88 protein-coding genes, 1 tRNA gene and 2 riboswitches (2 of these 91 running past the window's edge) are annotated in these 115,343 nt (G+C 43.4%); of the genes, 55 read left to right on the forward strand and 34 right to left on the reverse strand.

The window, feature by feature from the left end:
• From ACFGVS_RS17640 to ACFGVS_RS17655, 4 genes are all read left to right on the forward strand, one after another.
• Nucleotides 1-1,861, forward strand: partial view of a RagB/SusD family nutrient uptake outer membrane protein gene (locus ACFGVS_RS17640; protein ID WP_274210421.1) — the 3' portion only. 116 nt of this gene lie to the left of the window's left edge; 1,861 of the gene's 1,977 nt are visible here — the last part of the coding sequence; the start codon falls outside the window, past its left edge; it ends in the stop codon at nt 1,859-1,861.
• 39 nt (nt 1,862-1,900) lie between these two features.
• Nucleotides 1,901-3,106: a DUF5000 domain-containing lipoprotein gene (locus ACFGVS_RS17645; protein WP_090640280.1), complete on the forward strand. Its 1,206-nt coding sequence runs from the start codon at nt 1,901-1,903 to the stop codon at nt 3,104-3,106.
• Nucleotides 3,107-3,144: 38 nt separating this feature from the next.
• Nucleotides 3,145-4,395 (forward strand): DUF4998 domain-containing protein, encoded by a 1,251-nt coding sequence (locus ACFGVS_RS17650; protein WP_439694933.1) that lies wholly within the window; start codon nt 3,145-3,147, stop codon nt 4,393-4,395.
• Nucleotides 4,396-4,604: 209 nt separating this feature from the next.
• The gene (locus ACFGVS_RS17655) at nt 4,605-5,417 is read left to right on the forward strand and encodes a hypothetical protein (RefSeq protein WP_439694934.1); all 813 of its coding nucleotides are present in this window, start codon (nt 4,605-4,607) and stop codon (nt 5,415-5,417) included.
• 223 nt (nt 5,418-5,640) lie between these two features.
• Here ACFGVS_RS17655 and feoB read toward each other — a convergent pair whose 3' ends face one another.
• The 6 genes from feoB to ACFGVS_RS17685 all read right to left on the reverse strand — a co-directional run bounded on the left by feoB (nt 5,641) and on the right by ACFGVS_RS17685 (nt 11,661).
• Nucleotides 5,641-7,755, reverse strand: coding sequence for a ferrous iron transport protein B (feoB, locus tag ACFGVS_RS17660; protein ID WP_439694936.1), 2,115 nt, complete (start codon nt 7,753-7,755; stop codon nt 5,641-5,643).
• A gap of 12 nt (nt 7,756-7,767) precedes the next feature.
• Nucleotides 7,768-7,983, reverse strand: coding sequence for a FeoA family protein (locus ACFGVS_RS17665; protein WP_090640265.1), 216 nt, complete (start codon nt 7,981-7,983; stop codon nt 7,768-7,770).
• Between the two features lie 318 nt (nt 7,984-8,301).
• Nucleotides 8,302-8,697 (reverse strand): VanZ family protein, encoded by a 396-nt coding sequence (locus ACFGVS_RS17670; RefSeq protein ID WP_439694938.1) that lies wholly within the window; start codon nt 8,695-8,697, stop codon nt 8,302-8,304.
• On the reverse strand, nt 8,697-9,077 hold the full coding sequence (gene gcvH, locus ACFGVS_RS17675; protein WP_090640254.1) for a glycine cleavage system protein GcvH: 381 nt from the start codon (nt 9,075-9,077) through the stop codon (nt 8,697-8,699). Before gcvH ends, ACFGVS_RS17670 begins: the two co-directional genes overlap by 1 nt.
• 212 nt (nt 9,078-9,289) lie before the next feature.
• Entirely contained in the window at nt 9,290-10,402 is a 1,113-nt protein-coding gene (locus tag ACFGVS_RS17680) for a hypothetical protein (protein ID WP_090640251.1), read from the reverse strand.
• Nucleotides 10,403-10,746: 344 nt separating this feature from the next.
• A complete protein-coding gene (locus ACFGVS_RS17685; protein ID WP_439694940.1) occupies nt 10,747-11,661 on the reverse strand; it encodes a hypothetical protein in 915 nt (304 codons plus the stop codon).
• A gap of 345 nt (nt 11,662-12,006) precedes the next feature.
• Between ACFGVS_RS17685 and ACFGVS_RS17690 the strand changes: the two genes are divergently transcribed.
• On the forward strand, nt 12,007-13,563 hold the full coding sequence (locus ACFGVS_RS17690; protein WP_090640244.1) for a glycoside hydrolase family 10 protein: 1,557 nt from the start codon (nt 12,007-12,009) through the stop codon (nt 13,561-13,563).
• Nucleotides 13,564-13,729: 166 nt separating this feature from the next.
• Here ACFGVS_RS17690 and ACFGVS_RS17695 read toward each other — a convergent pair whose 3' ends face one another.
• Entirely contained in the window at nt 13,730-14,515 is a 786-nt protein-coding gene (locus ACFGVS_RS17695; protein ID WP_439694941.1) for a DUF1835 domain-containing protein, read from the reverse strand.
• A 230-nt stretch (nt 14,516-14,745) separates the two neighbouring features.
• Here ACFGVS_RS17695 and tsaE point away from each other — a divergent pair, with 230 nt between their 5' ends.
• From tsaE to metF, 7 genes are all read left to right on the forward strand, one after another.
• Nucleotides 14,746-15,162 (forward strand): tRNA (adenosine(37)-N6)-threonylcarbamoyltransferase complex ATPase subunit type 1 TsaE, encoded by a 417-nt coding sequence (gene tsaE / locus ACFGVS_RS17700; RefSeq protein ID WP_090640237.1) that lies wholly within the window; start codon nt 14,746-14,748, stop codon nt 15,160-15,162.
• A 53-nt stretch (nt 15,163-15,215) separates the two neighbouring features.
• The gene (locus ACFGVS_RS17705; RefSeq protein WP_090640234.1) at nt 15,216-16,442 is read left to right on the forward strand and encodes an alanine dehydrogenase; all 1,227 of its coding nucleotides are present in this window, start codon (nt 15,216-15,218) and stop codon (nt 16,440-16,442) included.
• Nucleotides 16,443-16,446: 4 nt separating this feature from the next.
• On the forward strand, nt 16,447-17,124 hold the full coding sequence (locus tag ACFGVS_RS17710) for a M15 family metallopeptidase (RefSeq protein ID WP_439694943.1): 678 nt from the start codon (nt 16,447-16,449) through the stop codon (nt 17,122-17,124).
• Nucleotides 17,125-17,211: 87 nt separating this feature from the next.
• On the forward strand, nt 17,212-18,195 hold the full coding sequence (locus ACFGVS_RS17715; RefSeq protein WP_439694944.1) for a YihY/virulence factor BrkB family protein: 984 nt from the start codon (nt 17,212-17,214) through the stop codon (nt 18,193-18,195).
• Between the two features lie 151 nt (nt 18,196-18,346).
• Nucleotides 18,347-19,078, forward strand: coding sequence for a Bax inhibitor-1/YccA family protein (locus ACFGVS_RS17720; RefSeq protein ID WP_439694946.1), 732 nt, complete (start codon nt 18,347-18,349; stop codon nt 19,076-19,078).
• Between the two features lie 134 nt (nt 19,079-19,212).
• A riboswitch (SAM riboswitch) is annotated at nt 19,213-19,323 on the forward strand.
• Nucleotides 19,324-19,480: 157 nt separating this feature from the next.
• Entirely contained in the window at nt 19,481-23,170 is a 3,690-nt protein-coding gene (metH, locus tag ACFGVS_RS17725; protein ID WP_439694947.1) for a methionine synthase, read from the forward strand.
• 129 nt (nt 23,171-23,299) lie between these two features.
• Complete coding sequence (gene metF, locus ACFGVS_RS17730) at nt 23,300-24,256, forward strand: methylenetetrahydrofolate reductase [NAD(P)H] (RefSeq protein ID WP_439694949.1); 957 nt, start codon at nt 23,300-23,302, stop codon at nt 24,254-24,256.
• A 58-nt stretch (nt 24,257-24,314) separates the two neighbouring features.
• On the opposite strand, the gene ACFGVS_RS17735 is transcribed toward metF, so the two are convergent.
• Nucleotides 24,315-25,061, reverse strand: coding sequence for a DUF6794 domain-containing protein (locus tag ACFGVS_RS17735; RefSeq protein WP_439694951.1), 747 nt, complete (start codon nt 25,059-25,061; stop codon nt 24,315-24,317).
• Between the two features lie 197 nt (nt 25,062-25,258).
• Here ACFGVS_RS17735 and ACFGVS_RS17740 point away from each other — a divergent pair, with 197 nt between their 5' ends.
• A complete protein-coding gene (locus ACFGVS_RS17740) occupies nt 25,259-25,816 on the forward strand; it encodes a hypothetical protein (protein ID WP_090640216.1) in 558 nt (185 codons plus the stop codon).
• A 52-nt stretch (nt 25,817-25,868) separates the two neighbouring features.
• On the opposite strand, the gene ACFGVS_RS17745 is transcribed toward ACFGVS_RS17740, so the two are convergent.
• Both ACFGVS_RS17745 and ACFGVS_RS17750 read right to left on the reverse strand, forming a co-directional pair.
• Nucleotides 25,869-27,698 (reverse strand): hypothetical protein, encoded by a 1,830-nt coding sequence (locus ACFGVS_RS17745; RefSeq protein ID WP_439694953.1) that lies wholly within the window; start codon nt 27,696-27,698, stop codon nt 25,869-25,871.
• A 1,366-nt stretch (nt 27,699-29,064) separates the two neighbouring features.
• Nucleotides 29,065-30,003, reverse strand: a complete 939-nt coding sequence (locus ACFGVS_RS17750; protein WP_439694955.1) for a hypothetical protein — start codon at nt 30,001-30,003, stop codon at nt 29,065-29,067.
• A 391-nt stretch (nt 30,004-30,394) separates the two neighbouring features.
• Between ACFGVS_RS17750 and ACFGVS_RS17755 the strand changes: the two genes are divergently transcribed.
• From ACFGVS_RS17755 to ACFGVS_RS17765, 3 genes are all read left to right on the forward strand, one after another.
• Nucleotides 30,395-30,886: a hypothetical protein gene (locus tag ACFGVS_RS17755; protein ID WP_439694956.1), complete on the forward strand. Its 492-nt coding sequence runs from the start codon at nt 30,395-30,397 to the stop codon at nt 30,884-30,886.
• A gap of 643 nt (nt 30,887-31,529) precedes the next feature.
• On the forward strand, nt 31,530-32,312 hold the full coding sequence (locus tag ACFGVS_RS17760; protein WP_090640192.1) for a sensor histidine kinase: 783 nt from the start codon (nt 31,530-31,532) through the stop codon (nt 32,310-32,312).
• 43 nt (nt 32,313-32,355) lie between these two features.
• On the forward strand, nt 32,356-33,012 hold the full coding sequence (locus ACFGVS_RS17765) for a response regulator transcription factor (protein WP_090640188.1): 657 nt from the start codon (nt 32,356-32,358) through the stop codon (nt 33,010-33,012).
• Nucleotides 33,013-33,017: 5 nt separating this feature from the next.
• On the opposite strand, the gene ACFGVS_RS17770 is transcribed toward ACFGVS_RS17765, so the two are convergent.
• Nucleotides 33,018-33,914, reverse strand: a complete 897-nt coding sequence (locus ACFGVS_RS17770; protein WP_439694958.1) for an AraC family transcriptional regulator — start codon at nt 33,912-33,914, stop codon at nt 33,018-33,020.
• Between the two features lie 125 nt (nt 33,915-34,039).
• On the opposite strand from ACFGVS_RS17770, the gene ACFGVS_RS17775 reads away from it, so the two are divergent.
• Nucleotides 34,040-34,861 (forward strand): phytanoyl-CoA dioxygenase family protein, encoded by an 822-nt coding sequence (locus tag ACFGVS_RS17775; RefSeq protein ID WP_439694960.1) that lies wholly within the window; start codon nt 34,040-34,042, stop codon nt 34,859-34,861.
• A gap of 112 nt (nt 34,862-34,973) precedes the next feature.
• Here ACFGVS_RS17775 and ACFGVS_RS17780 read toward each other — a convergent pair whose 3' ends face one another.
• The 7 genes from ACFGVS_RS17780 to ACFGVS_RS17810 form a co-directional block, all read right to left on the reverse strand.
• A complete protein-coding gene (locus ACFGVS_RS17780) occupies nt 34,974-36,413 on the reverse strand; it encodes a family 43 glycosylhydrolase (protein WP_439694961.1) in 1,440 nt (479 codons plus the stop codon).
• 538 nt (nt 36,414-36,951) lie between these two features.
• Entirely contained in the window at nt 36,952-37,944 is a 993-nt protein-coding gene (locus tag ACFGVS_RS17785) for an L-histidine N(alpha)-methyltransferase (protein WP_274210443.1), read from the reverse strand.
• Between the two features lie 19 nt (nt 37,945-37,963).
• Complete coding sequence (gene egtB, locus ACFGVS_RS17790) at nt 37,964-39,115, reverse strand: ergothioneine biosynthesis protein EgtB (protein ID WP_439694963.1); 1,152 nt, start codon at nt 39,113-39,115, stop codon at nt 37,964-37,966.
• 4 nt (nt 39,116-39,119) lie between these two features.
• Nucleotides 39,120-40,691, reverse strand: a complete 1,572-nt coding sequence (locus tag ACFGVS_RS17795; RefSeq protein WP_439694964.1) for an ABC transporter permease/substrate-binding protein — start codon at nt 40,689-40,691, stop codon at nt 39,120-39,122.
• Nucleotides 40,684-41,646 carry an ABC transporter ATP-binding protein gene (locus ACFGVS_RS17800; protein WP_439694966.1) on the reverse strand — a complete coding sequence of 321 codons (963 nt, stop codon included), beginning with the start codon at nt 41,644-41,646 and terminating at the stop codon, nt 40,684-40,686. The genes ACFGVS_RS17795 and ACFGVS_RS17800 overlap by 8 nt, the downstream gene beginning before the upstream one ends.
• Nucleotides 41,647-41,655: 9 nt before the next feature.
• The gene (locus tag ACFGVS_RS17805; RefSeq protein ID WP_439694968.1) at nt 41,656-43,041 is read right to left on the reverse strand and encodes a mercuric reductase; all 1,386 of its coding nucleotides are present in this window, start codon (nt 43,039-43,041) and stop codon (nt 41,656-41,658) included.
• 2 nt (nt 43,042-43,043) lie between these two features.
• Nucleotides 43,044-43,325: a DUF427 domain-containing protein gene (locus ACFGVS_RS17810; protein WP_439694970.1), complete on the reverse strand. Its 282-nt coding sequence runs from the start codon at nt 43,323-43,325 to the stop codon at nt 43,044-43,046.
• 196 nt (nt 43,326-43,521) lie between these two features.
• On the opposite strand from ACFGVS_RS17810, the gene ACFGVS_RS17815 reads away from it, so the two are divergent.
• The 3 genes from ACFGVS_RS17815 to ACFGVS_RS17825 all read left to right on the forward strand — a co-directional run bounded on the left by ACFGVS_RS17815 (nt 43,522) and on the right by ACFGVS_RS17825 (nt 45,100).
• Nucleotides 43,522-43,596: transfer RNA gene (locus ACFGVS_RS17815), tRNA-Glu, on the forward strand.
• A gap of 171 nt (nt 43,597-43,767) precedes the next feature.
• Nucleotides 43,768-44,124: an ISAon1 family transposase N-terminal region protein gene (locus ACFGVS_RS17820; RefSeq protein WP_439694971.1), complete on the forward strand. Its 357-nt coding sequence runs from the start codon at nt 43,768-43,770 to the stop codon at nt 44,122-44,124.
• Complete coding sequence (locus ACFGVS_RS17825; protein ID WP_439694973.1) at nt 44,117-45,100, forward strand: ISAon1 family transposase; 984 nt, start codon at nt 44,117-44,119, stop codon at nt 45,098-45,100. The genes ACFGVS_RS17820 and ACFGVS_RS17825 overlap by 8 nt, the downstream gene beginning before the upstream one ends.
• A 347-nt stretch (nt 45,101-45,447) precedes the next feature.
• Here the strand turns inward: ACFGVS_RS17825 and ACFGVS_RS17830 are convergent, their stop codons facing one another.
• The 4 genes from ACFGVS_RS17830 to ACFGVS_RS17845 form a co-directional block, all read right to left on the reverse strand.
• On the reverse strand, nt 45,448-47,604 hold the full coding sequence (locus ACFGVS_RS17830) for a molybdopterin cofactor-binding domain-containing protein (RefSeq protein WP_439694975.1): 2,157 nt from the start codon (nt 47,602-47,604) through the stop codon (nt 45,448-45,450).
• A gap of 30 nt (nt 47,605-47,634) precedes the next feature.
• Entirely contained in the window at nt 47,635-48,276 is a 642-nt protein-coding gene (locus tag ACFGVS_RS17835) for a hypothetical protein (RefSeq protein WP_439694976.1), read from the reverse strand.
• Nucleotides 48,273-48,746 (reverse strand): (2Fe-2S)-binding protein, encoded by a 474-nt coding sequence (locus ACFGVS_RS17840; protein ID WP_439694977.1) that lies wholly within the window; start codon nt 48,744-48,746, stop codon nt 48,273-48,275. The genes ACFGVS_RS17835 and ACFGVS_RS17840 overlap by 4 nt, the downstream gene beginning before the upstream one ends.
• Nucleotides 48,747-49,059: 313 nt before the next feature.
• Entirely contained in the window at nt 49,060-49,956 is an 897-nt protein-coding gene (locus ACFGVS_RS17845) for a helix-turn-helix domain-containing protein (protein WP_090639891.1), read from the reverse strand.
• Nucleotides 49,957-50,173: 217 nt separating this feature from the next.
• On the opposite strand from ACFGVS_RS17845, the gene ACFGVS_RS17850 reads away from it, so the two are divergent.
• From ACFGVS_RS17850 to ACFGVS_RS17890, 9 genes are all read left to right on the forward strand, one after another.
• Nucleotides 50,174-51,787, forward strand: a complete 1,614-nt coding sequence (locus tag ACFGVS_RS17850) for a carboxylesterase/lipase family protein (RefSeq protein ID WP_439694979.1) — start codon at nt 50,174-50,176, stop codon at nt 51,785-51,787.
• A 107-nt stretch (nt 51,788-51,894) separates the two neighbouring features.
• Nucleotides 51,895-52,746, forward strand: coding sequence for an aldo/keto reductase (locus ACFGVS_RS17855; protein ID WP_439694981.1), 852 nt, complete (start codon nt 51,895-51,897; stop codon nt 52,744-52,746).
• An 11-nt stretch (nt 52,747-52,757) separates the two neighbouring features.
• Nucleotides 52,758-53,153 (forward strand): (R)-mandelonitrile lyase, encoded by a 396-nt coding sequence (locus tag ACFGVS_RS17860; RefSeq protein WP_274210483.1) that lies wholly within the window; start codon nt 52,758-52,760, stop codon nt 53,151-53,153.
• Nucleotides 53,154-53,163: 10 nt separating this feature from the next.
• On the forward strand, nt 53,164-54,147 hold the full coding sequence (locus tag ACFGVS_RS17865; RefSeq protein ID WP_274210484.1) for an aldo/keto reductase: 984 nt from the start codon (nt 53,164-53,166) through the stop codon (nt 54,145-54,147).
• A gap of 10 nt (nt 54,148-54,157) precedes the next feature.
• The gene (locus ACFGVS_RS17870; protein WP_274210485.1) at nt 54,158-54,616 is read left to right on the forward strand and encodes a cupin domain-containing protein; all 459 of its coding nucleotides are present in this window, start codon (nt 54,158-54,160) and stop codon (nt 54,614-54,616) included.
• Nucleotides 54,617-54,653: 37 nt separating this feature from the next.
• On the forward strand, nt 54,654-55,166 hold the full coding sequence (locus ACFGVS_RS17875) for a nuclear transport factor 2 family protein (RefSeq protein WP_274210486.1): 513 nt from the start codon (nt 54,654-54,656) through the stop codon (nt 55,164-55,166).
• A 17-nt stretch (nt 55,167-55,183) separates the two neighbouring features.
• Entirely contained in the window at nt 55,184-56,326 is a 1,143-nt protein-coding gene (locus tag ACFGVS_RS17880; protein WP_439694984.1) for an aldo/keto reductase, read from the forward strand.
• Nucleotides 56,327-56,340: 14 nt separating this feature from the next.
• On the forward strand, nt 56,341-56,988 hold the full coding sequence (locus ACFGVS_RS17885) for a flavodoxin (protein WP_255369749.1): 648 nt from the start codon (nt 56,341-56,343) through the stop codon (nt 56,986-56,988).
• A gap of 1 nt (nt 56,989) precedes the next feature.
• Nucleotides 56,990-58,144 carry a carboxymuconolactone decarboxylase family protein gene (locus ACFGVS_RS17890; RefSeq protein WP_439694986.1) on the forward strand — a complete coding sequence of 385 codons (1,155 nt, stop codon included), beginning with the start codon at nt 56,990-56,992 and terminating at the stop codon, nt 58,142-58,144.
• 105 nt (nt 58,145-58,249) lie between these two features.
• Here the strand turns inward: ACFGVS_RS17890 and ACFGVS_RS17895 are convergent, their stop codons facing one another.
• The 4 genes from ACFGVS_RS17895 to ACFGVS_RS17910 form a co-directional block, all read right to left on the reverse strand.
• Nucleotides 58,250-59,122: a pirin family protein gene (locus tag ACFGVS_RS17895; RefSeq protein ID WP_439694988.1), complete on the reverse strand. Its 873-nt coding sequence runs from the start codon at nt 59,120-59,122 to the stop codon at nt 58,250-58,252.
• Between the two features lie 140 nt (nt 59,123-59,262).
• Nucleotides 59,263-60,141 (reverse strand): NmrA/HSCARG family protein, encoded by an 879-nt coding sequence (locus tag ACFGVS_RS17900; protein ID WP_439694990.1) that lies wholly within the window; start codon nt 60,139-60,141, stop codon nt 59,263-59,265.
• A gap of 117 nt (nt 60,142-60,258) precedes the next feature.
• Complete coding sequence (locus ACFGVS_RS17905) at nt 60,259-60,840, reverse strand: Crp/Fnr family transcriptional regulator (RefSeq protein WP_439694992.1); 582 nt, start codon at nt 60,838-60,840, stop codon at nt 60,259-60,261.
• Nucleotides 60,841-61,076: 236 nt separating this feature from the next.
• Nucleotides 61,077-61,967 carry an AraC family transcriptional regulator gene (locus ACFGVS_RS17910; RefSeq protein ID WP_439694993.1) on the reverse strand — a complete coding sequence of 297 codons (891 nt, stop codon included), beginning with the start codon at nt 61,965-61,967 and terminating at the stop codon, nt 61,077-61,079.
• Between the two features lie 361 nt (nt 61,968-62,328).
• Between ACFGVS_RS17910 and ACFGVS_RS17915 the strand changes: the two genes are divergently transcribed.
• From ACFGVS_RS17915 to ACFGVS_RS17945, 7 genes are all read left to right on the forward strand, one after another.
• Nucleotides 62,329-65,055, forward strand: a complete 2,727-nt coding sequence (locus ACFGVS_RS17915; RefSeq protein WP_439694995.1) for a sugar-binding domain-containing protein — start codon at nt 62,329-62,331, stop codon at nt 65,053-65,055.
• 485 nt (nt 65,056-65,540) lie between these two features.
• Nucleotides 65,541-66,110, forward strand: coding sequence for an RNA polymerase sigma factor (locus ACFGVS_RS17920; protein WP_090639833.1), 570 nt, complete (start codon nt 65,541-65,543; stop codon nt 66,108-66,110).
• A 243-nt stretch (nt 66,111-66,353) separates the two neighbouring features.
• Entirely contained in the window at nt 66,354-67,499 is a 1,146-nt protein-coding gene (locus ACFGVS_RS17925) for a FecR family protein (protein ID WP_274210495.1), read from the forward strand.
• A gap of 233 nt (nt 67,500-67,732) precedes the next feature.
• Complete coding sequence (locus ACFGVS_RS17930) at nt 67,733-71,089, forward strand: TonB-dependent receptor (RefSeq protein ID WP_274210496.1); 3,357 nt, start codon at nt 67,733-67,735, stop codon at nt 71,087-71,089.
• A gap of 20 nt (nt 71,090-71,109) precedes the next feature.
• Entirely contained in the window at nt 71,110-72,561 is a 1,452-nt protein-coding gene (locus ACFGVS_RS17935; protein WP_439694998.1) for a RagB/SusD family nutrient uptake outer membrane protein, read from the forward strand.
• A 139-nt stretch (nt 72,562-72,700) separates the two neighbouring features.
• Nucleotides 72,701-73,699 carry a glycoside hydrolase family 43 protein gene (locus tag ACFGVS_RS17940; RefSeq protein ID WP_439695000.1) on the forward strand — a complete coding sequence of 333 codons (999 nt, stop codon included), beginning with the start codon at nt 72,701-72,703 and terminating at the stop codon, nt 73,697-73,699.
• Nucleotides 73,700-73,860: 161 nt separating this feature from the next.
• Nucleotides 73,861-75,633, forward strand: a complete 1,773-nt coding sequence (locus ACFGVS_RS17945; protein ID WP_439695001.1) for an alpha-L-fucosidase — start codon at nt 73,861-73,863, stop codon at nt 75,631-75,633.
• Between the two features lie 200 nt (nt 75,634-75,833).
• Here ACFGVS_RS17945 and thiD read toward each other — a convergent pair whose 3' ends face one another.
• The 8 genes from thiD to thiS are packed head-to-tail and all read right to left on the reverse strand — an operon-like array spanning nt 75,834 to nt 82,969.
• Nucleotides 75,834-76,667, reverse strand: a complete 834-nt coding sequence (gene thiD / locus ACFGVS_RS17950; RefSeq protein WP_274210500.1) for a bifunctional hydroxymethylpyrimidine kinase/phosphomethylpyrimidine kinase — start codon at nt 76,665-76,667, stop codon at nt 75,834-75,836.
• 1 nt (nt 76,668) lies between these two features.
• Nucleotides 76,669-77,709, reverse strand: coding sequence for a molybdopterin-synthase adenylyltransferase MoeB (gene moeB, locus ACFGVS_RS17955; RefSeq protein WP_439695004.1), 1,041 nt, complete (start codon nt 77,707-77,709; stop codon nt 76,669-76,671).
• Between the two features lie 2 nt (nt 77,710-77,711).
• Nucleotides 77,712-78,827 (reverse strand): 2-iminoacetate synthase ThiH, encoded by a 1,116-nt coding sequence (gene thiH / locus ACFGVS_RS17960; protein WP_439695006.1) that lies wholly within the window; start codon nt 78,825-78,827, stop codon nt 77,712-77,714.
• On the reverse strand, nt 78,820-79,587 hold the full coding sequence (locus ACFGVS_RS17965) for a thiazole synthase (RefSeq protein WP_439695007.1): 768 nt from the start codon (nt 79,585-79,587) through the stop codon (nt 78,820-78,822). The genes thiH and ACFGVS_RS17965 overlap by 8 nt, the downstream gene beginning before the upstream one ends.
• Nucleotides 79,588-79,598: 11 nt before the next feature.
• On the reverse strand, nt 79,599-80,246 hold the full coding sequence (locus ACFGVS_RS17970; protein ID WP_439695009.1) for a thiamine phosphate synthase: 648 nt from the start codon (nt 80,244-80,246) through the stop codon (nt 79,599-79,601).
• A 15-nt stretch (nt 80,247-80,261) separates the two neighbouring features.
• The gene (locus ACFGVS_RS17975) at nt 80,262-80,861 is read right to left on the reverse strand and encodes a thiamine phosphate synthase (RefSeq protein ID WP_439695011.1); all 600 of its coding nucleotides are present in this window, start codon (nt 80,859-80,861) and stop codon (nt 80,262-80,264) included.
• A 4-nt stretch (nt 80,862-80,865) separates the two neighbouring features.
• Entirely contained in the window at nt 80,866-82,749 is a 1,884-nt protein-coding gene (thiC, locus tag ACFGVS_RS17980; RefSeq protein WP_090639804.1) for a phosphomethylpyrimidine synthase ThiC, read from the reverse strand.
• Between the two features lie 16 nt (nt 82,750-82,765).
• Entirely contained in the window at nt 82,766-82,969 is a 204-nt protein-coding gene (gene thiS / locus ACFGVS_RS17985) for a sulfur carrier protein ThiS (protein WP_439695013.1), read from the reverse strand.
• A 56-nt stretch (nt 82,970-83,025) separates the two neighbouring features.
• A riboswitch (TPP riboswitch) is annotated at nt 83,026-83,113 on the reverse strand.
• A 308-nt stretch (nt 83,114-83,421) separates the two neighbouring features.
• Here thiS and mnmH point away from each other — a divergent pair.
• From mnmH to ACFGVS_RS18080, 19 genes are all read left to right on the forward strand, one after another.
• Entirely contained in the window at nt 83,422-84,474 is a 1,053-nt protein-coding gene (gene mnmH, locus ACFGVS_RS17990) for a tRNA 2-selenouridine(34) synthase MnmH (RefSeq protein WP_439695015.1), read from the forward strand.
• Nucleotides 84,474-85,514 carry a selenide, water dikinase SelD gene (gene selD, locus ACFGVS_RS17995; protein ID WP_439695017.1) on the forward strand — a complete coding sequence of 347 codons (1,041 nt, stop codon included), beginning with the start codon at nt 84,474-84,476 and terminating at the stop codon, nt 85,512-85,514. The genes mnmH and selD overlap by 1 nt, the downstream gene beginning before the upstream one ends.
• A 241-nt stretch (nt 85,515-85,755) precedes the next feature.
• A complete protein-coding gene (locus ACFGVS_RS18000) occupies nt 85,756-86,844 on the forward strand; it encodes an MBL fold metallo-hydrolase (RefSeq protein ID WP_439695019.1) in 1,089 nt (362 codons plus the stop codon).
• A gap of 1,125 nt (nt 86,845-87,969) precedes the next feature.
• Complete coding sequence (locus ACFGVS_RS18005; protein WP_090639790.1) at nt 87,970-88,563, forward strand: DUF4255 domain-containing protein; 594 nt, start codon at nt 87,970-87,972, stop codon at nt 88,561-88,563.
• Nucleotides 88,560-89,729: a hypothetical protein gene (locus ACFGVS_RS18010; protein ID WP_439695021.1), complete on the forward strand. Its 1,170-nt coding sequence runs from the start codon at nt 88,560-88,562 to the stop codon at nt 89,727-89,729. The genes ACFGVS_RS18005 and ACFGVS_RS18010 overlap by 4 nt, the downstream gene beginning before the upstream one ends.
• A gap of 22 nt (nt 89,730-89,751) precedes the next feature.
• A complete protein-coding gene (locus ACFGVS_RS18015; protein WP_439695023.1) occupies nt 89,752-91,788 on the forward strand; it encodes a phage tail sheath family protein in 2,037 nt (678 codons plus the stop codon).
• Nucleotides 91,789-91,841: 53 nt separating this feature from the next.
• Entirely contained in the window at nt 91,842-92,267 is a 426-nt protein-coding gene (locus ACFGVS_RS18020; RefSeq protein ID WP_439695025.1) for a phage tail protein, read from the forward strand.
• Between the two features lie 22 nt (nt 92,268-92,289).
• The gene (locus ACFGVS_RS18025) at nt 92,290-92,757 is read left to right on the forward strand and encodes a phage tail protein (protein WP_090639768.1); all 468 of its coding nucleotides are present in this window, start codon (nt 92,290-92,292) and stop codon (nt 92,755-92,757) included.
• Nucleotides 92,758-92,764: 7 nt separating this feature from the next.
• Nucleotides 92,765-92,941, forward strand: a complete 177-nt coding sequence (locus tag ACFGVS_RS18030; RefSeq protein ID WP_439695027.1) for a DUF5908 family protein — start codon at nt 92,765-92,767, stop codon at nt 92,939-92,941.
• A gap of 21 nt (nt 92,942-92,962) precedes the next feature.
• Nucleotides 92,963-93,652 (forward strand): CIS tube protein, encoded by a 690-nt coding sequence (locus tag ACFGVS_RS18035; protein WP_439695029.1) that lies wholly within the window; start codon nt 92,963-92,965, stop codon nt 93,650-93,652.
• A complete protein-coding gene (vgrG, locus tag ACFGVS_RS18040) occupies nt 93,645-95,390 on the forward strand; it encodes a type VI secretion system tip protein VgrG (protein WP_439695031.1) in 1,746 nt (581 codons plus the stop codon). The genes ACFGVS_RS18035 and vgrG overlap by 8 nt, the downstream gene beginning before the upstream one ends.
• An 11-nt stretch (nt 95,391-95,401) precedes the next feature.
• Entirely contained in the window at nt 95,402-95,692 is a 291-nt protein-coding gene (locus ACFGVS_RS18045) for a PAAR domain-containing protein (RefSeq protein WP_090639754.1), read from the forward strand.
• 18 nt (nt 95,693-95,710) lie between these two features.
• A complete protein-coding gene (locus ACFGVS_RS18050) occupies nt 95,711-96,163 on the forward strand; it encodes a GPW/gp25 family protein (RefSeq protein ID WP_090639751.1) in 453 nt (150 codons plus the stop codon).
• Nucleotides 96,164-96,174: 11 nt separating this feature from the next.
• Nucleotides 96,175-99,954 carry a baseplate J/gp47 family protein gene (locus tag ACFGVS_RS18055; protein WP_439695034.1) on the forward strand — a complete coding sequence of 1,260 codons (3,780 nt, stop codon included), beginning with the start codon at nt 96,175-96,177 and terminating at the stop codon, nt 99,952-99,954.
• Nucleotides 99,955-99,972: 18 nt separating this feature from the next.
• Nucleotides 99,973-103,005, forward strand: a complete 3,033-nt coding sequence (locus tag ACFGVS_RS18060) for a hypothetical protein (protein ID WP_439695036.1) — start codon at nt 99,973-99,975, stop codon at nt 103,003-103,005.
• 17 nt (nt 103,006-103,022) lie between these two features.
• Entirely contained in the window at nt 103,023-107,828 is a 4,806-nt protein-coding gene (locus ACFGVS_RS18065) for a PKD domain-containing protein (RefSeq protein ID WP_439695037.1), read from the forward strand.
• 18 nt (nt 107,829-107,846) lie between these two features.
• A complete protein-coding gene (locus ACFGVS_RS18070) occupies nt 107,847-109,310 on the forward strand; it encodes a contractile injection system tape measure protein (RefSeq protein ID WP_439695038.1) in 1,464 nt (487 codons plus the stop codon).
• Nucleotides 109,311-109,388: 78 nt separating this feature from the next.
• Nucleotides 109,389-115,094: an eCIS core domain-containing protein gene (locus tag ACFGVS_RS18075; protein ID WP_439695039.1), complete on the forward strand. Its 5,706-nt coding sequence runs from the start codon at nt 109,389-109,391 to the stop codon at nt 115,092-115,094.
• A gap of 66 nt (nt 115,095-115,160) precedes the next feature.
• Nucleotides 115,161-115,343, forward strand: the start of a protein-coding gene (locus ACFGVS_RS18080; RefSeq protein WP_439695040.1) for an eCIS core domain-containing protein. Its footprint extends 1,173 nt past the window's final position; only the first 183 of its 1,356 coding nucleotides appear in the window; it begins with the start codon at nt 115,161-115,163; its stop codon lies off the right edge, out of view.

Here is a 115,343-nt window from a genome sequence, read left to right on the forward strand (position 1 = left end):
AAAATCATTCCTGGATGTTGTTCCTGATAACGTATCAACAATAGCCAACGCTTTCGTGTCAAAAACCGAGGCAGAAAAGTATTTGTTTACCTGTTACTCATACCTGCCTACTGAAACCGACCCTACCTATAACGTAGGCCTTACAGCCGGCGATGAAGTTTGGGTAGAAGACCCTGCAGGGCACATCCGGCCAACAAACGTATTGCAGTTGCCAAGGGGTTATCAAAACTCATCAGACCCCATTGCCAATTATATGAACGGCACCCGCGACGCGGCGGCAAACTACAAAGCCATACGCGATTGTAACGTTTTTATTGAGAACGTAAGTGACCTTAATAAGGTGCGCGACCTTGACATTGACACCCGCGAACGCTGGATAGCCGAAGCACAGTTTTTGAAGGCTTTTTATCACTTCCAGCTGTTTAGGGCTTACGGGCCAATTCCTATTATCGATAAAAACCTGCCAATTGATGCATCGATAGATGAGGTAAGGGTAAAACGTCGCCCGGTTGATGAAGTAGTAAATTATATTGCCGGTTTATATGACCTGGCCGCAGCAAAACTGCCCCTAACCATCAGGAACGAAGGCAGCGAACTGGGCCGCGTTACCAAAGCTGCAGCTTTAAGCATGAAAGCAAAATTATTGGTAACTGCCGCAAGCCCGCTGTTTAATGGTAACCCCGATTACAATTCGTTCAAGAATAAAGATGGCGAGCAGCTATTTAATTCTACCTACAGTGCTCAAAAATGGCAGTTGGCGGCTGATGCCTGTAAAGCAGCCATTGATTTTTGCGAGGCGCAAAACATACAGTTGTACACTTTCCCTGCACCAACCCTGCCGCTTAGCCAAACTACCATGACGCAAATGAGCATCAGGAACGCGATGAGCGAAAAATGGAACGACGAACTGATATGGGGCTTAACTGCCGATAATAATATCAACTATAATTCATTCTTCCAGTCGATGTGTGCAGGCCAGTATGATTTTAATAATGCGGATGCTGCAAAATCGGCTAACCGTCCTTTAATGGGGCCCACTATAAAAATGGCCAAAATGTTTTATACTAAAAACGGGGTGCCTATTAATGAAGATAAAACACTTGATTTCAGCAATATATCGCAATTGCGTGTTGGTACTCACGACGAGCGCTTTAACATTAAAGAAGGCGAAACTACTGCCCGGTTGAATTTTGACCGTGAGCCACGTTACTATGCCGACCTTGGGTTTGACCGTGGTGTATGGTATATGGCTAATAGCCCTACCAAAACCGACGAAAATACCTGGTGGATGAAGGCCCGCGGTGCCGAAGTAGGCCAATCCTCGCCTATCCCCATTGCCGGCTTTTATATGAAAAAAGCGCTTAACTGGCATTATGAGTGGGCAACAGTTACCTATCTGAATTACCCTTGGCCCGAAATGCGCCTTTCTGATTTGTATTTGCTTTATGCCGAAGCATTAAACGAAGCCCAGGGGCCGGTAGCCGATGTATACACCTATGTAAACCGTATACGGGCAAGGGCTGGCTTACCTACCGTACAGGAATCATGGACAAACTATAGCATCAACCCAACCAAGTACACTACTAAGGAAGGGATGCGATCAATCATTCAGCGTGAACGCTCATTGGAGCTTTGCTTTGAAGGCCATCGTTTTTGGGATTTGTTGCGCTGGAAAACTGCTGGTGCCGAGCTAAATGGAAACGTAACAGGATGGACTATAAATGAAAATTCGCCCGAATTGTATTATCGTGAACGATCAATCTTTTCGAGGCATTTTGTAATCCCGCGCGATTATTTATGGCCAATACAGGAAAGCGACCTGTTGGTTAATCAAAACCTGGTGCAAAACCCTAACTGGTAAATATATAGCAATAATATGTTTAACAATAAAAACATTAAAATGGAAACAATGAAATTACGGGTGGCTTTCTATATCGGGCTATTAGCAATAATGGTAACCGGCTGCAAGCAGGAAACACTCAATAAAGCTACCATAACCAATAATAATGCCCCCGGCGTTGTTAGCAACGTACAGGTACAAAACCAAAACGGCGCAGCCAGCTTAACATACACGCTGCCCGGCGATCCCGACCTTTTTTATGTAAGAGCTGTTTATGAAATAGCTCCTGGTAAAACACGCGAAGTAGTGGCATCGCACTATACCAACACATTAACTGTTGACGGCTTTGGCGATACGCTGGCCCACGTAGTAAAACTATATGCTGTAAACTCGAGCGAAAAGGCATCAGCCCCGGTTACTGTTACCGTTAACCCGCTAACACCACCCTTCATCCTGGCCTTCCGGTCGCTTAAAGTAACGGCTACTTTTGGAGGCTTTAATGTAACCTGCGATAACTCTACCAAAGACAATCTGGCTATTGTACCAATGGTTGATACAGCTAATAATGGTTTATTTGTGCAGCCAAAAGGAATGGACAACATTTACAGCAACAGCGTTTTAATTAAAGCAGCTGTAAGAGGGCAGCCTGCCGTTGAAAGGAAATACGCGTTTTTTGTAAGAGACAGGTTTTTAAACCGCTCCGACACTTTGTTTTTAACCCTTACACCATTTTACGAAGAGCAGTTTTCAAAATCCGATTGGTCGCCTTATGTATTGCCTGGCGACGCTACCAACCTGTATTCATATACCGATCTTACTAAAATTTGGGATGGTAATTTTACCGGTGGCTGGCCAAATTGCTTGTTTACCGTTGAAAGCGCCAGCAGCCCGCAAATGGTAACGTTTGATTTAGGCAAGCAACGAATATTGAGCCGTTTTATAATGAACCCGTTCCTGGAGATTGGTAATGTATACTACGTAAGGGGTAACTTAAAAGATTTTGAAATATGGGGATCAAACACACCTAATGTAAACGGTGCCTTAGATGGTTCATGGACCAAACTGTTAACCTGCAATATTGTAAAGCCATCCGGGTCGCCATCAGGTACCGAAACAGCTGCCGATTACAAATATGCACATGATGGCTGGGGCTTTGATTTTCCGGCGGGGATAAGCGCATACCGGTATATCAGGATCAGGAGCCTGCACAACTGGACAGGATCATACTTTATGAGTATCAGTGAATTTACCCTATTTGGAAAGTAGTAAATGTTTGCAAACATTTTTTCAATTAAATTTTGATCATGAAACATTATAAAAAAGCATCATACCTCCTTTTAGTGTTAACCGCATTTATTATGAGCGCCTGCACTAAAATGGATGATTACAAAAAGAAATACGAGCCCAACGGCCCGATCATATACCCGGGCAAGCTCGACTCGGTACAGGTTTTTTCGGGCAAAAACCGGGTGCTATTAACCGGGCTTTTTACATCCGATCCTAAAATTGTTAAGTACACGGTGTATTGGAACAGCAAGCAGGATTCGATAGTTACACCCGTAACCCGTACATCGGGCGTTGACACCGCAAGGCTATATATTCCCGGCTTACCAGAGGGTGTAATGACCTTCGAGATTCGTACGTATGATAACGCCGGGCATATATCTATCCCGGTTACCTTAGCCGGAAACGTATACGGCAGCCTGTACCAAAGCTCGCTCATTAACCGCGGCATAGCCAAGGCCGAGTTACAAAATGATGGATCGGCTCTGATTAACTGGGCCGATGTTAATGCCGACGACGGCTTGATTTCGATGGAGATTAAGTTCACCGATGCTGCCAGCAAACAGCATGATACCTTAATAACATCAGTGCCAACAGGCTTAAGCACATCCCTGCCTAAATTTAAAGCAGGGAGCTCTATTAGCTATCGCACAGCCTTTAAGCCAAACAAAACGGCTATTGATACTTTTTATGTAGATTATCAAACCCACAGTGTAAAGGCCGAGGTAACCAGCATTTATTTATCAAACGTAAGCAGCCCCTTTCAAAGGGCTACCTTTGACGGAAGGTGGGGTACCCTTGCCGCGCCATGGATTACAAATGCAGCCGCCAAAAACAAAGATAACGGCGTTAACGGTGGCTATAGTTCAGATGCCGGCGGCGTTATTAACTGGGAAACCTGGAACAATACACCTGTTGTAAATGGCATCCTTTATCAGCCTACTTCTTCGGCCTTACCTGCCGGAAATTATATTGTTTCATTTGATGCATATTCAGAAGTTCAATCTAATTCAACGGTTTATTGTGTAGCGGCAGCAGGCGGCAACGGCCTCCCGGTACTTGCTAATCTTTCTACAGCATTAGGTTATGTGGGTATGTATAACAGCGCCAACGTAGGCGCAACAAGCCCAAGTTCCAGGGAAACAAGAAGTTTTACGTTTACACTTACCAGCCCCCAGGTTGTATCAATCGGATTTTTAGGAAACATTGTAGGCAACGGCAACCCCGGCAACTATTTCCAGGTATTTAGTATCAAATTATATAAAAACTAACCCCTGGTTTTTATTAATGATAAAGCCGTCTCATAAGTAATTATGGGGCGGCTTTTTGTTTATTTTAATTTAAGATGAAGGGAAAACCGGGTATCTGTAAAACCCCAATGGCAAATTTAATCAACACCTTGCTTATTGAATTTTACACGTATATTTATGTCCTCCTTAAGTAACTGTTTATCTTTTATTTACACCTTAATCACCTTACCATGGAAACTAAACGCGACTGGCTGGATTACGTAGATATTATTGTTAAAATACTGGGAGGGACCATCCTTGTTGGTGTGCTATCTGTTTTAGACAGCACCAATAAACTTAAACAGCAGGAGATAGATAATTCATTAAAATATGGCGAGTTTACCAAATCGTTAATGCAGGACCTGCTTACGCAGGATTCATCTCATTTAAAAAGCGATGTCGCCCTTATTACCTTAAACCGTACCATCGGGGAGCGAGATCCCAAATTAATTGCAGATTTAGGCGCAAGGATAATTGAAAATTTTTTGGAGGACAAAGTACAAAGCGACCGGAGTACCATGCGCACCATAGTTGCCATTGTTAAAGAACGCGATACCGCTACCTATAATGCCGTTAAGGTTTTGATTGACGACTATAACAGCAAGGCAGCCGTTGTAACGCCATTAAAAAACGAAATGGCAGTTAAGGACACGCAGAGCATTGTACAAAACATTACCGATAAATCATGGGCCAAACTAACGCTTATACCCGCAAAAGCTACCGTTTTTATCCAGGTGAACAACCGTAATGACAACACCCTTGCGTTGGCCGGGAATTTACAAAAAGAATTAAATGACAAGGGTTTTAATGCCCCCGGAATTGAGGCCATTACAAAATTCCCGTTTCAAAACTCCATCCGGTATTTTTATACTTCGGATGAAAACGCCGCAAAACAAGTCCAGGCCTATGTGCAAAGCGTTTTAAAACTAAACATTAAAATACAAAAGGTAAATAATTACAAAACGCGAAACGGCCTTATTGAACTTTGGGTAAACTTGAATTAGGCTGCTTTGTATTCAAGCATTTTCTTGCCAGTGAGGGGCCATCTTTTGGGGTAATAAATTTAAAAGACGATTCCCGGCCACAACGCCAGAAAAAATAAGCAAATCACTTTTGCGCCACTGCCATCTTTGTGCGGAAATCTCTTAACTCAACAGCATTGTAGAAGCCCACGGGCGAACGAAGAGCAGCCATGAACCATGATCTATCAACTATAAGCCAAAAAAACTATTTCAGCAAGTGATAAACAATAAAACTGGCCGAGTATGCCAGCACCGTCATATAAGCAAATTGCGCCGCGGGCCAGCGCCAGTTTTTGGTTTCGCGGTATACCACGGCCACTGTACTGGCGCATTGCATGGCGAAGGCATAAAACATCATCAGTGAAAAAGCCACGGCCAAAGTAAATACAGGCTTGCCTGTATCGGGGTTGGTGGCGCTATGCATTTTTTGCTGAACAGATTCCATCTTATCTGCGTCGCCTTCTACGCTGTAAATAGTGGCCATGGTGCCCACAAAAACCTCGCGGGCGGCAAAGGAGCTGATGAGGGCTATCCCTATTTTCCAATCGAACCCTAAGGGCTTAATAACGGGTTCAATTACATGGCCAAAAACGCCGGCATAGGAGCTTTCCAGTTTCTCGGATGCGATAACTTTACTCAGGCTATCGGCTGTCATGGTTTTGGTATACCGGGACTGGCTGTAGGTTTTATCTATTTGTGCAAACTTATCGCCTGGGCCGTATGACTTTAATACCCATAATATAATAGATACCGCTATAATCACTTTACCGGCCTGCAGCACAAACGTTTTAGACCTGTCATACATCGTAAATGCCACATTCTTCCACCTGGGCATGCGGTAAACGGGCAGCTCCATAATAAAATAGCCGCGTTCGCGGGCCTTCAGTATAAATTTCATTACAAAGGCAACAGTAATAGCCGAGACGATACTGAGCAGGTACATAGCTGTTAACGCCAGGCCTTGCAGGTTAAAAAGCCACCAAACGTTACGGTTGGGTACCACAAGGGCAATCAATAACGTATAAACCGGTAAGCGGGCCGAGCAGGCTACCAATGGCGTAACCATGATGGTAATCATCCTGTCTTTCCAGTTTTCGATATTACGGGTGCTCATAATTGATGGCACGGCGCAGGCAAAGCCACCAATAAGTGGCACTACCGATTTTCCGTTAAGCCCAACTTTACGCATCACCTTATCCATCATAAACGTAACACGCGACATGTAGCCCGTATCTTCCAATATCGATATCAGCGCAAACAAAATGGCTATCTGGGGTACAAAAACCAACACGCCGCTTAGGCCGGCCAATACGCCATCAACCAATAAACTAACCAGCGGACCAGCCGGCAACACCTTGCTTATGGCGTTTTGCATCCACAAAAACAAATCGCCGATGAGTTCCTGCGGATAAGCCGACCAGGAAAATATAGCCTGGAAGATGAACAACAGTATGGCAAAAAATATTATAAAGCCGAATATTTTGTGCGTTAATACTTTATCTATTTTATTGCTTACGGTTTCGTCATGGGCTGTTTCCGGCTTTTTAACCGTATCGTATAGCAAATCATTTATAAAATTATACCTGGCAATGGTTTCAGTAGCCTGAGCTTTTTGCGAATGGAAAGAATGCTCTTTTTCCAGCTGTTCAACACGCTCACTTTCCCGGGTAGTTAAAAAACCAAGCGTTTCGTGCTGGTGGGCCAGCTGCAGGGCAAAATATGGATTATCTATTTTGTACTCGTTTTGTATTTGCGCTATAAGTCCGGGAGCAATAGCTTGTACATCAATGGTATCTTGCTGCAGGGCAACTTTATTGGCGTAAGCGATAGTTGTTTTAAGCTGATCAATCCCCTTTATTTTACGGGCCGATATAGGCACCACAGGTACGCCCAACTTCTGTGCAAACAGGTTTACATCAATTTTAATACCCGCTTTTTCGGATACATCAATCATGTTGAGGGCAACTACAACCGGAATTTTCAGATCGGCTATCTGGGTATACAGCAGCAGGTTGCGTTTAAGGTTGGATGCATCCAGGATCACCACAATTAAGTCGGGCACCATGTCTTTGGCTTTATCGGCCAAAACAGAAAATACAATAGATTCGTCTTTACTTTTGGGGTAGATGCTGTAGGTGCCGGGCAAATCGATGATTTCGGCGGAACGGCCATCGGGCAGCAGGCAAAAACCTGTTTTTTTGTCGACCGTAATCCCTGGGAAATTTCCTATTTTTTGATTAAGACCGGTTAAAATATTAAACAGAGTTGATTTACCGGTGTTTGGGTTTCCTACAAGCGCAACTCTTATATCGGCTTTCAATGCTTACAAAAACTACTGCAAAATAATAGTGGAGGCCTCAAATTTACGAAGGCTTAACTGGTAGCCCGAAACGTGAATAGCTATAGGGTCGCCAAGGGGCGCTATGCGCGAAATTTTAATTTCTTCACCCGGTAAACATCCCATTTCCATCAATTTAACCGACATTTCAAGGTCGGTAAATTCTTTAACAATTCCTGTTTCGCCTACTTCAAGTTGTGAAAGTGTCATCGTATAAAATTAACCTGAGCAAATGTAAGCTTATTTATATTAAATCCAAATAAAGAAACCTTGTCGTCGTAGATTATTTTTAAATTTGAGGATTTGAAAATTTGAAAATGATTTTGGGATGATGTAAAGTCGAAAAAGATGCCAAGGCACGACATTTTCAAATCTTCAAACGGCGCAGCCCTCAACAGAGTTAATTAACAAATTTTCAAATTGTAATGAATGTTGATAACTCCAAACGTTGGGCAACCGCATCCTTTTTTGAAGATACCGCATGATGAAAAACCAACGAGCAGGACTGCCGCTCCTATAATGATTAGTTTACTTTTTTTCATTACCCATTGCACTTACTGTCAGCATAACACCAAAAATACCCATACATATACCCAGCCCGTCGCAAAAGAAATCGCTCCATTCGGCGCTGCGCCATGTAAAAAACTCCCATTGCAATATTTCAATTAAACCACCAAAGGCAATCGCGACTATAATTATTATTAACGCTCGTGTATACGATAATGTCGTTGGGTTTTGTTGCCTTATGGCTCCATTGCAATACAATACAACCAATGTAAAAAACAAACCCGTGTGTGTAAGCTTATCAAAGCCCTTAAAAAACATAGGTGAGTCGCCTGCCGACCCCATGTTAACCGAGCAAATTATCAAAATAAATAAGGCCCACAAAATTGCGGACCCCTGATATTTTAGTGTTGCTTTCATTAAGCGCCAACGACAGATTTATAGTCGCCGGCAGATAAAAGGCTTTCAAGTTCCGAAGCATCGGCAACTGTTATTTTCACCATCCAGCCTTCGCCGTAAGGATCAGAGTTTACCAGGTCGGGCTGGTTGTTAAGGGCAGGGTTAATTTCGGTAACCGTACCGGTAACAGGCATAAACAGGTCTGACACTGTTTTTACAGCTTCAACGGTGCCAAAAACAGCATCTTTAGCAACTTCTTTCCCTAAGGATGCAATGTCAACATAAACAATATCGCCAAGCTCGCTTTGCGCAAATTCGGTAATGCCAATTGTAGCTTCATTGCCTTCAACTTTTATCCACTCGTGGTCTTTAGTGTACTTTAATTCAGCGGGAAAATTCATGTTGTTAAATTTTATGTGCCCAAAAATAATAAAAATTAGGCTATAGCAATAATTAAAGATTTATTGGGAGGCAGAAGTATTAAGTCGAAAGTTTTTAGTCGTAAGTCTCGGGTATGATTTTCCTGCTTTCGACTTTGGGCTTAAGACTTCCGACTAAATACTACCTAATAATTCCGGCAGTATCGTTAAAGGGTCAACCGTATACCAGGTTACTATTTCTCGCTGTAATCCGTCACCTGGGCACTTAGGATTTTTATTCGGTCGAGTATAGAAGTATCGGCATTTTTGCGGTATAGGTCAAGGAGTTTATTAACCCGGCTCTTATCCGCGTTTTTAATAAGTTTTTGAGCCATTAACTGGCTAATAGCATTTAGCACACGGTATTCTACGTGTTTCCAGGTTACCTGGTCTGCGTACTGCAGCAAACGATCAAGGTCGCCGGGTTCGGGTTTGGCGATGATCAGCGTTGCAAGCGCCACAATAAGCCCCTGGTTAAAGGATGTAGCGTTGAGCTCCAGGATCTCATCCTTGGTAATCTTATTGGTTAATGCATAAGCAGCCATGTTGCCCGCGCTGGCATTTTTCAGGCGCACACGGGTACCATAATCACCAGACTGGATATTCATATAGGCATCTGCCTGCGCCTTAAGGTTGTCAAGGTTGGCTTGTTTATCGCCTGCAACCGTGGCCGGCGCGTTCTGAATGAGCGACTGGGTAAGCATAGACTGCCCGGCTTCTACGTTTTCAATTTTTGCCTGTGCTGTATCAATTTGATTTTTTAGTTCGGTTAGGGTAGCAGCCTTATCTACCTCCCTGAATTCGGCAGCCAGGTAAAGGCGGGTAACCAGGTAACCAAACAAAAAGCCAACCACAAAGTAACCTATAACAAGCCCGTATGCAAAAGCCATAGCAGTGGGCGCTTCGGTTTTACCTGCTTCATTAAGGCCCGTGGCAAAGGCCTGCGCTATGCCTTTTAAATACGGTGGAATTTTGGTAAGCTTTACCAGCCCCAAACCAACTATTATTTTGGTAAGCCAATCTGATATATCAGAAAGATTGGTATTAACTTGCTGGCGGTAATTTTCGGTACCAGCGGGCGTGCCGGCATTTTGCACTACCTTGGGGACGCCGAAAAGGAACCCAACGAAACCGCCGCTAATAGTACAGGCGATAATCCACTCAACCGCCGTCATGGCCGCCTGCACATTATGCGCCCAAATAAGCGCACTTATAAACCCAAGCCCAAAAAATGTTGAACAAAAATAAAGTACCGGTAATATTTTTTCACGTTGTCTTTGGTCTCTTTCGATGATGGCGCGATCCATAATTGCAGGGCTTTAGATTTAATTGACTAAGTAAAATTAGTCGCTCCCGGGTGAATATTGCCACGTAAAACTACGTTATCACAAAGGTATTTTTACGGATTATACGCTCAAAACACTACACTATCTCATTGAAAATCAGACCAAATGTGATTAAATCCCTAATGCCGATACCGCACCGGCAATAACCGTTGTTTAATCAAAACAGAACGATTTTGCTTTGAATACTCATGATTTAAACTGCATAGTCAAAACCATATTTTATAACAGGCATCCACCCCTGTTAAATCAAAAAAGCCCTGTTCCATCATCCGGAACAGGGCTTTCATTAATTAAATAAAATAATTTTATTTCAGTGTAAAACCTGTTTTTCCCATAGTACTGCCATCAGCATAAAGCAAAACGGTGTATGTGCCTTTTACAAACGGAGGTGTTGGGTTAACCCAATCAATGGTATACTCGGTGCCATCATCTTTAAAATCGATGGCTGTTTTGTAAGTGTATTGCAGGTCGGCGTTATCGGCGCTAAAAGTACCGCCATCGGGCGCGGTTATCAGGTTGCCGGTAGGGTCAATAATGCGCACGTAAATATCGTGCATGGTTTTATTGGCCAATGTATTGCTGGCAACTGTAAAATTAATCTTTATCTTTTTGGCAGGCCCGGCACGGGTTACGTCAACCTCTTTACCGCTCCCCTTTATTTTATAGGCCACAATATTTGATGTGGCCAGCTTTAACGCCTGGGCCACTTTTACCTTGGCATCCAAATCCTGGTTTTGCTTGGTAAGGGTATCTGCTTTTTTTGATACCGTGGCCAGGTTGTTCTTCAGCGTATCCCGCTCTGTTGTGAGCGTGGCATTCTGTTTATGCAGCTCTTCAATATCGGCAGTGTATTTGGTTACAAAATAACGCAGTTGTTTAACATCTTCTTCGGCTTTTACCAACTCGGCCTTAGTAAGCTTACCCTTGGCCAATTGCACTCTTAAAACTTTAATTTTTTCTTTTAATGAGTCATTTTTGGCTATCATTTCGGCCGACATTTTGGCCTTTCCAGCATTTACCAACTCAACCTGGTGTTCAAGGCTATCCAGGTCTGCTTTTAATTTGGTTTGTTCGTCCTGTTGGGTAACTATCCGCACGTCCGACTTATTTTTCTGCAGGTACAAATACACATCAGTACCTAACAAAGCCAAAACCACCACAATCAGAAAATAAATTACGTTTGAATTTTTCTTAGGTGGTTGCCCATATTGATTTTCCATAGCAATTAATTATTTAAAGTTTAAATACAGTTTAAAACGGCTGGTGTTTTAAAAATTTACCGTTTAACCGGGATGTTAATGTACAAGCATATTCATATTAATTGATATTACATGCTTTTATTGCAATGTTAACTGTTTTTTTTGTGGTTAACTCTTTAGCGATATTAAACGTAAAAAGGTTAAAAATATGATTTTCAAAAAAATGCAGGTTGAAAAATGTATTGGTGACGGCTAAAATTAAGCACAAAATGCCAAAAACACAACATGCAAGCAAATTTTATAAGTTATAATAAAACACCTGCAATGTGAGTTTTATATCTTTGCAGCTTTAATAAATCGGCTTTAATGCATATATCCCGCTATATTTTACTATTGATATTTACCCTGTTTATTATAACAAGCGTTAGTGCGCAGCCGGCCGAACCGGCTAATGCCCCGGCCGCTGTTAAAACCCAACCCAAGCGCGAATTCAGGGGCGTTTGGATAGCTACTGTTGTCAATATCGACTGGCCAACAAGTACCAAACTTACCATGGAAAAGCAAAAGCAACAATTGCTGGATATCCTGAATTCGCACCAGGAAACCGGGATTAATGCCATTATGCTACAGGTAAGGCCCGCCGCCGATGCCCTTTATGCCAAAGGCCGCGAACCATGGTCAAAATATTTAACCGGCAGACAAGGCCAAAATCCGGGTTACGATCCGCTGGAATTTGCCATTACCGAAGCCCACAAACGCGGCATGGAACTGCATGCCTGGTTTAATCCGTACAGGGCTACTTTTGATGGCAATTTTGCTTTGCTAAGTCCGCAGCATATTACCCGTATAAAACCAGACTGGTTTTTTACTTATGGGGGCATCAAAACTTTTAACCCCGGCCTGCCCGAAGTGCGCGACTATATTGTGCAAGTAATATTAGATGTGGTAGATAATTATGACATAGACGGTGTACACATGGACGATTATTTTTATCCATACCCTATTGCCGGCCAAAAAATAAACGATGAGGGTACCTATGCCAAATACGGGCAGGGGTTTGATAATATAAAAGACTGGCGCCGCCACAATGTTGACCTGCTGATAAAGATGATTGCCGACAGTGTACACGCGCATGATCCTAACATTAAATTCGGCATCAGCCCCTTTGGCATCTGGGCCAATAAGTCACAAAATGACGAGGGATCTGAAACCAATGGCGGCTCATCCTATTACGAAAACTACGCCGACTCACGCAAATGGATGGAAGAAGGTTGGATTGATTATATAAACCCGCAGCTATACTGGCCAATTGGCAACCGGGCTGCCGCTTTTGATAAATTATTAAGCTGGTGGAGCGATAATACCTATGGCAGGCATCTTTATATAGGCCAGGCCGCCTACCGTATTAACGAACGTAAAACCCTGGCCTTTAAAAACCCAGACCAGCTGCCCAACCAGATAACCCTCATCAGGAATAACCCGAGGGTGCAGGGTAGTGTGTATTTTAGTTCCAGTTCGCTTACAAATAACCCCCTGGGCATAACCGATTCGTTGCGGGATAATTATTACCGGTACCCTGCCCTCCCACCGGTAATGCTCTGGCGCGATTCGATAGCGCCCAATCCGCCTCAAAATGTTACGGCCCGCCCGGGCTTAAAAGGTGGCGTAGCTGTAAGGTGGCAAGCCCCGGCACTGGCTAAAGACGAAGAACCTGTTTACGGCTACGTGATATACCGTTTTGATAACGAGAAAATAAATATCGACGATCCGAAAAACATTCTCAAAATTCAATACAATGCCAATCCCGCTTATGATGATACTGCCGTACAAAAAGGAAAAACCTATTTTTATGTAGTAACGGCGCTTGACAGGATGAAGAACGAAAGTGAGCGGTCGCCAACCATAGCGGTCACGGTGCCGTAGGAGTAAGCCTAATGTCATTAGGTAAAAAAAGTAAGCACAAATAATATAGAATAACGAATTTCGAATGTCCGACATCGAAGTTTGCCTTCATTATTCGATATTGGACATTCAGTGTCCAATATTAAAATCGTTGTTAATTTGATAACATTGCGGGCACACCGGCGGATTAATTGATGAACTGCTTTTGACTAAGCCGTTCAAGATAAATATCTATCTCGCTATCGCCCATGCCATATATTTTTTCTGTCGACCAAAATGCATGGTACATTTCGGGCTTGGTTTTTACACCGCTGTTATAAATGTCAAGCAGCTTTTGTTCAATGTGATTTAGGCCGTTTGCATTTAGCCGTAAGCGTTTTAAATGCGCAAGTAGCGCCGGCTTCAACAGGTGTAACGCGCCCCAGAAGGAATTTTCATTAAGCCATTGTTCCAATTCATCGGCATTGCCGTTAACGTATAAAGGCCAGGCTTCGGCCGCCAGCTCGAATTCCCAGTCGCTCAATTGTTCGCGGCTGTCATACAGGTCTTCCAGTTGATCGCCGCTTAACTGGCCAATGCCTCTAAAATCGTCGATGCCGGGAAAATCGTTGGGGCAAATCAGGAATACAGCAGGCGCCGACATATTGGTTTGCTGGTTAAGCATGCACATTACGCCCAACAGGTTTACCTGGCAATGCAGGTCGAACTCAAACCAAAGGTTAACCTCATCATACTGGCCGTTTAGTTTACCCAGTTCGTCAATCACCTTATGCTGATATTCTTCTTCCGGCTCGTTAAAAGTTTTCTTGATCCACCTGGATCGATTGCTCCAGAAAGTGCCCGACGAGATGTTTTCCTGCAATGGACCTTCGGATAAAACCTCGCGCCAAACCATTACATCGCCATCAAGGCCGGTTTGGTTAAAGCTATGCAGCGTTGAATCGCCGTTAAGGATATGAAGAATGTTACTCATAGTAGCTGGTTATATACAAAACAACAGGTTTTGTTATAGATTGATGCGTTTTTTTTTAAATATTTTTGTTGGCCATGTTGATTAAAGCGTTCAATAGATTTTTGAAATTTTTGTTTGGGAATATTTGATTAAATTAGCCCCACCCAAACCCTCCCCGGAAGGGAGGGCTTAATAAAAACTAAAAGACTAACTAAAAGTCTCCCCTACCGGGGGAGATTTAGAGGGGGCCTATGCAACTAACCATTCCATCTATATCCAACTTACCCCAGGCAGCCCGGGCTATTATTGAGCATGCCGGCAATAACCGTATTTTTTTATTTTACGGCGATATGGGCGCGGGTAAAACCACACTGATCAAAGAATTATGCAAGGCGCTGGATACCACTGATAATATCAGCAGCCCTACCTTTTCTATCGTTAACGAGTACCATACCGCAAAAGATAAAATTTATCACTTTGATTTTTATCGCCTTAAAAATCAAACCGAAGCGCTGGATATGGGCTATGAAGAATATTTTTACGGGGGCGCCTACTGCTTTATTGAATGGCCGGAAAAAATCCCAGACCTGTTGCCCCCACATTATTCAAACATAACCATTAAGGTGTTGGACGATGGCGCAAGGCAGGTCGGCGTCGAAAATATTTAGTTTTAGGATACATCCTTTTTTCTTATCTTCATCAGCCAGAAAAAAACATATACATGAGTTCAGGGAAATACAGTGGGTTTTCGGATGTTGCCAAACAGGCCATGATGCAACCCCAGGAATCAATGCTGGAGGTTAAAACCAAAAAGAATCAATTATTTATTGGCATTCCCAAGGAAATTTCCTTCCAGGAAAACAGGATTCCGCTTACCCCCCTTTCAGTTGCGTTGTTGGTTAATAACGGGCACCAGGTAATGCTGGAAAGCAATGCCGGGCAGGCAGCCAATTTTAGCGATAAGGATTACAGCGAGCAGGGTGCACTGATTGTTTATGATACCAAAGCGGTTTACGAGGCCGATATCATCATTAAAATTGCACCGCCTATGGTGCAGGAAATTGAAATGATGAAACATGGCCAGATCCTGATCTCGGCCTTGCAGCTCGCCACCCTTAAGGCCGATAGTCTGCATGCCCTCATGAAAAAAAATGTTACCGCCCTGTGTTTTGAGCATTTACTTGATGAAGGCGGCTCGTTAACCGTGGTAAGGGCCATGAGCGAAATAGTTGGGGCCACATCAATACTGATAGCCGCAGAATATTTAAGCAATGTTTTTGAGGGTAAAGGCCTGATGCTGGGAGGCATTACCGGTGTACCGCCCACCGAAATTGTAATATTAGGCGCGGGCACCGTTGGCGAATATGCCGCGCGCACAGCCATATCATTAGGTGCCGAAGTAAAGGTTTTTGATTCATCAATATACAAACTGCGGCGCCTGCAAAACAACATTGGAGCAAGGGTATTCACTTCGGTGGTGCAGCCTATCGTGTTAGAAAAAGCCATTACCACCTGTGATGTGGCCATTGGCGCCATCCGCGCCGAGGATGGCCGCAGCCCGTGTATCATATCCGAAGCAACAGTAAGCCGCATGAAACGAGATTCGGTTATCATCGATGTGAGTATTGACCAGGGCGGGTGTTTTGAAACCTCGGAGGTTACCAACCATACGCACCCCGTTTTCCGCAAATATGATGTTATCCATTATTGCGTGCCCAACATCGCTTCGAGGGTTGCCCGTACTGCCACCTATGCCCTCACCAATATTTTTGCCCCCATTTTGCTGGATATAGGCGAGCAGGGCGGTATTAAAAACGTGATATGGCAAAAATCGGGCGTACGTAATGCGGTATATATTTACCAGGGGCAGCTCACCAATAAGTACATTGGCGAGCGGTTTTCAATTCCATGTAAAGATCTTGACCTGCTCATCGTATCGCACAGGTAATAGTATGATGCATTATTGCCTGCTTGCTTTTGTTTTACTTAGCCTCAATGCCGGTGCCCAGCGTTATAAGTATATTGACAGCGCCCGCGTTTGCGGCATTGCAGGGTATAAAGCACAGGTGAGGGCCGATTCAAATAAGCGCCTGGTTGAAATTATAAAATACGTCCCGGCCATAAAACTGGATATCCGCTATGCCACAACAAACAACTTTATGCATCGGGTTATGTACAGGCAAGCTAAGGCATACGCAAGGCTGCCGGTTGTAAAAGCTTTAAAGGATATTCAGGCTGATTTAAAAACACGGGGACTTGGCCTAAAAATATTTGATGCTTACCGGCCATATTCGGTCACGGTAGCATTTTACGAAACCACGCCCGATATCAATTTTGTCGCCAACCCCAAATTCGGCTCCAAACACAACCGTGGCTGCGCTATCGACCTCACGTTGATTGACCTTAAAACAGGAAAAGAACTGGATATGCCCACAGGCTTTGATAGTTTCAGCAAAAAGGCGTCGGCTAATTACGCCGGTGCAACACCACAACAAATGGCTAATCGCGAGTTACTTAAAACAATTATGCACGCACATGGCTTTACGATATTACCCACCGAGTGGTGGCATTATGATTTTGACGGGTGGCGCAATTATCAACTGGCCGATATTCCGTTTACGGCATTATAAATTTAACCGGAATTAATTTAAAGCGACAAAGGCATTATAATTGCTCGCCAATCGCAGGAGGGCAATAAAATGATTAATATGGTAAACATGAAAGTTATCAGCAAAGAATATTTAAAACAGCTTTGGAAAGTATTAATAGCTACCTTCAAGGGCTTTGCAAGTGATAACGGGCTAAAACTAAGCGCCTCGCTGGCTTATTACACTGTTTTTTCCATAGCCCCGCTGCTAATCATCATAATATCAGTAGCCGGCCTTGTTTTTGGCCAGGATGCAGCTACTGACAGGCTTTATCCCCAAATAGCCCATTATGTTGGTTCGGGGCCTGCATTGCAAATTCAGGATGCACTAAAGCACCTGGCGCTCTCGGGCAAATCGGGCCTGGCTGTGGTAATTGGCACAGTTACCTTATTATTGGGTGCCAGCAGTATTTTTATCGAGATACAGGATTCATTAAATACCATCTGGCGGGTAAAAGCCAAACCTAAAAGTGGTTGGGTCCAATTGCTTAAAAATCGTTTTGTATCTTTTTCGTTAATTATAAGCCTGGGGTTTTTACTGTTGGCAACGCTTACAATAAACCTCGTACTTGATGCTTTAAAGGGAAGGATAGCACATTTTTTTCCAATTGTAACAGGGTTTCTGCTGAAAGGGGTCAACCTCGCGCTCACCCTTATTGTGATAACTACCTTGTTTGGCATTATCTTCAAGTTTTTACCAGATGTAAAGATTAAATGGAAAGATGTACGGTCGGGCGCGTTTTTTACCGCATTGTTATTTATGCTGGGCCAATACCTGATCAGCTTATACATCCAATACACCGCCCAGGGCTCGGCTTACGGCGCAGCCGGGTCCATAATAGTTATCCTGGTTTGGATCTATTATACATCTGCCATACTATACATTGGTGCCGAATTTACGCAGGTATATGCCGAGGCCATCGGCAGCCACATTGAACCGGCAGATTACGCGGTATCGGTACAACAAACAGAGGTAGAACGCCATGTAAAAAGTTTACCACCCCAAAACCCGCAATTGCAGGGGCATTTGAAAAAGGAAGAAAGTAGTAAGTAGTAAGTAGTTAAGGACAGTAGCAAGTAGTTAGTATCAAGTAGCAAGATTTTGACTTCCGGATTGATTCGATATGCGCAGCCATCTGATACCTCCCTTCACAATATATTCACCAATTCTTCGTATATTCGTGTATTAATTTATTAATAAAAAAATGGAAATTAAAGATCCTGGATTCGAATACAAAAATGTAATCCAAATAACAGAACAAGACGCATCGCGTAAATTTATAGCCAATGTATTTTTATGGATGTTTGTGGCTTTGGGCATATCTGCCATTTGCGCTTATGTGTTTTCTCAAAACCAAGCCTTATATCAAATGCTTAGGGACCCGGAAACCGGCCGTAATACAGGTTTAGGCACATTAGTAATGTTTGCTCCGCTGGCATTTGTTTTAATCATTTCTTTTGGCTTTCAGCGCCTTTCATATGCTGTTGCGGCCTTGCTATTTGTAGCTTTCTCTGCAGTAATGGGCGTTAGCTTAAGCTACATTCTCATTATTTACACCACCAGCTCTGTAATTGGAGTGTTTGTTACAGCATCACTTGTTTTTGGTATAATGGCAATTGCCGGTTATACTACAAATACCGATTTAACAAAATTTGGCTCACTGATGATAATGGGGCTGATAGGTATAATTATAGCATCGTTGCTTAACATGTTTATAGGCAGCACCCAATTGGAATACATTATTAGCTATATAGGCATTGCGGTATTTGTTGGCTTAACGGCCTATGATGTTCAAAAACTGAAACGCATTGGTGCCGGCCTTGAATATGGCGATGCTTCTGCAGGAAAAATGGCGCTATTGGGCGGCTTAACCTTGTATCTTGATTTCATCAACCTTTTCCTGATGATCCTGCGTTTATTTGGCAGAAGAAGATAATAAGCAACCAATATTTATTATTTAGAAGCTGCCCCGCAAAGGCAGCTTTTTTTATGCACATAAATTTACTTAGCGTACACATAGCCGGCCATATAAACTATTGCATTTTACCGCTTTATTATGCACCTTTGCAGTGCTTATGGAGAAAGACGGAGGGATTAGACCCTGCGATGTCTTAGCAACCTGTGCTTCACAAGGTGCTACATTCTACCCGGCCGGCTAAACAGCCCCTGGAAAGATAAGCGAAAGTCAATTGAACACCCGACTTTTCGATGTAAGCTTTTTTTATAGTTGGCAGTTTTGAGTTTGCATTTTGCAGTGTTTCGTTCTTGATTTGAACAATCACCACAATTTGTAATTTTCATCTGCCTGCTGCAAACTGGCTACTGCCAACTGACAACAATGGACATTAGAAAAGAATTAGAAAAACGCATCCTTGTAATTGACGGGGCAATGGGTACCATGATACAGCGGTACCAGCTTACCGAAAAGGATTTTCGTGGGGAAAGGTTTAAGAATCACCATAGTGACCTGCAGGGGAATAATGACCTTTTAAATATTACACGCCCGGATATCATCAAAGCTATTCATGCCGAGTACCTGGATGCCGGTGCCGATATTATCGAGACCAATACCTTTAGTACACAAATTATTTCGTTGGCCGATTACAAGCTGGAAGAGTTGGCCTACGAATTAAGTTATGAAGGCGCGCGTATTGCCCGCGAAGTGGCCGACGAATACAACCAAAAAAATCCATCAAAGCCGCGTTTTGTAGCAGGTGCTATCGGGCCAACCAACCGTACAGCGTCCTTATCGCCAGATGTTAACGACCCCGGTTACCGTGCCGTTACCTTTGATGATTTGGCCAATGCTTATTATGACCAGGTACGGGGTTTGGTTGATGGCGGATCGGATTTATTATTAGTTGAAACTATATTTGATACCCTGAACGCCAAGGCGGCCTTGTTCGCTATCAATAAATACGCCCACGAGTCGGGCAAGCATTTGCCTATCATGATCTCGGGCACTATTACAGATGCCTCTGGCCGTACCCTATCAGGGCAAACGGTAGAGGCCTTTTGGAATTCTATCCGCCATGCCAACCTGTTATCGGTAGGTTTAAACTGCGCTTTGGGTGCCAAAGAAATGAGGCCGCATTTGGCCGAACTTTCTGAAAAGGCTGATGTATTTATATCGGCATATCCTAACGCAGGGTTACCCAACGAGTTTGGCCAGTACGACGAAACCGCGCATGAAACCGCACACCAGGTTGATGATTTTATTAAAGCCGGGTTGGTTAATATCGTTGGTGGTTGTTGTGGTACTACGCCCGAGCATATCAAATGCATTGCCGAAAAGGCAGCCAAATACCCCCCAAGACTTATCCCCCAAATTGAACCCGACCTGCGCCTGAGCGGCCTGGAAGCGGTTACCATAAAGCCCGATAGCATTTTTGTAAACGTGGGCGAGCGTACCAATATCACCGGTTCGCCAAAGTTCTCAAAACTTATTTTGGCCGAAGATTATGAAGCTGCTTTAGCTGTTGCCCTGCAACAGGTAGAAGGCGGTGCCCAGGTGATCGACATCAACATGGACGAGGGCATGATCGATTCGGAAGCGGTAATGGTGAAATTCCTGAACCTGGTAGCATCCGAGCCGGATATTGCCAAACTGCCCATCATGATCGATTCATCAAAGTGGACGGTTATTGAGGCTGGTTTAAAATGCATCCAGGGTAAGGGTATCGTAAACTCCATCTCGCTTAAAGAGGGCGAAGAAAAATTTATAGAGCAGGCCCGCAAAATCCTCAGCTATGGCGCCGCCACAGTTGTAATGGCATTCGACGAAACCGGCCAGGCCGATTCGTTACAACGCCGTATCGAGATATGTAAAAGATCATATGATATCCTGGTTAACGTGGTTGGTTTCCCTCCGCAGGATATCATTTTCGACCCCAACATCCTAACCGTTGCAACCGGTTTGGAGGAACATAACAATTACGCGGTTGATTTTATTGAAGCCACCCGCTGGATAAAACAAAACCTGCCGCATGCCAAAGTGAGCGGCGGGGTAAGTAATATCTCCTTCTCGTTCAGGGGGAATAATGTAGTGCGTGAAGCCATGCACTCCGCATTTTTGTACCACGCCATTGGCGCCGGTATGGATATGGGTATCGTGAATGCAGGCATGCTGGAAGTTTACCAGGAAATAGATAAAACTCTGCTTGAACTGGTAGAAGACGTACTGCTTAACCGCCGCGACGATGCTACTGAACGCCTTGTTGAATATGCCGATACCATAAAAAGTAAAGGCAAAGAGGTAGTGCGCGATGAAGAATGGCGCAAAGGAACTGTACAGGAAAGACTATCGCATGCCTTGGTAAAAGGTATTATTGAATACCTGGATGACGATGTGGAAGAAGCCCGCCAAACTTACAGCAAACCACTGGAGGTTATAGAAGGCCCCCTGATGGACGGAATGAACATAGTGGGCGACTTATTTGGCGCAGGCAAAATGTTTTTGCCACAGGTAGTAAAATCAGCCCGCGTTATGAAAAAGGCGGTGGCATACCTGCTGCCATTTATCGAACTTGAAAAACAACGGGTTATTGATGCCGGTGAAGATAGTAGCGGCAGCCGTGCCAATGCCGGTAAAATATTGATGGCTACCGTAAAAGGCGATGTGCACGACATTGGTAAAAACATTGTAGGTGTAGTATTGGCCTGTAATAATTTCGAGGTTATTGACCTGGGCGTAATGGTACCGGCACAGCGCATTATTGAAGAAGCTAAAAAACAAAATGTTGATATTATCGGCCTTAGTGGTTTGATTACGCCGTCGCTGGATGAGATGGTCCATTTTGCTAAAGAAATGGAGCGCGAAGGTTTTACAATTCCGCTGATTATTGGCGGGGCTACTACCTCGCGTATTCACGCGGCTGTTAAGGTTGATCCGCATTACTCGGGCGCCGCAATCCACGTGTTGGATGCATCGCGCAGTGTTACTGTATGCAGCAGCCTGATGAACCGCGACGGCCGTGATGCCTATATTCAAGGGATCAAGGAAGAGTATGCCAAATCGCGCGAAGCGCATTTGAATAAAAAATCGGACAAGCGTTTTGTTACCATCGACCAGGCAAGGCAGGCCCGCTTCCAGATCAGTTTGGATGGTGATGTAGCACCAAAGCCAACGTTTACCGGTACCAAAGTATTTGAATCATATCCACTGGAAGAATTAGTTCCATATATCGACTGGACACCCTTTTTTCACACCTGGGAATTGCGCGGCAGCTATCCTAAGATATTTGCCGATAAATTTGTGGGTGATGAAGCCAAAAAGCTTTTTGACGATGCACAGGTATTGTTAAACAAAATAGTAAAAGAAAAATTGCTGCACGCCAATGGCGTTATCGGGTTTTGGCCGGCCAATAGTGTTGGGGACGACATTGAATTGTACACTGATGAGAGCCGCACAACTTTATTAACCCGCATTCACACCCTGCGCCAACAGGCCGAAAAGGTTAAGGGCGACCCGTATTATGCACTATCAGATTTTATCGCACCAAAAGAAAGCGGCGTGCCCGATTACTTTGGCGGCTTTGCTGTAACCACGGGCATAGGCTGCGATGAACTGGTTGCCGAATTTGAGGCCGACCATGACGATTACAACAGCATTATGGCCAAAGCCCTTGCCGACCGCCTTGCCGAGGCCTTTGCCGAAAAAATGCACGAACTGGTACGTAAAGAATACTGGGGCTACAGCAAGGGCGAACAACTAAGCACCGACGATTTAATCAAAGAGGAATATCAAGGCATCCGCCCGGCTCCAGGCTATCCTGCCTGCCCGGACCATACGGAAAAAACAACCCTGTTTGAGTTGCTAAAAGCAGAAGATAACGCCAAAATGCACCTGACGGAGAGTTTAGCGATGACACCGGCGGCATCGGTCAGTGGGTTCTATTTCGCGCATCCTCAGGCCAGGTATTTTGGACTTGGTAAGATAAGTAAGGACCAGGTGGAGGATTATGCTTTGCGAAAAAAACTTCCTTTAGAAGAGGTTGAACGCTGGTTAGGTCCAAACATTAATTATTGATAGTAACAAACAAACCGTCATTGCGAGGTACGAAGCAATCCCCAACTATACAGGGCGGATTTGCAAATCGGGGATTGCTTCGTACCTCGCAATGACGGATATAATAAGAAACTCGTACCAGAACAAACAATGAAAATAACGGAACATATTGCTAATGCAAAAGGCAAAACACTTTTTTCTTTTGAACTTATTCCTCCTTTAAAAGGGCAGAGCATTCAAGGTATTTACGATGCTATTGACCCGCTGATGGAGTTTAAACCACCGTTTATTGATGTTACATCGTTGCGCGAGGATTTTATCTACAAGCAACATGATAACGGCTTATTAGAGAAGCTGAGCTATCGCAAACGCCCGGGCACTATCGCCATCTGCGCGGCTATCATGAATAAGTACAAGGTAGATACCGTTCCGCATTTGTTGTGCGGTGGTTTTACCAAGGATGAGACAGAGAATGGCTTGGTCGATCTGCAATTTTTAGGTATCGAGAATGTATTGGTTTTGCGTGGCGATGCACGCCGGGGTGATGCTTCATTTGTGCCAACGCCTAACGGCCATAACTATGCTACTGATTTACTGCAGCAAGTGGTAAATATGAACAACGGCATTTACCTGCATGAGCATAACGACGATAGCCTGAAAACCGATTTCTGTATCGGCATTGCCGGCTATCCCGAAAAGCATTTTGAAGCACCAAACCTTAAAACCGACTTTAAATACCTGAAACAAAAGGTAGATATGGGCGCGAATTTCATCGTTACACAAATGTTTTTTGACAATCATAAATATTTTGATTTTGTAAATAATTGCCGGGCCAATGGAATCAATGTTCCTATTATACCGGGCTTAAAACCTGTTACCAATTCAAAACAGTTAATCGGTTTAGCAAAAACCTTCCATATTGATATGCCCGAAGATTTATGCGACGCGGTTAACGGCTGCAAATCAGAAAAAGATGTGCGGGATATCGGTGTGGAATGGATGATAAAACAATGCCGCGAGTTAATGGCTTTTGGTGTGCCTGTGCTGCATTTTTACACCATGAGCAACGCAGGCCCGACTAAGAGGATAGCGGAGGCGATTTTTTAGGGGGCTGTAGGATTGAAACGTTGTTGTTCATGCTTTATTTAAAAGGATGAACAATGGCCTATTTTATTCTCAACCCGGCAAGGCCAAAATTCAATATCTTTCCAACGTTTGCCTCTTCCGAAAATATCTTGATGCCCCTTTGGCTCATACTTATTATTTGAACCTTGACGAACACATTTTCCGGACTATTTATGAAGTATTTTTCAGTGATCTTTCCTTTTAGGAATAAATCTTTTTGAGCGTTAAATGTCCATTCATTATTGGGGCATTGGTATTGAACAGCGTTCATATTATTGTAGCTGGTGTCGACAGGCATATAGATCTTAACTAAATCACCGACCTTTGATTTGCTATAGAATGCAACTGCTTCTTTTCTTTCTTCTTCAGCGCAATCAATTACAAGCTTCCAATACGCTTTATCTTCCTCAACTTGTCCGTTCAGGTCAATATCCTTTTTATTAAGGCTCCTGTGCAGCGAGGTTAAAATTATAGACGACATGTCATCGGCGCTATGTACTCCAATTGAGACGAAGTATTTCACTAATGCTGTGTCCCGTCCTCCTCTAATCCAGTGGTTCCTGATCCATAAACCTTTCCCAAAATGTGAATCAGTTACTGCATCACGCTCTGGCTGTTTTTTAAAACGTTCCAGGTCACTTGCTGGCCAGTCTTGCTTAAGGTATAGTAACGCTTCACTTAAATTTCGTGGCAGCCTTGCGGAAGCGTTATGTACTTCAGAATTACAACTTGTAAGCCCTATTGCACATGCAAAAAATAATAAGCCCAGCATCATGGTTTTCGTCATAACATAGCGTTTTGTATTAAATGGCGTTTACTGTCTTATCTATGGTATTTTCCAAAAATAATTCCAATCACCAATTGGCTAAACAATTTGTCTTTAATATCCTAATTCATGGCAATGCCGCATCACAATTAAAATTTTTGCTTTAAATCCATCTCTCAAATATCTACATTTAACTATTACCATCCACATTGCTATCTATGGATTTTTTCAGCCACATCAAATCTGTTATTGGTATTATACTGGGCCTTAGCATTACCCATTTACTCAAAGGGGCTGCTAAGCAAATTCAGCATCCGGGGCGCAATAAACCTTATTGGGTGCACAACCTTTGGGCCTTTTACATGTTCCTGTTGCTGCTGCATTTTTGGTGGTGGGAGTTTAACCTGCACGATATTAAACACTGGCTGTTCCTGGAGTATTTTTTCGTGATATTTTACATCGTAATTTATTACAGCGTATGCGCCCTGCTATACCCCGAAGACCTGAACGATTATAAGGATTACAAAGATTACTTTTATTCGCGCCGCAAATGGATATTCGGCATATTAGGGGCAAGTTACCTGTTAGATATGGTGGATACTTTTATAAAAGGGCAGGCTTATTACAGCCACTATACGTTGGAATACCCCATTCGTAACATTAGTCATTTTGTGTTATGTATGGTTGCCATGAAGGTGGATAATAAGGTATTTCACTCCGTGCTGGTAATTGTGTTCCTGGTATATGAGTTTTCCTATATACTACGATTGTTTTAATACAAAAAGGGTATCCCGGTTAAGCGATACCCTTATGTATAGATAGATTTAATTACTTGCAAAAAATAACCTGGTTTGTTTTTACATAATCGTTCCAGTCGCCTGTGGTTAACTTACGTACAGTGTTTAGGGTTAAACTGTAAGCGCATGACGGCCAGGTATTAAATGCCGGCGACAGGGCTGCAGTTGCAAGGTTATATACCGCGGCATCTCCCCTTGGCACATTGCCCGATGGTAAACCAGATACACTACCTATCGCGTTCGACCATATGCCGATGTTCCAGCTGCCTATCAATTCATGGTCAACTGTATAATCAACATGGGCTTGTGATTGTACCGGGGTACAACCGCTACCGCCACCGGCAAACAGCTCTTCCAGTTTAAGCAGGCTTACCTCGTTCCAGTTGTTTACATATATTTTACCGATGATAGATTGTGTTTTTAAATTGGTAGATGCAGGATTGGCCGGATCATCCGTGGTTTGAAACTTAATATACAGCATGGTGCCGTTTTTTTGATTTGCCGCGCCAACCGGGCTGCCAGGGGTTAAACCGGCGCTGGCATCGCCACCGCCAATAATGGTATTGGTGTTTAGTAAAACCAGCGGGCCGTAAAAACCATTGTCAAGTGCAGGCTGATCAACCCTTATCCAGCCATTGGCGTCGGGATGAAGCACGTGATCGGCAATTGGGCTGGGGAAATTATCGGCCGGTATGCTATCCGGTACCGATGCCGGCTGTCCAAGATCTATCATTACATTCTGAAATGCAGGGCCACCATTCCACGTAATTTGGCGGGTGGCAACTTTAAGCTGCGTAGGGTCCATCTGGGCGGCGGTAACGGGGCTGTAATTCACGTTATCCAACGAGTATAAAAAGCGGTAGTGTAATGCGCTTGCAGGCGCTGTCGGTACTTTTTTGGTTGCATAGCCAACCAGGTTTACCGAGTTAAAGAAACCATAACCTACGCCTCCAACGCCCGATTTTGTGGTAAGCGTTTTGCCGGTGGCATCAATATCTGAGGTGATATTGAACTTGCCTACCGATGTAAACCAGGGCACATCGCTGGTATAAATGCCGCCATCTTTTATGCAAAGTTTTACGCAGAAACAATTATGCGCGTTATGCCTGTCGGTTTGGCGGCCGCGGGTACGATCTTCCTGCAACAAAACGGCACCCGACGAAGATTCCACTCTGAAATAATAATCCGGGCCGGCGGGCCACTCTACATTTAAAAATGGCGAAAGCAGGGTTTGCCTGAAATTGGCGCCCGGATATACGATGGTGAATTTGCCATTGCTATCTGTATAGGCATTACCCAAAGTATCGTCCTGTATCAGGTCCACATCGTAGGCAAATACTTTAACACCTGATAATGGCTTTTTAGTTTCGCAGTCGGTAACTATTCCGCAAACCACCCAGATATCTAATAAGGTAAGGATCCGGCAAAACCATTTAGGGTCTATCCTGTATTCAAAAAAAGCAACCTGCCCGCTTTCGGTTTGCTTGAAAGCCGGTTGCAGGGTAGTAATATGAAACTGCAGCGAAAGATCTTTTTTAGGCCCCGGTCCTATTTTTATGGGGGTATTGCCGCAATACCAGTCAACATCTACCGTGCCTCCATCGTAGCCGCTTTTGTCACCTATCTCAATCACAAAATCGCCGTTATCCTGGAGTTTGCCTTCGGCTATAAATAGTTTTTCTTTTTCTTTCAGTTCGGCATCGGTAACCTGGTGAAACGTTTGTTTGGCATCGGCCACGGCCAGGCGGGTTTCGTTGGCCCTATCGAAGGTCTTGTAAACCTTTACCGAGTTGCCCGATACCGGCAGCTCGCAATCAGAACATAGCAAACCGCGTAGGTTGCCTTTAATAGTAAAGCTCATAGGTTTTTGTTTTTAGATTTTTTCTTCCCGCCTACTCTTTGATTGGATTTTCGGCATGCTCCATAACTTTTTACAGCCCTGCTGTTTGAACCGCTGTTTTGTTATGTCAAAGGTTTCACTAAAAAAAGCCCTTATCAACGTTGCTACTACTGTTTTAGGCCCTATGATTGTACGCGATTGAAAACGTACTACTACAGTTTTTGCTGCGTAGAAATACGCGGAGGTATGATATTTAAAACAATGTTGTTGGGTTTGTGGGAAATATTGAAAATTTAATTTCGCGCAAAGGCTACCGGGATCACTAAGAGGTTCCTAAAGAAAAAACAGACCGTCATTGCGAGTACATATCAGGTCAAATCCGAAAAAAATCGTTATGACGTGCTACGGATATAGTTAAACGAATGTACTAAACTCCCATCATTGCGAGGTATGAAGCAATCCCGAACTATGTGGGACTGAGTATGTCGGGGATTGCTTCGTTCCTCGCAATGACGGATATTTAACACTGATAGTCAACAACTTACAAGCACATCCTTATAAGCTATTGATTATCAGATGTATTTTCATCCCCTTGTCGAGAGAGGGCGGGGTGGAAAGTGCGGTACCAGGTTTCTTTTAGCACCAAAGTGTACTGTACCGGTAAAAGTGATACACCCTGACACATCCTGGTACGGGGTGGCACGCCCTGGTACACCATGGTACGGGGTGGTACACTACTGGGGTTAATATTTTTAAGTAAAACAAAACAATCAGCGAGAAGTGCTTGGGGTCGCAGGCAGGGGTGTGTTTTTCCGCGTTTCATTGCACGTGCATAAACACACCTCTCCGCCCTCTTGAAAGGGGAATTCGCAAAATCCTGATATCTACCTTATAATGACGTGATTGTAAATTATTGACTATCAATATCAAATATCCGCCACTGCGAGGTACGAAGCAATCCCGACAAGCTAAATCCCGCATAGTTCGGGATTGCTTCGCGCCTTACAATGACATGGTTTTAAGTTGTTGATTATCATTATAGAAATCCGTCATTGCGAGGTACGAAGCAATCCCAGACATGCTAAGTCCCACATAGTTCGGGATTGCTTCGTACCTAGCAATGACGGTAGTTTAGAACATTTGTTTGCCCGTATCTGTTGCACGTCATCCCCATTTTTTTTCAGGGATATCCTGATATGTACTCGCAATGACGCGTGGTTTTTTGCTTCATTAGAAGTATTGAAAGATACATACATCAAATTTAGACGGCTTTTAACAAAAAAATAAGCAAATCAATTTTCGCCTCGGCGCCTTTACGCGAACCCCCTTAAACGCAAAAAGCGCCTTTTCCTACGGAAAAGACGCTCTCTTTATCTGGAAGAAATATTTATTGATATAAGTAGGTATTCGTTAAATGCTGCATTGCTTCCTGGAAAAGGCTGTAAGCCGTAACCTCATCGTTATTATTTATGGAAGCAATTGACGTTTGGATATACCTGTCATAAATTTCTTTAAATATAACGGCCTTGTTTTGTTCCTTATCAATGGCTTCAAGCAGAGATGCAGAAATTGTATAATATTTTTCAATTTCGGCGCCGTTGAGTTTTTCCTGTAATATTTTATCTCTGAAACCTCTGAGTACATTCAACTGGTTATCGGCTTCTTTACCGGCAAAATTGGTTGCTATACGGGTAAGGGCGCAAGGATCTGAACTGGTGCTACCAGGACAACCGGCAGATCCAGGGCATGGCATTGATTGATCGCCTATTAAGAAAGCATTCGTTTCTGGATATATTAGCGCTTTATAAGGATAATTCATCTCGATATTGTATCCAAAAGTATAGATTAAGTTATCATTACCAGCCTCTTCAGCAAGCGCCGTCAATAATTTTCTGCCTAAAAACGATCCCCGGTTAATTTTTGTGTAATGCATGCCCGCATCAAGCTTCTTAAAGTTAAGCACGTGGTTAAAAAGTACTTGCCAGGTTTTCTCTAATGAAATCACCTCGCCTGTATTGGTGATAAAGCCATCCTTATTAATAATGGCATTTGGTAGGCTGTTGTTCATGGTGTAATTGGCAGGTATGAGCACCAGTATTCTTGATGATGGGTCATTTACATCAGTAAGGCCATTCATGAATTTAATGCCCGATACATTGCTGTCACTAAGAACAGTCTCAACGGCCAATTTAGACAAGTTCACAAAACGGGCTTCTGATGGAAATTTAGTTCTGAAGTTCTGAGCAAGTTCGCGATAATAGTCTTCCGTAATGAATTCACCTACAGTGGTAGGGTCAAGCACGGTACTCAACATTTCTGTTTTCATTTTAATTGGTTTATGGTTTTTAATTTGATTAATTACTTATGGATGTATATTAATACAAATGCAATGTAATATATAATTATTATAATACCTCATTTCGCACCGATTAATAATTGTTAATATTTGTTAAAACCAAATTCCAGGCTGTTATTTCAATTTTATGATAATCCCCAAATATCATCCTGCGTACTACTACAGTTTTTGCTGCGTAGAAATACGTAATATACTCCCGGTGTAAAAAACAAAAAAGTTTGTTGTATGCTGTAAATGAACCAATTATAAAAACACTCCATGAACTGAAGTAACAGCCAAAACTTGTATCCCTGTTGAAATAACAACTTATTAATCTTAGTTTTAGCCAAACTAATTCCTAACCCTCTATACTAAATCAATCATGGAAACCAAACCAACAAGAGACACTAACCCAATTACCGGCGACGAAGGCGCCCCCATCGATCTTGAACTTGCAGCTAAATGGACCGCTAATCACCGTCATCGCCATCCCAATGAAGTGGTATCACAATTTTTCGGGCAAAAAATATTGAATACTATACTACAACAAGAAGGTTGCTTAGGCATTCGCATTTATTACGCTAACAAGCAACACCTTACAGGCTGGCAAAAATTTTGGATTTCAGTTGGAAACTTCTTCATCAGAGTTGTTGCTAATGCCGAAGGTGAAAAACGATTTGTGATAACAGGCGTGCGGGCAGATGGGCAGGACCAATTACCAGGAGAGGTAAAAAAAGAAGTTGCTGCCGTATCTACAGAGATAAAGACATTTAAGTTAACGGCAGCTTCTACAAGTGACGATATAGTTGGGAATCAGTCGCATCCATGCCCGGGCTCTTCTGGATGCCCGCAAAATATTTTAACTGGATCATAAATAATAGTATAAACAAAGCAAAAGGGTATAGGGTAATGGCTTTAGATATTACTTTGGATATTGCTTCGACATGTTCGGGGTTTATGCCGGTTTTGGCCGGAATTTTTAATTATAAACGCCTTGACAAACTGTTAAAAGTTTCCATCGTTTACTTTGTTATATCCTGCACTTTTGATCCCATTATGTGGTTGATGGCAAAAAACGGCGCAAAAAATAACATGCCTGTAATTCATGTTAATGTATTAATCTCACTAATTTTTTTTTCATACATATATTATCACTTATATAAAAAATCGGTACTTAAAAAATTTGCCATTGTAGTTGCCATTACCACCTTTTTACTAATGGTTTGTTTTAACAGTAACTTGTTTGAATATCCAACGGTATCAAATACCGCTTTAAGTATATCATTGATTATATTGTCTTTGATTTATTTTTACCAGTTGCTAAATCCTTTAGAATACATCGACATTGAAAAACAGGGTTTCTTTTGGATAAATGCTGGGGTATTGTTCTATTCTGCGGTTAATATTTTTTTATTTATGCTATTAACACAGATACCGGTAAATGATCGGCATAATTACCTTATCATTAACAGTATTACCAACATAATTGCAAACACATTATTTTCAATAGGACTACTTTGCCAGCCCCAGAAAACAACCTGATCCCGGTATTAATTATCGGCACATTAGTGGTGGTTGTATTAATCACCTGCTTATTTTTTTTCGTGATTATTTACCAGCGTAAGATGATCAAAAACCAGGTTGAACTGCGAGCCTTGCATGACGCGCGCCAAAGCGACCTGATGGCTGCCGTTTTTGAAACCCAGGAAAGCGAACGTAAACGCCTGGCCGAAGATTTGCACGACAGCGTGGGCCAGGTGCTATCCGCCATAAAACTCAACCTGCATCGGCTGGATAAAAACTGCACCACCGATGCCACCCAGCCGCTCCTGGCCGATACCCGCAGGCTTACCGACGAATGCATCCAGGAGATACGCAATATTATCCACAACGTTTTACCGCCGGTACTCACCGATTATGGGCTACTGGTTGCTGTTGAGGCATTGGCAAACAAGGTTGAGCAAACTACCCATATTAAAGTAAAGTTCAGCAAAAACATGCCCGATCAGCGGTTTCCGCAGGAGATTGAACTTACGCTTTACCGCATAGCCCAAGAGCTTTTTGGTAACGCCATTAAGCACTCGGATGCCTCGGTTATCCATCTTTCTATCAACAAAGAAAGCAATTTTATGGTGATGGAATTTAAAGACAACGGCATTGGTTTTAACCTTGCCGAAGTTAAGAGGGGCTTTGGTATTAAAAACCTTGAGAGCCGGGTACAGCTTATAAACGGTGATATAAATATTTATAGCAAGCCATTAAGTGGTAGTCTTACCACTATTAAATTAAAAATAGTTTAGTTTTGTATCTTTAATCTATCTTTAGCCAACTATTTGTTATTCAATGGGTACAATTAAATTAGGTATAGTAGATGATCATAAAATTTTCAGGAATGGTTTAAAAGCCACCCTTGAAGATTGCGAAAATTTCGACTTGATACTTGAAGCTTCAAACGGTAAAGAATTGATGGGTTTATTAACAACCCAAACGCCCGATGTGCTTTTGATGGACATTAAAATGCCCGAAATGGATGGTATCCAAACAGCAGCTCTGGTGCATCAGCAGCATAAAACCATCAAGATACTGGCACTATCGATGTTTAACGAAGACAAGTATATTGTTGATATGATGAAAGCAGGCGCATCGGGCTACCTGCTAAAAAATGCCGAACCGGAAGAAATTATTGAAGCAGTATCTACTGTGCATAATAAGGGTTTTTATTTTAACGAGCACCTGTCAATCACCCTTATTAAGCAACTGGTAGGTAATGACCATTCCGAAAGCATCGCGCCTAACAAAGCCGATTTAAACGAGCGCGAAATTGAAGTACTGAAGCTGGTTTGCCAGGAATACTCAAATCAGGAAATAGCCGATAAAATTTTCCTGAGCGTACGCACCGTTGAAGGGTACCGGGCACGTTTATTTGAAAAAACGGGGTCAAAAAACCTTGTGGGCCTGGTAATATATGCAATAAAACGCGGTATAATTAATGTAACCTGAGTTTATTATGCAGATAACTTTTTGGCGCTGCCTGCAAGGTTTCGCATAAATCTTTTGCGGTAATTAAGCGGGCTTAAATTCATTTTGGCCTTAAACATTTTATAAAAATGGGATACATCGCCAAACCCGCTTTCATAGGATATTTCTGAAATAGGCTTATCGGTTTGCACCAACTGCTGTATAGCGTAATTAAGCCGGTATTCAATTATAGTTTCCATAAATGTTTTGCGGGTTACTTTTTTAAAGTACTTGCAAAAAGCATTGGTGGTCATGTTGGCAATACTTGCTGCGGCATCCAACGACACCTGTTTCCTGAAATTTTCTACCAGGTAAGCAAATACGGGGTTAATGCGCTCCTGCTCGGCTGTCGAACGCTCGGCTATAACGCGGTGCTGATCAAGCAAAATATATTCGTCAGATGAAGCCAGGCGCTGCAATATCTCCAACAAGCCTATCAATACCCTAAAATTGCTCTTTTCTTCAACCAGGCTTTGCAGCATCTGCTTTACCTCCTGCTGCGTTTCTGAATGGAATGCTACACCGCAACCGCTTTTTTGAAACAGCTTTTTAATGTGCAATAATTCAAACTTGTTAAAAAAGTCGTCGCCCAAAAACGCATCATTAAACTGAATTACAATGGCGCTTGCCTCCTCGGGCGAAACATTGGCAATATCCAGTTTCCAGCAGTGGGGCAAATTGGGGCCAAGCAACACCAGATCATCTGATACAAAATCTTCCATATGGCTGCCCACATACCGTTTACCACTCCCTTTTAAAATACATGTCAGTTCATATTCGGGGTGAAAATGGTAAGGCGCGTCAAACGCCAGCTTATCAAATTTTTTGACAAGGAACGATTGACTAACAGAGGGCTGAAGAACTTCGTATGAGGCTTTTATCATTGCATATTTTAACGTATGATTTATTAAAAAGTTAGGTTATGGATAAAATAATCCACAATTACACCATTCATTTCATTTTTTGTCAGCTAAAGTTAAACTTACTTTGAATATAAACTAAAAAAAATATGAATGCAAAGGTTTCTGAGCTGTCAGCGCTGGATGATTTTATCAAATTACCGGAAGAAAACATTCTGGAGTTCCGCAAAAAGGGGCATACCTTAATTCAAAATATACTTTCAAAAGAAGAAACTATAGTTTACCGCCCGGTGATTGTAGATGCTGTTGAAAGGTACAATACCGAAAAACGCAAACTGCAAGACAGAGATACTTACGGCAAGGCATTTTTACAGATCATGAACTTATGGCAGGTGGATGCCAATGTAAAACGCTTTGTTTTTGCCAAACGAATGGCCAAAATTGCTGCCGACCTGATGGGAGTTGAAAATGTACGTCTATATCATGACCAGGCCTTGTTTAAAGAAGCCGGCGGAGGCCCCACCCCATGGCACCAGGACCAATATTACTGGCCGATAGATACCAATAATACAGTAACCATGTGGATGCCGCTGGTTGATATTGACGTAGATATGGGCATGCTTACTTTTGCATCAAACTCCTATACCAATGGCGCAGTATTTAATCATGAAATCTCAGACGAGTCAGAGTCGGCGTTTGACGACTATGTAAAAAAGAAAGGCTTCCCGATAAGCAGGGCGCAAACCATGAAAGCAGGCGATGCCACCTGGCACCGGGGTTTTACTATTCACAATGCGCCGGGCAACAACTCCGATAAAATGCGCGAAGTAATGACCGTTATTTATATAGCCGATGGCGCACGCATCACGCCCTACAAAAACGACTGGCAAAAAAATGATCATCACAAATGGCTGATGGGCAAACCTATTGGCGGGCTGATAGATTCTGAACTGAACCCTAAGCTGTTGTAATAAGCAAAAAGCTGTTTTATTTGCAAAAACAGCTTTTTGTTTATAGTGTATTATTATGAAGCAACTATTAACAGCGCTTATCGATCTTGCTTACATAATAAATCTGCTATTGTTATGGAGTGGCCACTGTCCACTGCTGGCACGTCGATCCGTTATAATCAAATAGCCCAAGCTGAACTCCATCGGCCGTTGATGCATTTGGCACCTCAACAACGCGGTTGCCATTCAAAGGAGTAAATACTAAGTTGCCGTTACCAGCCCTTGACAAATCAAACTTCTGGCAATTATTATTGAGATAAGCATACAGGTCCAGCGGAGCCCCGTTTGCCGCATTGCAATTAACAACATCTGCAGCTAAACCGCCTTGCGCGCATGTTATTTTAAAAACACCGTTTCCAAGAGCAGTAAAATCCCATTGCTGGCATAAAAGCCCATTGCTTGTATTTTGTGCTATAGCTTGTTGCGAAGCCCCTGTACATCCCCAGTCATCCCAAACTTTACCGCTGTTGCTATTTATAATTTTATAACGTCCGGCGGCAATCCAATCCTGGGTTATAAAGGGCCAGCCGCCCGACCAACCCATATTACCAACTGCCAATGTAGGCGTACCATTGTTATTGCCATCATAATAATGATAGGTAAGAAAATTGAACCCGTTTTCGGTATAGTAACCCACCTGCCCGGGGCCGATATATTTACCTGATGTACTTAATACTGTAGTACCGCCGCCGCTGAGCAAATTAACGCCGTTTTTATCAACATAGGTACCATTGGGACTGGTTGACCGGCCCATTTGCACGTAATAGGTGCTACTGGTACCGTTACAGCAAATACCCTTATTGTAAAACAGGTAATAATAACTGCCATTCCTGATTACATATGATGCTTCATTTTCGCTGCTACTGCTGCCGGCTATGTTTTTAACCGTGCTATTAAGTCTTTTACCTGTTGAGGGGTTTATCTGGGCTATCCAGATCCCCGTTAAGTGCGAACCAAAAGTCATCCAGTAGTTACCGCTGGCATCAGCGAAGACCGAAGGATCGATAGAACCGTATACAGTATTATTATCTGAATAAACAACCATACCCTGGTCTGTCCATGTAGTTAAATCGGTACTGGTTGCTACGCCTATTGCGCAAGGCCTTGCACCCATCGAAACAGAGTAATACATATAATACTTGCCACCCATGTAAATACATTCCGGCGCCCAAAAATTGCCTCCAAAGTTAGAAACGTACGTGTTTATCCAGCTGGGCCAGGTACCTGAAGCGAAAACCGTTGAAGCCGTTGTCCATTTTATTAAATCGGTTGAGGTAAGGTGATATATCTGATTACCGGTACCCCAGATATGATAAACCCCGTTGCGCTTAATTATGGTAGATGGATCGTGAATGCCGGTAGCACCGGCTAATGCATTGATGGTTTTGGCCTTACTAACCAGCGGCACTTCTGTTTGCGTAGTGTTATTAAGCTTTTCGTTTTTTTTGCAGCTTATTATTATTCCCGTTGCGAGAATTATGCAAAGCGTGGCCAGTGAAAAATATCTTTTCATAAAAAATTTAGAATAAATGGTAATTGCCTACTCTTTTAGATTTTCGGCTTCGTCTTTAATTGGTAGTAGCAATAAAACCCTGCAGGATATTATTAGTGTTTATTTAACAATTATAATTAAATAAACGTCAAAATAAAACAAATTGAAAAAATATTTCCTATCAGAATTAGTGTAAATAATACACTTAAAAAGCCGAATATATTGCTGATAAACAGCAATAAACAAAAATTAACATTAATATAGTACTATTTTACCAATAAAACCTGATATACACAAGAAAAATTAAGGGAGGCAAGGCGATTAATAATTGTATTAATTACAACTATAGATTCTCAAGTGAAAGCGTTGGGCTTCGGCAAGCTCCAACTCAAATCTATAGCTGTATGCATTGCTAAAAAGTTAGCTGTTTTTGTACCGCATTACAATCTCCGAAACCGGTTTTACAGGTTTAAATACAAAAAAAGGTTGCCGGTTTAAAACCAACAACCAACACGGTTTATAAAATATATACCTTTAAAAGCAAGGCATTTACCAAAGCCTATGCCGCAACCCAAACAGCATCAACAAACCATTTTTTACCATCAAAAAACTGGGTTACCGGCGCAAATCCGGCATTTATGGCAATCTGATCAGTTTGCATAATGGTGAATTTTTGAGAAATCTCCATATAGATGTATTCATCTTTTTGAAAAGAGATTGTTTCTTTACCACCGATGGTTACCAGTTGATCTTCCAGGCTAATAAGGTAGCTTTTGCATGCACCGGTTTCCGGATCGTAGGTTGGATAATGATCAAATTTGGCAACATCAAAATTGCCCTCTAATTCGCGGTTAATACGCTCCAGCAGGTTAAGGTTAAATCTTTTGGTGATGCCCTCTTTATCGTTATAGGCCGCCAGTACAACTTTAGGATCTTTTTTAAGGTCCATCCCAATCAGCACCATATCGCCTTCAGAAAGGTGGTTGCGTAATTCCCTGCAAAACTCAATAGCTTCGGGCACGGGCATATTGCCAATGTTCGACCCTAAAAAAAGCACTACTTTTCGTCTTGGTGATATAGATGCTGCCTTTTTAAGCATATCAAAATACTCGCCGTTAAGTCCTTTTATATTTAAGCCGGGCAACGTAACAGGTAAGGTAATATTGAGGTATGAGATTACATTATCCGATATATCAATAGGCAGGTAAGTAAACTCGGCCTTTTTATCCAGCAAGTCTTTCAGCAGGTAGGTTGATTTCATCGCATCCCCGGCGCCCAGTTCTATCAGGTCAAAAGCATCACCATCGGCAATAAGGGCGCTGGTAATCTCGTCTGTTTTTTCCGAAAATATTTCCAGTTCGCAATTAGTTGGATAATACTCCTCGCAGTTCATCAGTTCCTGAAAAAGTTTATCGCCATTGGCATCGTAAAAATACTTTGAGTTTAAACGCTTCGGGGTTCCGTGCAAGCCGGCTATAACATCATTATAAAACGAGTTTGTTTTTGCGTTTGATACTGCCGTTAAATTTGTTTGTACAAAGGTTGAGTCCATATCGTGCTGTTTTGTGCAGTTACCTTGCAAGCCTGATGCCGGTAAACTGCCAACGTAAATGTGTTTGAAAAAAATTGCGGTAAGTTATCCTGCTGTGGCCCGGCGATGTTGCTTCTGATGCGCCGCGCAATACTTTTTGGTTTACCATAAACTTGCCGTTATACTCGCCTATTGCACCCGGTGCTTTTGCAAACCCGGGATAAGGAAGGTACGAACTTTCCGTCCACTCCCAGCTTTTACCCCATCTGAATTTTGTTGCAGCTGCCTCCCACTCAAATTCAGTAGGCAACCTTAGTCCTTTCCACGAGGCGTAAGCATAGGCCTCAAAATAGCTGATATGGCAAACCGGATCCTTTAAACCAAGTAGACCCAAGCCATGGTAAGTATAGTTATGCCATTCGCCGTCAATTAGATGCCAGTAAAGCGGAGCTTCTATTTTATGGGTATTTACCCAATCCCAACCCTCGGCATGCCAGTGGCGAAAATCGTGATATCCCCCACTACCAATAAACTCCAGGTATTCGGTATTGGTTACCAGGTTGGGGCTTATCTCATATGAATTTAAGTAAACTTTATGCCGGTTAAGTTCGTTATCGAAACAAAAACCTTCACCACTATAGCCTATCTCATAAACACCTTCATTCATTTTAACGAAATCGGCGCTTTCAGCCGTTGAGATTTTTGGCGATACATACCTATCGTCATAAGCCGGGAACAATGGGTTATGCCCTAAAATGTATTTAATATCTGTTAATAAAAGTTCCTGGTGCTGTTCCTCGTGGTTAAAGCCGAGGATGAGCAATTCCCTCACTTCTGCGGATGGTTCCTGGCACAGGAACTTAGCCATGGCCTCATCCACATAGGCCCGGTACTGGTAAATATCGGCAACTGTAGGGCGGCTTAAATTGCCTCTGTCGGTACGGATAACGCGGTTGCCTACCGTTTCATAATAGCTATTGAAAACGTAATTATAGTTGGGATTAAATTCCTGGTAGCCCATGAAATACGGCTTCAGGATAAAGGTTTCAAAAAACCAGGTAACGTGCCCGATATGCCATTTAGGCGGACTAACATCAACTACAGGCTGCACCACGTAATCTTCGGTTTGCAGCGGGCTGCAAATCTGCTCCGTTCGCAGCCTAACTTTTTTATAACAATCAGCTAAATCCATCTAATTACTTACTATTCAAATATCGTTTAAGGTTTGAAATTGTTTTAATACTTAACTTTTTTGCTTGCTGCCTGCGCATCATTAATGTATAGGCATTATTAAAACCAATAGGCTTGAGCCATTTTACCTGGTAACGTTTTTCAAATTCCTGCTGCACATAATCATAAGTGCTATCCTTACTTTTTGCTACTTCGGCAACCGTTTTTGGCGACGCCTGCAAAATGGCCAGCAAGCCGGTACCCGTGTATTCTGGATAAAAGTCTATCTGGTCATTAGTTAAAGCATCAAAACAAATTTTGGTGCCCCCAAGACCCGTTTTAGTGGCAACATCATAATTGGTATATCCCTTTATTAACATACTGTAGATGTTGGCCAGGATGTATTGCTCGCCAAATATTTTTGAGCCAATACGAATGATCCCGGCAGTCCTCTCGCGGGATGGTTTATACAGTTTATTAGCCTCCAGGAAATCCTTTGCCACCCGTTCGGGGCTTTGGTGAAGATAGTCGGTACGGTAGTTTAATTCCGTCATAATGGAATCATTTATTTTACCCGAAAGCAGGTTTAATGTCTTTTCCAGGTCAGGATATTTTTTCAGGGATTCATCCCGCACGATTGGCGCAGCGTAGTAGGGAGGAAAAATATTTTTGTCATCATCTAAAACCACCAGATCATAAGCCTTTAACCGGCCATCGGTAGAGTAGCCGCTAATTACATCCAATTGTTTTTCAAATGCGGCCTTGTACATCACCGCATCGCTGATAACCACGGTATGGATTTTTAAGCCGTATTTGCTTTGAAGGCCCAGGTTGCCATCCTGCCTGCCCATAAATTCGGGCGTAAAACCCGCTGTAAGCTTGCCGCCATAGGCCGATGGAATAAAATAAAACGAGGACAGCACCGCCAGCAAAACCGGCATTGCATAAGTACTTTTCTTTATCTTTTTAAAATTTAGCTTCTGCAGCCGCGACAGGAGGAAATCAAATATGATGGCGAGTAGAGCGGCCGGTATGGCGCCCGCCAATATCATATTGGTATTATTGAGTGAAATGCCACCGAAAATAAACTCGCCTAAGCCGCCCGCAGCAATATATGAAGCCAGGGTTGCCACGCCCACATTTATTACCGTAGCTGTGCGGATTCCGGCCAAAATAACCGGCATAGCAAGGGGCAGCTCTACTTTAAACAAAACCTGCCACTTATTCATCCCCATGGCAACGGCCGCCTCCTTCACCGAAGCGTCTACCCCGGTAATGCCCGTATACGTATTACGGATAATTGGCAGCAACGCGTAAAGCAACAGGGCCACGATTGCCGGTTTAGCGCCGATGCCCAGTATAGGAATCATGAACCCCAATAATGCGATGCTTGGAATGGTTTGCAATATCCCTGCTATGCCCAATACAGGGCCGGATAACTTTACTTTACGGGTAATAAAAATACCCAATGGCAAACCAATAACTACAGCAATAAAAAGCGAGATAAACGTTAGGCCAATGTGCTGTAGCGTTTGCGCAGCAAGCTTATCGGCCTGCTGGCTCATAAACTCAAATAAGGTTTGCTGATGCTCATTCATGCCCCTGCTTGTTTTTATACTGATAAAAGGCTGCCATCAACTGCTCGAAGCCTACATGTTTGTGCTCGCCGCTGTCGTTACTTATGCTTATGGTTTCGTGATCACTAAACTTAAACCCCTCGAGCGCCGACCACACATCAATATCGGCGGCCAATGGCGTAGCTCCGACCTTTTTGTGCGACTTGGGCAGCAAATCCCAAATGTTGCTTAAGCGCACAGCCCTGAACTCCAGTTGCAAGCGTTGATCCTTCAGAAAATTTTCCACAAATTCATTGGCCGGGTTAAACAATAGCTCGGCAGGTGTACCAGATTGAACAATTTTGCCTTTATCCATAAGGCAAATCCGGTCGCCAAGTTCAAAAGCCTCCTGCACATCATGTGTAACCATAATGATGGTTTTACGCTTCAATTCATCAAGGGCTCTAAACTCCTTATGAATGTTTGACCGGGTAACATTATCAAGCGCGCCAAAGGGCTCATCCATCAGCAAAACCGGAGGGTCAGACACCAGGGCCCGGGCCAAACCTACGCGCTGTTGCTGGCCACCACTCAATTCATTTGGGTAAACATGCAGATAACGTTTATCCAGGTGCAGTTTCTCCATCAATTCGGCAACCCTGTTTTCCGTTTTCTTTTTATCCCATTTTAGCAGCTGCGGCACTATGGCAATATTTTCGGCCACGGTATAGTGCGGAAACAACCCGTTGTTTTGCAGTACGTAGCCAATACCGCGCCTTAAAACCTCTGGCTGCTGATCAAATATATTTTGATTGTTAATGTAGATATTGCCGCCGGTAGGTTCAATCAACCGGTTAATCATTTTTAGCGTTGTAGTTTTGCCGCAGCCGCTGGTGCCCAGCAAAATCAAATTTTCCCGGGGCTGTACCTCAAAGGAGATGACATCAACGGCTTTAACCTTCCCAAATTGTTTGCTTATGCCGTCAACTTTAATCATGCGGTAAAACTAATCTTCAAGCGCCAGGAACAGGTTATTTAATGATTCGGCATATAATGGGTGAGCAAAAATAAAATAGCGAATTGTGTCGTAGGTAATTCCACCCTCCATAGCCATTTGCAGCACGGTCATGATCTCGCCGCCTTCGGGGCCTAAAACTGTTGCTCCTAAGATCTTCCTGGTTTTAACATCAATAATGGCCTTCATAAAACCACGGGTATCGCCGGTCTCAATGGCACGGGCTACGTGGCTCATGGGCAGCCTGGCCACTTTGTATTCCAATCCTTGTTTCCTTGCTTCAGTCTCGTCAATCCCCACCCGTCCCAGTTGCGGATCGGTGAACATGCAATAAGGCACCAACCTGTCGGTAATACTCAGGTTTTGCTTTTCAATTAGGTTGCGATAAACTATAGCGTAATCATTATACGAAACGTGTGTGAAAGCGGGCCCGCCTTTTACATCGCCAAGGGCGTAAATACCCTTCACATTTGTTTCCAGTTTGCTATTTACTTTGATGTTGCCTTTTTCATCTGTTTCTACACCGGCCTTATCTAACCCCAGCGTTTCAGTTTGCGGTGTGCGCCCAACTGCTACCAATACGTGGCTGCACCTTATCTTCTTTTCTTGGCCATTGCTGGTTGTAGTAACGGTTATTTTACCGCCGGTTTTCTGCTTAAATTTTGTAGCATGCGTATTGGTGAGTACATTAATGTTTTCGGCCTCCAGAATCCTTTGCATTTCGGCAGATACGTCCTCATCCTCGCGCGAAACTATTCTTTCAGATTTCTCCAAAATAGTAACCTTGCTGCCAAACCGGCGAAACATCTGACCAAACTCCAGGCCGATATAATTACCACCCAGCACCAATAAATGCTCCGGCACATAATCCAGGTCGAGGATGGTTGTCGAAGTAAGATATTTGATTTCGGCCAATCCCTCAATTTCGGGAATAAATGGCTTGGCACCAACATTTAAAAATATCTGATCGGCCTGGATATTTTGCTTTTTCCCGTTTTTAAGTTTTACCGAAACGGTTTTATCGCCGGTAAATGTCGCCTCGCCAAATACAACATCCAGCCCTTTTATCTTCTCGGCCGCATGCTGCCCTCCAATGCGCGACTGCATTACGATATCGTCCTTTCGCTTTTTTATACGAGGCATGTTCACGGCAAATTTCTTTACCGGTACACCCAAGTCGGCACTTTTGCCCGCCATATAAGCTGCCTTTGCCGATGCCACCCAGGTTTTGGTTGGGGTACAGCCATCATTAACACAGGTGCCGCCATAAAAACGTTTTTCAATAATCACAGTTTTCATTCCGGCCAATGCTAGTTTTTTGGCAAGCGGCGCCCCCGCCTGACCAGCACCTATAACAATGGCATCAAATTTTTTCATCCTTATGAGGTTATTTTAACACCTTTCCAAAACGCAACATAGTTGGTAATGTTTGCTGCAGCATCTTTTGGCTGTGGATAATACCATGCGGCATCCTCGTTTTTTTGCCCATTAACGTTCAGCGTATAATAAGACGCCAGCCCTTTCCAGGGGCAGGTAGTATGCGTACCGGTAGTTTCCAGGTATTCGCTTTTTACACTTTCAATAGGAAAGTAATGATTATTTTCGACAACAATAGTATCATCGCTTTCGGCAATGACCTCCCCGTTCCAGATGGCTTTCATAATATGAGTAGATTTTACCATAAAGATAGCCTTAACCTGTGCAAATTCACAATGCGGTTGGCTTATTTTGTTTGCTAATTAAATATATAGCATTCATAATCAACACCAAATAAAAAAAGTTTAAAATTTATTTTTAATTTATCAATTAAGCTATATCTTTGCATTCCCAAAATAAGGGAAACAAAAATAAAAAAAAGGCCCGTTCGTCTAGGGGTTAGGACGTAAGATTTTCATTCTTGAAACAGGGGTTCGATTCCCCTACGGGCTACCAAAGCCGTTCTACGAAAGTAGGGCGGCTTTTTTGTTAGGATAAAGATGCGATCTGCCGTCGGAGTCATTGTTCTTTTCTTCCGAGAGCACTGGTTCCGGATCAAGCAAAATAATTGTGGGGGAGTAAAAAAAGTATTTGTTTTGGGGATAGGAATAACAAATACGAATACCCTTGACAGCAGCATACGAAACCCTTGTCCGTTTAATCTTACCTGAAGGTCTTTTAGAATATTTTGAACTTATGGATGTTCGCTCATCTGAGAGCGGGCAATTGAACATTTACCTGGAAGAAAAGAACCTTGTTCCATCAGGTTATGAGAAGCCACAACTGGAATCCAAGGGCTTCTTACCGGAAACGGCCATACAGGATTTTCCTATTCGCGGTCATAAGGTTGCCCTGTGTATCAAAAGACGCAGATGGGAAGTAAAAGCAAGTGGTGAGATCATTACAAGAGACTGGGATTTAGTAAGGAAGGGAGCGCGGATGACTACAGAATTCGGCACTTTTTTAAAAGGTATATTTGGATAATCATCCTATTAGCAGCCATTTGTTAGGCAAGTTATATCAGGTGGACGGCAAGCAGCTCGGTCAGCAATATAAAGATCACCTGAGTGATTTTCACAGCTGGGGTCAGAAAGGGCATGCAGAGGAGTGGATGCTGTTTGCAGATAATATAGGCCCTTACCTGAGTATAGATGAAACCGCCTTAAGCAACGGAGAACTGTATACCATTGTTACCAATAAAGAAGCCAAAGGTGGTAAAAAGGCTATCGTAGCGATGATAAAAGGCACACAGGCCGAACAGATTATGGCTGTACTGGAGCGAATACCTGTCCGTAAAAGGAATAAAGTTAAGGAAGTGACGATGGATATGGCTGCTAACATGATCAAAGCTATCCGCAGGTGCTTTTCTAATGCTGTGCGGGTTGTTGACCGGTTCCATGTACAAAAGCTGGCCTATGATGCTGCACAGGAAGCAAGGATCAAATATCGCTGGGGAGCATTAGAGCAAGAGAACAAAGCAATAGAGGACGCTAAAAAAAACAAGCAAAGCTATCAGCCTGAAGTATTTAGCAACGGGGATACTTTAAAACAATTACTGGCCAGAAGCAGGTATCTGCTATTTAAACACCCATCTAAGTGGACTGTATCACAGAAAGAAAGAGCTGATCTGTTGTTTCCAAGGTATCCCTTGCTGCTCAAAGCCTACAACCTGTCAGTCCGGCTGGGGCAGATTTTCACTATCTGTAAAGACAAGCAGCAGGCGTTTAAAAGACTGGCAATCTGGTATAATGATGTAGAAGATGCAGGAATTGAATCTTTTAAAACCGTTGCAAGATCTGTCAAATCGCATTATGAATCTATCCTAAACTTCTTCGATAACAGAAGTACCAACGCCTCGGCAGAATCTTTCAATGCTAAGCTCAAAGCTTTTAGAGCATCTTTAAGAGGTGTAAGAGATACTTCTTTCTTCTTATTCAGACTTGCTAAAATATATGCCTGACTTTTTTATCCCCCAACTTTTCGGATTGATCCCTGGTTCCGGCATTGGAGAAGGCGAACGGTACAAGAAAAGACGAATCAAAAATAATTCTTGAATGTCATGTCAAAAGTAACGAACATGGGCTTTGAGGCATCATTACCAGTTGGCCGTTACGCAGGATATCCCCTGCCCGTTAACCGTCGCTTATGCCGCCGGTTAACTGACCATCATCGACTTACAAGCATACGGTCACCGGCTCTGCGATAAAGAAAATCGATTACGTACACCATTGTTGCCAGGGCAGGTTGTTTACCGGCCTGCATGGCCCTGTCAAAAGCTTTAACCATGTCGCTTAATTCTTTTTTAACTTAAACTTCAGCCATATTAAACGGTAATTTGCGGATGCGCTTGCCTGTCAAATCAAAAATAGCTTCTGTTAATGCTGGTGCAAAAGGCGGTAGTCCCGGCTCGCCACCCCCCCCGGCATTGGCATCATTTTCCATAATGTGTACCTCTACCAAAGGCATGTCATTAATTCTTGGCATTAAATAGTTATAAAAGTTTCGTTGTTCTACCAATCCATCTTTGAAGGTGATTTCATGAGTAGTAGCAGCGCCAAGCGCCATAACAATAGCACCTTCTACCTGAGCATGAACAATATCGGGATTTACATACCAGCCGCAGTCTACAACAGCCCATACCTTGTCAATTTTCACTTTTTCACCTTTCTTTTTCGATACCTTAACAATTTGGCCAACGGTGGTTCCAAAGCATTCAGTAATGGCAACCCCAAATCCGTCGCCTTTATTTTTCGCCTTCCAGCCCGAAACCTGTTCCATTTTGTCAATCAGTTTTTGTTCCCGCTCTTCGTTTAAATAGGCTCGTCTAAAATCAAGCGGGTCTTTACCTGCAAGGTGAGCCATTTCGTTCAGGAAACTTTCATAAGCAAAGCCATTGGTTGATGCGTATACAGATCGCCACCAGATATTTGGGATAGGTGTTTCAAACGGTACATCGGCAAAACTAATGTCTTTTATGCTTTTATAATATGGAGCCAGGAAGCCTTCGGAGGTACTACGGTTGGCCTTGTCCTTTGGCCCTCCCTGCCAGTGTGCTGTATTTTGCCCCGCCATCCTGAACTTTAAAGCGCTTAGTTGCCCGTTGCTGAGAGCGCCCTGGCAGCGGTACGATACTCCGGCCCTATATGGGCCTTGGGTCATGTCGTCTTCCCTGGTCCAAACTACCTGCACAGGTGTCCCCGTTTCTTTCGAGATCAGGCAGGCCTCATGAGGATAATCCATGAATGCCTTTCGCCCGAAACCGCCGCCTAAAAAGGTCATATTAACAATCACTTTTTCTTTCGGCAGCTTAAACTGCGCGCAGATGTAATCCTGCACCCATTCCGGCGCCTGTATCGGTCCCCATATTTCCAGTTTATCCGGTTGGTAAAAAGCCACGCAATTCAGCGGCTCCATAGCGCTGTGCGATTGGTATGGCGTTTCATAAACCAGGTCCAGTTTTTGGGTCGCTGTACTTAATATCGCATCCGGATCGCCCTGCTTCCTTGCGGTTAAGCCTTCTTCTTTACTAATGAGTTCGTTTTGTTTTTTATAAATATCGGGTGTGTTTACGTGCTCAAACCCGCTGTCGTCCCATTCAATGGCTAACGCTTTTCGGCCCTGTATGGCCGCCCAGGTACTATCGGCCACCACGGCAACGCCGTCCCTGAAAGTTTGAAAAACACCCGTTTGTATTTTGAATACTTTTTTAACCCCCGGAACTTTTAATGCCGCACTGGCATCAAATGATTTAAGCGTTCCGCGTAAGCGTGGGTTGCGCTCTACCACAGCGTAAAGCATGCCAGGCAGCTTAAAATCTAATCCAAAAATGGCTGTACCGTTGGTTTTTAATGGGGTATCCTGCCTGTGCAGCGGTTTGCCTATCTGTTTGTAATCGGATCGTTTTTTCAATACAACCTCTTTAGGGGCTTCCAATTTAGACGCTGCCTCTACCAGTTCGCCATAATGAAATTTCTTTCCTGTCGGGCGATGGATCACATGCCCGGCTTCGGCATAACATTCCGTTGCTGGTACATTCCATTTAGCGGCTGCTGCCGTTATCAGCATCTCGCGTGCTGATGCACCTAATTTCAATAAATTCTTGTACGAACCACGAATGGTAGAGCTGCCACCCGTTACCTGGTTACCGTATTTTTGACGGTCGCCCTGCGCGAAGCGTATGTTTACATCATTTAAATTTACTTCCAGCTCTTCTGCAACAATCTGCGGAACGGATTGGTAAGCACCCTGGCCCATCTCGGCCCGGTGGCTGAAAATCGTAACCTTGCCATTCGTGTCGATATGTATCCAGGCATTCATCTCTATATCCGAAGCCACCGCCGAATCTGCGGCAGCAACCTTAGCTTCTTCGGCGCCCGACGGAAAATACAGGCCAACAAGCAAAGCTGTTCCGGTAAGGCCTGCCGCCCTTAAAAAGTTTCTTCTTGATATGTTACTCACACTCATGGCATTCTGGTTAAGTGGTTAGGCTGTCAATTACTTCTTTGGTGCATATGCCCCGGTGGTAAGCCAGGTTATCCATGCTTTTTTAAATGCGGCGTGGCTCATGGGCGGCAGGGTACGGCCTTCGCCGGGGTTCCAGCCACTTAAAACTAAACCGTCATCGGCATGTGCAATCAGCTTTTTCATATCCTTATGGCCATTTTGCTTTGGATCAATAAGTTGTTTGGCCAATTGCCGCGGGCTCCTGCCCTGGAATATCATTTTCATATCGGCCGGGGGCAAATGCCAGTTGGGGTTGCCCGGAGGTGTATGCAATCCTGGTGTGTTTGTTGCCTGGTGGCAGTTAGCGCATTTCATAGCATAAACACCCTTGCCATCACCCCCCCTTTGGGGCGACATGGTATGCAGGTGACTGTCGTCGCCCTGCAAAGGAATATTGCCCGAGGGGTGACAGTTCATACACCGGGTGCTCATCAAAACGCTGTAAACCTGCCTAAATGCCTTAACCGATGCCACACTATCTTTCCTGATAACGATTGGTGTGGCCCCTGTTTTTTCGGGTTCGGAGTTTAGCCCGAAAGCCATGATAACTATGGCAGATAACAATACGCCAACTACAGCAAAGGCTTTTGCGACGCTTGCATAACGAGGCTTATTTTTTAATTGCTTCTTCATTTGCTGGCGCTCTCCTTTCTCTGCAATTCTGCAGCTGTATGAATAGCTTTGCGGATACGCTGATAGGTGCCGCATCGGCAAATATTACCGGCCATGGCTGCATCAATATCGGCATCGCTTGGGTTGTTATTTTCGCGCAGCAACACCGCTGCCGACATGATTTGCCCCGAATGGCAGTAACCGCATTGCGGCACCTGCTCCTGGTTCCAGGCAAGTTGGGCGGGATGATCATTATTTTTAGAAAGACCTTCAATGGTTACCACTTTTTGACCTTCGGCCCGGCTTACTTTGGTTACACATGACCGAACTGCTTCGCCATTCAGGTGAACAACGCAGGCACCGCACTGTGCCACGCCGCAACCAAATTTTGTACCGGTGAGGCCAATAATATCCCGTATTGCCCACAACAGCGGCATATTAGGATCTGCCTCAATCTGATGCGATGTTCCGTTTACATTAATGTTGATCATAGCATTTATAATTGGTATTAAATATTAAAGCTTCGACTGCTATTTTTAGATATTGCAAAAATATCAAAAAAGCGTCCCGGTATCTCACCCCCGGAACGCCATTACCTTTAGGTAATCAACTAAATCACCAATTTCATGCTGGTGATGCCTTTGGCGCTTTCCGGAAGCACATTAATGTCGTGTCAACGATAAATTGACGGATTGTCTTTAGTCCAAAGTCTTAAGTTCTAAGTCGAAAAAGGAAAAATTCAACTTTAGACTTACGACTTAATGCTATTGACTTAACACTATTATATATAACTTTAATAAGTATTCAATTCAATGAACGGTATTCATGGGGTGTTTGGCCCACCTGTTTTTTAAACAATCGTGTAAAGTGCTGCGGGTATTTAAAACCTAACTCATAAGCAACCTGGTTTACGGTTTTTTCGCCGTCGAAGATCTTTTCTTTGGCAAGGTCAATAAGTTTAAATTGGATATACTCCTGCGCGGTTTTGCCGGTTTCTTTCTTCACAAGATCGCCAAAGTAATTTGGTGATAAATTTAGTGCTTCTGCACAATAAGCAACGGATGGCAGGCCAACTGTTTGAGGTTTTTCTGAAGAAAAATAACTATTCAATAGCTTTTCGAACTTTTCAATGGTACCCTTATACACGTGGTCGCGGGTGATGAACTGCCTGTCGTAAAAGCGAACGCTGTAATCCAAAAACAATTCAATATTAGATACAATTAACCTCTTGCTGTGTTTATCAATACCCCGTTCCAATTCGTAGTTTATTTTTGAGAAGCAATCCAGTACGATACTTCGTTCCTTTTCAGATAAATGCAGCGCTTCGTTTGATTGGTAGCTGAAAAAGTTATAGTCCTGAATATGTTTTCCCAACGATGTACCATGAATTAAATCTGCATCAAAAGCCAGTACATGGCCTTTGGGCTGGTAGTACTCGCCATTGCTGTTTACCCCAGCCACTTGTCCTGGCGCCATAAAAACCAATGTACCCTCCTGGTAATCATAGGTATTACGACCATAAACCAGGTCGCCGCATTTAACATCTTTTAAAAATACGATGTAAAAGCCAAAATACATTTGTGAGCCTTGCCGCGGGGCAGCCTTTGACAGGTCGACCACGCTAACCAATGGGTGCCTGGTTTCATTGTTATTAAATGCATTGTATTCGCTAATCGTATTAAAACGCCGCATGCTGTCCATAATCAATTCTTTTAATTCGAATTTACATTATTAATCAGTGCATTAATCATACCAGCGTGCAAATCAGTAATAATGGTAGAAACATCTGTAATCTGTATCCTATCCCCATAAATAAAAGGTTACACTTTTGTATAGCGATCAATACGCTGTAACTGTGTTTTAATACCCGGTGTTCAACAACTGTACACTGGAACACATCAATTAAACCAAATAAATTATGCAAAAAATCCTGGTAGCACTTACGCTTCTTATTGCCCTTTCGGCGCGCGCTCAACAAACAGCAGGCACAGCAGCGGCGCCAACGGTTCGCACAGCTTCGGGCGTTTTGCGCGGTGTAACCGAAGGTGAAGTTTCTATTTTCAAGGGGATTCCCTATGCGGCCGCGCCTGTAGGCGAATTCCGCTGGCGCCCACCACAACCATTCCCGGCCTGGACGGGGGAACGTGACGCCACTAAGTTTGGAGCAGACCCGGCGCAAATGGGCTGGCCCCGTAACGGCAGTAAAATTTCAACAACATCTTCTGAAGACTGCCTGTATTTAAACATATGGAAGCCTGCAAACGCTAAGCAAGGCGCTAAACTACCTGTAATGGTTTGGATTTATGGCGGAGCATTTGTATTTGGCAGTGGCGCTCAGCCAGATTATTCAGGGGTACAGTTTGCAAAGCAAGGAGTAATATTAATCACCTTTAACTACCGCGTTGGGCGCCTCGGCTTTTTCGCCTTCCCGGCACTTAGTGCCGAACATCCTAACGAACCGAAAGGAAACTATGCGTTTATGGATCAAATAGCAGCTTTGAGATGGGTGCAGCAAAACATTGCGGCATTTGGCGGCGATGCTAAGAACGTTACTATTTTCGGCGAATCTGCCGGGGGCGTTTCTGTACAGTCATTGCTAACCATTCCATCTGCAAAAGGCTTATTTCAAAAGGCGATAGTAGAATCAGGCGGCGGTCGCGATGGCGTGCTTACCGGGCGGCCGATTGATAAAGAAAATGCTGACAAATACTATCCTGTTTCGGCCGAAACAATAGGTATAAACTTTGCAAAAAAGCATGGCATTGCTGGTACAGATGCTACAGCATTAGCCAGCCTACGTCGGCTTAGTATAGAGGATGTTGTAGATGGTGGCCAGGAAACTGACGGACAAGGCGGAGCACCTATCTATCCGGGGCCTATACTGGATGGCAGGTTAGTTGTTGAAACCGCGCAAAGCGCATACAACGCAGGCCGGGGAGCAAAAGTGCCGTTGATGATAGGATCCAACAGTGCAGAAGTACCCGCAGGTTTTGTAAACGCTGCTTCAAAAGATGAACTCTTGAGTTTGTTTGGCAGTAAGAAGGATGATGCAAAAGCGGCATACGATGCCGACGGCAACACCGATTTAGCAAAAATGCTTACCTTGGTAAATACTGATAAAGTATGGGCCGAGCCCGCCCGTTTTACTGCAAGGGCTTTTGCCGCCAAAGGTGCCACCGCTTACATCTATTTGTTTTCATACATATCGCCTTCGGCACAGCAGTGGATGAAATACGGTGCCGCACATGCATCAGAAATTGGGTATGTATTCAATAATTTAACAAGCAGGAACGGGGCCGTAATAGCGGCTAAAGATATGGAGGTGGCCAAAATGATGAACACCTATTGGGCAAACTTTGCCAAAACGGGCGATCCAAATGGAGGTAGCCTGGCCAAATGGCCGGCATATGACCCTCAAAAGAATGAACTGTTAGAGATACAGGCAGATGGATCTGCCGAAGGAAAATCCGATCCCAAGAAAGCGAGATTGGACGTGATTGAAAAAGCCGTTACATCGGGAAATCTTCATTAACCTGCTATCCGTTTTACCAAACCTGTAAAAATGGTAGATGATACCGTAATCTGTATCCCATTCCGGCGAATAAAAGGAACGACCTTTGTATTATAATGTATATGACAATGCAAAAAGTAAAATTAAATAACGGCGTTGAAATGCCAATATTAGGATTTGGCGTTTTCCAGGTGACCGACCTGGCAGAATGTGAAAGAAGTGTGGTGGATGCCATTGAAACCGGCTACCGGTTAATTGATACCGCGCAATCCTATATGAATGAAGAAGCCGTGGGCAAAGCCATTAAGCGCAGCGGCGTGGCCAGGGAAGAGTTGTTTATTACTACCAAACTGTGGATACAATCAAACGGTTATGAAGGCGCTAAAAAGGCTTTTGAAGCATCGTTAAAAAAGCTGCAGCTGGATTACCTTGACCTTTATTTGATTCACCAGCCCTACGGCGATGTATATGGCGAATGGCGCGCCATGGAAGAGTTGTACAAAGAAGGCAAGATACGGGCCATAGGCGTAAGCAACTTTCAGTCCGACAGGTTGATTGACCTGATTATCAACAACGAAATTGTGCCGGCTGTTAACCAGGTAGAAACGCACCCGTTTCACCAGCAAATTGATGCGCAGCAATTCATGATCGATAACAACGTGCAGATAGAATCATGGGGCCCTTTTGCCGAAGGCAAGAATGATATGTTTAAAAATGAGCTACTGCAGGCCATTGGCAACAAATACAATAAATCAATTGCCCAGGTAGTACTGCGCTGGCTTACCCAAAGGGGCGTTGTTGCCATTCCTAAATCAGTGCGCAAAGAGCGCATGGCCGAAAACTTAAACAGCCTTGACTTTGAGCTTACAACCGATGAAATGGATAAAATTAAAACATTGGATACCAACGCCAGCAGCTTCTTCGATCACCGCGATCCTAAAATGGTAAAATGGCTGGGCGAGCGAAAATTGAATAACTAAAATTTAAACCTATGAAAATTCAACGTATTGGCTCCAAACCTTCGGCAAAAGGGCCCGCCGAATATTTTACCGGTACTGTACGAATTGATCCATTGAACGAACCACCTGCACCTGCCCGTGTAGCAATGGCGCTGGTAACATTTGAGCCGGGAGCACGTACTGCCTGGCATACGCATCCGTTCGGCCAAACACTTATTGTTACCACAGGAGCTGGCTGGGCGCAGCGCGAGGGCGGCGTCAAAGAAAATATCTTTCCGGGCGATGTGGTTTACTTTGAGCCGAACGAGAAGCATTGGCACGGCGCGACTGCCACCACGGCGATGAGTCATATTGCTGTACAGGAAAAAGAGAATGGTTCACCGGTAGATTGGCTGGAGCAGGTTATTGACGAGGACTACAATGGTTAAACAACTGAACATGAAAAAGCGACAATTAGGAAATAGTGGGTTGGAAGTTTCAGCCCTTGGATTGGGTTGCATGGGACTGAGTTTTGGCTACGGCCCTGCAACAGAAAAACAAGAAGCAATTAAATTAATACGCGCCGCGTTTGAGCGCGGTGTTACTTTTTTTGATACAGCGGAGGCATACGGACCTTTTACTAATGAAGAACTGTTGGGTGAGGCCCTGGAGCCTTTTCGCGGCCAGGTGGTTATTGCCACCAAATTCGGCTTTAAAGACGGCAAACCGCCCCTTGGTTTAGACAGCCGGCCGGAGCGTATCCGTGAGGTTGCAGAAGCCGCGCTAAAACGCCTGAAAACAGACCATATCGACCTGTTTTATCAACATCGGGTTGACCCAAATGTGCCGATAGAAGATGTTGCCGGAACAGTTAAAGATTTGATTGCCGAAGGTAAGGTTAAACACTTTGGTCTATCGGAAGCCGGCGCTGGTTCTATCCGCAAAGCGCATGCAGTACAACCTGTTGCTGCACTGCAAAGTGAATATTCCCTTTGGTGGCGCGAACCTGAGCAGGATATATTACCTGTGCTTGAAGAATTGGGTATTGGTTTTGTGCCTTTTAGCCCGCTGGGTAAAGGTTTTTTAACCGGTGCAATTAACGGGAGCACCACATTTGATAAAAGCGATTACAGGAACACGGTTCCTCGTTTTTCGGAAGAAAACCGAAAGGCGAACCAGGCGTTAGTTGACGTGCTTGGCCATATTGCCGAAGATAAAACCGCAACGTCAGCCCAAATTGCGTTGGCTTGGTTACTTTCGCAAAAGCCCTGGATAGTTCCCATCCCGGGTACCACAAAAATACACCGTTTGGAAGAGAATTTGGGCGCTGCTGATATTCAGCTATCTGCCAACGATCTCCTTGAGATTAGCAATAGCCTGTCGCAAATCGAAGTGCACGGCCATCGTTATTCCGCACAGGGACAGAAAATGGTTAACCGTTAAAATAATTAATATGAAAAAAGTACTGCTCATTACCTGTGCATTATTTGCCGGGCTTATAACGCGGGTAGCAGCGCAAACATCACCCATATTTCCAAAGGGCGAAATTGCGACAGTTAATAATCATACCGGAACAGTTTGGCTTACCGAACTTAACAAGGCCGATAGTATTATTGATATTAATGTAGCTAATGCAACTTTTGCGCCGGGTGCAAAACTCGATTGGCACATCCATCCCGCCGGCCAAATCCTGATGATAACCGAAGGAACAGGTTATTACCAGGAAAAAGGCAAGTCAATACAGGTTGTTCATAAAGGCGATGTTATTAAATGCGCTCCGGGTGTGGCGCACTGGCACGGCGCAGCACCCAATAGTTCGTTTACCTATATCGCGGTAAGTACAAACAGCGCCAAAAATAAAACCGTTTGGCTGCAAAGGGTAACCGAAGCCGAGTACAACAGCGCACATTAATTTTTTTATAAACACATCAAATATTAAAACCAAAATCATGAAAGCAACCATTATCGCACTATTCCTGTGTATTACCGGTGTGCAGCTCTCTCACGCTCAGGCCAAATTGCCCGGTGCGGCATCAACAACCACAACCAAAGATGAACAAGAACTACTTGACCTTTCGAAAACGAAATGGACGTGGATGGCCGATAAAAATGTAGATGCATTAACCGGACTGTTTGCCGAAAATTGTGTATTTGTGCACATGGGCGGAAGCTGGGGTAAAACCCAGGAACTGAATACCATTAAGGGCGGCTTCATCTGGTATAAACAAGCCGAAGTTTACGGGGCATCAGTAAATATTTTTGGTAATACAGCCATCCTGTTAAACGATATCGATTTGCTGGCAGTAGTGGGTGGTAACGAGGTTGTGCATGCGTTTATGGTAACCGAGGTGTACATTAAAGAAAACGGAAAATGGAAAATGGGCTCGCTTACTTTTTCAACGTTGATAAGGCCGGTTAAAATGAAAACTAACATAGCGCAACCGGCACAGCCACAACACTAACTTAACCTGCAATATATATGAACCGTCGTGATCTCCTAAAAACCGGCCTAACAATAGCCGGAGGTACTTTGCTGGCTTCAAAGGCAAGTGCCCGGGTATTGACGCAAGCAGATATCAATCAAAACGATTTGACAAACGTCGCTATCGGGGGGCGCCGCAAGCTTGGCGGCAAGCTGGAAGTTTCGAATATTGGTTTGGGGGTGCAAAATATGAGCCGGACCTATCAAACTACAATTCCTTCAAGGCCCGAGATGATCAAAATTATCCGGAAAGCGTTTGACAGCGGTGTCACTTTATTTGATACAGCAGAAGCCTACGGACCTTTTGAATGTGAACGGATACTCGGCGAGGCTACAGCATCATTTCGAAATAAAATTGTTATCGAAACAAAGTTTGGCTGGAACATCGACCAAAAAACCGGCCAGCGACTGCCGGGTTTGAACAGCCGGCCCGAACATGTCAAGGAAGTGGTTGAAGGAATGCTAAAACGGTTGCGCACTGATCGCATCGATTTATTATACCAACACCGTGTAGATCCGGCTATCCCGATCGAAGATGTTGTTGGTGCAATTAAAGATTTGATTACCCAGGGCAAAGTGCTGCATTACGGCCTTTCCGAACCTGGGCCACAAACCGTACGCAGGGCACATGCCATACATCCGGTTACAGCCATCCAAAACGAATATTCGCTGTTATGGCGCGGACCGGAAGAAGTAATTATTCCGCTTTGCCAGGAATTGGGCATCGGCTTTGTTTGCTGGAGCCCGCTTGGAGTAGGCTTTTTGACCGGTGCTATCGATGAAAATACTGGTTTTGCACCTGGCGACATTCGGGGAATGGAAACCCGGTTCTCACGTGAGAACTTGCCCAGCAATATGGCACTTGTTAAACTGCTGCAAAATTGGGCAGCACGCAAGCGGGCTACTCCTGGCCAGGTATCGCTGGCATGGCTTTTGGAACAGCAGCCCTGGATAGTGCCTATTCCTGGAACCACCCAGATGGCGCATATGCTGGAAAACATTGGCGCAAATGATGTGAAATTTACGGCAGATGAGTTAAAACAGTTCAACCAGGAGGCATCAGCCATTGCTATTAAGGGTTTACGCTTGCCGCAATTTGTTTTGAACCTCTCAAATGTTGAAGCACCGGTAAAACAGTAAAAAAACTTATGCCTATGGAAAAAGTGAAGCTCATTTGTATAATGGCAACCATTGCTTTCGGTAGCATTGCGGGATGTTCAAAGGCTCAAAAAGCTACTGGTAACCCAACGGGTAAAGCACCTGTCAGCGTTACCGATGGTTATAAAAAAATACTCATCGTGTATTTGTCGCGCACCAATAATACCAGGGCCATTGCTCAAATCATTCAGCGGCAAGCCGGCGGAAAACTTGTTGCTTTGGAATTGGTTAATCCTTATCCCGAAAACTACCAGGCCATCGTTGCCCAGGTGGTTCGGGAAAACGAATCGGGGTTTTTACCTCCGCTTAAAACCAGGATAGATAGCATAGCCACCTATGACCTGGTGTTTGTTGGCTTCCCAACCTGGGGCATGCAACTGCCGCCGCCGATGAAAAGCTTTTTAAAACAATATGATTTGAGCGGCAAAACCGTCGTGCCTTTCAATACCAATGCCGGTTATGGTATCGGCAGTACGTTTGAAACCGTTAAAGGCCTTTGTCCCAACAGCACTGTGCTGGATGGTTTTACCATTAAGGGAGGAATAGAGCGGGATGGTATATTATTCGTGATGCAAGGTGCAAAAGAGAAACAAGCCCAGGCAGAAATTCAAACATGGTTAAAAAAACTAAACATCATTAAGTAATATGAGCAGCACTTTTAAACTAACCGTTTATGTATGCCTGGCATTGGCCGTAAGCGCAAGTTCAATTGCTTATGGCCAGCAAAAAGATCCAGGCGGGCAACCTTTATCGTTAAAACAAGAAGCGATTGTCCCTATCTCAGCATATGCCGCTAAAGGAGACCAGATTAATTTGAAGGGCGCTTTAGGAAAAGGTTTGGAGGCAGGCCTGACAATCAATGAGATCAAAGAGATTTTGGTGCAGTTATATGCTTATGCAGGTTTCCCAAGAAGTTTAAATGCGATCAATACCTTCCAAACCGTGGTCAATGAAAGGAAACTAAAAGGAAAAATTGATATAGAGGGCAGGGAACCGTCAAAAATAGATTACGGCGATCCAAAGTATAAATTCGGAAAAGGTGTCCAGGCGAAGCTGACGGGCAGGTCCGCCAATTCCACCCAAGATTTTGTTCCGGTTATCGATACCTTTTTAAAGGAACACCTGTTCGCTGATATTTTTGGCAGAGATAATCTCGATTATCAAAGTCGCGAGATTGCTACAATTTCTATTTTAGCTGCCATTGGTGGTGTCGAAGGACAGCTTCGCAGCCATTTAAGTGTAGGACAGAACACGGGTTTAACAGAAAGGCAGTTACGGGGAATTGCCGCTAAATTATCAGCAGAGATTGACCGGAATGCAGGTAGTTCTGCAGCGGAAATTTTAAACGGCATGTATGGTTCTACAGGAAGCGCCGTTACGCCCGCTTCAGAGCAGGCGATAGTTTCTGAGCCCACATTTTCAAAAGGAAACAAAGTCTCAGGTAATAATTTCACCGGGGATGTTTGGGTAAACATGCTCACCAGCGTAGGCCCCTCTACCAGCACTTCGGTGGGTAACGTTACCTTTGCTCCCAAAGCAAGGTCAAACTGGCATCTTCATCCTTCGGGGCAAATACTGCTGATTACGGATGGTGTTGGTTATTACCAGGAAAAGAGCCAGCCCATTCGTTTAATACATAAAGGGGACGTTATTAAATGCCCCGCTAATGTCGCTCATTGGCACGGCGCCTCTCCGGATAGGTCCTTGTCACACATCGCCTTGAGTCCAGATAACGGCAAGGGGGCAGTAGTTTGGTTGGAAAAAGTTACAGATGAGGAATATAACAAGCTGAACAAGTAGTCTTAACAAACTGTGCGATAGGATATTTCGGGAGTTTTGACAAAGTTATTTAGCCTCCTACGTCTAATGGTTTGTATAAGATGATGATATTCATCCCGGGCTAATTTACTTTTGTGCTGCTACTTTTATTTCGCCATACTTTCCTGCATGAAAATCCCGGTAAGCAGTTGTTATTTCTGATTGCGAATTCATTACAAACGGACCTTCTGCTACCACAGCTTCTGTATATTCTTCACCGCCAAATAACAGGACATCGATGGTTGCTGAAGAGGTGTTTTTTATTTCAATTTCACCGGCCGCTTTGTCGAACTCAATAAATTCACCTGCCAGAAACTCAGTGTCGTTTAGTATCGCATTTTGCATGGGTAAAAAGGCTGCAACTTCTGTTTCACTTTCCATTGTTAGTGAAAACTGTGCTCCTGCTTTTAATTGAATATGATACAAAAACTGCCTGGAATAATTAGGAATCTTCGAACTCAATTCCTGATAGTTGCCAACAATTACTTTTATCCAGCCATCATGATCAGGTAATGCTTTTTGGGGGACTTCATTGGCTTGTAAAGCGATATGAGCAGGCTTTTCGGCTTTATTTTTTGCAGGTAAATTTATCCAAAATTGAAAACCCTGGATAAATTTGCTCTCTGTTTGGGAGTCGTAATTTAAATTTTCATCGTGAATTATTCCATTACCTGCTTTCATCCACTGTGCGCCTCCCGAACGAATTATCGCCTCATTTCCGGCACTGTCAAAATGCTCTACTTCGCCCTGAAGAATGTAAGTTAATGTTGCAATGCCCCGGTGTGGGTGGGCTCCCATACCATTTTGGGTTATGGTTTCTTTAACAACCGGGCGAACATAATCGAGAAATACAAAGGGACCCACCTTGTTAGCGTATTGATTAGGCAACATTCGTTGGATTGATAGCGGACCTACTGTAGCATTATTCCCTTTTGTTGAGAAACTCGTTTTCTTTTTCATCAGAATATAATTTGTTTTTTCGTTTTATAATTTGTTTTTTATTGGCACTCAAGAAGGCTTCGCCGTTTTAAATGGAGATGAAGCTATCATGAGCTATACTCATTTTATTTTTGAGTGGAGCTCATGATAGTTTCATTTGCTTAACTGTTTTGGCTTAACCATTCCTGGAGCGGCACAAATTTGTGGGTGGCAGTTTCTTTTGCCAATTCAATTCGTGATGCTGAATCTGGTCCCATGTACGTGTGTTTTTCAAAATACCCAAACATCTCTGCCAGCTCCTTTGCTCCTTCAAAAAAAGTTGAAAATATTTCGGCTGGTACTTGTGAAAAGGTATACGCTTGGCCATTGGCTTTATAGGCTTCTATGATATCATTAAAACTGTACAACCCGGTTGCCAGGGCAAGATAATTACCGTTTCCAACTTTTTCGGGCTGCAAAAATGCACCGGCTACTACTTTTCCCAGGTCATTAATATCCGACATGTGAATCGCTTTTTTTGTTGGGTCAATCGGTAGTGTCCAGCCGGTTGTGCCATCTTGTTTGGGTTGTGGCCCCAACATTCCTACAAGATTTTGAAAATAAAACGGCGGCTGAACAAATGTTGCATATTTGAACCCTGCACTTTTTACCAATTCATCCACCTTTGCCTTTAAAGTAAAATGCGGCACTTCAAATCCTGCCTCACTAATGAGCTCCACATCCGGAAGCGTTGACCAAATAAAATGTTGCACCCCCATTGCTTTTGCTGCTTCAATGGCATTTTTACCCTGGGTAATTTCGTCGGCACCTTCCCAAAAGTTGGTTACCACAAATACGCCATACGCATTTGTAAAAGCGTCTTTTAAGGATTGCAAGTCTTTTAAATCTGCATAAACTGCTTCATTTGCCTTGCCTGTATATGTTTCCGGGTTACGGGTTATTGCTTTTACATTAAATGTGTCTTCATTTACAAGGGCATTTACAATACCCTTACCTTGTGCACCTGTTGCTCCAATTACTACTATTGTTTGCTTTTTCATCTGTTTGTTTTATGATGTAAAATTGCAGCAACAGCAGGCCCCGAAACGATGAGAAATGATAAAAAAAAGCGTTGATAAATATCAACGCTTTTGTAAAATCAAAAATTAAAACAGAAGTTATTTACTTGCTTGTTTTCTGATTCTGCTTAAAGTTTCTTTTGTTATGCCCAAAAAAGAGGCAATGAGGTGCTGGGGGAATCGTTGAATAAATTGAGGGTGATTAGCGGCAAATTCTTCATAGCGTTTTTCTGCTGTATTACTAATGGTAGAATTCAATCTTCGCTGAGAAACAATGAAACTTCTTTGGTCCATTAACCTTGTCATTTGTCCAAATGAAGGTACTTTTTCTATCAGATCCAACATGTCTGCTACTGTAGCAATGAGTAGTTCAGTATCTTCCCAGGCATCGATATTATATCTTGATGGTGTAAGCATGATAGCACTTTCACGGTCGCTTGCCCAATAATTTTCAATGTATAACTGTACAATATGCTCCCCCCCTTTGTCATCTACGCTATATTGTCGCATAGCACCTTTTACAATAAAACCAACGTATTTACACACATTGCCTTCCTCCAAAAAGTATTGCTTTTTCCTGAGCTTTTTGGGGTGGAAAGCAGCTATAATTAACGCTTCTTCATCACTTGTAAGTGGCAATGTAGCGTATCGCCTGATGTAGTCTAAAAGCTTGCTGTGCATTGATTTTGATGATTAAACTAACCCAAGGCAAAGATATAAAGAATGTTATGTGTTAGTTTGCACGTATAAGGATACATTAACCTCATGAAGCGCATGGTTAGTTTGATTAAATACCAAAGCCAGCAAGTGTAGTTGTATAATTGCAATTATATCTAAAAATATATTTAACAAATTGTCTTGCGCATTTTTTTAAACTTAGGGCGCGTAATTACATATAGCCTCCCCGGAATATCGAATTATTTAGTTGAATATCTTGTTTCACGATATTCTTTAGGAGCATATCCCATTGTTTTGGTAAAAAGTCTCGAAAAATAAAATGGATCATCTATCCCAACTTTAAACGCAATTTCATTTATCCTCAGTTTGGTAAACTGTAAATACTGACAGGCTTTCTGAATCTTCAGATGATTAAAATATTCAATAGGCGGGAACCCCGTTTTTTTTCTGAAAATAGCTGAATAATGGCTATTAGACAAGTTAACCGATGCTGCCAGTTCGGAAAGCGTCAGTGACTTTTCAAGATTGTTCCGCATGAAAAATATAGATTTTTCAAGGATATCGGTATTTTTTTCGGATAGCTTCGTATTGTATTTATCACTGTAAATAAATGAACTTAAAAATTGCAGCAACAACAAATTAATGTAAGTCAGATTCTCCATGCTGTAACCCTGTTCAAGATAGGTGTAAAGCTGTTCAAATAGCGTGATACGCTCCTGTACAAATTCAACACTGTATTTGTAGCTTTGCCCTTTTGAATAAAGCCATTTTACTAAAGCATCTGCCTGCTCGCCTTTAAAATGGCACCAATAAATTGTCCAGGGTGTTTTTTCGTTCGTTTCATACGAATGAGCAATGCTGTGTGGAATGATAATAAAGTCACCCGGAACAATAGTATGCCTGACAGATTTGATTGTTGCTATTCCCGTTCCCTCCACACAATAAATAAGAATATTTTGTTCTGCCCCCTGGGTTCTTTTTCGAAAATGAAATTTCGCTTTGGGATAATAGCCGATATCGGTGATATATGAGCCTTTAATAATATCATTGGAGAGGCAGAACCTATTTACAATCGACCTGGGAATACCAATGGCTTTTTGCCCGTCGAACCCGTCTTTCTTATAATTCATTTCAAATAATTCATTTCAAAATACAATTGCCCTCTACTATTTTTTGACGCAGGTGCAACGTGTCGATTCGCAGGCAGATATACTTATCGGTAAACGTAAAAATTAGAAATTTGATTTGGAATTAATTTCAGTTTGATAATAATATAGTCCATATAAATCCTAATTGCGTCCATATTAATAAGCCGTTTTATTCCCGAAAATTACAAACCGATTTATTACCCGAAGAAACATTTATGTTTATACAACAAGCACAGCCAAGAACCGGCAAAAATCAGCCATCACCACAAATAAGCTTACATTAGAGGGGCGTTCGGCGACTACATTAACAGGAACCTATGAATAATAACCAGGCCGATTTTCGATGAAAAAAACATTAGTCTTATTTGCTGTACTATGTTGGGGTATGGTAGCATTTGCACAACACACGCGGATTTCAGTTTCTGGCACATGGGCCTTTAAACTGGATTCCCTTGATAAAGGGATACCTGAAAAATGGTATATTGAGAAATTGCCGGGAAAAATAATTCTACCAGGAACATTGGATGATGCCGGAGTCGGAAAACCGGTTCAAACAGATACGCTGAAACTTAACAAGCTGGTGATGATGCATTTGTCAAGGAAACATGAGTATACCGGCGCAGTGTGGTACCAACGTACAGTTTCGATCCCCCAAAACATGCTGTCGGCACGCCTGACGCTGGAACGTGTGATCTGGAAAACCGATTGCTGGATTGATGGGCATCAGGCAGGCACCCAGGAAAGCCTTATAACACCGCAGGTTTTCGATTTAGGTACGCTCAAGGCCGGTGTCCATCAGATTACGTTACGTGTGGATAACAGGAAACAACATGATATCAGCGTTAATAACTTTGCTCATGCATATACCGATGGCACACAAATCATATGGAACGGCGTAATCGGAAAAATGGAAATCGTCGACCAGCATCCTTTAGCCATCGATAATGTGCAGTTATTCCCAAGCCTAAAATCCGGCTCTGTTGAAGCAAATATCAATTTTGTACCCGGGGCGAGAGATAAAAAGTATTACATCAGAGCAAGATTATTAAAAGGGCCGCACGTTGTTGAGGATACACAGAATATTGCCGTTGATAGTTTATGGCATTCAAAGCTCATCATCAAAGTTAAGAATGCCCGGGGCTGGGATGAATTTAATCCCCGGCTTTATGGTCTAAAAATCGATGTGACCGACAGATCCGGCAAGGTTATCGACAGCAGAACCGAACGATTTGGCTTCCGTGATCTATCTTCTGCGAAAGGGCAGTTCCGCATTAACGGCAGGCAGCTGTTTCTGCGGGGAACATTGGAGTGTAACATATTTCCGCTGGAAGGCCACCCGCCGATGAACGAAACCGGATGGTTGAAGCTATTTAAAACCGCAAAGCAATATGGATTAAATCACATCCGGTTTCATTCCTGGTGTCCGCCGGAAGCAGCCTTTAAAGTGGCCGATTCTCTTGGATTTTACCTGCATGTTGAACTACCCTTATGGAGCCTCACGGTTGGCAAAGATCCCGGAACGTTATTGTACCTTAAGGACGAAGCCTCCCGGATCATACAGAACTATGGAAATCACCCCTCGTTTTGTTTCTGGAGCATGGGCAATGAACTTGAAGGCGATTTTAACTGGCTTCAGGGTTTAGTAAGGGAACTGAAAGCTAAGGATAGCAGGCGTCTTTATACCACTACTACTTTTAGCTTTCAAAAAGGACACGGTAAATACCCGGAGCCGGCAGACGATTATTTTATTACTCAATATACGGATAAAGGCTGGGTACGGGGGCAGGGAATTTTCAATACGAACATCCCCGACTTTAAAACCGATTATAGCACCGCAATGAAAAATATCCCGGTACCACTCGTAATTCATGAAGTTGGCCAATATTCTGTTTATCCTGATCTGAATGAGATTCATAAATATAAAGGTGTGCTGGAACCTATGAATTTTAAAGCTATCCGGCATGATCTCCGCAATAAAGGAATGCTTGATCTGGCGGGTCCTTATCTAAAGGCCAGTGGCAACTTAGCAGCAAACCTTTTTAAAGAAGAAATTGAGCGAGCCTTAAAAACCTCGGGCGTGGGTGGTTTTCAGTTACTCGACCTTCATGATTTTCCAGGGCAGGGAACTGCGCTTGTAGGTTTGCTAAATGCTTTCTGGGATAGTAAAGGCATTATAACACCACGAGAGTTCCGCCGGTTTTGCGGGCCTGTGGTTCCGTTGCTTAGGTTCGACAAAGCCACTTACACCAATGACGAGGCATTTTCAGCTTCGGTCGAACTGGCGAATTTTTCTGATAAAACTATGACAGATCAACTTACCTGGTGCATAACCGGTGAAGACAGAAAAGTCCTGTTTAGTGGAAAATTGAATAAAAAATCAATCCCGGTTGGTAACGGACAGCAGATCGGTACATTCAGCGTCAATCTTAATTCGATATCCAAGGCGATGCAGCTGGATATCACCTTAAGCCTCGCCCATTCCCCTATCAGCAATCACTGGAAGATATGGGTTTATCCTGCTGTGTTACCGAAACCGCCAAAAAACGTCATCTTCACAACATCAGCAGACAGTGCTTTAAGTTGGTTAAAAGCAGGGGCAAATGTTGTCCTGAACCCAGATACTGCAGTAATAAAAGGTGTTAATGGCCGCTTTGCACCGGTTTTTTGGAGTCCTGTCCATTTTCCGGATCAGCCTGGAAGTATGGGCCTGTTGATCAGCCCAACCCACCCCGCCCTTGCCGATTTCCCTACAGCTTATTATAGTGACTGGCAGTGGTGGGATTTGGTAACCAGTTCAAAAACGATGATTACTGATATACTTCCCTTTCAAACCCATCCGATTGTGCGCGTAATAGATAATTTTTTTAAGAACAGGAATATGGCCGATCTATTGGAATTCAAAGTAAACGGTGGTAAACTTATCATATGCTCTATGGATATACATCATAATTTAACTGCGAGGCCGGTAGCGCGACAACTTAGGTATAGTTTGATGAAATATGCTGGTAGTAAAAATTTTGCGCCAAAAGAAAACCTTAGCAGTACGGATCTAATAAAATTCTTTAAATAGTGCTCCAAGCCTATTAATGCGGTTACTCCCACATAACTTGCATGCCCGTTGTACAACCCCAGGCGTTCAGTATCCCATCGCGGAACGCCACCAACTAAATCCAGAGCAGGGTGATTTTATTGATCTTTTACTTTTCATGTTGTTGTAAATGGACGATCTTAAATCTGCTCAAGCTGACGGTTGTGAACGTTTTTGGTTAATAACCTATATATTTTGCCCAACCCCTGCTTTCTCCTGAATTATGCACGGGCTTACATCTTTACAATGAGAGCATAAAACAGCGATAAACATTATTTTGTGTAAGCGTTACAAATGTCGACAAAAGGCCAAAATATAAATTGCTGTCGAAGAAACCAGATAGGTTAACCTCTTATTTATTATACTAAAAGTTACTATGTGCAAAATAGTATAACATTCACGTTACAATTGCATAGCTTTACTATTAATTTAAAAAACCAATTAAAACCCTAATTTAAAGAAGCCAAATGTCCGGATATGATGGATATACTGATAAAGAATTGCTCTTTTTAGTTAGAAAAAGCGACAGAACGGCCTTTACTGAACTGTATGACAGGCATTGGAATAGTGTATATTCTCAGGCATTTAGAAAGCTAAACGATGCTGATGTTGCAAAAGACATTACCCAGGAAGTGTTTATCTATCTATGGACTCATCGGGAAACGAATCTTATAGAAAATCTTGAAGCTTATTTGTTTAGCTGTGTTCGTAATAATATATTCAGGTTGCTGAAAAAAGAGAGCCGGTTTATTTGCATTTCCGATTTAATCCTGGAGGCAAGGGCATGTTGTTCCGAAGCTGATGCACTGATATTACAAAAAGAATTGGTCAAATCCTACGAATCGCTGATTAAATCTATGGCACCGGCGCAGAAATTAATATATGAAATGCGCTTTCACGAAGATTTATCTACGCTTGAAATTGCCCAGCAACTCAATATTTCCAGAAAGACTGTACAAAATCAACTGACAAGAGCTTTAACCCTGCTCAGAAGTTCCCTGGCATCTATTGCCATTCTGATTATTTCGCATCGTTAATTACTAAAACTTTTTTTTGATGACCTGATACGGCGACGTGAGTTATTCGTGTATGACACTAAAAAAGTTCTTTTATCGAATTTTTAGCATCATATGCAAATAATTGACGCCCTGCTTCAGTATTACAAAAGCCTTATAACCAGCCCGGCAAGAATAAATCGCCCCTGCGATAAAAAATATTTTTTTTCCGTGTGGGATTTTTCTCACTTAATGTCTCATCTGTATACCAATATCAATAAACCAATGACAAAAGAGCTGTTTTTAGTAATTCTTACTAACTATCTTGACGGCATTGCCACCAAAGAAGAAGAGGACTTCCTGCACGCCTATTACAACTTTTTTATGTCCGATGTGGATGTAATTGCTTTATTGGATGAAAAGCAAAAAGACCGGTTAAAATCATCGATGAAATTGAACATTGATGATTATATAGATTCAGAAGCAAAACCGGTTAAAAAAATAAATATCTGGCCACGAATTGCTGTAGCTGCATCCATCATTTTAGCACTATCTTTTGGGAGCTATATACTGTTGCATAAGCCGCCCCCTCAGCAAATGGCACATATTCAGCACAATGACATTGCGCCAATAGGTTATAAAGCAACACTTACCCTTTCCGGGGGCCGGCAGATAGTACTTGACGCGAAGCATAATGGTCAGCTGGCCCAACAAAAAAACATGGTAATTAGCCAGGCCACTAACGGAATTATTACTTACTCCGCAAACCAACAAAATAGCCCGGGCGACAATTCCCCCGTTTACAACACAATGACCACCGGTGGGGGCCAATATTCGCTCCAGTTATCTGATGGCACCAGGGTATGGCTAAATTCCGCTTCTTCCATAACTTATCCGGTTGCATTCACCGGCAAGAATAGGGAAGTAAAAATTACAGGCGAAGTGTATTTTGAAGTCGCCCATAATAAAGCTAAGCCGTTTTCTGTGATTACCCATGGCCAAACCGTCCAGGTGTTAGGCACGCACTTCAATATCAATGCATACGATGATGAAGCGCAAATGAAAACCACACTATTGGAGGGAAGTATCAAAATAAGTAAGGCCGATCAGGCTGCTATGCTTACACCAGGACAGCAAGCCCAAATCGGGTTTGAATCAAATACCATTAAAATAAACAGTGGTGCAGACGTAGAACAAGCCATTGCCTGGAAAAATGGATTATTTAGTTATGATCAGACCGACCTGAGAGAAGTTATGAGGCAGCTGGCGAGGGCATACGAAGTAAAAATTGAATATGAAGGAAAAATTCCAACGCGAACCTTTACCGGGAAAATCCATCGGAACATCAGCGTTTCGGAGGCGCTTGACATTTTAAAATTCACCAGAATCAACTTCAGGCTGGAGGGTAAGAAAATTATTGTTACCCCATAAAGGCCGCCTGTAAGAAGCTACTACCTGATAAACCAATTAATAAACCAATTTATCCCATAAACATGAAAGAAATTTTACAAGAATGATCAATCAAGGGGTTAAAAAAATAAGCCGGAAAGTGTTGGTCCACCGTCCGGCAAGTTTGAGTTAACCCTTTCTATCCGCCGGATAGCGGAAAGATAAAAACCAGTTAGAGTCTATTTTTCACGTATTAACCCAAACATTACAAAAGTATGAAATTAAATACTTTAAAACGTGGTGTGCCGTCCCTATGGCTGCCACATAAATTGCTATTGATTATGAAACTAACAATGTTCATCCTCATCATAGCCCTTGCACAGGTAAGTGCAAAAGGATTCGGACAGAAAATTACCCTGAATGAAAAAAACACTTCAGTCAAAAAGGTTTTACATGATATTGAACAACAAAGTGGCTATACTTTTTTTTATGACAGTAAGGATTTGCCCAATACACCAATAACTGTTCAGTTAAAGGAGGCAACGGTAGAAGATGCCGTGAAGGCGAGCTTAAAGAACCTGCCTTTAACCTATAAATTTGTTAAAAACAATATTGTATTAACCAGGAAAGAGATTTTACAGGATAATCAACCCAAAACGGATATTTTAATAAAAATAGATGTTTCGGGAAAGGTTGTAGATTCATTAGGCAGGCCGTTGAGTGGCGCTACAGTTACCAATAAAAATGCTAATACCCACACAGGAGCCAATGCAAATGGCGAATTTGCAATAACGGCGAATGAAGGGGATAAAATAGAGATTGCATTTATCGGATATCAATCTTATACATTCGTTGCAAAGGCTAAAGAACCATTTGTGAGCATTACCCTGCATGAAATTCTGGGCAAGCTTAACGAGGTAGTCGTTGTTGGCTATGGCACCCAGAGGAAGTCTGATGTAACAGGTTCTTTATCCAGCCTATCGTCAAAAGATTTTAAAGATCAACCGGTTACCCGTATCGACCAGGCCTTACAAGGCAGGGTTGCCGGGGTGCAGGTGGTTAACAACTCTGGTGCGCCCGGTGGCGATGTTAAGATCAGGGTGCGGGGTTCCAATTCTATACTTGGGGACAACAATCCGCTTTACGTTATCGACGGTTTTATAGGCGGTGATTTTAACAACCTGAATCCCGACGACATTGCTAATATTGAAGTTTTGAAAGATGCGTCAAGCACGGCAATTTATGGCAGCAGGGGTGCAAACGGAGTTGTTTTGATAACCACTAAAAAAGGAAACGCACAAAAACAGGAAATAACCCTTACCCCTGTTTTTTATTCATCAAAAGTTATTAAAAAAATGGATTTGATGAATGCGGCTGACTTTGCTACCACAGTAAACGCCCGAAATGCAGCCCTTAATATATCTCCTTTCTTTACCCAGGCACAAATAGATAATTTTAAAATCACCGGCGGAACTAATTGGCAGGATTTGGTTTTCAGGAATGCTCCCGGCCAGGAATATAAGTTAGGTTATTCGGGCGGCAACGCCAAAACACAATTCTTTATTTCGGGCGATTACCTCAACCAGGATGGTATTGTTATTAATTCAAACTTTAAGCGGTATGCCCTCAGATCCAACATTAACACACAATTTTCTGATAAATTAAGTACCCGGCTTAATATTTCGGCCATAAGAAGAGAAACACTGAACACGGGTAACCAGGGTACAGGCGGCTCGGTTAACCAGGCCTTGGCTTGGGCGCCAACTACACCTGTAAGGACCGCTGCAGGAACATATACCATTGTAGATCCGCTGGGTTCTATTCGTTCTAATCCGGTTGCTTTGGCAAATGACGCAGAAAACATTGTAGACAACTCCAATATAACTTTAAACGGGGGCGCAAATTACCGTTTTTTCAAAGACCTCTCGTTGGACGTAAGCTTTGGTGTAGATTATCAGAATATTCAAGGAAAAAACTATTCAGGACCAAGTATCACCAATAATATTCCAAACGCCAGCCGCACATCTACAGAATTAATTAATTTACAAAATACCAATACATTAAACTATTCGCACCTATTCAATAACGTGCATAGCCTAAATGTAACCGCGGTATTTGAGCAGCAGAAATATACATCAACAGGGTTTAGCGCCAATGCTAACAACCTTACATTTGCTAACCTGGGCTACGATAACCTTGCTTTATCCACTACACAATCGGCGGGGTCGGCCTATTCTGGGTCGGCTTTAATCTCTTATTTGGGCCGGGTAAACTATGCATTTAAAGACAAGTATCTGCTGACGGTTTCGGTAAGGAGAGACGGTTCTTCAAAATTTCAACCCGCCAACCAGGAAAGCACATTCCCATCAATAGCTTTGGGCTGGAAACTCTCCGAAGAGTCCTTTATCAAAAAACTGGACCTTTTTGATACATTCAAAATCAGGGGCAGTTGGGGCTTAACAGGAAGCCAGGCTATTAATCCTTATGCCACGCTTTCAACTTACCTCAGCGATGCCTTTTCGGCGGCCAACAGTTTCAACAACACTTCGGTTTCTTCGGGAATAGTACTTGGTAACGCAGCCAATCCCTTCCTGAAATGGGAGACCACGCAGGCAGAAGATGTGGGCTTAGATCTGTCATTGTTTAACAACAGGTTAAATTTTACAGCTGATGCCTATGTTAAAAATACCAGGGATTTACTTTTATCCCTTCCGTTGCCTGCTTATGCAGGAGGTGGAAACATCATTAGTAACGTAGGAAAAATGAAAAACAGCGGGCTCGAATTCAACATTGGCGGCACACCCGTACAATCGGGTAAGTTTACCTGGTCCAGCTCGTTTAACATAACGTTTCAAAAAAACCTTGTTAAAAGCTTAGGTACAATAGCCAGTGTATTTTCAGACAAAAGCGTACCAAACGCGGGAGCAGGCCTATCTACCCAACCTGAATTTATTATTAAACCTGGTTATGCACTTGGGTCATACTGGGGGCTGAAATATTTGGGAACATGGAAACCAAATGAAGCTACCGAAGCTGCAAAATATGGCAACAAGCCAGGGGATTCACACTACCAGGATTTAAACGGCGACAATGCCATAAACGGTAGTGATTTTCAGATTATAGGGAACGGCACGCCTAAACAATCGCTCGGCTGGAACAATACTTTTACTTATGGTGATTTCTCGGTAAATGTATTTGTACAGTCGTTATTGGGCTTTAGTAAACTTGATTACTCTTACGCCAGTTCTATAACCGCTAATGCAGATGCCAAGCAAGCTACTAATGTAGGCGTTTTAAACAGGTACCAGCCGGGTATCAATGAAACTTCAAATATACCGGCATTCAGTTCTACCAATAAAGACTATTTTGAATCGAGCCGTTTTCTTGAAAATGGAAATTTTGTGCGGCTGAAGAACCTGAACATTTCTTATCACCTGCCAAAAGGTACCATCAAAAATGTCGACTTGAAGCTATTTATAGGTGCAACTAACCTATTTACCATAACCAAATATAAAGGATTTGATCCGGAGTCAACCAACGCGGGTTCGGGCTCGGATGTTACCCAAAGCATTGATTTTGGTTCTTATCCTAATTCCAAGACATTTAACGTAGGTGCGGTATTGAAGTTTTAAACTTATTGAAAAGATAAATTATGAAAAAGATTTTAATTATAGTAATGATCCTATCGGTGGTGGGCTGTAAAAAAGCGCTGAAAGAAGACCCCAGAGGCCAGGTAGTAGGTACACAGGCATTAAGTACGGTAGCCGGTTTAAATGCAGCATTGGTAGGCGCTTATAAACCATTATCAACCACCTGGATAAATGGATTTACTACGGCAGCAGTAGTTGCCGTGTTAATGGGGTCCGATGACCTCACTACTCACCCGGCCAGCAACAAGGCCGACCTGAGGGAATTTGATCAATATCATGTTTCCAATCTTAACGGCAGGATGCTTAATATCTGGAACGGGTGCTACAAATCAATACAAGGGTCCAATAACATCATCAACAATTATAAATCAACCACGGGCGATGCTGCCGCTATCAATCAAATCCTGGGCGAAGCTTATTATCTGCGTGCGCTTGATTATTACTGGCTTGTTAGGTTATGGGGAAAAATTCCGCTGATCACTTCAGAAGTTTACAGCCCCGAGGTTTTAAAAGTTGGAACCTCGGCCCCGGCAGAAATATATAAACTGATTGAAAGCGATTTGCTGAATGCCGAAAAACTGATGCAAAATAAAAAACTGGATGCAGGCAGGGCCTCAAAAGGCGCTGCGTCGGCGTTGCTTGCAGACGTTTACCTTACAGAGGGTGGCTGGCCTGTTAATGATAATTCAAAATATGCATTGGCTGCTGCTAAAGCGAAAGAAGTAATTGATAACAAGGCGGCCTACAGTTTTGATCTGGTAGCCGATCTGGGCACATTATGGCAGAATACCCGGTTAGGGACAACAACATCAGAAGAGGTTTTTGCCATTCATAATTGTGGTACCTGTAACTGGTTTAACTCAAATGCGCTTTATGGTTCGTCTGCAATGCCTGGCGAAGAAAACGGCTGGGATGATTATTTTGCAGAAATCAAATTTTTCAATGATTTTCCGGCCGGTCCCAGAAAGGATGCCACTTTCCACACGGTTATTAAAAAGTCTGATGGTACAACTATACCATGGCAGAGCGATGCAGTAAAACACCCTTATTATGAGAAGTTCAGGGCTCCTGTTGAGGGTAGTACCGACGGCTCAAGTGCTACCGTTCAAATGATGCGGTACGCACATGTTTTATTAATATATGCCGAAGCACAAGCCAGGAGCGGCGCTGCTAATGACCAGGCTTACGCAAGTATTAACGCGGTACGTGCCCGCGCTGGTTTAGCTCCTTTGAGTGGTTTATCAAGTACAGATTTTGTAAAAGCGGTAATTAACGAAAGGGCCTGGGAATTTGCCGGTGAATATACCAGGTGGTTTGATATAACGCGTTTGCAGCTGTTAACCCAGGTTATTGCTAACCGAGATCCTTCAGAAAACGCGCCGATTGGAACACCACAATACTATTTGCCTATCCCAGCCGGCGACCTTCAGTTGAATCCGAACTTAGGAAATTAACAAGAAATATCGGCTAAGACACCGGTTGTGTACAGTGACCCGAATGAAAATAACAAAAAGTTAAACAATTTTGACTGGGAATTGCCAAATTGGCGATTCCCAGTCATTTTATATACTGCAAACATCAGCCTAAATGAAAATGAAACACTTCTTACTTATCACATTATTAATAGCTATAAAAAGTTTAGCCTTTGCCAATACGAACAACCTCATTGCTGATACACCTGCACATGGGAGCGTATTACTTGATACCGATGGCCAACCCATCAATGCCCATGGCCCTGGTGTAATGTATCATCAAGGTGTCTATTATCTTTTTGGTGAAATAAAAAATGGAAAAACCTGGCTTGTTCCCGGCCAGAACTGGGAAGATTACCGGGTTCCGGCTGGAGGGATATCCTGCTATTCATCTACCGATCTGAAGCACTGGAAATACAGGGGCATAGCCTTGAAACCGGTAGTGAATGACCCGGGCAATGACCTGGATACCGGCAGGGTGATAGAAAGGCCCAAAGTGATCTATAATGAACATACAAAGAAATTTGTGATGTGGATGCATATAGATAAGAACGATTACAACTATTCGCGGGGTGGTGTTGCCATAAGTGATAGCCCGGCGGGGCCATACCAATACCTGGGGAGCATAAAACCCAATGACCAAATGTTAAGAGACATGACCTTATACAAAGATGATGACGGTAAAGCTTACCTGATCTACTCATCCGAAGATAACAATACGATGCATGTTTGCCTGCTGAACGATGATTATTTAAAGCCAACAACAACATATGTAAGAATATTTGAGAATCAAAGAAGGGAAAGTCCGGCTGTTTTTAAAAACAAGGGGAAATACTATTTGATTACTTCAGGATGTTCGGGCTGGTCGCCAAATGCGGCGTCTTATGCGGTTGCTGATAATATTATGGGCCCATGGATAGAACAAGGCAATCCATGTAAAGGACCATATGCTGAAATGACCTTTTTTTCGCAGGGAGCATTTGTGCTGCCGGTAATAAGTAAGCCGGGAAAATTCATTTTCATGGGAGATGTGTGGAATAAAACTGATTTAGAAAAGTCTGCCTATTTGTGGCTGCCTTTAAGTATAAGCAATGGAGAGATAGAGATTAAAGAACGTTAACCTGTTTTGACTGGATTTAGGACAAACATTTCGGAAATAAAAACTTATTTCTCAAACGGCAGGGATGGTTTAATCGGAAACATGTTGATGCAAGTTATAAGTAACTTCAAAAATCAACCCACCCAAAGTCAATTTAAAAAAACAATAATCAGTAATTAATCATGAGCAGAATTTTAGGGGTTATTTTTTTTATAACAGCAGCATCATTCAATCTAAGTGCCCAAAACATTAATGAGAAGATAAAAGCTACGTCAAAAACGCAGCTTCCACCGTTTCCAGCCGTTCCGGCGCGTTTACCTATTGATAGTGTATCTATGGGCGATTGGGAATCTTTTCCTGAAATAAAATTGGATATTCCTATTACTGATGGCCCCTTTAAGCCAACTTGGGAATCGATAGAAAAGAATTATCCAGGTGAACCCGCATGGCTTCGTGAGGCAAAATTTGGCATATGGGTACACTTTGGGCCACAAGCTGTAGGCGAGAGCGGCGATTGGTATGCACGCAAACTTTACACACCCGGCACAAAAGCCTATAATAATCATCTCAGGAAATATGGCCACCCATCCAAAACCGGATACAAAGAGGTACTTCGTGATTGGAATCCTACCAAACTTGACCCCAGCAAATTAACTAAAATATATAAAGATGCAGGCGCCCGGTTCCTGATGATTCAGGGTGTGCATCATGACAATTATGATATGTGGAACTCGCGTTATCAGCCGTGGAATTCTGTTAATATCGGTCCCAGGCGTGATTTAATTGGCGAATGGGCTAAAGCTTGCCGGACAAATGGAATGCATTATGGCGTCACCTTCCATCACGAATATACATGGTGGTGGTGGCAAACAGCATTTGGCAGCGACACCGTTGGCGACAAAAAAGGCATACCTTACGATGGCAACCTTACATTAGCAGATGGGAAGGGGAAATGGTGGGAAGGGTATGATCCACGTTTACTTTATGGAATTGACTTGCGCGAATACAAAGGCGTTGCTCAGGAAGCAGCCTCGCGATGGAACCCTGCGCCCGCGGGCATTTTTAGCAATCATTTGGATTATGCAAAATGGTATGCCACACGATGGGCATTAAGGATGATGGATGTAGTAGAGCATTACGACCCCGATTTCATTTATACAGACGGCACCGTTCAGGGGCCATTTACCGGTAACGGAACCGGCACAGGATTAAAAGCCGATGCCATGCAAACGGTTATTGCCGATTATTACAACCGTACGCTTAAAACTCGTGGGGAGGTAAATGCGTTCAGTATTGTAAAATTCCGAAAAAAAACTAATGGCACTGTAAATACCGAGGAATCTGGAATTCCGGCGGATATAAAAACAGATCAGCCCTGGATAGCTGAAGTGCCGGTGGGCGACTGGTTTTATGAGCCTGGCTTCACCTATGACTCGGGTATGATGATACGTTATATTATAGAAGCCATAGCCCGCGACGGTAATGCAGCGGTGTGCATCTCGATTTTGCCGGACGGATCGCTGGATGAAGGCAGCCAAAAAATGTTAAGAGAAGTGGGGATCTGGATGCGCCGTAACAGCGAGGCGGTTTACGGCAGCCATGCCTGGGTCATGCCTGGCGAAGGAGAAAAAGTGAATGGCAAGTTGAAAATGCTGCCCCCCGGCGCATTGACACGCAGGCAGGCCGAATTCAAATTCGGCCCTCAGGACTTTCGTTTTACCTTGGGCAAAAATGGGGCGTTGTATGCTTTTTGCATGACTGTGCCTGTATCCGGGACACAGCTGACGATAAAATCATTGGGTACAGATTCAAAATATCTTAGCCGGCAGGTTAGATCAGTGACGCTGTTGGGTAACAGCGGCAAGCTACAATGGAAACAGGAAGCTGATGGCCTGTCCATCACCTGCCCGCCAGACATGCCGTTCGCTACATCCGTTGTGTTCAAGATTGATTAAGGAGTAATAGCTATTATCCCGGACTTACCTAAGCACTTTATATCGTGGGCCATGGATAGAACAAGGTGATTCGGGCAAGGAGCTTAACTCAAAAGGCGACCTTTTTGCGCAAAGAGCGTTTGTATCACCGGTAACTGAAACCGCCCCATTGGGAACCCTATGGAACAAATTCCACCGGGGGGCTTAACCGCCAGGCGGTTTCATTCCATTTCATGTTTAACTAATTTTTGAGGATCAAAAAAGTGGTTCAACGGCCCCTGACCGTCTCCCGTTTTAACATCCTTGCCCTGCTCTATAGCTTGCTGAATATATTTTTTACTGTTCGATATTGAAATACCCAGATCATTACCTAATGCGATAAAAGATGCAATTGCAGATGACAGGCTGCATCCTGTTCCATGTGTATTAACTGTATCAACGGCTGTTGACTTGAAAACACATTCATTATCAGCTTTATCCAAGTAAACATCAAACAGATCAGGCCCCTTCAGATGTCCTCCTTTGATCAGTACAGCATTACACCCATATCGCATGATTTGCACTGCCGCCTCTTTCATATCGCCGGTGGTTTTGATCTCCATTCCGGTAAGGATAGCCGCTTCATCTAAATTGGGGGTAATTAATTTGGTTATCGGAAACAAGTATTGTTTTAAAGTTTCTACAATATTGTTGGCTATCAAAAGGTCGCCACTGGTAGCTACCATAACCGGGTCAAAAATAACCGGGACATTTGGGTGGTCACTTAAGGCTTCGGCAATGCCAATAGCCAATTCGGCGCTGTGCACCATCCCCATCTTAATGGCAGATGGTTTGAGGTCATCCATCACCGCTTTAATTTGTGCTTTGACAAAATCAACCGGGATAGGGTGAATACCGCTAACTCCTAAGGTATTTTGTACGGTAAGCGCGGTTATGGCCGTGGTTCCAAAACACCCCAGGGCACTTATGGTTTTTAAATCGGCTTGTATGCCTGCTCCGCCCCCACTGTCTGATCCGGCTATGCTGAGTACTACTGGGTATTTATATTTGATCATATTAAATCACCCCGTTTTTTAAACTATACATTTCACCTTTGTACAAAGGCTTTAATAATTGCATGGCCATTTTACTCCGCTGTCCGGTCTGGCAACAGAATATCAATTTTTTATCCGATGGCAATTGTTCGGCACAATCTTTCAATTCATGTAAAGGAATGTTGATACCACCGATATTATAGTCTTCAAACTCCCAGGTTTCGCGCACATCAATTAGCTGGATGTCGTCGGGGCATTCGGTTAACAACCTTGTCAACTCGTTCATCGTTAGTTCGTGGTACATAGCCGCCGTGGCAGTATTTTTAGTTTGAACTTGTTTTTGTTGTTTCCGGATTTTAAAAATATTGGTTGAGTTATCAAGCACATTAATGGTCATTAATTTACCCGACAGTGTTTTGCCTATACCGCAAATAATCTTGATAGCTTCGGTAGCCATATAGGTGCCTATGATGCCTGGTAAAACACCCAATACACCTATGTCGGCACAATTGGGCACTTCGTCGGCTGGTGGCGCTTCGGGAAAAACATCCCTGTAATCAGGTCCATCCTGATAATTGAACACAGATACATGGCCCTCAAACTTAAATATAGAGCCAAATACCAGCGGCTTGTTTAAGGCCACGCAGGTATCATTCACCAAATAACGTGTCCCGAAATTATCCGAGCCGTCGATCACCAGGTCGTACCCCCTGCAAATATCTTCTGCGTTGCCCGGTGTAAAGCGTACCGGGTAAGCCGTAATAAAAGTATGCGGATTGAGTAATCCGAGCTTTTCTTTAGCAAGCATCGCCTTTAGACCGCCAACATCGTTCACGCCATATAAGATCTGCCGGTGCAGGTTGCTGATATCTACGGTGTCGTCATCTACAATGCCTATTTCGCCAACGCCAGCAGCAGCCAGGTATTGCAACACGGGGCAGCCCAAGCCGCCGGCACCTATCATCAGCACTTTAGCGGTCTTTAGTTTTTCCTGCCCGGTTATTCCTATTTCAGGTAAAATGATCTGCCTGCTGTACCGTTTAAGTTCTTCGCCTTTTAACATACTTATTGCGCTAAACTGTTATCCCAGTCTTTCCAAACCGGTTCGTAACCTTGCGATCTGATGACCCGGGCAATTTGCTCCGGACTGCGTTCGTCGCTGATCTCAAACTGTTCCAGCGATTCAGGTTCAACCGCGTACCCTCCGGGATTGGTTTTTGACCCCGCACTAATGTTGGTAATACCTAACTTGATGACATGGTTGCGAAAGTTTTCTGACTCCCGTGTAGACATCGATAGTTCCACCTCGCTATTAAATATCCGGTAGGCGCATATCAGTTGCACCAGTTCGCGGTCGCTCATTTCTACTTTGGGTTCTAAGCCGCCGCTAAAAGGCCTCAAACGAGGGAAAGAGAGGCTATATTTCGTTTGCCAGTATTTTTTCTCCAGATAATTGAGGTGTAGTGCCGTAAAAAAGCAGTCGGTGCGCCAGTCTTCCAGACCTATCAATACCCCCAAACCCATTTTATGGATGTTGGCCTGGCCCAGGCGATCGGGCGTTTCCAACCGGTAATCAAAATTCGATTTTTTGCCTTTTGGGTGATGTTTTCTATAGTCTTCGCGGTGATAGGTCTCCTGGTAAACCAGCACCGTGTTTAGTCCATAAGGAGTTAACTGTTGATAGTCTCCCAGGTCGAGTGGTTGAACCTCCATTGATATATGAGAGAAATGTGGGCGGATCAGGTCGAGTACCTTTTTAAAATAGTCTACATGTACGTTTTCATTATCTTCCCCTGTAACCAACAGCACATGGTCATAACCCATGGCCTTAATAATGCCAACCTCCTGCATAATCTCCATCGGCGAAAGTGTTTTGCGCTTTACCTTATTATCATAGCTGAAACCACAGTAGGTACAAATATTTTTGCACTCGTTTGAAAGGTAAAGCGGCAGGTACATTTGTATTACTTTACCAAAACGCTTCAGCGTTAATTGCTGGCTGATAGCGGCCATTTGCTCCAGGTAGGGCGCCGCCGCAGGAGATACCAGGGCTTTAAAATCTTCCAGGGTCCTGTTTTCAACAGCTAAGGCCCACTCTACGTCGGCACTTGTTTTAGCGTAGATACTTGCTTTGGTTTCGTCCCAGTTGTAGGTTTCGAAAATATCTTTAAAGCTATTCATCTAAAAACGAAGTTAGTGGGCTGCTTGCAGCAGCGTAAGGTAGGGGCAGTGCCAATTTGGCTTCATACGCCATTCGGCCAGCTATTACAGCCATTTTAAATGCTTCTGCCATTTGTACGGGATTGCCTGATACTGCTATGGCTGTATTCACCAGTACCGCATCTGCGCCAATTTCCATCGCCCAGGCTGCATCGGATGGTGAGCCGATGCCCGCATCCACAATTACGGGCACATTGCTCTGGCTGATGATGATCTCTAAAAAATCTATAGTTTTCAACCCCTTATTGCTACCGATAGGCGAACCCAAAGGCATTACCGCCGAGGTGCCTGCATCTTCCAGTCGCTTGCATAGCACCGGGTCGGCATGAATATAGGGTAACACAATAAACCCCAATTTGGCCAGTTCTTCAGTTGCCTTTAAGGTTTCAATGGGATCGGGCATCAGATACTTGGGATCGGGATGTATTTCCAGTTTGATCCAGTTGGTTTCCAATGCCTCTCTTGCCAGTTGAGCAGCAAAAACAGCTTCCCTGGCATTACGCACTCCCGATGTATTGGGTAAAAGATTAATATGCGGGTATTTGAGGCGGATCAGCAGATCATCTTGATCATTGTTTTTCATATCCACGCGTTTTAAGGCAACTGTTACGAGTTCTGAGCCGGAAGCAAGCAGGGCTTCTTCCATCAAAATTGAGGAACTAAACTTGCCGGTACCGGTAAACAAACGCGAGTTAAAGGTTTTATCGGCTATTTTTAACATGATCTTTTAGATTAAATAAGTTCATTTATTGACGGGGTATTCAATTGTTGATAGCTATAATCAACTATAGCTGTACGATCATCCGCCCTGGTAATAGCGCCGGATATGGCCACACCATACAACCCGGCATTCACCAGCGGGGTAATATCTTCGGGCAATACACCGCCAATGCCTATAATCGGCACCGACATATTTGCAGCACGCATTTGTTTCATGATATCCTTTAGTCCCTCCAAACCTAAAATGGGGCTAAGCTTTGCTTTAGTTGTTGTGAAACAGTAAGGGCCGCAACCGATATAATCAACGCCTTCGGCCACCCTTTGCCGGATATGCTGAAAGGTATTAGCCGTTCCGCCGATGATCATTTGCCGACCGACGATACGCCTGGCCTGCGCAACAGACATATCCTGCAAGCCCAAATGAACACCATAAGCTCCTGCTTTCAGCGCGATTTCCGGATGGTCGTTCACAATCAGCTTTGCACCATGCTGGTTGCATAATTTATTGGCTTCGATGGCATATTCCAGGATCACCCCGGCGGGCTCATCTTTAACCCGGAGTTGCACCCATTTGCAGCCGGCCTCTAATGCCTGCCGGATAGCGGTCAGGTGCGATCCATTTTCGGGTTGTTGGGAGATATAATGTAGTTTATCGATCATTGCGTTCGTATTCATTTATGCTGGTAGATTTTCTTTTAATTGTTTAAAGCGTTCTAAGGCTTCATCCGGTTCATTCCAAAGTGTACCCAAAACGGCCGCACCATCAAAACCCATCGCTTTAACGTTTGCTAAGTTGGCTATCTTCACTCCCCCCAAGGCAATTACCCTCGGTTTGATATTGGTTTTATCCAGTTTAAAATCAGCGCCCAACTTACTTTGATAGCCGGGCTTGGAAATGCTATCAAACACCGGCCCGTAAAAAACATAATCAAAAGGTGTTAAACCGGGAAGCCCCGAAATATCATGGATAGAAGTGCTTAGCGTAAATCCGTCATCCAATTTACTTTGCCATTGTATTGGGCTTGATGCTTCCCGTGCCCTTTCGTTATAATGCAGCCTTTTGATCCCGTAATCAGCTGCTATTTCGTGAAATTGGTGCAGGGCAATCCGTTCATAAAAACGGGGTGCTACAGCATTCAATAATCTTTTTACCGTTTGCACATCGCTTTCGGGTTTACGCAAATGAAAGTATTTCAAACCCGCTATAAACAGCTTGTTGATGAGGCTACTTTCATCGGCAACCGCAGCCTGGTTTGAAATAACAATTAATTCCATGTTTCTACAGATAAATTTCGCTGCCTTTTTGCAGAAATTCTTTCGATTTTTCTTCCATGCCTTTGGATACTGCGTCGGCTTCGCCCATGCCGTTTTCTTTGGCGTAGTCGCGCACATCCTGTGTAATTTTCATCGAGCAGAAGTTAGGGCCGCACATGGAGCAGAAATGGGCAATCTTGGCGCCATCCGCAGGCAGGGTTTCATCATGAAACTCCCTGGCCGTATCGGGGTCAAGCGATAAATTGAACTGATCTTCCCAGCGGAATTCAAAACGCGCTTTGCTTAAGGCGTTGTCGCGGTATTGGGCCCCCGGATGCCCTTTGGCCAGGTCGGCTGCATGAGCGGCAATTTTATAAGTAATTACGCCATCCTTAACATCTTTTTTATTAGGCAGGCCCAAATGCTCTTTGGGTGTAACATAACAAAGCATCGCCGTACCAAACCAGCCAATCATGGCCGCACCAATAGCAGAAGTGATATGGTCATAACCTGGTGCAATATCTGTGGTGAGCGGGCCTAAAGTATAAAACGGAGCTTCGCCGCAGTGCGCCAACTGTTTATCCATATTTTCTTTGATCATATGCATCGGAATGTGGCCCGGGCCTTCAATAATGGTTTGCACATCATGCTTCCAGGCAATCTTGGTCAGTTCGCCCAAAGTTTCCAATTCGCCAAATTGCGCGGCGTCATTAGCATCGGCAATACAACCGGGCCTTAGGCCATCACCTAAAGAAAATGCCACATCGTAGGCTTTCATGATCTCACATATCTCTTCAAAATGTGTGTACAGGAAATTCTCTTTATGATGGGCCAGGCACCATTTGGCCATAATAGAGCCGCCACGCGATACAATACCGGTAATCCTTTTAGCGGTAAGAGGCACATAACGCAGCAAAACGCCCGCGTGGATGGTAAAATAATCTACACCCTGCTCGGCTTGCTCTATTAACGTATCCCTAAAAAGTTCCCAGGTGAGGTCTTCGGCCTTGCCATTTACTTTTTCCAGGGCCTGGTAAATAGGGACGGTACCAATTGGAACAGGCGAGTTTCGGATGATCCATTCGCGGGTTTCGTGTATGTTTTTACCGGTCGAAAGGTCCATAATGGTATCGGCGCCCCAGCGGCAGGCCCATACAGTTTTTTCTACTTCCTCTTCAATACTGGAAGTAACTGCAGAGTTACCTATGTTGGCATTGATCTTTACCAGGAAATTACGCCCGATGATCATCGGTTCGCTTTCAGGGTGGTTAATATTGGATGGGATAACCGCGCGGCCGCAGGCTACTTCCTGGCGTACAAACTCCGGCGTAATATAGCCTTTGGGGGTATTGGCGCCAAAGCTTTGGCCCGGATGCTGATGAGACATCACCGCATATTGCCCGTTCAACTGTTCCTTTAATAAATCTATGCGCTGGTTCTCGCGGATAGCGATGTATTCCATTTCCGGGGTAATAATACCTTTTCGGGCATAATGCATTTGTGATACATTCATCCCCGGTTTGGCCTTATAAGGTTTACTGATGTGCGCAAATCTTAACGTGTCCAGCTTTTGATCATTGGCACGCAGGTTTCCATAATCGGAGGAAATTGCTTGTAATTGCTCCACATCGCCCCGGCCAACAATCCATTGCTCGCGCAATCTTGGCAAGCCTTGTTTCACATCAATTTCGATATCAGGATCGGTAAAGGGGCCGCTTGTATCATAAATGGTGACGGGGGCGTTCGGTTCAGTTTCGCCAAACCTGCCGTGAAGTTTGGTTTCGCTGAGCACAACCTCGCGCATCGCGACTTGAATATTATGGATTTGTCCTTTGACATAGATTTTGCGCGAGGCCGGGAAAGGCGTTCGGCTGATTACTTGTTCTCCTGGAGTTTTTTCAGTTTTCATGTGGTGAGTGTATATTTTATCCGCCCTGGGTTGCTTTGATAATGGTAATATGATCGCCGTGGTTTAAAAGGTGAGTAGCCCAATTGGCTTTAGGGACGATTTCCTGGTTCACCGCAATAGCGATGCCTTTGGCCGGCTGCGTAAGAACAGTAGCAATCATTTGCTGCAACGAGCAGGCATCAGAAACGGAATAATTTTGTTGATTTACGGTAATTTCCATCCTGTTTAAATTTTAAACGATAGGAATGGACCCGTTGGAGGATTGGTAAACAACCTTAAGGTTGCTCTACTTTTCCCTTCGGCAGTACTAACTGCATCAGGTTCAAAGGGTATTTCTCAGCACAAGGCACCCCTAAAGTTTTTTGTAAAGGTATAAAGTATTTGGTATTTAATTTACTTTTTTATTCTGTTACTGATTTAGATCATTATTAATTTGATGATGGAGGTATGTTGATTGATTTTGTTCATCAGCTATTTAAAATCGGTTGAATGGCCTCCGGAAATTTCAACAGGTGTTCAAAGAGTCTGATTTCTGGATTACTTAAACAAATCAAAAATGGGTTATGATAGTAACGAGATTCTGCGGAAGTATCCTAATGATAATTATGCTTAGTTTGCGAGACGTCATGTTTTAATTTGAAATGTGCTGTATCTTTAGCCCATTCTTTACCCATGATCCGGAATATTAGCATAAACGATTTTATAAAGTTAAGTGAACCTGTTCCTCTGGCTGACGTACGTACCCCTGCTGAGTTTGAACAGGGGCATGTTCCGGGTGCTTTTAATATCCCTTTATTTAGTAATCAGGAAAGGGTTAAAGTGGGTACTACCTATAAACAGGTTGGACGGGAAGAAGCGATCCTTTTGGGGTTTGACCTTACCGGCTCCAAATGGTCGGGCTTTATCAAACAGGCACTGGAAATAGCACCGGATAAAAAAATCGGGGTTCATTGCTGGCGGGGTGGTATGCGCAGCGGCGCCATGGCCTGGGCGCTTAACCTGTACGGGTTTGAGGTTTATCTTATTGAGGGTGGCTATAAAAAATATCGGGGTTGGGTACATCAGCAGTTTGAAGCATCATATCGGCTTTTGATACTCGGCGGAATGACTGGTTCCGGAAAAACAAAGATACTTCACAGCCTTAAAGCTATTGGCGAACAAGTCATCGATCTGGAAGACCTGGCGCAGCACCAGGGTTCATCATACGGCACCATGAATAAAATGGTTCAGCCAACCCAGGAACAGTTTGAAAACAACCTGGCCCACCAGTTAAAAGACTTAGATAGGCAGCGTAAAATATGGGTAGAAGACGAAAGCCTGACCATTGGCAAGCGCTCTGTCCCTAACCCTTTCTGGTATCAGATGCGCAGCGCGGCTATGATCGACATCAAGGTTGATTTACAGCAACGCATTGCTTCATTAGCTATTGAATATGGCGGTTTGGATAAAGATTTCCTGGTAGAATGCACAGAACGTATCCGCAAACGGCTCGGCCCGGAACAAACCAAGCATGCAATAATTGCCATACAGGAAAATCGCATGAAAGATTTTATCGGCATTGTATTGGTATACTATGATAAAACTTACCGTACAGGATTGTCCAAACGTAATCCAAACCTGGTATTTTCACTGGATATTACCGGTGATGACGTTTCAACTCATGCCCAACAAATTCTGATTTTTACTCATACTATTACCGTAACAGAACAGGTTACCACATCTTAATGGAAACTACAGCAATAAAACTAACCCAATATTCGCACGGCGCAGGCTGCGGCTGCAAGATCAGCCCTGCTATTCTTGACAAGATTTTGCATAGCCCAATAGCTCCAATCCCGGATGCAAAGCTATTGGTAGGTAACGACAAACGCGACGATGCCGCTGTGCTTGATCTGGGAAACGGTACGGCGTTAATTTCCACGACCGATTTTTTTATGCCGATTGTGGATGATGCTTACGATTTTGGCCGTATCGCATCGGCTAATGCCATCAGCGATGTGTACGCGATGGGCGGTAAACCTGTGCTCGCCATTGCCATATTAGGATGGCCCATTGACAAATTACCGCCGGAGGTGGCCCAAAAAGTTTTAGAAGGCTCAAGGGCTATTTGCGCCGAAGCTGGCATTACATTAGCAGGCGGCCATAGTATCGATTGCCCCGAACCTGTATTCGGTTTGGCGGTTAATGGTATGGTTAATATCCCGCAGCTTAAACAAAACTCAACAGCTACTGCCGGCTGCCGGCTTTACCTGACCAAAGCTTTGGGTGTTGGTATTTTATCAACTGCCCAAAAGCGGGGTGTATTATTACCGGAAGATGCAGCTATCGCTTTAAAAAGCATGACCACTTTGAATAAGCTGGGAGAAGTTTTCGGACAGATGGACTATGTTAAGGCCATGACCGACGTTACCGGTTTTGGCTTATTGGGTCACCTTTCTGAAATGTGTGAAGGCAGCGGATTATCTGCTGTTATCGAATTTGACAAAGTACCGGTAATCCCATCGTTAACCGGCTATTTAGAACAAAAATGCTTTCCCGGCGGCACGCAGCGTAACTGGAATAGCTATGGAAGTAAAATAGGCTCCCTGACCGAAGACCAGAAATACATCCTGGCAGATCCGCAAACAAGCGGCGGTTTGCTGGTAGCTGTTGAGGAAGACAACACAAAAGAATTTGAAGCGAAATTATCAGGTCTCGGAGTTCAAATAAAACCTATTGGATGGTTAAAAGAAAAAAGTGACGGACCGCAGATAACAATCGCGTAATTCCTTTTTTAGGTAATTCAAGGAATTTTGTCAAAGCTTTTTTGCAGAGGCCTTTGTAATTGATGTTAAGTATTGTTTAATAGGAAGTCTGCTATTTGAGGAGTCTGAAATGAGCTAAGCAGATCGACGCTCCATTATTCAACGGTTCGATTTTCCCTTTTAGTTACTAAGGTGGCGTTACCTGTTTTGCCCTGGATGAAATAATTAGTGAACATGAAGCGTTATGTGTGTTTATAAAGGCATGAAATACTGGTGTTTGAGGATAGGGGTGGCGGCACTGTTGCTAACAGCGGCTGTAGGTTGTGGTATGGTAAAGTCGATGGGTAAAAATCCGGATGGCGAGGAGCTTGGCCGGTTAAAGGCATTGTCTAACTACAAAAATGGTAGTTTCGAAAATTTGGCTGAACGTTCTGACTCGACGGTAAAGAGTAAATGGCTTTTTTTACACAGCCGCCCTAAAACCATCCGCCCCTCTCATGCGTTGCCCTGGGTTAAAACTAATTTGAATACATTGGCCGCCCCGGCGCCAACCATCGTGTGGTTTGGGCATTCCTCCTTGCTCATCAAAACCGGGCAGGGCAATATACTCATCGATCCTATTTTTAGCAACCATGCCGGGCCGGTGCCCGGGCTGATTAAGGCATTTCAAGGCACTATGAATTATCACGCAGAGGATATGCCGCCAATTGATGTGCTGATCATTTCACATGATCACTACGATCACCTGGATTATCGTACCCTGAAAAAATTGAGAAACCATATTAAAATGGCAGTAGTGCCGATGGGAGTAGGTGCGGATTTGGTGTATTGGGGATTTGATCCCAAAAAGATCATCGAACTGAATTGGGGCCAGTCGGTTACGCTACCTGGTGGCCTGAGGATTACCGCCACGCCGGCGCAGCACCGTAGTAACCGAAGCTACGCTAACGAAAACAAAACACTTTGGGCATCTTATGTGATACAGGCAAACCAGTACCGGCTGTTTTACAGTGGCGATAGTGGTTATGGTCCGCTGTTTAAACAAATAGGCCAGCAATACGGCCCATTTGATTTGGCGCTGCTGGAATGCGGACAGTACAGTCCGAATTGGCCATGGACACACCTGCAACTTGGGCAAACCGCACAGGCTGCCGTTGACTTGCAGGCTTGTTTGATACAACCTATCCATTGGGGCAAATTTGTCGAAGCCAATCACCCCTGGAACGAACCTATAGAAAAACTCCTGCCGGCTGCCGAAAAGCTGGGCGTCGAGGTAAACGTTCCGCGTATCGGGGAGCCTTATACTTTGGGCGATCCGCTACGGACCAAAGTATGGTGGGATTTTAATTAATTGGGGCGCTGATGACCTCACGGTAGCTTATGCCTCGGGAACCTGGCATGAGAGCTCCTACGGCTCATGCCGGACTTTGATTTTTTTAGCTTGCCAATCTTTTAAACTTCCGGAGGCATGCTCAATACCTCTCCCCTACCGAAAACAGCAAAGTGTATATTATGCATCAAACCGTAACAAAGATGAGCGAAATTAGGTGTGTACTTAGAGGAAATAACGAAACCCTTAAGTTGATTTAATTAGCTATTAGAAAAGGAAATAATATCAAATTAATATACACCCAGCCTAATCATTAGTTAAATAAGAAGCGTGTTTAAAAAGATGGTTCTTATCGAAATTTGAAATAAATTATCCTAAATCTACCATTCGCGGTGTTTTATTTTACGCAAAGTTAAAAAACATGCGACACCTGTTATTTCAAAAGAAAAACATCAAAATTGGCTGTTTTCGCAAGCGTAGAAATACGCAATTTTTTATTTTTTTTTCAAGTGGTTATACGCTTGTTAATCACCTAACAGCCAGCTACATTTATTAAAATTTTACAAGCAAAATTTTATAACTACCAAAAACCGAAAAACATCTAAATTTTGAATACATGAAAGCTCCTGGAGAATAAACAACTATCCCTCCGCTAAAAGCTTAGCGGTTTGCAAGAAACTCATCCATGTGCGCAGTATAGGAAATCAAGAAACAAACCCAGTTAAAGCAAAACGCTTTGTATCCGGTAAATATCCGGAAGAGCATATGCATTTTAAACCGGGCACAATTTTTAACTCCTTTATGTGTATTGGATAAAAGGTAACGACCAATTATTTATTCAAATAACATCATATAACTAATACTATAAGTTTCCAAAACAACTTCTGAGTGATTTGATCAGGCCGTGAGTTTGAAGAAATTAATAAGTGCAAGGGCTGGCAGTTGGTTTCTCTTTAGCTGCCGGGGTGGGGAAAATACCTAATTAAACTGAACTATTGTAAAGCTATTCTATTTTGATTTTTGGGGCATAAAGCCCCATTGATCTGCTATGCATATGCAAATTTTTAAGGGGGTTAGGTTTTAGCTCTTACATATTTTAATAACCTGGGCCTGTAGCAGCCTTATTTAAACTAAAAATCCACATTAATGATAAACGAAACTTTTAAGTTCCTTACCGAGGAATTGAACAAGTACTTAAGTCAAAAAATGAGTGTCATCACCGACCAGCGGGTGGTATGGGGTAATGTGGGCAAGGCATTGGATAATGATAGTGCAGGCCATAATTTGCTAAACGGCAAAGCTATTGTAAGCCTAATAAATGTAGAAGAAGACAGGGTTGCCAAACAGCAGGAAAACTTTATCAAAACGGATAGCGGCGTCACTTATAAAAACCCGCCGCTTTACCTTAACCTTTATGTGTTAATTTCTGTTAACCGCGCCGATTATGGAGACGCTTTAAAATGGCTGGCTTTTATTATCCAGTTTTTTCAAAATCAAAACGTGTTTACACCAGGCAGCTATCCCAACCTTGATATCAGGATCCAAAGATTAATAGCCGACCTGTATACCGTAAATTTTGAACAGCTAAATCAGATCTGGAGTATCCTGGGAGGTAAATACTTACCATCGGTATTGTATAAAATCAGGCAGGTAACCATTGATGAAGATGCAATTGATTACGAAAGTGGCTTTATTAAACAAGTTGATATTAATGAAACAATAAAATTCCCTGTCTCATGAGTATAAACTACGAAATTGTTTTTACGGTAGAAATGCTGAACGATTATTTTTTCAGCCAGCAATGTACCGCACTTGATATTGTTGCGGCAGATGATACTATTAATGTATTGAAAGGGCAGCAGATGCTTTGCAAAACAATTGGCAATAAATTTATAACTATCAATAAAATAGATGATACGGGCAAACCTTATGTCGCCCTCGATAAATCAAGAATATTGCGCTTCTACATCACCATCAATGATACCAATTTCATAAACTACAGTAATATCAATTATCAGCCCGCGGATGCCGGCAAATATTATTTCACTAACATTAATCAAACCAAATTAGGTACTGTATTATATCTTCACCAGGCAATTGACAAGTATGATAATTCACAAACCTACGCTATAGGCAACTTAGCTGCTGATAACACAAATAATGTTTTTGAAGCCATAAAGGCCAGCGATAGCGGCAACAAACACGCGTTAACCGAAACTGCCTATTGGCTGCCGAAGGGGAAGGCGCAGTTTGTAAATAACAAAGATGGGCTACTGTTTACCGGCAGCAACTACACAGCAGCTGCCGCTTCGGCAACTGATTTTACTATAAATATTTACGGGCTTAAAACCAGCAACAATACCTACAGTGTTTTAATGCGCACAGCAACGCAGCATTATGAATCGGCACAAACCTCGGTGCCGGTGGATTTGTCTGGCCTGCCTTTTGGGAAGTACAAAGTCTCGGTAAACACATCCGACAGCTTTGTTTACTATGATGAGATAGCTGTAAAGCAAAATATTTTAGGCGTTATCGAAATCTTTAATCATTTACCGGCGGGTAATAATTTTTCATTGTTTGACGCTTCGGGAGTGTCTAAACAAAGCAAATTCACCTTGCGCTTTGCAAACCGCAGCGCGGTTTGGCGGTATTTTACCCGCACAACAGATGTAGATGTTATTAAAGATACTGCTTCGGTTTACACTTTTAATTCGGTTGCAGCAAGTAAGGTTTTTACATCTGCTGTTCCAATTCCATTGAAGGAGCGGCCTATTACAACCATATCGGCCCATGGTACTAAACTTGGCAATGTTGCCCCGCTTGCCAACCCCGGGGTAAACCGGGTAAACCAAATTATGCAAAACGGAGAAATATATTACTGTATAGAAAAGCACTTAAATTTTTAAAAAAAAGTAAAACTTAAATCAAATGGCAGCATCTTACAAAACACCGGGTGTCTATATCGAAGAGATATCAAAATTCCCGCCTTCGGTAGCGGAGGTTGACACAGCCATACCCGTATTTATAGGGTATACCCAGCAGGCTATAAAAAATGGCAACTCATTAACCAACATTCCAACTAAAATTTCGTCGCTACTGGAGTACGAGCAGCTTTTTGGAGTTGGCTTTGCCCCTCTTGAGGTTAAGGTAGTGCTTGATCAGAATAATAACTACGCATTAAAATCTATCGAGATTGATCAGGACAAGCGTTTTTATATGTATGATAGCGTGCATTTGTTTTACGATAACGGCGGCAACGAATGCTATATAGTTTCTGTTGGGCAATACACAACGGCTGGCAGTGTAAATGCCGTAAGCATAGCCAATATGAACACCGGCCTGGCTGCTGTTGAAAAGGAAGATGAACCTACTATAATACTTTTCCCCGATGCTTGCGCATTCAATACCGAATCTGATTTTTATGGCCTTCAGCAGGCAGCACTTATGCAATCTGCTAAGCTTCAGGATAGGGTATCGGTATTAGATTTATATGAACGAAAGGCCGTTGATATAAATACTCCCGTCGCAAATTTCAGAAGTTATGTTGGTATAAACAATTTAAGCTATGGCATGGCTTATACTCCCTGGATCTATTCCAGTTTTAATAAAGTCATAAATTACGATCAGTTTCATGATAGTGATACATCGGTTAGTCATTCCCACCACGGAGTTTTCCAGGCTGATGGAACTACAAAAATCACCAACCTGGCTACGCTAACTTCCGACAGCGGTTTAAACTCGTTAGTTACAACTTTGGAAAATGCGCTTGGAGATGTGGCGTTAATAAAAAGCAAAATAACGACATTGATAACACCGGCGGTTTCTTTAGATGACGCCTACAAAGCAAAAGTGAACACTTTGCTTACTTCATCCAGCGATGCGGAGATTAAGACAAATATGTTAGCCCTGTTTGCATTTGTCAAAAGCATTGTTCTTGGTGTGGAAAATGCCTGGGACAGTAGTACTTATTTTAAAGGAGCGTTGTTAACCAATGATGTAAAATCGTACAGCGCGTCCGAAAATTTATGGCGGGGAGCAGTAAAAGCCTTGCTCGGTGTCGAAAAAAACGCTACCACTTTAGTACTTGATGCAGAAGCCAGTATTGACGCCAGCTATACTTTTAACACCGGGAGCACCTGGTTGGGTGCAGCTGTGGCCACCATCGGATCAAATAACGCTGATTATACATTAGCCGGTACGGCAACCAAAAAAGATGAAGTAACATTAATAGCGGGCGACGTTACCAAAGCTTTCAACAAGCTGTCGGCCTTTGTTAATACAGTACTTAGCGCAGCCAGCAACTATGCATCAATAGCCCAGGATAATTTGTACAATAACCACCCCATTATAGGCAACATCGTAAATACCATTAAAAAAGAGCTGAACAGGATACCTCCAAGTGGTGCGGTTGCTGGTATTTATGCACGGGTAGATGCCGCGAGAGGAGTATGGAAAGCCCCGGCAAATGAAAGTATCAATTCGGTAACAGGACCTGTTTATGCAATCAGCAATGATGAGCAGGCTAACCTCAATATTGATCCTGTCGCCGGTAAATCAATAAATGCTATAAGGGCATTTACTGGTAAAGGTATTTTGGTTTGGGGTGCTCGCACGCTGGCAGGCAACAGCAATGATTATCGCTACATAAGTGTACGCCGTTTTTTAGTAATGGTTGAGGAAAGCAGTAAAAATGCTGCAGGAGGTTTCGTGTTTGAACCGAATGACGCCAATACCTGGGCAAAAGTACAGGGTATGCTCGAGAATTTCCTTACGCTGCAATGGCGTGCCGGTGCGCTACAGGGCGCTAAGCCAAGCGATGCATTCTTTGTATCGGTAGGCTTAAACAAAACCATGAGTGCGCTTGATATACTCGAAGGCCGTATGATAGTTGAAATAGGTATGGCCATCGTACATCCGGCTGAGTTTATTATCCTCCGTTTTAGCCAGTTAATGGCCCAGAGTTAATAATTAATTCAGCTCAAACAAACAAAATTAAAAACCATTAAAACCTTTAAAAAATGGCATACCCTCTTACCAAGTTCCATTTCGTAATTGAATGGGGTGGATCACGCGTTGGCTTCACAGAAGCTACAGGCCTTGATAAACAAATAGAAATAATTGAATATCGCGAAGGCAATAGCCCCAACTATAATAAATCAAAAATGCCCGGGCTCCATAAGTTCAGCAACATCACCCTTAAACGGGGCACCATGGATGGCGACAAAGACTTTTACCTGTGGATTAATACCGTTAACCTTAATAAGGTTGAAAGGCGTGACATTACCATAAGCTTGTTAAACGAATTGCACACACCGGTAATCAGCTGGAAAGTAATAAACGCTTTCCCGGTAAAAGTACAGGCAAGCGACCTTAAAGCGGATGGTAACGAAGTAGCGATAGAAACGCTTGAGTTGGCTCATGAAGGCTTTGATGTTCTGTTATAGTTAAACCAGCAAACGTATAACTATGGCGGTCAGCAGTTCAAATTCAACCAGCGCGGGTGGGTATTATCCGCCTGTAGGCTTCCATTTTAAGGTGGAGTTTGTTGGTATTGGTAATGATAACGATGTGCGTTTTCAATCGGTAGGCGGGCTTAGTGTTGAGTACGATTCAGAATCGTACAAAGAAGGAGGCGAAAACCGGTACGAGCATAAACTGCCTGTCAGGACCAAATATGCCGATCTGAGCCTTAAAAGGGGGATGCTGGTAAACAGCGCCGTGATTGACTGGTGTAAGAAAGCGTTCCAGGAGCGGAAATTCACAGTAGCACAGATCAACGTTACCTTGATGAACGAAGAACATCAGCCTTTAAAAACCTGGAATGTATTTGGGGCCTGGCCAAAAAAGTGGTCTGTATCTGATTTTAACGCCCAGGAAAACAGCCTGGTAATTGAAAGCCTGGATATAAGCTACAGTTATTTTACGGTTAATTAAATGAATTATGCCAATTGAGATAAGGGAATTAACTATAAAAGTAACGGTTGATCAGCCTAATCCGCAGGAAAAACAATCGGCAGGGGGCGGCCAGGGCGAAGGCTCAAAGGACGATAAGGATGCCATATTGTCGCAATGCGTGGAGCAGGTGTTAAATATCATACAAAGCAAAAAAGAGCGCTAATTTTTAACAACGCCAGCAGTAATGGAAAAGGTAAATATAACAGCCTATAATAACGAGGATCTGGAAGAAAGTCACAAGGTAACCGATGCCGGGCCAAACCCTTTTGTGGCACTGATTAACCCGGAAACGTACGCCCTGGACTACGCTGTGGAATTTACCGAATCGCAGGGACATGGAACCAGCGCCGCCAAGCAAAAGTTCAATTTCAAGAAGCCCGAGGAAATGAGTTTCGAGTTTCTGTTTGATAATACCGGGATAATAGATAACAAACCCAAAGACAATATACAGGATGATGTAGAGACTTTTAAAAAACTGCTGCTTGAACTGGACAGTGAAAGCCATGAGCCGCGTCATTTTAAAATTGTATGGGGCCCGTTTATGTTTAAAGGCAGATGTAAGGCGCTTACTATTACCTACAAGCTGTTTAACGAAAACGGATTCCCACTAAGGGCGGTATGCAAAACAACATTTAAGGGCAGTATTGAAGAAACTTTACGTGTAGCCAAAGAAAACAAGCATAGTCCCGATATAACTCATTATAGAATAGTAAAAAGCGGCGAAACTTTGCCCTGGCTTTGTTACCTGGTTTATGGCGACAGTAAATATTATTTACAGGTAGCCAATGTTAATAACCTTACAAATTTCAGGAATTTACAACAAGGCCAGCAGCTTTTTTTTCCGCCAATAGATAAAAATGTATTAAATGCCTAACGAAGGAATTATACCATCAGAAGGATCAAAAAGTGTATGCACCTATACATTGCTATCCAACGGAACGGCCCTGAGCAGTACGTACCACGTTCTTTCAATTACGGTGAGCAAAGAGGTTAACAGGATACCAACCGCTACCATAATTATAGCGGATGGTGAAGCGAGCAAACAAACTTTTGCCATTAGCAACACCGCTGATTTTGAGCCCGGTAAAGAAATTGAAATAAAAGCTGGATACAGCAGTAAAGAGGATACAATATTTAAAGGAATTGTAATTAAACACGGTATTAAGGTGCGTAAGAGCAGCAGCGTACTGGTGATAGAATGTAAAGATAAAGCCGTTAAAATGACCGTTACCTGTAAAAATAAATATTTTAAAGAGGTTAAAGACAGCGATGTTATTGAACAGCTGATTGACGGGTACGGGCTGGAAAAAGATGTAGCTGCCACAGATCTTAGCCATAAAGAACTGGTGCAGTACAACACAACTGATTGGGATTTTTTGATGTGCCGGGTTGATGTAAATGGTTTGCTGTGCATGCCTAACGATGGAAAGATAACCGTTGCTAAACCCGATTTTTCGGCAGCATCGGTACTAACAGTACAATATGGAAGTACGGTGCATGATCTTGATGCCGAAATAGATGCAAGATTTCAGTTTAGTGGTGTAAAAGCAACAGGATGGAGCCAGAGCGATCAAAATGTTGAAACGGTTGATGCAGCAGATCCTTCGGTACCCGAAACAGGTAACCTATCTGCATCAACACTGGCAAATATTACCGGCACAGATGAATTTAAGCTGATTCATAGCGGCACCATGGTTGAACAGGAATTACAGCAATGGGCCAATGCTAAGCTACTTAAGCAGCGCATGGCCAAAATACGCGGCCGAATTACTACCGATGGCACTCCGGCTGTTACACCCGGTAAAATGATAAAGATAGATGGTGTTGGCGAGCGCTTTACCGGCAATATTTATGTAACAGCGGTAAGGCAGGAGATTCAAAAAGGGACCTGGCAAACATCTATGCAATTTGGCCTTGAGCCCGAATGGTTTGCACAAAGTTATGAAGTTGAACAGCCACTGGCGGGGGCATTATTACCTGCTATACAGGGTCTGCAAATAGGGATTGTAACCAAACTGGAAAGTGATCCTGATGGCGAAAACCGGATACAGGTAAAAGTGCCTGTAATTGATGCTGCAGATGATGGGATCTGGAGCAGGGTGTGCACGCTGGATGCCGGAAAAAACAGGGGTACATTTTACCTGCCAGAGATTGGCGACGAGGTGATAGTAGGATTTATTAACAACGATCCTCGCCATGCAGTGATATTGGGAATGTTAAATAGTAGTAAAAATCCGGCGGCGCTAACAGCTGCCGACAAAAATGACGAAAAAGGTTATACCAGCCGTAGCGGTATGAAGATGATTTTTAACGATGATAAAAAATCAATTGACATTGAAACGCCTGCCGGTAATAAGTTCACGATAAGCGAAGACGAAAAATCCATGAAAATGGAAGATCAGAACGGGAACAAATTTACAATGGATCAGGATGGGATAACAATAGACAGCTACAAGGACCTGACCATCAAAGCAAAAAAGGAGCTAAATGTTTCAGGGCAAAATGCCACGGTGAAGGCCGATTCCCAGGCTACTTTTAAAGGAGGGTCGGCGGCGGAGTTTTCGTCGGGTGGTAGCACAGCTTTAAAAGGCAGTACAGTACAAATAAATTAAACAGTAAAAGGATGCCGGCAGCAGCAAGAGTAGGAGATATGCATACATGCCCGTTGGTAACGGGAGTGGTACCGCACGTGGGCGGGCCGGTTTTACCACCGGGATGCCCAACGGTATTGATAGCCGGTATGCCGGCGGCGCGGGTTGGGGATATGCTTACCTGCACGGGCCCACCCGATACTATTTTGCAGGGGTCGGCAACGGTGACCATAGGGGGAATGCCGGCCGCAAGAATGGGCGACCCTACTGCACATGGCGGTGTGATCATATTAGGAGCGCCAACTGTAATTATTGGAGGATAAAATTAAAAAAACTGAACCTTGGCAAAGCAAGCATTTACAAACAACGATTTTTTAGGCAAAGGCTGGAGCTTCCCGCCCACTTTTAACATCAACAGTAAAAGCGTGGAAGTAACAGAGAAGGAACTTGATATACAAAAAAGCCTTGAAATACTGCTAACGACTACGGTTGGTGAGCGGATTATGGAGCCCAAATATGGCTGTGATATGGTCGACCTGGTTTTTGAGCCGTTGAACACCACTGTAAAAACTATAATGATAGACAGGATACAAACAGCCATCCTTTATTTTGAGCCCAGGATAGACGCAAAAAATATAAGTATGGATATCCAGAATGACGCCGAAGGTATAGTGCTGATAGAGATTGACTACATCGTACGCAGCACTAACTCCAGGTTCAACTTTGTTTACCCTTATTATATTGACGAGGGGACCGAAATTCAAATTATAACAACAAATACACAGGTAGCCTAAACAACAAAAATATGGCCTGCAACGAATATAAAAATCCTTTACAGCGTGGTGGAACCGACCAGCAGCAACGCCAGCTTGCCGCGCTCAAAAGCGATTATGTATCGATAGATGAGCGCGATTACAAAGAATGGATAGTTTTTGCCAATCAGTTTGCCGGTTTTGTAAAATATTTTGATGTAAACAATAACCAAACTAATAACTGGCAGCCGTTTTTTAACTCAGATATCTCGGCCATATTAGGCACCGTGGCCATACAGGATATCAATGAGTACCGCCTTGCGATAAAGGAGAAATTTGATGCAATACATAACCCGGCAAATAAAACCCAAACCGACCTCTTAAGAACAAATTTAAACGCACTGTTCAGCGGTATTTTAAGCCTGACATTGGCGCTCGATAGCTACTGCATCCAGCTTCCGGAGAGCAGCCCATTAAAGGCTATCATTACCAATCTGATAAAAACAAAGCTCCAGGCGCCGTTTGCTTCTCTTTTAACTTTTTATAAATCGGCATATAACAGTAATCCCCTGTTAACGCTTGTAAAAGAGAGTGATAACAGTAAATGGACCATACTGAACCGCGGTGCTCAAAACCCACAGGCAATTTTAACTTCCGAAAGTGTATCGCCGCTTTGGCTTAACGGTAGCGCATCATTGCATGATCTTTATAACAGCTTAACACCAAATCCAAAGGTTTTTGGACCCGACCCGGCGGTTGAGAAGAAAATAATACACCTTTCGAGGCACAATTTGTTTACGGGCATTTTTGATACATACCTGCAAACCTACACCCGCATCATCAACGAGGCCGAAGGCCAGTTGCTGGTTACACTTACAAATGATAGCACGCATACCCCACATTATGCATTATTCATTACTTTTCTTAAGCTGTTTAAATATGCTAAACAAAGCCTTAACACGTTAACGCAACGGCATCTTGATTTTTATTATAAAGAAGTACTAAAGCTTACTCCTAAAAAAGCAAACCCCAGCCATGCCCATGTGATAATTGAACTTGCCAAACAGGTTGACGAATTTATGCTGGCCAAAGGCTCCGCTTTTAAAGCTGGAAAAGATGCCCTGGGAAAAGATGTAACCTTTACGCTTGACGCGGATACTGTATTTAATAAAGCGGGCGTAGCCAAATTGATGAGCATATATCGGGGCGATGATAAAGACAATATCGGTACGGTAATTAACAAAGGGCGCTGGTTTGCATCGCCGGTTGCCAACAGTGCCGATGGTTTGGGCGCCAAATTAAAAACATTGAATGGCGAATGGCATCCTTTTTACAATAAGGAATATTTTGATGGTGCGCTATCGGCTATCGATATGCCAAAAGCGCAAATAGGTTTTGCAATTGCCAGCCATTATTTGTTTTTGAACGAGGGACAACGGGAAGTTAATTTAAACCTGGAGTTTGCCGGTGCAAATCAATTTTTGCCTGTTAACACAGCGGTTGATTGTTATGTTACAACAGCGAAGGGATGGTACAAGGTGCCAGATACCTCTGTTAAAGTAATAAACAAGCAAAATAATAGCGCAGCAAAGGAATGCTCGGCTGTTTATTTCATTTTACAGGGAAACGACCCTGCGGTGGTTAACTATAACCCAAAGGTGCATGGGGGTACTTTTAAAAGCCTTTTCCCAATTTTAAAAGTTTATCTAAAAAATGAAGATGCTACTGCTTACCAATATGATGATTTGAAAGACCGGTCCTTAACATCGGTAGAGATAAACGTTTCTGTTGGAGGAAATGGCATTTCATTTAACCAAAATGGAATAAAACAGCTTCAAATATCAGGCGATAGCGGATTAATCGATTCATCAAAACCCTTTCAGCCATTTGGTGCTATCCCAAAACCGGGGGCATCATTTATTATCGGCAACCAGGAATTATTTACAAAAAAAGGCGCGGTAGTTTTAATGAATATAGAATGGGCAAATATGCCGGCCTCAGCTAAAATTTCGTATCCGTCAAGTAATTATTTGCCGGCTACCTACGTGCAATTTATAAAGAACGGAACGTGGGCACCCGATGGCAGCTCGACACCCAAAAAAAATTTATTGTTGTTTAGCTGGGGATCGTCTTCAAATCCTGTGCTTACTACTGCCTATGAGCGTTTTGCTTTGGATGACGGAACGGTTGTAAACTATACCGACTCCTATGAACCCTATGATACAAAAACCAACCAGGGCTTTTTAAAAATAACACTTGATGCGGACCTTGGGTTTGATACCTACCAGGCAGACCAGGTTACTTACCTTATTAAACTGGCTAATAAAACGTGGACATCTACTGATGGCGTTCCGTTCAAACCATATTCGCCTACCATCAAGTCAATTTATATCAGCTATAATGCGGTAACGAATTATAAAATAGGCACCAACGATCAAAAAGCTTTTGACGGCAGGGCTATTCAATACTACCACTTATCACCATTTGGCGAGGCCGAGCAAAGTAAAACGTTAAACCCTGATGAGAGCGTTTTCATGCTGCCTCAATTTAATCATGCAGAAGAAAACTCTCCGGCAGATGATGTAGCAGAATTTTTTATAGGCCTGGATAATTTAGCAGCCCAGCAAAGTGTAAACATACTTTTCCAGGTATTGGAAGGCACAAGCGATCCGGTGGTTTCCATTTATAAGAAACTGATTTCATGGAACTACCTGTCAAGCAACCAATGGAAAGCTTTTACCGATCAGCAGGTGGTAGATGGTACCGCTTATCTAAGGCAATCCGGCATAATTTCTTTCCAGATCCCCGAAGGGGCAACAACTGATAATACCATTATGCCTGCCGGTTATTTGTGGATAAAGGCATCTATATCCATACCAACGGATCCCGCTGCCCCGGCAGGCTCCAATAAGCCAGGCGCGGTGTGTAAACTGCTGAATGTATTGGCACAAGCAGCACAGGTTACCTTTGCCGATAATGGGAACGATCCGGCGTTTTTAAGCACCGCCTTACCCGGTAACACCATAAGTAAACTGGCCAACGCGCAAACAGCTATAAAAAAAATAACGCAGCCATATCCGTCGTTTGAGGGTAAGCCTGTTGAAGACAACACGCATTTTTATGTGCGTGCGAGCGAAAGACTACGCCATAAGGACCGCGCAATTACCATATGGGATTACGAACGCTTAGTGCTGGAAGCCTTCCCCGAAATACACCGGGTTAAGTGCCTTAATCATACCAAATATGAAAACGGCAAACTGTATGAAGATGCACCGGGATATGTTACCGTAATTACCATACCCGACCTGACTAATCATAACGAAATAAATCCGTTAAGGCCCTACACTAATGCCGACACTATTACGCAAATACAGGCGTACCTGCAGCAACGGGTTTCGTGCCAGGTTAACCTGAATGTTAACAACCCCATTTTTGAAGAGGTGCAACTTGTATTCAAGTTGAAATTATATGAGGGGCGCGATTACAGTTATTACAGCAAATTACTTAAGGACAGTATTACCAGGTACCTGAGCCCATGGGCGTATGGGCAGGCCGACGATGTACAGTTTGGTGGCAAAATTGAAAAATCGGTATTGATCAATTTTATTGAAGCACAATATTATGTCGATTATATAACCGATGTACAGCTATTCCTGCTCGGCAGCGATCCGAATGTTATGCCGCAGGACCAGGAAGAAATCGAGGCAACAACATCCATATCCATCCTGGTTTCTGTACCGGCCGATAAGCACAATATAACAGAAATACCCGATGTGGCAGCAGCCCAGAACAATTCAAAGTGCGCAGACCCTTTTAATATGATAAGCATATAACTATATCAACCAATTGAGATGGCAGATAATGTAACCATATATAAAAATCCAAAAACGCCCCCGGCAGAGGATTACAACTATCTGCGGGCGCAGGGAATGGACTATATTGAGGCCCTGGGCAATAAATTGTGGACAGATTACAATATTCACGATCCGGGTATCACTATACTCGAAGCATTATGTTATGCCATAACCGACCTTGGTTACCGCTCGTCATTTGATATAAAAGATATTTTAGCATTACCTCCTAAACAGGCCCCCGATCCTGATTTGCAGGCATTTTACACCGCCAAAAACATATTAACTGTAAATCCCTGGACAACAAACGATTATCGCAAACTGATTATTGATGTTAACGGCGTAAAAAATGCCTGGTTGCACTGCCTTAAATGCCCATGCGATATATTTTTATACGCCAATTGCCTAAAAAGTGAGTTACAATATAATGCAACCGAACATCCCATTATAATAAAGGGGATGTACGATGTAAAGGTTGAGTTTGAGGATGATGTTACCGCAGGCGATTTAAACAGCGGTAAAATTTTGCACACCTTTAGTTTTATAAGCGATGTGGTTAATAATATCACTTCATCAGCAGTAATTGAAATGCGTTTGCCATCTTTTAAAAACCTGGAGGGCGACGATACGGCAATGACATTTTTTACTGTGCCTGCAGATGATGTTCAAAGCGTGGATACCAAGTTTATATCGGGCAATAAAGGCGACAATACCGATATTCCGCAATCCGACCTGGGAAAGGGACTGCGCAATCCGCTGTTTGCCACATTTAATATTACGCTTGATCCTGCAAAAGTAACCTTACCTGGCGGCAATCAAAAGCTGATGGAAGATGTGCCGTTTACTATTTGGTTTAACAGTGATGGCGACAGAAAAGCGATACAACTGGCTGATATTAAAACTGCCATAAATGATATTGCCGACCAGGGGATTATTCCCAATTATTATGGTAAGGTTAAAGCTGCTGCTGTTATCATAAAAAACGTGCGCGATACGTTGATGGCGCATAGAAATCTTTGTGAGGATTATTGCACCATTACAGCCGTCGAAACTGAAGATGTAGCTGTTTGTGCCGATTTGGATGTAAGCCCCGAAAGCGATATTGAGCAGGTTTTAGCACAGGCATATTTTCTCATCGATCAATATTTTAGCCCTGATGTTGATTTTTATTCACTCGCCGAAATGGTGAAAGCCGGTTTTTCGGTGGATGAAATATTTAACGGCCCGGCGTTAAACAGCGGGTTTATAAAAGATGAGCAATTACTGGCCGCGCAATTAAAAACCGAATTACACACGTCGGATATTTATGCCATACTCATGAATATTCCCGGCGTACTGGCGGTACGCGGTTTAATATTGTCGCCTTATGATAGCGAAGGCCACCGGTTAAAAGGCGAAGCATGGGTTTTGCCTGTGGAGCCCGGTAAACAGGCGCGGCTGTATATTAATGGCAGTAAATTCCTGGTGTTTAAAAATGGCCTGCCCTTTTTGCCGGATAAGGCCGAATTAAATGATACGCTTAACGTAATTAAAGGTAACAATATACGGCCCAAATTTTCCGCCGGCGATAATCTTATACCGGTACCGGTGGGATCATATTACGAACTAACAGATTATTACCCTGTACAATATTCGCTGCCGCTTACTTATGGTGTTGGTTATTTTGGCCTGCCGCAAAATGTAACTAACCAGCGCAAAGCCCAGGCAAAACAACTTAAGGCTTATTTACTTTTTTATGAGCAATTACTTGCCGGCTACCTGGAGCAGCTAAGCCACGTGAAAGACCTGTTTTCGTTAAGTACGGCAATCAACAAAACTTATTACAGCCACAAACTGGATAACTCTATAATAAAAGACATTGAAGATGTATTTACCATATCAGAAACCGATCTGCAATCTATCAGCGAAAGCCAAACCACTTTTTTAGATAGGCGGAACCGTTTTTTGGATCACCTTATGGCGCGTTTTGGCGAGCAGTTTAATGACTACGCCCTAATGCTATACAGCTACAGCGATAGTAAAAAAATTGCCGACGAGATATTAATTAAGGATAAAATAGCCTTTATAAAAGATATACCCTTTGCAGGCAGTAATCGTGCAAAAGCCTATAATTATAAGGATGCATCAAATATTTGCAGCGACAACAACATAGCCGGTATTAAAAAACGCATTGAGCAGGTTTTAGGGCTTAAGCAGTTTGACGATTATTTGGATATAACTGATGTTACTGATACATCGGGCAATGCCACAGCGCGTTATTGGAATATTACTGACGATAATGGTACAGCATGGTTGTTAAGCAACAAAAACTATCTTAATTATACCCCCGAAGATGCCAGGGTAACGGCGAAATATGATGCCAATAATTTATTAAATCTCCTTACTGATGCTTCAAAATACGATGTAAAGAAAGACACAGTTTGGCACGTGATAGTTAAAAACGGCGCCAGCCAGGTTGTAGCTGTAAGCGCAGCATCCTTTGCCAAAAAAGTTGACGCCACTGCTCACATAAATAAAATTGTAGCTTTTATAAAGGGCGTAGCTGAGGCCAACAAGATTTTTATTGTGGAGCATTTACTACTAAGGCCACGCAATTTACCGGGAGGGCTCATCCCCGCCGGCGATGCGTTATTACCCATCTGTATTACTGCCGATTGCAATGTTTGCGGCGATGAGGATCCATATAGCTTCCGCTTAACTGTTGTAATGAATGGGTCGAACGGGCTTACAAATGAAGGCCTGCAATTCCGCCGGTTTGCCGAAAACGCCATACGGATGGAGATACCTGCCCATTTAGGCGTTAAAATTTGCTGGGTTTCAACCGCCCAATTGCAAACCTTTGAAACATTGTACTGCGCCTGGGAAAATGAACTTGCAAAAGCCACCCCTGATACTGTGCAGCTAAGTAATAAGCTAAAAAGCTTAATAGATGAATTTAGCCAGTTAAAAAATATTTATCCTAAAGCCTCATTGCACGATTGTGTGGACGGAGACGATCAAAACCGTGTTTATTTAAACAAAACTGTTATTTAATTTAAAAATAATTTGTCATGCAGCCAACGCAATTTAACTATCCTGAGTTTGTACCAGATCAAATACTCACGAGCAGTAACCTCAACGATATGTTTAACTATCTTGACGAGCAGGATAGGTTAACGCGGACAAACCTTATTGGAGTAGGCATTGTATGCGGTTTGGAGGTATCGGTAAACGCGAGTTATACCCAGCTTACCATAAGCGCCGGTTGTGGTATAACATCAGGAGGATATTTGATCACTTTCCCTAAAACAACATTTACACAATATAACGACTATAACGCCCTTAAGCCGCTTTATTACGAAAAGTTTGTTGATGGCGTAAGCAAAACCCAACGCTATAAGCTGGCCCAGCTTTTTGAAACTGCGGTGGTTGAAGGCGCGACCCCACTGAGTAAAGACTACCTGAAAGATAAAGTAGTGATGCTGTATGTTGAGCTTTTGGAGGATCAGGCAAAAAATTGCGATCCTGGAAGCTGCGATGACAAAGGGAAAAATATCGACATCACTTTCAGGCCCTTACTAATCAGCATCGACGATGCTGCAAAACTTAAAACCGCCGGTGCCGATTACGGAGATTCCGACACCGCCTATAAAACGCTGCCCAAACTAAAAATGCCGCGATATAACGTACCCGCTACCCTACTACAGTCAACCGCCCAGGTACTTGATGTTTATCGTAAAATATTATCAACCTCGTTTATTGATAACGTTCAAAATGCGTTAACCCAAACCTATAATATCCTGCAGCCGGTTATTAAAGATATCTATCCAACTAATCCGTTTGCTCAATTGAGCTCAAATATGGCATTCCTCAACAACGGAAGCTTAACCGAATTGGAGGCCATCAACTATCAATATTACTATGATCTTTTCAGCGACGTTGAACTGGCATACAGCGAACTCCGGGAAACCGGTATCGAAGCGCTGAGTTTGTGCTGCCCCGATGCCAACCTGTTCAGGCTCCATTTACTGTTGGGCAATGTCATTCAGGATAATGCTAATCCGCCGCTTGTTAACAGGCAATATTTTATCCCATCGCCGGTGATGGAGTGCCATTGCAAGCAAACCAACCGGCTGCGCTGGTTATTTAAACGCATCCAGCTTTTGCTGCAAAACTTCTACGCCGCGTATGGTGTTACGGGCAACTTCGGCGATTTGTACACGCCAGAACAATTAAAAGCACGCCAGTTAAATAACAACATCAGGATAACGCCGAGCAGCCTGGGGAAATATCCTTTGGCAAAAAAGGCTATCCCGTTTTATTATATGCCGGTTGAGGGCACGGGTTCCCTGGTTGATAATTGGGATATTGAAAAAACGGCCGACGGAGAGGCCGATCAAAACTTATCATATAATTCCAACTTATATGCCACAGACGATTACGTACTAAACCCGCTTAATTATGACCTGGAACCCTATAATTTTTTACGGGTAGAAGGCCATATAGGGATGAATTATACAACAGCATTAAAAAGCATAGTAGGCCTAAGAAATAAAAACCGCCTTCCTTTTGATGTGGTAGCCCTTGGTACCGACCTGGAATCGCTTAAAACTGCGTTGGCCGACCTGGGCAAAACCAGTACTGTTGCCGCGCTTGTTGAAAAATATGCCGACCGAATAAAAACGCCATGCCAGTTCCAGGATATCGATACCCTTTACGATACCCTTATAGCCGAAATTACTTGTCAGCTGTGCCGTACGATGCTGTATTTTTACCAGCTTAACGAGCCCGGCACTACCGGCGATACCCTCCTTTCAAAAGTGCCGCTGGTACTTAAATGCAATCCCGGGTATTATGTACAGCCTGCTACCTTTGGCTTTTTCTTTGAAAAATTTTATGCTAATTATAAAAAGGATGGTATTGCATTTATGTACCGCTCTTTTGATAAGCAGGGTTTTACACCCATCAACATATATTTCTTTTTCCTGCTTTACATCGAGCAGTTCTTTGAAACATTCACGTCATCATTAGGCAACTTCGACTTCGCGGCTTTTACAGAGGCCTATAAAAGGATGATCTCGATAGCTACCGATATCAAAGATACTCTTAGCAACCAAACGGAAAACGACAGTGTTAGCCTTGAAACGTTGGAGCAGCTTAAAAAGCTGATAGGAATGTGCGTTCAAAAGCCGATTGAAGCGCTCTATAAGGATTATCTTTTACGTTGGGTGCACATTATGATGCTGCAAAAGTTTGGGTATTTTGCGCGTAAACATCCCGGCATACAGCATAAAGCCGGGGTACCTATGGGCGGTACCTTTGTAATGGTTTATCATGAAACCCCGGTTCCCGATCCTACCACAACCAATGCTGCCACGCTTGCCAATGCTGCCAGGGAACAAGCCGCTGATGCGGTGCTTGCAAAAGCCAACCAGAGCCCGCAGGAAGTTTTAAAGCTTTTTGGTCTTGCTGCACCCAATATTCAGCAACCACCGGCAGCTCCACAGGCGGGCGCCCAAATTAATATGGAAGAAGCCACCGGTGGTAAAGTGATTGCCGACGCGCCAAAATTTCAAGGTGGTTTTGAAATTAATGCGCCTGAATACACCGGACCAGCGTCGCACTTTGATGATATTAATGCATTTAAAACCGAAAACCAGGCAGAGCTCGATGAACTTGGAATATTACTACAAGGTATAAATGCAACACAAAGCCCATTGGCAGATGCGGTAGCCGAAATAGGGAATGGCATAGTAATAGCCGATTTTTACCTGCCGTATATGTGTTGCTCCGACTGTCCGCCAATACAATTTACCGTTAACGAAGTTGCCGAACCGCTTACCATAGCTGTTCCACCCGGCGTTTTCTGCGGAGCAGACGACAAAACTTATGATATTAAGGTTACACCCGATGGCGGTGAAGTTACGGGCGAAGGAAGCTCTAAAACTGCTGAGGGTAAATTTGTGTTTACCCCATCGGTTATTAAGTTTGCTGCTGCAGATAAAGCACGAGACATTACTTTAACCTATAAGGCTTTCGGCCAAAGTATTACAACAAAAGTAACTGTTTATCAAAAACCAATAGCTGATTTTGATGCGGTGCCTATTGAAGGAGAAACAACCGTTACTATTACCAATAAATCATCTGCTTTTGCCGATAAATATTCATGGGATTTTGGAGACAACCAGGCATCACTTGATAAAGATCCGGCACCGCATAACTATACTTCTGATGGTACGTTTACTATCACACTTTCGATATCAAATAATAACATTTGTAACGATAAAATATCTAAAGAAGTCACAATCAATACTCCTGATGTAACCATCAGTATGAGTAAGTCTGTCTTTTGCAGTAATGACGATACCCCCTACCAAATATCAGTTACTCCGGACGGAGCAACAGTTGATGGCGAGGGAGCTGTAGACCAGGGAGGAGGAAATTTTGTATTTACAGCAAATAAAGTTGCGATGAACGGGGCTGCAAGTAAAAAAATTACACTTACTGCCCATAAAGGAACAAAAAGTAAACAACTTGATATAACCGTATATCAGCAGCCGACAGCCGATTTTGCAATTGTGCCGCAAACCGATAAACCAGGCACTGTTGCATTTATCAATAAGTCGCCAGCGTACGTTACCGGCTATCAGTGGACCTTTGGCGACTTGACACCGGCATCTACCGATGCAACACCGCCACCGCACACTTATACAACCGACGGCGATTACCCGATAACCCTGGAGGTTTATAACAGCGATTGTAAAGGTATTCCAAAGACCATCAATTATAACGTTCAATTACCCAAGCCCGAGATTGATATAGTTCCTAAATTATTCTGTATCCAGGATACTAAACCTTACCCAATCTCAGTAGGCGCAGATGGTGGCACGGTGACCGGCGATGGTGTAAACCAGCTCGCAGACGGTTCTTATATATTTACGCCGTCTTCTGTTCCTGTGTTTCCAACCGCAAAAAGACCAGTAATTTTTACAAATACATTAAATGGGGTGCCAAAAACCGTTGAGGTAACACTATACAGTGCGCCAATTGTCAAATTTTCCACAGCGCCGGTCAGTACTTCTCCTTTCAGTGTTCAGTTTATAAATGAAACCGAAAATGCTGATAAATTTCAATGGATATTTGATACACAGGGCACATCTGACGAAAGAGACCCAATTAAGACCTTTAGCTTGGCGGGAACCATTAATGTTACTCTACGGGCATCAAATGCCGACATGTGTAAAGGCTTTATAACACAGCCTGTTACTGTAGTAGGGCAGCAGCTAATTACTAAAACATGCCTGCCGGTAGCCGGTATTTTAGAGCAGTTTAACGGACTGAAAGAAATAGATACAAAAAACTATTCGGCTTTTGTAAGGGCCTTCCCGGTATTAACTACCGAATTGAAGCCGTTTTTTGAAAGCCTTAGCGGCGCAGATGGATTGAGCATGGAGGACCAGGTAGCCTTATTTAAAAAGCGCAAAGCTACAGACCTGATACCCAAATGGATAGACATGCTTACCAAATTGCTTGAAAAAAACATCGCGCTTGCCGGGTTAACGGCAGCGTTGGTGAAAATACTATCGCAACTGATAGAACATATCTCCTGTATTCAGCCTGATGACATTAGCAAAGCCAAAGTTCCAATGGCCGATGCATTAAATACGCTCGGCGCTTTTTGCGAAGCGTTTTTAGCGATGGTTAAAAAAGCAACAGCAGACCAGAAGCAACAATTGGCTATCGCCATTAGCCAAATGAATAAGTTGGACGATGGCCTCAAAGAAGAAATACAGCGGGTTGCGTCAAACAACGAAAACACAACTAAAACTAATTATGTGGCCGTATTAAAGAAAATCATTAAACTGTTTGTAGCATAAAAAATGTATTGACTTTCTATGTTTTTAGAAACTGAAAATAACATTGGTAATCTTTCATTTCAATTGCAGTATAACGGCAACGTGGATGGTATTGCAATAAAAAAAACAACGGAGGATATAGTTGAGCACAATTTTTTACCTGCGCTGGAAAGTTTGCTGGATAAGCACAGTCCGCCACAAAATGTTGTTTCAATAGATAAACTAATTTGCGAAATTAATATTGGTGCCAGCGACCTAAATGATAGGCTCGCCGGTAAAATAATGCAGCAACTGGAAAAATTGCTGCTGGAAAAGCTTGCTTTGGTTAATGACACTGAACAACCACCAACTATTGAAAAGCGTTTTGCCGAAACTTTGTTGTATTACCTGGAGAACGGGTATTTGCCGTGGTGGGCGGCAATAAGCACCAGGCAACAGCTTAATGCACTGATAATAAGACAGGTTAAAAGTGAAATTCCTGGTAGTATGGCGGATGCCTTGCTGATCTTATTAAAACGCGAAACAGTTGTAGCCCGCATATGTAATGATTTTGAAGACGCTACTTTTTGGAACTTTTTTAAATTGTTGCCGGGGTGGGTTGATAATTCCATTACCACAGCCTGGCAAAAGGATTATTTCACTTTTATTGCCGGCGAAAAACCAGCCTTTGATAAACGCCAAACCTCTTTTTTGTACAAAAAAAGTCTTTTGAAAAGCCTATCGCTTTATAAAGCTACCCAATTGGCATTTAATCTTATCGCGATAAACAAACAATTTGTAAGTTCCTTTATGGCCGGGCTTTGGCTGTACTTTAGTTCTTTCAATAAAACCTTCGCGGCAGATGCTCCGAACTTGATCAACAAAATAAAAAACGAAGAGCTAAAAACAACGTTAACATTGACTGGCAACCAGGATAGTAGCACAAATGAAAAAAAATTACAAACAACAGAAGCAGGAAAACCAGATAGCGCAAAGGAAAAAGCAGAAGAAGCAGAAAACACTCCAATTAAGGATGCTATCTATATCAACAACAGCGGCCTTGTAATTATTGCGCCTTATTTAGGCATGTTTTTCAGGAAAGCAGGTATTGTGGAGAATGATAAAATAACTGATTTAACCAAGGCAATTACCCTGTTAAATTATATCAGCAAAGGTTTTGATGCGTTTGCCGAATTCGAAATTGTTTTGCCAAAACTGCTTTGCGGACTCGACGTGAAAGATGCACTTAAATACCGGTATATGATTACCGCCGACGATGTTGCAATGATAGATGAGTTGCTTAGTTCCATTGTAGCTAACTGGCCGATCTTGAAAAACACGTCGAATGACACCTTGCGCAGCACATTTTTACTGCGCGATGGAAAGCTTACTTTTAAAGATAACGGCCTGCGCCTTAAAGTACAGCAAAACTCCCTGGATGTTTTACTGGAACATCTTCCCTGGCATATCAGCATGGTAAAGCTACCCTGGATGAAAAATATATTATATGTTGAGTGGGTATAAATTAATCTTATTAGTAAATCGAAAAAGGATATAACAATTGATAGTTAAGCTTTAACGCATTAGTTTTTACTTTTTAATATGGTATCAACCACCGAAAAAACGGCTAAAACAAATCACATCGCCCCAAAAAAGGCGGATGGGAATTGTTTTTTCCGGAAGGCCGAGGAGCCTTCGTTTTTTCAGTCGAATGATAAACCAGCATTTTTTGGTGGTGCTGCTGTTCAGCCCAAATTATCTGTAAGCACGCCCGATGATCCCCACGAAAAAGAAGCCGACCAGGTGGCCGACCAGGTAATGCGCATGCCGGAACCGGTAGCCGCCCCGGTTAATGCCAACCCTCAACAGGACGAAGACCTGCAACGGAAAGAAGAGGAAGAACATACAGTGCACCCCAAACTGGAAACCCCTTCTATCACTTCGCTGCAATGCAAACAGCAGGGAACCATCATCAGCCCAAGGCTAATGCCGTTTGTGCAGCGTAGCAGCAACAGTGACGAATTTGTATCGGATAACAGCGACAATGCACCATCCGGTCAGCATAGTGAAGGCCACTTATCATTAAAATCACTCCCATTATGCCGCAGCCCCGGCCAGGCCGAAAGTAACCGCGGGCCGCCGGCAGCAAGTTCCAGCTTTGAATCGTCACTTTCCTCAAGTAAGGGGAATGGCAGCGCTTTGCCGTCTGACACGATGGCAAGCATGAACTCGCGTTTCAATACCGATTTCAGCGGCGTGCGTATTCATACCGGCGCAACAGCCGAAACCTTAAGCAGCAGCATAAACGCCCAGGCATTTACGCATGGCAGCGATATTTATTTCAATACCGGCAAATTTCAGCCCGGTACTGATAGTGGCGGCTTATTGCTTGCGCATGAGCTTACACATACTATACAGCAAGGCAGCGTCTCTCAACCTGCCCAGGGAAGCACTGTATCCCGAAAACCCATTATACAACGCCAGGCTCATGACAGGCCTGTGCCCTCTCAATTAAATAATGCCGTAGCCAAAGCCAAAGGCGAAGTAGGTAAAGTAAATGCAAATGAGGCTGGTCCCGATGGTTTCCGTACGGGCTGGCAAAGGCTTGTTGAATATTTTAAAACCACCCTGGGCCAGGATAAAGTTGTTGCCGAAGGGCAACCCGGTTCGCAGGGTGCCGTTTCCGAAGGCGATATTAAAAAAGAAAGAAAAATTGATAATGCGCTGCCGCCTGCAAACCCAAGGCCGGCCGCCGGTCCGTACGTTAGGGATGCTATGCCAAGTTGGTGTGGTATTTTCGCGTTCTGGAGTTTGCACAAAGGCGGTGTACCGTTAAGGAGATGGGAAATAGGCGGGCCGCCGGCAGTTGATGTTAACGCTGCGTATCCGCCGGGCTATATTCCAAAAGCCGGCGATATAGCCTACCGGAATGCATTTTCGCACTATGCGCTGGTGGAGAAAGCCACTGGCGATACAGTTACCACTATAAATGGAAATACATCAGGCGAGAATAACCTTGGCGCCCAAATCCAGGTTAAGGATCATCCGCTAAAGAGCTGGACAGCATTTTTTGATCCATTGATGCTGATGAACGGGCAGCTTGGCTCGGGCGATACTGCTGCTGAAGAAAAACCAAAGACGCTAAGGGAGATGCGGCAGCAAATATTCCACGTAAACCGCAAAGAAGATACAACCTCCGGCGATGCAGAAAGCACCGATGATAGCATAGAAACACAGGTACATGCCAAACCCGAACTAAGCAACTGGGCCGTTAATACGGCCGGCGCGCTTACACATAGCCCTTCGGCTGCACCCACTGTGCAAGCTAAGGAAGAGCCGGGCCATCATGAAGATGACTTACAGGAGAACGAGGCACACTATGAGCCGCATAGCCACGAGATACAACGAAAACAAGATGGTGAAGAGGCGCACAATGAGCCGCAGGGGCCGGATGTTCAGCTTAAGGCGGATAGAAAGATTCAATGTTCATGGTTTGATAGCGCTTTATCTGTCATTAATTCGGCGGTTGATTATGTAGCCAAGGGACTGGAAGCCGGTAAGGAATTTTTACTTAACCAGGCCCGCGATTTTGCAATGGCCATACCGGGCTATATGGCCCTGCGCGTGGTATTGGGCGAAGACCCTATAACCAATCAGCAGGTTGAGCGTAATGGCCATAACTTTATTGAGGCCGCATTTGATATTATGCCGGGTGGCCGCCTGTTGCACCAAAAACTTGAAGAACTTGGCGCACTCAGAACTGCCGAAGCATGGGTTGATACACAAATAGCTGCCATTACATCGGTAGTACAGGGGATTGAGAATAGTGTTGAAAGCTTCTGGAACCACCTTTCGCTTGCCGACCTTGCGCACCCTCAACAGATATTTGAGCGGATAGGAACCATTATACATGATGCCATAACCAGCATCATCAATTTTGCGGTAAACGCTGCGACTGAGTTGCTGGCCATTGTTAAACGCTTCCTGCTTAACCAACTGGTATCGTTTATCAAAGATCATACTACGGCCTATCCGTTACTGTGTGTTATTTTAGGACAAGATCCTGTAACCGATGAACATGTAGACAGGAACGGCACAACCATATTGAATGCATTGCTGGAACTTGGCGGCGAAGAAGGCCGCGAACAGCGCCGGCAGATGCAGGAAACGGGCAGCTTTAAAAAGGTTGCAGATTATATCGACCGGGGTATCCGGATATTTGGCAATGCCTATACTGACATAAAAGCCGGCATTGCCCATATCTGGGACTACGTATCTATCAACAGCCTGATGCATCCGATAGATACTTTCAATGAGATTTATAACACTTTTGCGGCGCCGGTACGCAAGGTATGGGATTTTGTAACCGAAGTGGGTGCCGCAATACTCCGGTTTATAAAAGAGGTATTGATGGTGCGCCTCTCGGCATGGGCGCGTACGCAGCGGGGCTATTTCCTGGTTACAGTTATTATTGGCGAAGATCCGTTTACGAAAGCAAATGTTCCGCGAAATACCGAGAATGTGATCCATGGCTTCATGAGCCTGATGGAAGGCGGCGAAGAGCAGTTTAACCAGATGAAGGAATCCGGAGCCATCGACCGGACGACGCAACGCGTTAACGCCGCAGTAGAGCGGCTGAACATGACGCCGGAATCGATTATACAGTTGTTTATCGATCTGTGGCATTCGTTCAGCTTAAATGACCTTATTCACCCGATAGAAGCCTTCCAGCGTATTATTCACAGGTTTGGTGAGCCGATAGCGCGGTTAATAGCATTTGTGATCGAGATCATCAAAATTGTGATCGATGTGATCATGCAGATCATGAACTTCCCAACCGACCTGATCCGCAACATTATAGCTAAAGCCATGCTGGCGATAGAAATGATTAAGCGAGATCCGATTGGCTTCCTCAAAAATTTGCTGAAAGCAATTAAAGAAGGCTTTACGCAGTTCTTTACCAATATTGTTGAGCACCTCATTTTCGGGCTCACAGGCTGGCTAATGAGTGAGTTGAAGGATGCCGGCGTACCCGAACTTAAGGATACTACCTTACGGGGAGTAATTACCTGGATACTGGCAGTGCTTGACCTATCGATGGAAACCATTTGGAAGAAACTTGCCGAGCATCCAAAAATTGGCCCGCAAAAAGTTGCCAAGATCCGAAGTGTAATCAATACTCTTGAAGGCATATGGACATTTATAAAGGATGTACAGGAACGGGGTATCGAGGCTATTTGGGACAAGATAAAAGAACAACTGACTAATCTTTGGGACACCGTGCTCAGTAGTGTTAAAAACTGGGTAATGGAGCAAATTGTTAATAAGGTTACGGCCAAGCTGCTCTCTATGCTTGACCCAACGGGTATAATGGCGGTTATTAACAGCGCTATTGCTCTTTACAAGGCCATACAATCATTTATAAAATACCTGCGCGAAATGTTGCAGGTTGTCAATTCGTTTGTGGAAGGTGTGGTTGAAATTGCCAGCGGTAACACCGCAAGGGCAGCTAACTTCCTTGAAGGCGCGCTGCACCGGGCTATGCCTATAGTGATAGGCTTCCTGGCCAACCAGGTTGGCCTTGGCGGGATAGGCCACCGTATTGGCGAGTTGATAGTGAGTGCCCGTGCGCTTGTTGATGAAGCTATAACCTGGCTGATAAATAAAGCGGTTGACCTGGGTAGCAAGCTGCTGGAAATGGGGAAAAATGCGGTAGCTTCTGTAATGAACTGGTGGCAGGATAAGAAAGATTTTACGCTCGAAAATGGCGAGCACCATGAAATATCAACAGAAGGAACGGCGGATGCTCCTAAAATAAAAGTAGCCAGTATCGAACCAATGGATATGCTTTTGCTGATTACCAAGAGAAGGGCCCTTACAACCAAACCTTTAACACCGGCACAGGATAATTCACTAAAGACAGCCGAATCGAAAAATACAGTCCTGGTAGATTATATTAAAACAAACAGGGCAGTGGTTACTGCCGGCGGCACCCCTGCTGATGCCATCAGGACTGAGGTTGGCAAGCAACTGGATTCAATTAAACAGGATGTAAAGGATGGAGATGCCCTTAGCACAGCTGAACAAGCCTTGCCTGTTACACCATTGCCAACTTATGGACCACTTACAGGCACTGGTTTTGGTACAAATATGCACGTTACACCGCTAACCAAACTGGGAGTGAGTGGATCTACAGTTACCGCGAAGCACCCTGTCTTTACGGATTTATTATTACGGAAGCGAACTTCTGGTGGATCAAATACCTATTATGTGGCAGGCCATTTACTCAATAATAATGTGCATGGGGATGGCGGTACATGGAGCAACCTGACTCCTCTTGCTAACACCGCCAATAATCCTGATCATGAAAACAACGTTGAAGACAAAGTAAAAAAAGCAGTAGAAAAGAATTTAATACTTGATTATACTGTGAAAGTAAATTATAACCGATCTCCAAACACTACCTTGTTAGGTTTGCTGGCTGCCGACACAACGTCGGCGGCTACCGTAGTTGAGGCAAAACGCAAAATTGTTACTGCCGAAGCCAGCATACCTGATAGCCTGGATTGTACCGTAAAACAAGTTAAGGCTGATGGCACAACACCACTGCCTACCACCGACCCTGACTATAAGAAAGAGTATAATTTTAGCTACGCTGTAAATAATAATAAACACATAGCAGATACAGATCCAGGTCTTTATTTCTTGCAAGACCCAAGCGGAGGATCATACACCCCGCTAAACGTTTTGCAGCAGAGAGCTACTCTTGCATTGGCTGGTACTGCACCTAAAACATGGAATGATTTCTACGCAGATGTAAACAACCGGGCAAGTATTGATCATTTAGGTACAACACCTGCGACTGGCGGGATAAGTGAATTAGCACAACTTAAGTTGCCATTTGAGCAACAACGGCTATTTGAGTTTGAAAATAATAAGATAAATGATATACCAGTTGTTCCAACTTCAATTCAAAACTGGGAATCGTTCCAAGGTAACAGAGAAGCTTACAGACCCGATGCAATTAACCCGAACACACACCTTAAAACGCTGAAGAAAAACTTTGGTACAAAAATGGGCAGGGTAAAGGCCGAACTATTCCGATCGGCCAGGGAAATGCTCGGCGCTGTCATTGCAACCGATAAATGGAACGACTTTAGGAAAGCCAATAATCTTTACCCGAGGGAACAGATACTTGAGCAAAGTGAACTTGATACTTTTAGGGCAACTTATTTTGATCCTAAAATAGCAAGTTTAAAGGCTCCAGGCGGCTCCCCGGCAACCCCGGCACCGCCCACAACACCATAATTATAACAAACATGAAAAATAGTGCAGATACCAATTTTTGTATTTTAAGAACTTAAATAAACCGCCATGGCAAATAAAGTAATATACCGTCGCCGTCGCCGCCAGGCTCCCGCGGCGCACGACAGCAAGTTTTTTAAGAAAGATGCCAGCCAGGAGCAATCCTTCTTTGGCGATCCTCAAAAGCAGGCTTTTTTCCAAAATCAGCATGTGCAGCGTAAATGCGACCATTGCGAACAGGAAGATAAAAAA

It is taken from the genome of Mucilaginibacter sediminis (assembly GCF_051903035.1).
Classification (GTDB): domain Bacteria; phylum Bacteroidota; class Bacteroidia; order Sphingobacteriales; family Sphingobacteriaceae; genus Mucilaginibacter.

What these genes read in the sequence shown, in the direction of transcription:
- ACFGVS_RS17645 (WP_090640280.1), top strand. Translation starts at nt 1,901, where the DNA reads ATGGAAACAATGAAATTACGGGTGGCTTTCTATATCGGGCTATTAGCA.
- ACFGVS_RS17650 (WP_439694933.1), top strand. Translation starts at nt 3,145, where the DNA reads ATGAAACATTATAAAAAAGCATCATACCTCCTTTTAGTGTTAACCGCA.
- ACFGVS_RS17655 (WP_439694934.1), top strand. Translation starts at nt 4,605, where the DNA reads ATGGAAACTAAACGCGACTGGCTGGATTACGTAGATATTATTGTTAAA.
- ACFGVS_RS17665 (WP_090640265.1), bottom strand. Translation starts at nt 7,983, where the DNA reads ATGACACTTTCACAACTTGAAGTAGGCGAAACAGGAATTGTTAAAGAA.
- ACFGVS_RS17670 (WP_439694938.1), bottom strand. Translation starts at nt 8,697, where the DNA reads ATGAAAGCAACACTAAAATATCAGGGGTCCGCAATTTTGTGGGCCTTA.
- gcvH (WP_090640254.1), bottom strand. Translation starts at nt 9,077, where the DNA reads ATGAATTTTCCCGCTGAATTAAAGTACACTAAAGACCACGAGTGGATA.
- ACFGVS_RS17680 (WP_090640251.1), bottom strand. Translation starts at nt 10,402, where the DNA reads ATGGATCGCGCCATCATCGAAAGAGACCAAAGACAACGTGAAAAAATA.
- ACFGVS_RS17685 (WP_439694940.1), bottom strand. Translation starts at nt 11,661, where the DNA reads ATGGAAAATCAATATGGGCAACCACCTAAGAAAAATTCAAACGTAATT.
- ACFGVS_RS17690 (WP_090640244.1), top strand. Translation starts at nt 12,007, where the DNA reads ATGCATATATCCCGCTATATTTTACTATTGATATTTACCCTGTTTATT.
- ACFGVS_RS17695 (WP_439694941.1), bottom strand. Translation starts at nt 14,515, where the DNA reads ATGAGTAACATTCTTCATATCCTTAACGGCGATTCAACGCTGCATAGC.
- tsaE (WP_090640237.1), top strand. Translation starts at nt 14,746, where the DNA reads ATGCAACTAACCATTCCATCTATATCCAACTTACCCCAGGCAGCCCGG.
- ACFGVS_RS17705 (WP_090640234.1), top strand. Translation starts at nt 15,216, where the DNA reads ATGAGTTCAGGGAAATACAGTGGGTTTTCGGATGTTGCCAAACAGGCC.
- ACFGVS_RS17710 (WP_439694943.1), top strand. Translation starts at nt 16,447, where the DNA reads ATGATGCATTATTGCCTGCTTGCTTTTGTTTTACTTAGCCTCAATGCC.
- ACFGVS_RS17715 (WP_439694944.1), top strand. Translation starts at nt 17,212, where the DNA reads ATGAAAGTTATCAGCAAAGAATATTTAAAACAGCTTTGGAAAGTATTA.
- ACFGVS_RS17720 (WP_439694946.1), top strand. Translation starts at nt 18,347, where the DNA reads ATGGAAATTAAAGATCCTGGATTCGAATACAAAAATGTAATCCAAATA.
- metH (WP_439694947.1), top strand. Translation starts at nt 19,481, where the DNA reads ATGGACATTAGAAAAGAATTAGAAAAACGCATCCTTGTAATTGACGGG.
- metF (WP_439694949.1), top strand. Translation starts at nt 23,300, where the DNA reads ATGAAAATAACGGAACATATTGCTAATGCAAAAGGCAAAACACTTTTT.
- ACFGVS_RS17735 (WP_439694951.1), bottom strand. Translation starts at nt 25,061, where the DNA reads ATGACGAAAACCATGATGCTGGGCTTATTATTTTTTGCATGTGCAATA.
- ACFGVS_RS17740 (WP_090640216.1), top strand. Translation starts at nt 25,259, where the DNA reads ATGGATTTTTTCAGCCACATCAAATCTGTTATTGGTATTATACTGGGC.
- ACFGVS_RS17745 (WP_439694953.1), bottom strand. Translation starts at nt 27,698, where the DNA reads ATGAGCTTTACTATTAAAGGCAACCTACGCGGTTTGCTATGTTCTGAT.
- ACFGVS_RS17750 (WP_439694955.1), bottom strand. Translation starts at nt 30,003, where the DNA reads ATGAAAACAGAAATGTTGAGTACCGTGCTTGACCCTACCACTGTAGGT.
- ACFGVS_RS17755 (WP_439694956.1), top strand. Translation starts at nt 30,395, where the DNA reads ATGGAAACCAAACCAACAAGAGACACTAACCCAATTACCGGCGACGAA.
- ACFGVS_RS17765 (WP_090640188.1), top strand. Translation starts at nt 32,356, where the DNA reads ATGGGTACAATTAAATTAGGTATAGTAGATGATCATAAAATTTTCAGG.
- ACFGVS_RS17770 (WP_439694958.1), bottom strand. Translation starts at nt 33,914, where the DNA reads ATGATAAAAGCCTCATACGAAGTTCTTCAGCCCTCTGTTAGTCAATCG.
- ACFGVS_RS17775 (WP_439694960.1), top strand. Translation starts at nt 34,040, where the DNA reads ATGAATGCAAAGGTTTCTGAGCTGTCAGCGCTGGATGATTTTATCAAA.
- ACFGVS_RS17780 (WP_439694961.1), bottom strand. Translation starts at nt 36,413, where the DNA reads ATGAAAAGATATTTTTCACTGGCCACGCTTTGCATAATTCTCGCAACG.
- ACFGVS_RS17785 (WP_274210443.1), bottom strand. Translation starts at nt 37,944, where the DNA reads ATGGACTCAACCTTTGTACAAACAAATTTAACGGCAGTATCAAACGCA.
- egtB (WP_439694963.1), bottom strand. Translation starts at nt 39,115, where the DNA reads ATGGATTTAGCTGATTGTTATAAAAAAGTTAGGCTGCGAACGGAGCAG.
- ACFGVS_RS17795 (WP_439694964.1), bottom strand. Translation starts at nt 40,691, where the DNA reads ATGAATGAGCATCAGCAAACCTTATTTGAGTTTATGAGCCAGCAGGCC.
- ACFGVS_RS17800 (WP_439694966.1), bottom strand. Translation starts at nt 41,646, where the DNA reads ATGATTAAAGTTGACGGCATAAGCAAACAATTTGGGAAGGTTAAAGCC.
- ACFGVS_RS17805 (WP_439694968.1), bottom strand. Translation starts at nt 43,041, where the DNA reads ATGAAAAAATTTGATGCCATTGTTATAGGTGCTGGTCAGGCGGGGGCG.
- ACFGVS_RS17810 (WP_439694970.1), bottom strand. Translation starts at nt 43,325, where the DNA reads ATGAAAGCCATCTGGAACGGGGAGGTCATTGCCGAAAGCGATGATACT.
- ACFGVS_RS17830 (WP_439694975.1), bottom strand. Translation starts at nt 47,604, where the DNA reads ATGAGTGTGAGTAACATATCAAGAAGAAACTTTTTAAGGGCGGCAGGC.
- ACFGVS_RS17835 (WP_439694976.1), bottom strand. Translation starts at nt 48,276, where the DNA reads ATGAAGAAGCAATTAAAAAATAAGCCTCGTTATGCAAGCGTCGCAAAA.
- ACFGVS_RS17840 (WP_439694977.1), bottom strand. Translation starts at nt 48,746, where the DNA reads ATGATCAACATTAATGTAAACGGAACATCGCATCAGATTGAGGCAGAT.
- ACFGVS_RS17845 (WP_090639891.1), bottom strand. Translation starts at nt 49,956, where the DNA reads ATGGACAGCATGCGGCGTTTTAATACGATTAGCGAATACAATGCATTT.
- ACFGVS_RS17850 (WP_439694979.1), top strand. Translation starts at nt 50,174, where the DNA reads ATGCAAAAAATCCTGGTAGCACTTACGCTTCTTATTGCCCTTTCGGCG.
- ACFGVS_RS17855 (WP_439694981.1), top strand. Translation starts at nt 51,895, where the DNA reads ATGCAAAAAGTAAAATTAAATAACGGCGTTGAAATGCCAATATTAGGA.
- ACFGVS_RS17860 (WP_274210483.1), top strand. Translation starts at nt 52,758, where the DNA reads ATGAAAATTCAACGTATTGGCTCCAAACCTTCGGCAAAAGGGCCCGCC.
- ACFGVS_RS17865 (WP_274210484.1), top strand. Translation starts at nt 53,164, where the DNA reads ATGAAAAAGCGACAATTAGGAAATAGTGGGTTGGAAGTTTCAGCCCTT.
- ACFGVS_RS17870 (WP_274210485.1), top strand. Translation starts at nt 54,158, where the DNA reads ATGAAAAAAGTACTGCTCATTACCTGTGCATTATTTGCCGGGCTTATA.
- ACFGVS_RS17875 (WP_274210486.1), top strand. Translation starts at nt 54,654, where the DNA reads ATGAAAGCAACCATTATCGCACTATTCCTGTGTATTACCGGTGTGCAG.
- ACFGVS_RS17880 (WP_439694984.1), top strand. Translation starts at nt 55,184, where the DNA reads ATGAACCGTCGTGATCTCCTAAAAACCGGCCTAACAATAGCCGGAGGT.
- ACFGVS_RS17885 (WP_255369749.1), top strand. Translation starts at nt 56,341, where the DNA reads ATGGAAAAAGTGAAGCTCATTTGTATAATGGCAACCATTGCTTTCGGT.
- ACFGVS_RS17890 (WP_439694986.1), top strand. Translation starts at nt 56,990, where the DNA reads ATGAGCAGCACTTTTAAACTAACCGTTTATGTATGCCTGGCATTGGCC.
- ACFGVS_RS17895 (WP_439694988.1), bottom strand. Translation starts at nt 59,122, where the DNA reads ATGAAAAAGAAAACGAGTTTCTCAACAAAAGGGAATAATGCTACAGTA.
- ACFGVS_RS17900 (WP_439694990.1), bottom strand. Translation starts at nt 60,141, where the DNA reads ATGAAAAAGCAAACAATAGTAGTAATTGGAGCAACAGGTGCACAAGGT.
- ACFGVS_RS17905 (WP_439694992.1), bottom strand. Translation starts at nt 60,840, where the DNA reads ATGCACAGCAAGCTTTTAGACTACATCAGGCGATACGCTACATTGCCA.
- ACFGVS_RS17910 (WP_439694993.1), bottom strand. Translation starts at nt 61,967, where the DNA reads ATGAATTATAAGAAAGACGGGTTCGACGGGCAAAAAGCCATTGGTATT.
- ACFGVS_RS17915 (WP_439694995.1), top strand. Translation starts at nt 62,329, where the DNA reads ATGAAAAAAACATTAGTCTTATTTGCTGTACTATGTTGGGGTATGGTA.
- ACFGVS_RS17920 (WP_090639833.1), top strand. Translation starts at nt 65,541, where the DNA reads ATGTCCGGATATGATGGATATACTGATAAAGAATTGCTCTTTTTAGTT.
- ACFGVS_RS17925 (WP_274210495.1), top strand. Translation starts at nt 66,354, where the DNA reads ATGACAAAAGAGCTGTTTTTAGTAATTCTTACTAACTATCTTGACGGC.
- ACFGVS_RS17930 (WP_274210496.1), top strand. Translation starts at nt 67,733, where the DNA reads ATGAAATTAAATACTTTAAAACGTGGTGTGCCGTCCCTATGGCTGCCA.
- ACFGVS_RS17935 (WP_439694998.1), top strand. Translation starts at nt 71,110, where the DNA reads ATGAAAAAGATTTTAATTATAGTAATGATCCTATCGGTGGTGGGCTGT.
- ACFGVS_RS17940 (WP_439695000.1), top strand. Translation starts at nt 72,701, where the DNA reads ATGAAACACTTCTTACTTATCACATTATTAATAGCTATAAAAAGTTTA.
- ACFGVS_RS17945 (WP_439695001.1), top strand. Translation starts at nt 73,861, where the DNA reads ATGAGCAGAATTTTAGGGGTTATTTTTTTTATAACAGCAGCATCATTC.
- thiD (WP_274210500.1), bottom strand. Translation starts at nt 76,667, where the DNA reads ATGATCAAATATAAATACCCAGTAGTACTCAGCATAGCCGGATCAGAC.
- moeB (WP_439695004.1), bottom strand. Translation starts at nt 77,709, where the DNA reads ATGTTAAAAGGCGAAGAACTTAAACGGTACAGCAGGCAGATCATTTTA.
- thiH (WP_439695006.1), bottom strand. Translation starts at nt 78,827, where the DNA reads ATGAATAGCTTTAAAGATATTTTCGAAACCTACAACTGGGACGAAACC.
- ACFGVS_RS17965 (WP_439695007.1), bottom strand. Translation starts at nt 79,587, where the DNA reads ATGTTAAAAATAGCCGATAAAACCTTTAACTCGCGTTTGTTTACCGGT.
- ACFGVS_RS17970 (WP_439695009.1), bottom strand. Translation starts at nt 80,246, where the DNA reads ATGATCGATAAACTACATTATATCTCCCAACAACCCGAAAATGGATCG.
- ACFGVS_RS17975 (WP_439695011.1), bottom strand. Translation starts at nt 80,861, where the DNA reads ATGGAATTAATTGTTATTTCAAACCAGGCTGCGGTTGCCGATGAAAGT.
- thiC (WP_090639804.1), bottom strand. Translation starts at nt 82,749, where the DNA reads ATGAAAACTGAAAAAACTCCAGGAGAACAAGTAATCAGCCGAACGCCT.
- thiS (WP_439695013.1), bottom strand. Translation starts at nt 82,969, where the DNA reads ATGGAAATTACCGTAAATCAACAAAATTATTCCGTTTCTGATGCCTGC.
- mnmH (WP_439695015.1), top strand. Translation starts at nt 83,422, where the DNA reads ATGATCCGGAATATTAGCATAAACGATTTTATAAAGTTAAGTGAACCT.
- selD (WP_439695017.1), top strand. Translation starts at nt 84,474, where the DNA reads ATGGAAACTACAGCAATAAAACTAACCCAATATTCGCACGGCGCAGGC.
- ACFGVS_RS18000 (WP_439695019.1), top strand. Translation starts at nt 85,756, where the DNA reads ATGAAATACTGGTGTTTGAGGATAGGGGTGGCGGCACTGTTGCTAACA.
- ACFGVS_RS18005 (WP_090639790.1), top strand. Translation starts at nt 87,970, where the DNA reads ATGATAAACGAAACTTTTAAGTTCCTTACCGAGGAATTGAACAAGTAC.
- ACFGVS_RS18010 (WP_439695021.1), top strand. Translation starts at nt 88,560, where the DNA reads ATGAGTATAAACTACGAAATTGTTTTTACGGTAGAAATGCTGAACGAT.
- ACFGVS_RS18015 (WP_439695023.1), top strand. Translation starts at nt 89,752, where the DNA reads ATGGCAGCATCTTACAAAACACCGGGTGTCTATATCGAAGAGATATCA.
- ACFGVS_RS18020 (WP_439695025.1), top strand. Translation starts at nt 91,842, where the DNA reads ATGGCATACCCTCTTACCAAGTTCCATTTCGTAATTGAATGGGGTGGA.
- ACFGVS_RS18025 (WP_090639768.1), top strand. Translation starts at nt 92,290, where the DNA reads ATGGCGGTCAGCAGTTCAAATTCAACCAGCGCGGGTGGGTATTATCCG.
- ACFGVS_RS18030 (WP_439695027.1), top strand. Translation starts at nt 92,765, where the DNA reads ATGCCAATTGAGATAAGGGAATTAACTATAAAAGTAACGGTTGATCAG.
- ACFGVS_RS18035 (WP_439695029.1), top strand. Translation starts at nt 92,963, where the DNA reads ATGGAAAAGGTAAATATAACAGCCTATAATAACGAGGATCTGGAAGAA.
- vgrG (WP_439695031.1), top strand. Translation starts at nt 93,645, where the DNA reads ATGCCTAACGAAGGAATTATACCATCAGAAGGATCAAAAAGTGTATGC.
- ACFGVS_RS18045 (WP_090639754.1), top strand. Translation starts at nt 95,402, where the DNA reads ATGCCGGCAGCAGCAAGAGTAGGAGATATGCATACATGCCCGTTGGTA.
- ACFGVS_RS18055 (WP_439695034.1), top strand. Translation starts at nt 96,175, where the DNA reads ATGGCCTGCAACGAATATAAAAATCCTTTACAGCGTGGTGGAACCGAC.
- ACFGVS_RS18060 (WP_439695036.1), top strand. Translation starts at nt 99,973, where the DNA reads ATGGCAGATAATGTAACCATATATAAAAATCCAAAAACGCCCCCGGCA.
- ACFGVS_RS18065 (WP_439695037.1), top strand. Translation starts at nt 103,023, where the DNA reads ATGCAGCCAACGCAATTTAACTATCCTGAGTTTGTACCAGATCAAATA.
- ACFGVS_RS18070 (WP_439695038.1), top strand. Translation starts at nt 107,847, where the DNA reads ATGTTTTTAGAAACTGAAAATAACATTGGTAATCTTTCATTTCAATTG.
- ACFGVS_RS18075 (WP_439695039.1), top strand. Translation starts at nt 109,389, where the DNA reads ATGGTATCAACCACCGAAAAAACGGCTAAAACAAATCACATCGCCCCA.